This is a genomic window from Comamonas koreensis (genome assembly GCF_021026195.1).
GTDB lineage: Bacteria > Pseudomonadota > Gammaproteobacteria > Burkholderiales > Burkholderiaceae_C > Comamonas > Comamonas koreensis.
In genome coordinates, this window is the sequence record NZ_JAJNCT010000009.1 from 1 (window position 1) to 111,905 (window position 111,905).

109 protein-coding genes (1 of these 109 running past the window's edge) are annotated in these 111,905 nt (G+C 65.0%); 44 read left to right on the forward strand and 65 right to left on the reverse strand.

All coding sequences use genetic code 11. The features are described 5' to 3' along the window. The 9 genes from LPW39_RS07935 to LPW39_RS07975 all read right to left on the reverse strand — a co-directional run. Positions 1-656, reverse strand: a 656-nt coding sequence (locus tag LPW39_RS07935; protein ID WP_230773263.1) for a GTP-binding protein, incomplete at its 3' end; no start/stop codon positions are given. A 146-nt stretch (positions 657-802) separates the two neighbouring features. After that, positions 803-2,914 carry an elongation factor G gene (gene fusA, locus LPW39_RS07940; RefSeq protein WP_230773267.1) on the reverse strand — a complete coding sequence of 704 codons (2,112 nt, stop codon included), beginning with the start codon at positions 2,912-2,914 and terminating at the stop codon, positions 803-805. Positions 2,915-3,072: 158 nt separating this feature from the next. Further along, a complete protein-coding gene (rpsG, locus tag LPW39_RS07945) occupies positions 3,073-3,546 on the reverse strand; it encodes a 30S ribosomal protein S7 (protein WP_021026534.1) in 474 nt (157 codons plus the stop codon). Between the two features lie 169 nt (positions 3,547-3,715). After that, positions 3,716-4,093: a 30S ribosomal protein S12 gene (gene rpsL / locus LPW39_RS07950; protein ID WP_012202325.1), complete on the reverse strand. Its 378-nt coding sequence runs from the start codon at positions 4,091-4,093 to the stop codon at positions 3,716-3,718. 329 nt (positions 4,094-4,422) lie between these two features. Then, entirely contained in the window at positions 4,423-5,595 is a 1,173-nt protein-coding gene (locus tag LPW39_RS07955) for a D-alanyl-D-alanine carboxypeptidase family protein (RefSeq protein ID WP_230773269.1), read from the reverse strand. 85 nt (positions 5,596-5,680) lie between these two features. After that, on the reverse strand, positions 5,681-6,322 hold the full coding sequence (locus LPW39_RS07960) for an alpha/beta hydrolase (protein ID WP_133857637.1): 642 nt from the start codon (positions 6,320-6,322) through the stop codon (positions 5,681-5,683). Positions 6,323-6,419: 97 nt separating this feature from the next. After that, positions 6,420-6,773 (reverse strand): (2Fe-2S) ferredoxin domain-containing protein, encoded by a 354-nt coding sequence (locus LPW39_RS07965; protein ID WP_021026531.1) that lies wholly within the window; start codon positions 6,771-6,773, stop codon positions 6,420-6,422. Between the two features lie 91 nt (positions 6,774-6,864). Beyond that, a complete protein-coding gene (locus LPW39_RS07970; RefSeq protein ID WP_230773271.1) occupies positions 6,865-8,079 on the reverse strand; it encodes a VanZ family protein in 1,215 nt (404 codons plus the stop codon). A 59-nt stretch (positions 8,080-8,138) separates the two neighbouring features. Next, complete coding sequence (locus LPW39_RS07975; protein WP_027010811.1) at positions 8,139-8,558, reverse strand: CopD family protein; 420 nt, start codon at positions 8,556-8,558, stop codon at positions 8,139-8,141. Positions 8,559-8,756: 198 nt separating this feature from the next. Here LPW39_RS07975 and hemB point away from each other — a divergent pair, with 198 nt between their 5' ends. Then, positions 8,757-9,770 carry a porphobilinogen synthase gene (hemB, locus tag LPW39_RS07980; protein ID WP_133857634.1) on the forward strand — a complete coding sequence of 338 codons (1,014 nt, stop codon included), beginning with the start codon at positions 8,757-8,759 and terminating at the stop codon, positions 9,768-9,770. A gap of 71 nt (positions 9,771-9,841) precedes the next feature. Then, positions 9,842-11,086 carry a magnesium transporter CorA family protein gene (locus LPW39_RS07985; RefSeq protein ID WP_407928824.1) on the forward strand — a complete coding sequence of 415 codons (1,245 nt, stop codon included), beginning with the start codon at positions 9,842-9,844 and terminating at the stop codon, positions 11,084-11,086. A gap of 23 nt (positions 11,087-11,109) precedes the next feature. On the opposite strand, the gene LPW39_RS07990 is transcribed toward LPW39_RS07985, so the two are convergent. The 3 genes from LPW39_RS07990 to LPW39_RS08000 form a co-directional block, all read right to left on the reverse strand. Beyond that, a complete protein-coding gene (locus tag LPW39_RS07990) occupies positions 11,110-13,152 on the reverse strand; it encodes a bifunctional 2',3'-cyclic-nucleotide 2'-phosphodiesterase/3'-nucleotidase (protein WP_230773275.1) in 2,043 nt (680 codons plus the stop codon). Positions 13,153-13,297: 145 nt separating this feature from the next. Beyond that, entirely contained in the window at positions 13,298-13,990 is a 693-nt protein-coding gene (locus tag LPW39_RS07995) for a dienelactone hydrolase family protein (protein WP_230773276.1), read from the reverse strand. Between the two features lie 48 nt (positions 13,991-14,038). Further along, positions 14,039-15,256, reverse strand: coding sequence for an MFS transporter (locus LPW39_RS08000; RefSeq protein WP_230773277.1), 1,218 nt, complete (start codon positions 15,254-15,256; stop codon positions 14,039-14,041). Between the two features lie 135 nt (positions 15,257-15,391). Between LPW39_RS08000 and LPW39_RS08005 the strand changes: the two genes are divergently transcribed. The 6 genes from LPW39_RS08005 to LPW39_RS08030 all read left to right on the forward strand — a co-directional run bounded on the left by LPW39_RS08005 (position 15,392) and on the right by LPW39_RS08030 (position 21,015). Continuing rightward, entirely contained in the window at positions 15,392-16,267 is an 876-nt protein-coding gene (locus LPW39_RS08005) for a helix-turn-helix transcriptional regulator (RefSeq protein ID WP_230773278.1), read from the forward strand. 64 nt (positions 16,268-16,331) lie between these two features. Beyond that, a complete protein-coding gene (locus LPW39_RS08010) occupies positions 16,332-17,078 on the forward strand; it encodes an SDR family oxidoreductase (RefSeq protein ID WP_230773280.1) in 747 nt (248 codons plus the stop codon). 24 nt (positions 17,079-17,102) lie between these two features. Then, positions 17,103-17,819, forward strand: coding sequence for a two-component system response regulator CreB (creB, locus tag LPW39_RS08015; protein ID WP_230773281.1), 717 nt, complete (start codon positions 17,103-17,105; stop codon positions 17,817-17,819). Between the two features lie 9 nt (positions 17,820-17,828). After that, a complete protein-coding gene (gene creC / locus LPW39_RS08020) occupies positions 17,829-19,295 on the forward strand; it encodes a two-component system sensor histidine kinase CreC (RefSeq protein WP_230773282.1) in 1,467 nt (488 codons plus the stop codon). A 110-nt stretch (positions 19,296-19,405) separates the two neighbouring features. Further along, a complete protein-coding gene (gene creD / locus LPW39_RS08025) occupies positions 19,406-20,821 on the forward strand; it encodes a cell envelope integrity protein CreD (protein WP_230773284.1) in 1,416 nt (471 codons plus the stop codon). After that, positions 20,818-21,015, forward strand: a complete 198-nt coding sequence (locus LPW39_RS08030) for a hypothetical protein (protein ID WP_230773286.1) — start codon at positions 20,818-20,820, stop codon at positions 21,013-21,015. The genes creD and LPW39_RS08030 overlap by 4 nt, the downstream gene beginning before the upstream one ends. Before the next feature lie 71 nt (positions 21,016-21,086). On the opposite strand, the gene LPW39_RS08035 is transcribed toward LPW39_RS08030, so the two are convergent. Genes LPW39_RS08035 through LPW39_RS08055 form a run of 5 tightly spaced genes read right to left on the reverse strand, consistent with a single transcriptional unit; the run spans position 21,087 to position 25,329 of the window. Beyond that, positions 21,087-21,725, reverse strand: a complete 639-nt coding sequence (locus LPW39_RS08035) for a hypothetical protein (RefSeq protein ID WP_230773288.1) — start codon at positions 21,723-21,725, stop codon at positions 21,087-21,089. After that, on the reverse strand, positions 21,725-22,396 hold the full coding sequence (locus tag LPW39_RS08040) for an ABC-type transport auxiliary lipoprotein family protein (RefSeq protein ID WP_230773291.1): 672 nt from the start codon (positions 22,394-22,396) through the stop codon (positions 21,725-21,727). Before LPW39_RS08040 ends, LPW39_RS08035 begins: the two co-directional genes overlap by 1 nt. Positions 22,397-22,406: 10 nt before the next feature. Beyond that, positions 22,407-23,372, reverse strand: coding sequence for an MlaD family protein (locus tag LPW39_RS08045; protein ID WP_230773293.1), 966 nt, complete (start codon positions 23,370-23,372; stop codon positions 22,407-22,409). Between the two features lie 2 nt (positions 23,373-23,374). Continuing rightward, the gene (locus tag LPW39_RS08050) at positions 23,375-24,202 is read right to left on the reverse strand and encodes an ABC transporter ATP-binding protein (RefSeq protein WP_230773299.1); all 828 of its coding nucleotides are present in this window, start codon (positions 24,200-24,202) and stop codon (positions 23,375-23,377) included. A gap of 2 nt (positions 24,203-24,204) precedes the next feature. Then, positions 24,205-25,329, reverse strand: a complete 1,125-nt coding sequence (locus LPW39_RS08055; protein ID WP_230773301.1) for an MlaE family ABC transporter permease — start codon at positions 25,327-25,329, stop codon at positions 24,205-24,207. A gap of 292 nt (positions 25,330-25,621) precedes the next feature. Here LPW39_RS08055 and LPW39_RS08060 point away from each other — a divergent pair, with 292 nt between their 5' ends. Then, positions 25,622-27,304: a GMC family oxidoreductase gene (locus LPW39_RS08060; protein ID WP_230773303.1), complete on the forward strand. Its 1,683-nt coding sequence runs from the start codon at positions 25,622-25,624 to the stop codon at positions 27,302-27,304. Between the two features lie 530 nt (positions 27,305-27,834). Continuing rightward, positions 27,835-28,593 carry a sulfite exporter TauE/SafE family protein gene (locus tag LPW39_RS08065; RefSeq protein WP_230773307.1) on the forward strand — a complete coding sequence of 253 codons (759 nt, stop codon included), beginning with the start codon at positions 27,835-27,837 and terminating at the stop codon, positions 28,591-28,593. 122 nt (positions 28,594-28,715) lie between these two features. On the opposite strand, the gene mrdA is transcribed toward LPW39_RS08065, so the two are convergent. From mrdA to LPW39_RS08085, 4 genes are all read right to left on the reverse strand, one after another. Beyond that, positions 28,716-30,668 carry a penicillin-binding protein 2 gene (mrdA, locus tag LPW39_RS08070; protein ID WP_230773314.1) on the reverse strand — a complete coding sequence of 651 codons (1,953 nt, stop codon included), beginning with the start codon at positions 30,666-30,668 and terminating at the stop codon, positions 28,716-28,718. 21 nt (positions 30,669-30,689) lie between these two features. Continuing rightward, positions 30,690-31,208 carry a rod shape-determining protein MreD gene (mreD, locus tag LPW39_RS08075; protein WP_230773315.1) on the reverse strand — a complete coding sequence of 173 codons (519 nt, stop codon included), beginning with the start codon at positions 31,206-31,208 and terminating at the stop codon, positions 30,690-30,692. A gap of 37 nt (positions 31,209-31,245) precedes the next feature. Beyond that, complete coding sequence (gene mreC, locus LPW39_RS08080; RefSeq protein ID WP_230773316.1) at positions 31,246-32,187, reverse strand: rod shape-determining protein MreC; 942 nt, start codon at positions 32,185-32,187, stop codon at positions 31,246-31,248. Positions 32,188-32,462: 275 nt separating this feature from the next. Then, positions 32,463-33,509 (reverse strand): rod shape-determining protein, encoded by a 1,047-nt coding sequence (locus LPW39_RS08085; protein ID WP_021026802.1) that lies wholly within the window; start codon positions 33,507-33,509, stop codon positions 32,463-32,465. A gap of 212 nt (positions 33,510-33,721) precedes the next feature. Between LPW39_RS08085 and gatC the strand changes: the two genes are divergently transcribed. The 4 genes from gatC to LPW39_RS08105 all read left to right on the forward strand — a co-directional run bounded on the left by gatC (position 33,722) and on the right by LPW39_RS08105 (position 38,961). Continuing rightward, positions 33,722-34,021: an Asp-tRNA(Asn)/Glu-tRNA(Gln) amidotransferase subunit GatC gene (gene gatC, locus LPW39_RS08090; RefSeq protein ID WP_230773317.1), complete on the forward strand. Its 300-nt coding sequence runs from the start codon at positions 33,722-33,724 to the stop codon at positions 34,019-34,021. A gap of 142 nt (positions 34,022-34,163) precedes the next feature. Further along, positions 34,164-35,639: an Asp-tRNA(Asn)/Glu-tRNA(Gln) amidotransferase subunit GatA gene (gene gatA, locus LPW39_RS08095; protein ID WP_230773323.1), complete on the forward strand. Its 1,476-nt coding sequence runs from the start codon at positions 34,164-34,166 to the stop codon at positions 35,637-35,639. A gap of 20 nt (positions 35,640-35,659) precedes the next feature. Then, entirely contained in the window at positions 35,660-37,114 is a 1,455-nt protein-coding gene (gene gatB / locus LPW39_RS08100; protein ID WP_230773326.1) for an Asp-tRNA(Asn)/Glu-tRNA(Gln) amidotransferase subunit GatB, read from the forward strand. A 68-nt stretch (positions 37,115-37,182) separates the two neighbouring features. Next, positions 37,183-38,961: a DUF11 domain-containing protein gene (locus tag LPW39_RS08105; protein WP_230773328.1), complete on the forward strand. Its 1,779-nt coding sequence runs from the start codon at positions 37,183-37,185 to the stop codon at positions 38,959-38,961. A gap of 203 nt (positions 38,962-39,164) precedes the next feature. Here the strand turns inward: LPW39_RS08105 and LPW39_RS08110 are convergent, their stop codons facing one another. The 5 genes from LPW39_RS08110 to LPW39_RS08130 all read right to left on the reverse strand — a co-directional run bounded on the left by LPW39_RS08110 (position 39,165) and on the right by LPW39_RS08130 (position 42,761). After that, positions 39,165-39,317 carry a transcription initiation factor TFIID subunit D10 gene (locus LPW39_RS08110; protein WP_230773330.1) on the reverse strand — a complete coding sequence of 51 codons (153 nt, stop codon included), beginning with the start codon at positions 39,315-39,317 and terminating at the stop codon, positions 39,165-39,167. Between the two features lie 447 nt (positions 39,318-39,764). Then, entirely contained in the window at positions 39,765-39,923 is a 159-nt protein-coding gene (locus LPW39_RS08115; RefSeq protein WP_165841215.1) for a hypothetical protein, read from the reverse strand. 41 nt (positions 39,924-39,964) lie between these two features. Beyond that, a complete protein-coding gene (locus LPW39_RS08120) occupies positions 39,965-40,093 on the reverse strand; it encodes a hypothetical protein (protein WP_021026809.1) in 129 nt (42 codons plus the stop codon). A gap of 260 nt (positions 40,094-40,353) precedes the next feature. Continuing rightward, positions 40,354-41,538: a hypothetical protein gene (locus tag LPW39_RS08125; protein WP_230773333.1), complete on the reverse strand. Its 1,185-nt coding sequence runs from the start codon at positions 41,536-41,538 to the stop codon at positions 40,354-40,356. After that, positions 41,535-42,761 carry a hypothetical protein gene (locus tag LPW39_RS08130; RefSeq protein ID WP_230773335.1) on the reverse strand — a complete coding sequence of 409 codons (1,227 nt, stop codon included), beginning with the start codon at positions 42,759-42,761 and terminating at the stop codon, positions 41,535-41,537. The genes LPW39_RS08125 and LPW39_RS08130 overlap by 4 nt, the downstream gene beginning before the upstream one ends. A gap of 287 nt (positions 42,762-43,048) precedes the next feature. Between LPW39_RS08130 and LPW39_RS08135 the strand changes: the two genes are divergently transcribed. Together LPW39_RS08135 and LPW39_RS08140 are read left to right on the forward strand one after the other, a co-directional pair. Further along, complete coding sequence (locus LPW39_RS08135; protein ID WP_230773336.1) at positions 43,049-43,543, forward strand: PaaI family thioesterase; 495 nt, start codon at positions 43,049-43,051, stop codon at positions 43,541-43,543. A 58-nt stretch (positions 43,544-43,601) separates the two neighbouring features. Further along, a complete protein-coding gene (locus tag LPW39_RS08140; protein ID WP_230773338.1) occupies positions 43,602-44,153 on the forward strand; it encodes a nitroreductase family protein in 552 nt (183 codons plus the stop codon). A 63-nt stretch (positions 44,154-44,216) separates the two neighbouring features. Here LPW39_RS08140 and LPW39_RS08145 read toward each other — a convergent pair whose 3' ends face one another. The 6 genes from LPW39_RS08145 to serA form a co-directional block, all read right to left on the reverse strand. Beyond that, a complete protein-coding gene (locus LPW39_RS08145; RefSeq protein WP_230773340.1) occupies positions 44,217-45,308 on the reverse strand; it encodes an ABC transporter ATP-binding protein in 1,092 nt (363 codons plus the stop codon). Position 45,309: 1 nt separating this feature from the next. After that, positions 45,310-46,176, reverse strand: coding sequence for a carbohydrate ABC transporter permease (locus LPW39_RS08150; RefSeq protein ID WP_230773342.1), 867 nt, complete (start codon positions 46,174-46,176; stop codon positions 45,310-45,312). Further along, entirely contained in the window at positions 46,166-47,167 is a 1,002-nt protein-coding gene (locus LPW39_RS08155; RefSeq protein WP_230773344.1) for a carbohydrate ABC transporter permease, read from the reverse strand. The genes LPW39_RS08150 and LPW39_RS08155 overlap by 11 nt, the downstream gene beginning before the upstream one ends. 18 nt (positions 47,168-47,185) lie before the next feature. Beyond that, entirely contained in the window at positions 47,186-48,550 is a 1,365-nt protein-coding gene (locus LPW39_RS08160; protein WP_230773353.1) for an ABC transporter substrate-binding protein, read from the reverse strand. Positions 48,551-48,647: 97 nt separating this feature from the next. Then, positions 48,648-49,604, reverse strand: a complete 957-nt coding sequence (locus tag LPW39_RS08165) for a TauD/TfdA dioxygenase family protein (RefSeq protein ID WP_230773355.1) — start codon at positions 49,602-49,604, stop codon at positions 48,648-48,650. A gap of 206 nt (positions 49,605-49,810) precedes the next feature. After that, positions 49,811-51,040 (reverse strand): phosphoglycerate dehydrogenase, encoded by a 1,230-nt coding sequence (gene serA, locus LPW39_RS08170; RefSeq protein ID WP_230773357.1) that lies wholly within the window; start codon positions 51,038-51,040, stop codon positions 49,811-49,813. A gap of 313 nt (positions 51,041-51,353) precedes the next feature. Between serA and LPW39_RS08175 the strand changes: the two genes are divergently transcribed. The 5 genes from LPW39_RS08175 (at position 51,354) to LPW39_RS08195 (ending at position 54,429) form a co-directional block, all read left to right on the forward strand. Beyond that, on the forward strand, positions 51,354-52,484 hold the full coding sequence (locus LPW39_RS08175; protein ID WP_230773359.1) for an alkene reductase: 1,131 nt from the start codon (positions 51,354-51,356) through the stop codon (positions 52,482-52,484). A gap of 80 nt (positions 52,485-52,564) precedes the next feature. Beyond that, positions 52,565-53,140, forward strand: a complete 576-nt coding sequence (locus LPW39_RS08180) for a hypothetical protein (protein ID WP_230773361.1) — start codon at positions 52,565-52,567, stop codon at positions 53,138-53,140. A 12-nt stretch (positions 53,141-53,152) separates the two neighbouring features. Further along, complete coding sequence (locus LPW39_RS08185; protein ID WP_230773363.1) at positions 53,153-53,515, forward strand: hypothetical protein; 363 nt, start codon at positions 53,153-53,155, stop codon at positions 53,513-53,515. Positions 53,516-53,597: 82 nt separating this feature from the next. Beyond that, positions 53,598-53,828 (forward strand): hypothetical protein, encoded by a 231-nt coding sequence (locus LPW39_RS08190; RefSeq protein ID WP_021026822.1) that lies wholly within the window; start codon positions 53,598-53,600, stop codon positions 53,826-53,828. 67 nt (positions 53,829-53,895) lie between these two features. Further along, entirely contained in the window at positions 53,896-54,429 is a 534-nt protein-coding gene (locus LPW39_RS08195; RefSeq protein ID WP_230773365.1) for a GNAT family N-acetyltransferase, read from the forward strand. Positions 54,430-54,440: 11 nt separating this feature from the next. Here the strand turns inward: LPW39_RS08195 and LPW39_RS08200 are convergent, their stop codons facing one another. The 3 genes from LPW39_RS08200 to pyrE are packed head-to-tail and all read right to left on the reverse strand — an operon-like array spanning position 54,441 to position 56,457. Beyond that, positions 54,441-55,058 carry a DNA-3-methyladenine glycosylase I gene (locus LPW39_RS08200; protein WP_230773367.1) on the reverse strand — a complete coding sequence of 206 codons (618 nt, stop codon included), beginning with the start codon at positions 55,056-55,058 and terminating at the stop codon, positions 54,441-54,443. 15 nt (positions 55,059-55,073) lie between these two features. Continuing rightward, positions 55,074-55,718, reverse strand: a complete 645-nt coding sequence (locus LPW39_RS08205; RefSeq protein WP_230773369.1) for a DUF4124 domain-containing protein — start codon at positions 55,716-55,718, stop codon at positions 55,074-55,076. A 40-nt stretch (positions 55,719-55,758) separates the two neighbouring features. After that, complete coding sequence (pyrE, locus tag LPW39_RS08210; RefSeq protein WP_230773370.1) at positions 55,759-56,457, reverse strand: orotate phosphoribosyltransferase; 699 nt, start codon at positions 56,455-56,457, stop codon at positions 55,759-55,761. A 10-nt stretch (positions 56,458-56,467) separates the two neighbouring features. Between pyrE and LPW39_RS08215 the strand changes: the two genes are divergently transcribed. Together LPW39_RS08215 and LPW39_RS08220 are read left to right on the forward strand one after the other, a co-directional pair. Continuing rightward, positions 56,468-57,271: an exodeoxyribonuclease III gene (locus LPW39_RS08215; RefSeq protein ID WP_182345519.1), complete on the forward strand. Its 804-nt coding sequence runs from the start codon at positions 56,468-56,470 to the stop codon at positions 57,269-57,271. Between the two features lie 55 nt (positions 57,272-57,326). After that, positions 57,327-57,914 (forward strand): hypothetical protein, encoded by a 588-nt coding sequence (locus LPW39_RS08220; RefSeq protein ID WP_230773371.1) that lies wholly within the window; start codon positions 57,327-57,329, stop codon positions 57,912-57,914. A gap of 13 nt (positions 57,915-57,927) precedes the next feature. Here the strand turns inward: LPW39_RS08220 and pntB are convergent, their stop codons facing one another. The 6 genes from pntB to LPW39_RS08250 all read right to left on the reverse strand — a co-directional run bounded on the left by pntB (position 57,928) and on the right by LPW39_RS08250 (position 64,786). Continuing rightward, positions 57,928-59,343, reverse strand: a complete 1,416-nt coding sequence (pntB, locus tag LPW39_RS08225; RefSeq protein ID WP_230773377.1) for a Re/Si-specific NAD(P)(+) transhydrogenase subunit beta — start codon at positions 59,341-59,343, stop codon at positions 57,928-57,930. 18 nt (positions 59,344-59,361) lie between these two features. After that, on the reverse strand, positions 59,362-61,032 hold the full coding sequence (locus LPW39_RS08230; RefSeq protein WP_230773380.1) for a Re/Si-specific NAD(P)(+) transhydrogenase subunit alpha: 1,671 nt from the start codon (positions 61,030-61,032) through the stop codon (positions 59,362-59,364). A 148-nt stretch (positions 61,033-61,180) separates the two neighbouring features. Next, positions 61,181-62,860, reverse strand: a complete 1,680-nt coding sequence (locus LPW39_RS08235; RefSeq protein WP_230773383.1) for a hypothetical protein — start codon at positions 62,858-62,860, stop codon at positions 61,181-61,183. A 205-nt stretch (positions 62,861-63,065) separates the two neighbouring features. Further along, a complete protein-coding gene (locus LPW39_RS08240; protein WP_230773385.1) occupies positions 63,066-63,308 on the reverse strand; it encodes a hypothetical protein in 243 nt (80 codons plus the stop codon). A 135-nt stretch (positions 63,309-63,443) separates the two neighbouring features. Further along, positions 63,444-63,869 carry a cupin domain-containing protein gene (locus LPW39_RS08245; RefSeq protein ID WP_230773387.1) on the reverse strand — a complete coding sequence of 142 codons (426 nt, stop codon included), beginning with the start codon at positions 63,867-63,869 and terminating at the stop codon, positions 63,444-63,446. Between the two features lie 80 nt (positions 63,870-63,949). Next, positions 63,950-64,786 (reverse strand): AraC family transcriptional regulator, encoded by an 837-nt coding sequence (locus LPW39_RS08250; protein ID WP_230773389.1) that lies wholly within the window; start codon positions 64,784-64,786, stop codon positions 63,950-63,952. 184 nt (positions 64,787-64,970) lie between these two features. On the opposite strand from LPW39_RS08250, the gene LPW39_RS08255 reads away from it, so the two are divergent. After that, a complete protein-coding gene (locus LPW39_RS08255; protein ID WP_230773391.1) occupies positions 64,971-65,609 on the forward strand; it encodes an MBL fold metallo-hydrolase in 639 nt (212 codons plus the stop codon). A 67-nt stretch (positions 65,610-65,676) separates the two neighbouring features. On the opposite strand, the gene LPW39_RS08260 is transcribed toward LPW39_RS08255, so the two are convergent. Further along, entirely contained in the window at positions 65,677-67,986 is a 2,310-nt protein-coding gene (locus LPW39_RS08260) for a TonB-dependent siderophore receptor (protein WP_230773393.1), read from the reverse strand. 163 nt (positions 67,987-68,149) lie between these two features. Beyond that, complete coding sequence (locus LPW39_RS08265; protein WP_230773395.1) at positions 68,150-69,082, reverse strand: helix-turn-helix transcriptional regulator; 933 nt, start codon at positions 69,080-69,082, stop codon at positions 68,150-68,152. A 162-nt stretch (positions 69,083-69,244) separates the two neighbouring features. Here LPW39_RS08265 and LPW39_RS08270 point away from each other — a divergent pair, with 162 nt between their 5' ends. Together LPW39_RS08270 and LPW39_RS08275 are read left to right on the forward strand one after the other, a co-directional pair. Then, positions 69,245-70,252 (forward strand): alpha/beta hydrolase, encoded by a 1,008-nt coding sequence (locus tag LPW39_RS08270; RefSeq protein WP_230773397.1) that lies wholly within the window; start codon positions 69,245-69,247, stop codon positions 70,250-70,252. 5 nt (positions 70,253-70,257) lie between these two features. Beyond that, positions 70,258-70,557, forward strand: a complete 300-nt coding sequence (locus LPW39_RS08275; RefSeq protein ID WP_230773398.1) for a DUF2218 domain-containing protein — start codon at positions 70,258-70,260, stop codon at positions 70,555-70,557. Positions 70,558-70,590: 33 nt separating this feature from the next. Here the strand turns inward: LPW39_RS08275 and LPW39_RS08280 are convergent, their stop codons facing one another. Further along, positions 70,591-71,448, reverse strand: coding sequence for a M48 family metallopeptidase (locus LPW39_RS08280; protein WP_230773400.1), 858 nt, complete (start codon positions 71,446-71,448; stop codon positions 70,591-70,593). Positions 71,449-71,617: 169 nt separating this feature from the next. Here LPW39_RS08280 and LPW39_RS08285 point away from each other — a divergent pair, with 169 nt between their 5' ends. The 6 genes from LPW39_RS08285 to LPW39_RS08310 are packed head-to-tail and all read left to right on the forward strand — an operon-like array spanning position 71,618 to position 76,769. Continuing rightward, the gene (locus LPW39_RS08285; RefSeq protein ID WP_230773402.1) at positions 71,618-72,325 is read left to right on the forward strand and encodes a hypothetical protein; all 708 of its coding nucleotides are present in this window, start codon (positions 71,618-71,620) and stop codon (positions 72,323-72,325) included. Beyond that, entirely contained in the window at positions 72,322-73,197 is an 876-nt protein-coding gene (locus LPW39_RS23515) for a collagen-like domain-containing protein (protein WP_330166594.1), read from the forward strand. The genes LPW39_RS08285 and LPW39_RS23515 overlap by 4 nt, the downstream gene beginning before the upstream one ends. Beyond that, positions 73,194-74,048 (forward strand): aspartyl/asparaginyl beta-hydroxylase domain-containing protein, encoded by an 855-nt coding sequence (locus tag LPW39_RS08295; protein WP_230773404.1) that lies wholly within the window; start codon positions 73,194-73,196, stop codon positions 74,046-74,048. The genes LPW39_RS23515 and LPW39_RS08295 overlap by 4 nt, the downstream gene beginning before the upstream one ends. Beyond that, the gene (locus tag LPW39_RS08300; RefSeq protein ID WP_230773406.1) at positions 74,036-75,061 is read left to right on the forward strand and encodes a sulfotransferase family protein; all 1,026 of its coding nucleotides are present in this window, start codon (positions 74,036-74,038) and stop codon (positions 75,059-75,061) included. The genes LPW39_RS08295 and LPW39_RS08300 overlap by 13 nt, the downstream gene beginning before the upstream one ends. Continuing rightward, a complete protein-coding gene (locus tag LPW39_RS08305; RefSeq protein WP_230773408.1) occupies positions 75,058-76,203 on the forward strand; it encodes a type 1 periplasmic-binding domain-containing protein in 1,146 nt (381 codons plus the stop codon). The genes LPW39_RS08300 and LPW39_RS08305 overlap by 4 nt, the downstream gene beginning before the upstream one ends. A gap of 20 nt (positions 76,204-76,223) precedes the next feature. Then, entirely contained in the window at positions 76,224-76,769 is a 546-nt protein-coding gene (locus LPW39_RS08310; protein ID WP_230773417.1) for a phage tail protein, read from the forward strand. Positions 76,770-76,796: 27 nt separating this feature from the next. On the opposite strand, the gene cysC is transcribed toward LPW39_RS08310, so the two are convergent. The 5 genes from cysC to LPW39_RS08335 form a co-directional block, all read right to left on the reverse strand. Beyond that, positions 76,797-77,423 carry an adenylyl-sulfate kinase gene (gene cysC / locus LPW39_RS08315; RefSeq protein ID WP_407928813.1) on the reverse strand — a complete coding sequence of 209 codons (627 nt, stop codon included), beginning with the start codon at positions 77,421-77,423 and terminating at the stop codon, positions 76,797-76,799. Then, positions 77,420-77,938 (reverse strand): GNAT family N-acetyltransferase, encoded by a 519-nt coding sequence (locus LPW39_RS08320; RefSeq protein WP_230773419.1) that lies wholly within the window; start codon positions 77,936-77,938, stop codon positions 77,420-77,422. Before LPW39_RS08320 ends, cysC begins: the two co-directional genes overlap by 4 nt. After that, on the reverse strand, positions 77,928-78,281 hold the full coding sequence (locus tag LPW39_RS08325; RefSeq protein WP_230773423.1) for a DUF6916 family protein: 354 nt from the start codon (positions 78,279-78,281) through the stop codon (positions 77,928-77,930). The genes LPW39_RS08320 and LPW39_RS08325 overlap by 11 nt, the downstream gene beginning before the upstream one ends. Positions 78,282-78,369: 88 nt before the next feature. Then, positions 78,370-79,314, reverse strand: a complete 945-nt coding sequence (locus tag LPW39_RS08330) for a DMT family transporter (RefSeq protein ID WP_230773424.1) — start codon at positions 79,312-79,314, stop codon at positions 78,370-78,372. 78 nt (positions 79,315-79,392) lie between these two features. Continuing rightward, positions 79,393-80,094 (reverse strand): helix-turn-helix domain-containing protein, encoded by a 702-nt coding sequence (locus LPW39_RS08335; protein WP_230773425.1) that lies wholly within the window; start codon positions 80,092-80,094, stop codon positions 79,393-79,395. 182 nt (positions 80,095-80,276) lie between these two features. On the opposite strand from LPW39_RS08335, the gene LPW39_RS08340 reads away from it, so the two are divergent. The 3 genes from LPW39_RS08340 (at position 80,277) to LPW39_RS08350 (ending at position 83,777) form a co-directional block, all read left to right on the forward strand. Then, a complete protein-coding gene (locus LPW39_RS08340) occupies positions 80,277-81,620 on the forward strand; it encodes an AmpG family muropeptide MFS transporter (protein ID WP_230773427.1) in 1,344 nt (447 codons plus the stop codon). A 128-nt stretch (positions 81,621-81,748) separates the two neighbouring features. Further along, positions 81,749-82,477, forward strand: a complete 729-nt coding sequence (locus LPW39_RS08345) for a response regulator transcription factor (protein WP_230773429.1) — start codon at positions 81,749-81,751, stop codon at positions 82,475-82,477. Positions 82,478-82,505: 28 nt separating this feature from the next. Then, entirely contained in the window at positions 82,506-83,777 is a 1,272-nt protein-coding gene (locus LPW39_RS08350) for a sensor histidine kinase (RefSeq protein ID WP_230773431.1), read from the forward strand. A gap of 203 nt (positions 83,778-83,980) precedes the next feature. Here LPW39_RS08350 and rbsD read toward each other — a convergent pair whose 3' ends face one another. The 7 genes from rbsD to LPW39_RS08385 form a co-directional block, all read right to left on the reverse strand. After that, the gene (gene rbsD, locus LPW39_RS08355; protein ID WP_230773436.1) at positions 83,981-84,382 is read right to left on the reverse strand and encodes a D-ribose pyranase; all 402 of its coding nucleotides are present in this window, start codon (positions 84,380-84,382) and stop codon (positions 83,981-83,983) included. Further along, the gene (gene rbsK / locus LPW39_RS08360; RefSeq protein WP_330166595.1) at positions 84,379-85,350 is read right to left on the reverse strand and encodes a ribokinase; all 972 of its coding nucleotides are present in this window, start codon (positions 85,348-85,350) and stop codon (positions 84,379-84,381) included. The genes rbsD and rbsK overlap by 4 nt, the downstream gene beginning before the upstream one ends. Then, positions 85,347-86,396: a LacI family DNA-binding transcriptional regulator gene (locus LPW39_RS08365; protein WP_230773439.1), complete on the reverse strand. Its 1,050-nt coding sequence runs from the start codon at positions 86,394-86,396 to the stop codon at positions 85,347-85,349. The genes rbsK and LPW39_RS08365 overlap by 4 nt, the downstream gene beginning before the upstream one ends. Before the next feature lie 8 nt (positions 86,397-86,404). Continuing rightward, entirely contained in the window at positions 86,405-87,433 is a 1,029-nt protein-coding gene (locus LPW39_RS08370) for an ABC transporter permease (protein WP_230773441.1), read from the reverse strand. A 24-nt stretch (positions 87,434-87,457) separates the two neighbouring features. Then, positions 87,458-89,047: a sugar ABC transporter ATP-binding protein gene (locus tag LPW39_RS08375; protein ID WP_230773443.1), complete on the reverse strand. Its 1,590-nt coding sequence runs from the start codon at positions 89,045-89,047 to the stop codon at positions 87,458-87,460. A 14-nt stretch (positions 89,048-89,061) separates the two neighbouring features. Then, complete coding sequence (locus LPW39_RS08380; protein WP_230774285.1) at positions 89,062-90,012, reverse strand: sugar ABC transporter substrate-binding protein; 951 nt, start codon at positions 90,010-90,012, stop codon at positions 89,062-89,064. Positions 90,013-90,227: 215 nt separating this feature from the next. Continuing rightward, entirely contained in the window at positions 90,228-91,493 is a 1,266-nt protein-coding gene (locus tag LPW39_RS08385) for a YbfB/YjiJ family MFS transporter (protein ID WP_230773444.1), read from the reverse strand. A gap of 79 nt (positions 91,494-91,572) precedes the next feature. Between LPW39_RS08385 and LPW39_RS08390 the strand changes: the two genes are divergently transcribed. Genes LPW39_RS08390 through LPW39_RS08405 form a run of 4 tightly spaced genes read left to right on the forward strand, consistent with a single transcriptional unit; the run spans position 91,573 to position 95,027 of the window. Beyond that, a complete protein-coding gene (locus tag LPW39_RS08390; protein WP_330166596.1) occupies positions 91,573-92,457 on the forward strand; it encodes a LysR family transcriptional regulator in 885 nt (294 codons plus the stop codon). Continuing rightward, a complete protein-coding gene (locus LPW39_RS08395) occupies positions 92,454-93,506 on the forward strand; it encodes an NAD(P)H-dependent flavin oxidoreductase (RefSeq protein ID WP_230773445.1) in 1,053 nt (350 codons plus the stop codon). The genes LPW39_RS08390 and LPW39_RS08395 overlap by 4 nt, the downstream gene beginning before the upstream one ends. A gap of 47 nt (positions 93,507-93,553) precedes the next feature. Continuing rightward, complete coding sequence (gene pdxY, locus LPW39_RS08400; RefSeq protein WP_330166597.1) at positions 93,554-94,450, forward strand: pyridoxal kinase PdxY; 897 nt, start codon at positions 93,554-93,556, stop codon at positions 94,448-94,450. 19 nt (positions 94,451-94,469) lie between these two features. Further along, on the forward strand, positions 94,470-95,027 hold the full coding sequence (locus LPW39_RS08405; protein WP_230773446.1) for a GNAT family N-acetyltransferase: 558 nt from the start codon (positions 94,470-94,472) through the stop codon (positions 95,025-95,027). Positions 95,028-95,056: 29 nt separating this feature from the next. On the opposite strand, the gene LPW39_RS08410 is transcribed toward LPW39_RS08405, so the two are convergent. From LPW39_RS08410 to LPW39_RS08425, 4 genes are all read right to left on the reverse strand, one after another. After that, the gene (locus LPW39_RS08410; protein ID WP_230773447.1) at positions 95,057-96,349 is read right to left on the reverse strand and encodes an O-antigen ligase family protein; all 1,293 of its coding nucleotides are present in this window, start codon (positions 96,347-96,349) and stop codon (positions 95,057-95,059) included. Next, a complete protein-coding gene (locus tag LPW39_RS08415) occupies positions 96,346-97,158 on the reverse strand; it encodes a glycosyltransferase family 2 protein (protein ID WP_230773448.1) in 813 nt (270 codons plus the stop codon). The genes LPW39_RS08410 and LPW39_RS08415 overlap by 4 nt, the downstream gene beginning before the upstream one ends. Continuing rightward, positions 97,159-97,365, reverse strand: coding sequence for a zinc-finger domain-containing protein (locus tag LPW39_RS08420; protein ID WP_021028650.1), 207 nt, complete (start codon positions 97,363-97,365; stop codon positions 97,159-97,161). Between the two features lie 244 nt (positions 97,366-97,609). Continuing rightward, positions 97,610-98,041, reverse strand: coding sequence for a glycerate kinase (locus LPW39_RS08425; protein ID WP_230773449.1), 432 nt, complete (start codon positions 98,039-98,041; stop codon positions 97,610-97,612). A gap of 174 nt (positions 98,042-98,215) precedes the next feature. Between LPW39_RS08425 and LPW39_RS08430 the strand changes: the two genes are divergently transcribed. The 4 genes from LPW39_RS08430 to LPW39_RS08445 all read left to right on the forward strand — a co-directional run bounded on the left by LPW39_RS08430 (position 98,216) and on the right by LPW39_RS08445 (position 102,752). Continuing rightward, entirely contained in the window at positions 98,216-98,908 is a 693-nt protein-coding gene (locus tag LPW39_RS08430; RefSeq protein ID WP_230773451.1) for a MarC family protein, read from the forward strand. 169 nt (positions 98,909-99,077) lie between these two features. Then, positions 99,078-100,559 (forward strand): S1C family serine protease, encoded by a 1,482-nt coding sequence (locus LPW39_RS08435; RefSeq protein WP_230773452.1) that lies wholly within the window; start codon positions 99,078-99,080, stop codon positions 100,557-100,559. Then, positions 100,556-101,650, forward strand: a complete 1,095-nt coding sequence (locus LPW39_RS08440) for an FHA domain-containing protein (RefSeq protein WP_230773455.1) — start codon at positions 100,556-100,558, stop codon at positions 101,648-101,650. Before LPW39_RS08435 ends, LPW39_RS08440 begins: the two co-directional genes overlap by 4 nt. 97 nt (positions 101,651-101,747) lie before the next feature. Further along, positions 101,748-102,752, forward strand: coding sequence for an aldo/keto reductase (locus tag LPW39_RS08445; RefSeq protein WP_230773458.1), 1,005 nt, complete (start codon positions 101,748-101,750; stop codon positions 102,750-102,752). A 6-nt stretch (positions 102,753-102,758) separates the two neighbouring features. Here LPW39_RS08445 and radA read toward each other — a convergent pair whose 3' ends face one another. After that, on the reverse strand, positions 102,759-104,144 hold the full coding sequence (gene radA / locus LPW39_RS08450) for a DNA repair protein RadA (RefSeq protein WP_230773463.1): 1,386 nt from the start codon (positions 104,142-104,144) through the stop codon (positions 102,759-102,761). 132 nt (positions 104,145-104,276) lie between these two features. Here radA and LPW39_RS08455 point away from each other — a divergent pair, with 132 nt between their 5' ends. Further along, entirely contained in the window at positions 104,277-104,906 is a 630-nt protein-coding gene (locus LPW39_RS08455) for a glutathione S-transferase family protein (protein WP_230773465.1), read from the forward strand. Here LPW39_RS08455 and LPW39_RS08460 read toward each other — a convergent pair. From LPW39_RS08460 to LPW39_RS08475, 4 genes are all read right to left on the reverse strand, one after another. Beyond that, positions 104,903-105,769: a substrate-binding domain-containing protein gene (locus tag LPW39_RS08460; protein ID WP_230773467.1), complete on the reverse strand. Its 867-nt coding sequence runs from the start codon at positions 105,767-105,769 to the stop codon at positions 104,903-104,905. The genes LPW39_RS08455 and LPW39_RS08460 overlap by 4 nt on opposite strands. Positions 105,770-105,822: 53 nt before the next feature. Continuing rightward, entirely contained in the window at positions 105,823-107,445 is a 1,623-nt protein-coding gene (locus LPW39_RS08465) for an ABC transporter substrate-binding protein (RefSeq protein WP_407928815.1), read from the reverse strand. A 169-nt stretch (positions 107,446-107,614) separates the two neighbouring features. Next, positions 107,615-108,253, reverse strand: a complete 639-nt coding sequence (locus tag LPW39_RS08470) for a 4'-phosphopantetheinyl transferase family protein (RefSeq protein WP_230773470.1) — start codon at positions 108,251-108,253, stop codon at positions 107,615-107,617. After that, positions 108,241-111,905, reverse strand: partial view of a Pls/PosA family non-ribosomal peptide synthetase gene (locus tag LPW39_RS08475; protein ID WP_230773472.1) — the 3' portion only. It continues 403 nt past the right edge of the window; 3,665 of the gene's 4,068 nt are visible here — the last part of the coding sequence; its start codon lies off the right edge, out of view; the stop codon is at positions 108,241-108,243. The genes LPW39_RS08470 and LPW39_RS08475 overlap by 13 nt, the downstream gene beginning before the upstream one ends.

The window sequence follows — 111,905 nt, forward strand, 5'->3', positions numbered from 1 at the left end:
TCTTCCACGGGCATCAGGAAAGCACCGTCCACAGCGCGCTCTGGCGTTGGGATGTAGGTGTCCAGCGCTTCAGCCAGACGCAGGATGGCGGGCTCACCCTTGTCGGATTGGTCGCCTTCCAGAGCCAGCTTAGCCGAGCCGCGGATGATGGGGGTGTCGTCACCTGGGAAATCGTACTTGTCCAGCAGTTCGCGGACTTCCATTTCCACCAGCTCCAGCAGCTCTTCGTCATCCACCATGTCGCACTTGTTCAGGAACACGATGATGTAAGGCACGCCCACCTGGCGAGCCAGCAGGATGTGTTCACGGGTCTGGGGCATGGGGCCGTCAGCAGCCGAGCAAACCAGGATAGCGCCGTCCATCTGAGCAGCGCCGGTGATCATGTTCTTCACATAGTCGGCGTGACCAGGGCAGTCCACGTGAGCGTAGTGGCGGTTAGCCGTTTCGTACTCAACGTGTGCGGTATTGATGGTAATGCCGCGCGCCTTTTCTTCAGGAGCAGCGTCGATTTCGTCGTACTTCTTGGCTTCGCCGCCGAACTTGGCAGACAGCACGGTTGCGATAGCAGCCGTCAGCGTGGTCTTGCCGTGGTCCACGTGACCAATGGTGCCCACGTTAACGTGCGGCTTGGTCCGTTCGAATTTACCTTTTGCCATGAGAATTCTCCAAATAAAGAGCAAAACCTGTGTTGGGTTTAACGTCTACACCGAATTGCTGGGTCGCTTCGCACAGGAAACAAAGCGGCACCCGGTCGTAGACAAAAAGCAGCCCGCACCTGGCAAGCCAGGCGCGGGCGCATATTTTAGGCCTTTGCGCGGGAAGCGACAATAGCCTCGGCCACGTTGCGTGGGGCTTCAGCGTAGTGCTTGAACTCCATCGTGTACGTAGCGCGGCCTTGCGTTTGCGAACGCAGCGACGTGGCGTAGCCGAACATTTCGGACAGTGGCACTTCTGCCTTGATGGCCTTGCCGCCACCCACCATGTCGTCCATGCCCTGCACCATACCGCGGCGGGAAGACAAGTCACCCATCACGGTACCGGCGTAGTCTTCAGGCGTTTCCACTTCCACAGCCATCATTGGCTCGAGGATCACGGGGCTGGCCTTGCGAGCAGCTTCCTTGAAACCGAAGATAGCGGCCATCTTGAACGCCATTTCGTTCGAGTCCACATCGTGGTACGAACCGAAGGTCAGCGTCACTTTGACGTCCACCACAGGGTAGCCAGCCAGCACGCCGGAGGTCAGCGCTTCGATCACGCCCTTTTCCACCGCAGGGATGTATTCGCGAGGAACCACACCGCCCTTGATAGCGTCGACGAACTCAAAGCCCTTGCCAGCTTCTTGCGGCTCAACCGTGAACACGACGTGACCGTACTGGCCCTTACCGCCGGACTGACGAACGAACTTGCCGTCCACGTCCACAACCTTTTGGCGAATCGTTTCGCGGTAGGCCACTTGGGGCTTGCCCACGTTGGCTTCCACGTTGAATTCACGCTTCATGCGGTCAACGATAATTTCCAGGTGCAGCTCGCCCATACCGGCGATGATGGTCTGACCCGATTCTTCGTCGGAGCGCACGCGGAACGATGGATCTTCTGCAGCCAGACGCGACAGAGCGATACCCATCTTTTCCTGGTCGGCCTTCGACTTGGGTTCCACAGCCTGTGCAATCACGGGCTCTGGGAACACCATGCGTTCCAGCACGATAGGCGAAGCCACGTCGCACAGGGTTTCACCGGTGGTCACATCCTTCAGGCCCACGCAAGCGGCGATGTCACCGGCGCGGATTTCGTCCACTTCGATACGGTCGTTCGCCATCATCTGCACGATACGGCCGATACGCTCTTTCTTGCCCTTGACCGAGTTGTACACGGTGTCGCCCTTGGACAGAACGCCGGAGTACACACGCACGAAGGTCAACTGGCCCACGAACGGGTCGGTCATCAGCTTGAATGCCAGAGCGGAGAACTTTTCGCCGTCGTCCGCCTTGCGGGTCAGCTTCTTTTCTTCGTCTTCTGGGTCGGTACCAGCAACGTCAGGGATGTCCACTGGCGAAGGCAGATAGTCGATCACGGCGTCCAGCATGCGCTGCACACCCTTGTTCTTGAACGCGGTGCCGCACAGCATGGGCTGGATTTCGGTCGACAGCGTGCGGGCACGGATACCGGCCTTCACGTCTTCTTCGGACAAGGTACCTTCTTCCAGGTACTTGTTCATCAGGTCTTCCGAAGCTTCGGCTGCCGATTCCACCAGGTTTTCGCGCCACTTGTTGGCGGTTTCCACCAGGTCTGCAGGAATGTCTTCGTATTCGAACTTCATGCCCTGGGACGCTTCGTCCCAGATGATGGCCTTCATCTTGACCAGATCGACCACGCCCTTGAAGTTGTCTTCAGCGCCGATTGGGATCACCACGGGCACAGGGTTGGCCTTCAGGCGCAGCTTCATCTGGTCGTAGACCTTGTAGAAGTTGGCACCGGTACGGTCCATCTTGTTCACAAAGGCCAGACGTGGCACCTTGTACTTGTTGGCTTGACGCCACACGGTTTCGGACTGGGGCTGCACGCCACCCACAGCGCAGTACACCATGCAAGCACCGTCGAGCACGCGCATGGAACGTTCCACTTCAATCGTGAAGTCCACGTGGCCGGGGGTGTCGATGATGTTGAAGCGGTGCTCTGGGTAGGACATGTCCATACCCTTCCAGAAGCAGGTCACTGCAGCGGAAGTGATGGTAATGCCACGCTCTTGCTCTTGCTCCATCCAGTCGGTGGTAGCAGCGCCGTCGTGCACTTCACCCAGCTTGTGGGTCACGCCGGTGTAAAACAGGATACGTTCGGTCGTGGTGGTTTTACCTGCGTCGATGTGCGCAGAAATACCGATATTGCGGTAGCGCTCGATGGGGGTCTTGCGAGCCATGGTTGATCCTTTGTTGATCAGTAAGTGTGGAGGCGATGCGGACTGGCGGATTGCGCAGGCATCAGCCTACGATGTGAGGGCAGTCTCAATCCGAGCAAGGCCGCAGGCAAAAATTGTTGCATGCGGCCTTTGCAATATCGAGACAGATCTCGCGCAGCTTAGAAGCGGAAGTGGCTGAATGCCTTGTTGGCTTCGGCCATACGGTGCACTTCGTCACGACGCTTCATCGCGCCGCCACGGCCTTCCGTAGCTTCCAGCAGTTCGTTGGCCAGGCGTTGAGCCATGGACTTTTCACCGCGCTTGCGAGCAGCTTCCTTGATCCAGCGCATGGACAGAGCCAGACGACGGACAGGACGCACTTCAACTGGCACCTGGTAGTTGGCACCGCCAACACGGCGGGACTTCACTTCGACCATAGGCTTGACGTTGTTGATGGCAACAACGAAAGCTTCCAGCGGGTCTTTATCAGGGTGCTTCTTCTCGATCAGTTCCAGAGCGCCGTAAATGATGCGCTCAGCAACTGCCTTCTTGCCGCCTTCCATGATCACGTTCATGAATTTGGACAGCTCTACATTGCCGAACTTTGGATCCGGCAGAATTTCACGTTTGGGGACTTCGCGACGACGTGGCATTTCTTTACCTCTATCTTTGCTTCAGTTGGCATCTTTTCAGACACCGCGAGAGCCAATCAAGGACTCCCACTTACTCGACCCACACAAAACACTTGCGCTTGGGGTCACTACGCTGAATCTCGCGCCACGCGGGACACAGCACCTTTGTATTCGTTCAAAAAACCAGGGCTTACTTAGCCTTAGGCTTCTTGGCACCGTACTTCGAACGGGACTGCTTACGGTCCTTGACGCCTTGCAGGTCAAGCGAACCGCGCACGATGTGGTAACGCACACCTGGCAAGTCCTTCACACGGCCACCGCGCACCAGCACAACGCTGTGCTCTTGCAGGTTGTGGCCTTCACCGCCGATGTACGAAATGACTTCGAAACCGTTGGTCAGACGAACCTTGGCCACCTTACGCAAAGCCGAGTTAGGCTTCTTAGGCGTCGTGGTGTACACACGGGTGCACACGCCGCGGCGCTGGGGGCAGTTTTCCATAGCAGGGCTCTTGGATTTAACAACTTCTACCGTGCGGCCCTGACGCACGAGTTGGTTAATGGTTGGCATTAATAAACGTCCCTAAACGTGAAATTACCGTGAACTTACCGTGATTTGCTGCCGGCCCCTTGCCCGAAAGACAAAGACGGCAGCCCCTTCGGAAATTCCGAAAAGCCCTCTAATGTACCACCTGACTCCAAATTGAGCAAATGGTTTGCACGCATGCCTGCCGCGTCGTGGTCTGCATCCGGGCGCTTTCCCATGGAGACGCCCTAGCCATCTAGTCGGGTCGCTCTCATTTTTGCAAGCCTAGAAACCACAAAGCGTGCCAGGGGCACGCTTTGCAGGGGGAGGATTAGGCGTCCGCCAGGCTTTAAAAGTCCGGCATCAGCACCGCTTTACTTGATCCAAAGACGGATGGCATCCCAGGCGCGGCCGAAGATGCCAGCTTCTGCCACATCATCCAACGCCACCAGTGGCACCTCGGCCACGGCCTGGCCGCCTGCCATCACCTTCAGGGTGCCCAGCTTTTGGCCCTTGGTGAAAGGCGCAATCAGCGGCTCCTGGCTCACCACCTGGGTTTCGAGCTTGCCGCCGGTGCCCGCTGGCACATTCACGACGATGGGGGTGACGCTACCGATCTTGACGGTGTCCTGCGCGCCCTTCCAGGCCTTGGGGGTGGCCACGGCCTGGCCGCCGTCAAACAGCTTGACGGTATCAAAAGCGGTATAGCCCCAGTTCAAGAGCTTCTGGCTTTCGTTGGCGCGGTCCTTGTCGCTGGCAGCACCCAGCAGGATGGAGATCAGGCGGCGCTCGCCGGCATTGGGCACCTGGCGCTTGGCGGTGGACACCAGGCAGTAGCCGGCAGCATTGGTGTGGCCGGTCTTCAGGCCATCGACCGTCGGGTCGCGGAACAACAAAGTATTACGATTGGTGCCGTTCGACTTGGGCGTGCCGGGGTAGAACCACTGCTTGGTCGCGTAGTAGTGCATGTACTCGGGGAAGTCCTTGATCAGGCGGTTGGCCAGAATGCTCAGGTCCTTGGCCGTCGTCGTGTGGCCGGGTTCGGTCAGGCCTTCGGGGTTCTTGTAGGCCGTGTTGGTCATGCCCAGCGCCTTGGCCTGCTCGTTCATCAGGCGCACAAAGTTCTCGGCGGTGCCGCCCACGGCTTCGGCCAGCGCCATCGTCGCGTCGTTACCGGACTGCACGATCATGCCGTGCAGCAGGTCGTCCACCTTCACCTGCATCTTGGGGTCGATGAACATGCGCGAGCCGGGCATCTTCCAGGCGCGCTCGCTCACCGGCATGGTTTGCTCCAGGCTGATCTTCTTGTTGCGCAGCGCATCGAACACCACGTACCCCGTCATCAGCTTGGTCAGCGATGCCTGCTCGACCGGCGCATCCACATCCTTGGCCGCCAGGATCTGGCCCGTGGTCACGTCAAACAGCAGGTAGTTGCGCGCCGCGATCTCGGGCGGCTGGGGCGCGGCCAATTGTGCAAAGGCCAGGGTGGGCACCAGCAGCGCTGCTGCAGCCCAGTTACGCAGGGTGGGCATCAAGCTCGATTTCATGTCGTCCAACTCTTAGAAACAAGTGCCTGCAGCGCATGATTGCTGGCCGCAGGATATCAAAAACAATAGCAATACTACACCACCGTCACAAGGCGGGGGCAAGCAGGTGGCGCGTGACCAAGCCTTTGAGAAGCGGTAATTGTCCGTGGAAAAAATGCCCGCCCCCTGGCACAACCGTAACCGGTAGTATCTGAGGCCGCGCCCAGTCCATCACCGCCGACAGCGGCACCGTGTCATCGGCTTCGCCATGCACCACCAGGGTGCGCTCATGGGCTTCGGGTGGCAGGGTTGCTACGGTAAAGCGCGATGCCGCCGTGCCCACGAACACCGCTTTGTCGATCTGGCGCTTGGGCCAAAGTTCCGCCAAGGCATGGCTCATCACAAAGGAGCCGAAAGAGAAGCCCGCCAAGGCCAGATTCCCTTCGGGCGCGAGTTGCTCGACCACCGCCAGAAAGTCATCGCGCTCGCCCCGGCCCTCGTCGTAGCTGCCTGCCGATTGGCCGACACCGCGAAAGTTGAAGCGCAGCGCCGTCCAGCCACTGGCCACAAAGGCGCGCGCCAGGGTCTGCACGACCTTGTTGTCCATGGTGCCGGCAAACAGCGGATGGGGGTGGGCAATGATGGCGATGCCGCGCTGTGCGCCATCGGGGCTGGCCGCCAGATCGCGGGCCACTTCCAGAATGCCGGTGGGCCCGTTGATGGTGAAACGTTCGGTTTGCGCGTTCATGCTGCGGTCTGCTCCATGGCGGGCCAGCCACCGCCTGCAGCGGCAGTTGCGCCCGGTGTCTATGCGTAAAAATCAGTGGTGGGAGAAGGAATCGCGCTCAGCGGCCCACGTCGGGTGGGGTCAGCAGGCGCTCGACCACCTTGCCATTCTTCAGGTGCGACTCGACGATCTCGTCAATATCGTCATTGTCGATATAGGTGTACCAGACGCCTTCGGGGTAGACCGCCATGATGGGGCCGCCTGCGCAGCGGTCCAGGCAGCCGGCCTTGTTGACCCGCACCTTGCCCGGTCCGCTCAAGCCCTCGGCTTTGACGCGGGCCTTGCAGTGGTCAAACATGTCCTTGGCACCATGGTGGGCACAGCTGTCTTCGCCGTTGACGCGGTCATTCAGGCAGAAGAACACGTGGTGCTGGTAGTACTGGCCGTCGTTGCCAGGTTTTTGCTCGCTCATGCCAAGCTCTCTTCGAATGCGATCCCCCATTGTGGCAGCTTGGCGCCCGCCTGGGGCCTTGGCGCCGCAATACCGCCACGGCCTACTGCGTTTAGGCCTGCTCCGGCGGCGGGTTGGCGGCCGCGCGCTGGCTCAGCCGTTGGCGCCGGCGCGCCACCACCACGGCAGGCAGCCGGCCCAGGCGCAGCAGCACATAGGCGATCACGGCAAACGGCCACAGCCAGCTGAGCCACTGGCCCAGACCAAAGAAGCGGATGAAGCGGCCCTGCTCCCAGGACTGCAAGGCATCGGCGTAATAAGGGCTGGGCGGCGACTGGTTGAGCAGGTTGACGTCGATCATCAGCCCCATCAGCAGCAGCAGCACGCAATAGCGGCGTGGCAAGCCCACTTGCAGCAGCGCCAGCGACACCGCCAGCGCAATGCCCAGGCGGGTGGTCTGGTCCAGCCAATCCCAGGCATAGGCCGGCCCATAGCTCAGCGAGGACGACAGCGCCGAGACCGCAATACCGCTCAGCACCACCAGCGCCACCATGGCCATGCGCCGCGTCACGCTGCCCATCACGCTGAAAGCCAGCCAGCAGGGAATCAGCAGGCCCAGCAGCACGGCCATCAGCTGCCCGATGGGCGAGAGCGGCTCGGTGGCCTGCATGAAGTTGGGCATCCAGTGCTCGAAGGCCGAGTTCTCCAGGATGTCCACCAGCCACATCTCCAGCCGGTCAAACACCTGGCCCAGGCCAAAGGGCTGGGCAGCCGGAAAGAGCAGCGCAAGCGGCCACAGCATCAGCAGCACGATGGCACCACGCGCATCGGCATCGAACCAGCGCCCCCGCACATCGCGCCAGCGCCGCAAAATGCCCAGCCAGGCCAGCAAAGGCACGGCCAGCGCGCCCAGCAAGGTGCCGATGCTGTTGAGCAGCCAGTCCATATTGCTGGAGACCCGCAGCGGCAGAAAGATCTGCAGGAACTCCATCGACAGCGACAGCAGACTGCCCACGCACAAGGCCCAGAACCAGCCGGTCCTGACCCAGCCATGGCGCCACCAGCCCAGGCTCAGCAGCAAGCCCAGCGGCGCATAGCCCGCCACATTGATCCAGACATCGAACCAGGTCCAGTACGGCGGTGGGATGCGGGCCAGCAAAAACTCTGCCGGCGAGATGCCCTGGGTGCGCCAGCCGCTGAAGGGAAAGAGGCTGGCAAAGACGATCAGGGCCACATACACCGGCACCAGCGGCCAGGCAATGGTGCGGTGCTCGCCGGCCGGGGCCGGCTCTTGCAGGGTGTGGAGTGCGGGGCTGCTGTCAGGCATGGTGCGTGGGCCCTGGTGCGCAGATCGTTGTGCGTTGAGAGTACCGAAGTGTGCGCGGTTTAAAAGGGTTTGACCACCACCAGCACCACGATGATGACCATGGCCACTACTGGCACCTCATTGAACCAGCGGTACCAGACATGCGAATGCCGGTCCGTGCCATTGGCAATCTTGCGCAGCAGCACCGCGCAGGCATGGTGGTAGCCAATGACCAGCAGCACAAAGAACAGCTTGGCATGCAGCCAGCCCCCTGCCCCGCGCCACCATCCCAGCCAGAGCCACAGGCCCAGGCCCAGCGCCAGCACAGCAATCATCGTCATGAAGCGCAAGAGCTTGCGCGCCATCAGCAGCAGGCGCTCGCGCTCGGCCTGCGAGTCGGCCGGCACCATGGCCAGGTTCACGAAGATCCGGGGCAGGTAAAACAGGCCCGCAAACCAGCTGGCCACAAACACGATATGAAAGGCTTTGATCCACAGCATAAGCATGCGCCACAGTGTAGTGGCTGGCACGATGGCCCAGCGCTGGACCCCGGCTTAAAACCGGCCTGAGCCCGCTCTCGCGCCCCGCCTTGATCTGGCGCAAGCAAGCGCCCGCCCGGCTAGCAAACCTCCATACCCAACGCAGTCTCTCGGGGCCGCCCTCTGCAGCCTGCCCTTGATCTGGCGCACAATCGCTGCATGCATCTGTCCAGCCCCACCCCCTTTCCCCACAACCGTCCGCGCCGTCTGCGCCGCGATGCCTTCACCCGCAACCTGGTCCGCGAGAACGTGCTCACCCCGCACGACTTCATCTACCCGGTCTTTGTGCATGAAGGGCAAGGCAAGCGCGAGCCGGTGCTGTCGATGCCCGGCGTGGACCGTCTGAGTCTGGACCTGTTGCTGCCGGTGGCCGAGCAGTGCGTGGCGCTGGGCATTCCGGTGATGGCCCTCTTCCCCCAGATCGACACGGCGCTGAAGACGCCCGACGGCAAGGAGGCGCTCAACCCCGATGGTCTGATCCCCCGTGTGGTGCGCGCGCTGAAAAAGGAATTCCCCCAGCTGGGCGTGATGACCGATGTGGCGCTTGACCCCTACACCAGCCACGGCCAGGACGGCCTGCTCGACGAGACTGGCTACATCCTCAATGATGAGACCGTCGAGATATTGGTAGGCCAGGCGCTCAACCATGCCGAAGCCGGTGTCGACATCGTCGCCCCCAGCGACATGATGGATGGCCGCATTGGCGCCATCCGCGAGGCCTTTGAATCCCAGGGCCACATCTACACCCGCATCATGGCCTACAGCGCCAAGTACGCCAGCGCCTTCTACGGCCCCTTCCGCGATGCGGTGGGCACGCGCGGCGCGCTCGGCAAGGCCGACAAGAATGTCTACCAGATGGACCCGGCCAACACCGACGAGGCGCTGCGCGAAGTGGCGCAGGACCTGGCCGAAGGCGCCGACATGGTGATGGTCAAGCCCGGCATGCCGTACCTGGATGTGGTGCGCCGCGTCAAGGACGAGTTCAAGGTGCCCACCTTTGCCTACCAGGTCAGCGGCGAATACGCGATGCTCAAGGCCGCCGCGCAAAACGGCTGGCTGGACCATGACCAGGTGATGATGGAATCGCTGCTGGCCTTCAAGCGTGCCGGGGCCGATGGCATCCTGACCTATTTCTCGCTGGACGCCGCACGCTGGCTCAAAGAGAAAAACTGATAGCAAAAATTCCAGAGCGGGCTTGCACAGGCCCGTTTTTTTTGCCATGCTGCGCCTGAACCGACCGAGGAATTCCGGTGAGTACACCCAGCAGCATCCGCATCTTTCACATCATTGGCAACGAGACCAGCGAGCTGGCCTCGGTGCCTTTCGAGCTCCCTGCCAAAGGCTTCCTGTGGCTGGCCTGCACCCGCAGCTATTTCAGCGAGCAGCTGGGCAGCCTGCAGCTGGCACTGCAAAAGCTCAGTGGCGCGCCGCTGGTCGACCTGCATGTCTCCGACCTGCTCAACGCCCAGCTCCCTTCCCACTATGACTACACCTCGCAGTACGACCTGCTGGTGATACGCCGTCTGGCCAGCACGCCATCCCAGGTGGGCACCGCTGCGCTGGCAGCGGCGCGGCGCACCGCCGCGGCCAAACCCCTCAATGAGGCACCGCGCATCAGCACCACGCCGGTGGGCTTTGCCGCGTGGGAGCGGGTGCTGCTGTCGGTACACCCCGAGGACTGCACGGTGCGTGATGGCTATGCACGCCGCCTGCTGCAATTTGCCAAGACCGGCACACCGCCGCTGGCTGCCGAGGCGCCCGACCTGGGCCAGATATCGGATGCCACGCAAGAACGCCTGGCACGCGAGGACAAGGCCTTTCGCAACCCTGGCAGCAGCCCCACGCCAGGCGGCCTGCAGCCCATCCGCCTGCCGTTGTCCCCGGCTGACCTGATGATGCGCGTGGTCAACATCATTGTGGACAACTACCTGGACCTGCGCCGCGAGCTCTCGCGCCATCTGGACCAGTGGCAAAGCGCGCTGCTGTCGCCACGCAAGCGCATTGCCAACTGGCAGGCGCTGCTGGAAGCCCGGCTGTCCCTGCACCAGCTCGACGAGATATGCGAAGACCAGCGCGCCGCCGTACAGGACTGGGTCGATGCGCTGGAGACCTGGCCCCAGCCCGAGGCGCCGAGTGCCCAGCGCGAGCTCGAAGCGCTCAAGGTGCGCAGCCGCGATGTGCTCGAACACATCGAGCGCGTGGTGCACCATGTGCGCCGGCTGGAGCAAAGCACCGAGACCGCCGTGCAGATGCATTTCTCGGTGCAGAGCAACCGTGCCAACGACATCATGCGCACGCTCACCACCATTACCGCCATCTTCCTGCCGCTCAACCTGATTGCCGCGATCTTTGGCATGAACTTCGAGTTCATCCCGCTCATCCACAAGGAAGACGGCTTCTGGTGGGCCATGGGGGTGATGGCGGTCATCACGGTGGCGCTGATTGGCTTTTTCTCGTACAAGCGCTACCTGACCCGCACGGGCCGATAGCGCTTGCGCCGCTGCTGCACGGCTTACAGGCCCAGATCAATGCGGTAGACCGCGCGCTGCGTGCCCGTCCCATCATCGGCCTTGTCCAGCGAGACATGGGCCAGGCCCGCTGCCTGCGCCACTGAGAGCGCATTGGCCGCCGACGTGAACAACACCTTGCCGGCCGTTGGCGTCTTGGCAAAGCGCCAGCTGTGGGCAGCGCCGTTGGCTGCGCGGGTCACCTGCGGGTGGTCCTTGATGTACGAGATCACCACATCGCGGTTCGCATCGGGCGAGGCATAGATGGTGGCGCGGCCATCGAGTTCAGGCAGGAAGCTCTTGCCGCTGGTGGCGCGGTAGTTGTTGGTGGCGATCACAAAGTCCTGCGCCGGATCGATCGGCGTGCCCTTGTACTGCAGGTCCACGATGCGGCTGCCCACGGGCTGGGTCACATCGATCTGGTACTGCATGTCGGCGCTGGTGAACATGTCGAAGTTGTAGCCGGGGAAGCTGCTGATCAGCCACTGGTCTGCGGTGGCAGCCGGGTCGATGCGGTTGAAGCGCTGGGCAGCGGCCTCCAGCCAGCGCTTGATCTGCGCGCCGTTCACCTTCACCGCGTAGACGGTGTTGGGGTAGAGGTAGAGGTCGGCCGCGTTGTAGATGGCCAGCGGGCCGGCGGCCACATCGGTGTAGTCCGCACCGCCCTGGAAGCCCGACTTGAAAGGCGCGCTCACCGACAGCACCGGCAGCTGCGCGTACTGCGGCAGGTTGGCCTGCACATAGCGCTGCACATAGTCCTGCTGCGCCTGGTTGACCAACTGGATCGCACCCGGGTCGCCCACATCGGCAAACTGCGTGCCCATGCGGAAGTCGGTCTGGCCCACAGGCGTCTTCACATAGCTGATGGCCGCCTGGTGCTGGCGCTCCACCACCGGTGCAATGCTGCTGTCAACGGCCACATAGGTGGTCTTGCCTGCGGCATCCTTGCCGGTGGCCGTGCTGCGCAGCGCCGACTTGCTCTGGGCCTTGTCCACGCTCCAGGCCTTGCCGTCCCACTTCAGCGACAGCGCCACCACACCCAGCGCCTTGCCCCAGCTGCTGGCCATCACCGCCGGCACGCCGTTGATGGTGCCCGCCTTGTTGTCGACCCCCGCCATGCTGAAGGCCGGTTGCGCGGCCGTGTCGGGGAAGACGCCGTGCTGGTGGCCCATCACCATCGCGTCGATGCCCGCCACCTTGCTCAGGTACAGGCCCGGGTTCTCCATGTCGGCGCGGTATTCCGAGGCATCCAGGCCACCGTGCAGCAGCGCCACGACCACGTCAGCGCCCTTGCTGCGCAGCTCAGGCACATACTTTTGCGCGGCCTCGACCGCACCCATCACCTGCACCTTGCCTTCCAGATGGCGCTTGTCCCAGCCCATGATGCCGGGCGTGGTAAAGCCGATCACACCGATCTTGATCGGCAACTTGACGGTCTTGCCGTCGCTGTCGGTGCCGCTGATCTCGCGCTCCAGCACCACATAGGGCGACACCAGCGGCGCATTGGTCTGGCTGCTGAGCACATTGGCCAGTGCCATCGGGTAGCCCGGGCCTGCGCACTTCTTGCTGGCATCGACGCCATCGACCTGGAGGCCGCCACCCAGCACCTGGTTGAGAAAGGGCAGGCCATAGTTGAACTCATGGTTGCCCAGAGTGCCGGCATCGAACTTGAACACGCCCATGGCCTTGTACATGGACAGCTGCTGGTCGCAGGCAATCGGCGCCACCTGCGCCTCGTAGTCGGCCAGCGCCGTGCCCTGGATGGTGTCGCCGTTGTCCACCAGCAAGGTGTTGGCAAAGTCGCTGCGCGCCTGGCGGATCAGGGTAGCCGTGCGCTCAAAGCCATACGAGGGGTCATCGGCCAGCTTGAAGTAGTCGTAGCTGCGGATGTTGAAGTGCAGGTCGGTGGTCTCGAGCACCGCCAGGGTGGCGGTCGCCGATGTGGGGCTGCTGGAGCCGCCACCGCCGCAGGCCGTCAGCATGGCGGCAGCGGCCAGCGTGAGCGCTGCGGTCCGGAAGCCGCAGGCTGGGGAAAAAGGGGTGCGCATCGTGGTTATCGTTGAAAGTGAGCGATGCGCGCATCATCTGCAGGCGGTATGACGACGGTGTTACGAACGCCCCCTGAAAATGCAACAAAGCCTTGCAGGCTGCGGGCCTGCAAGGCTTTGTGCGGTGCTAGGCGGGAGTGACCGCTCAGCCTACATGCTTGGCAAAAAAGGCCATGCTGCGGGCCCGGGCTGCGGCAGAAGCCGCTGCATCGTAGGAGCCACGTTGGTCACAATTAAAGCCGTGGTCGGCCGCGTAGACATAGACCTCAGCCTCGGGGTGCGCGGTGCGGAAGGCATCCACCGACGCCAGCGAGATCCAGTGGTCCTTGTCGCCAAAATGGGCCATCACCGGGCAATGCGGCTGGCGCGCGATCTCGTCGCCAGTGGTCATGCCACCGCCGTAGTACGGCACCGATGCCGACAGGCCCTGGAGCTCGCAGGCTGCGCGCCAGGCCAGCAGGCCACCCCAGCAAAAGCCGGTGATGCCGACCTTGCCGCCGCTGCGGCGGGCGCCTTCGTCAATCGCGGCCTGCAGGTCCAGCATCACGCCAGGGGCCACGGCGGGCGCTTCGGCAGCGGCCTTCAACGCTACGCCAGCTTGCATGTCGGCATCGCTGTAGCCCAGGTCCACGCCGGGCTTGACGCGGGCGAACGTGGCCGGCGCAATCGCCACATAGCCGCTTTGGGCAATGCGGTCCGCCACCGAGCGGATGTGCGAGTTGACGCCAAAGATCTCCTGCACCACGACGATGGCGCCGCGCGCCTGGCCTTCAGGCTCGGCGATGTAGGCCGGAAACACCTGGCCGTCGGCCGACTTCAGATCTACAAAATGTCCCATCGCGATCACTCCTTGTGCTAAACAGATTCAAGATTCGGGCCTCGCCGATTATGGCGTGGCGCAGGCCGCTGCTGGTGCCGGACGCGCCAGCATCGTCAGCCAGGCTGCCACCAGCAGCAAGGCCAGCCCGCCATACACCGCCGCCAGGCCCAACGCCGTCTGCGGGTTCACCAGGTGGATGCCCAAGGATGCGAGCAGCGAGGTCAGCAAAAAGGCCAGGCCGCCGGCAATGCCGCCCGACAAGGCAGCGTGTTTGGGGAACATCGACAGCACATGGGCGAAGTGGATATTGAACACCAGTCCCGCCGCCACATGGATGCAAAAGGCGACGGCCGCCATCACTTCCAGCGATGGCCAGGACGCGGGCAGCCAGGTCGTCAGCGCCAGCAGCCCAATAAAGCCGGCCATGGCCAGCAAGGCACCTTGGTGCTTGGCCGCCAGCGAGCGCGCCATCGCTGCGCGGGCGATCAGGCCGCCCCCCATCCAGGCCAGGCCCATCAGCAGCGCCAGCGAGCCCGTCGTGGTCGGTGGGCGGTGGTAGACGGTCTCCACGATGAAGGGCGAGGCCATGCTCCAGCCCATCACCATCGCATAGGCAGCGCTGACGCAGAGCACGCCCCGCGCAAAGGCGCGGTTGCGCATGATCTCCCAGGCCCGGCTGGCCACTTCACGCGGCCGGATGGGCTGGGGCTGAGCCAGGGTTTCGCCGCCGCCCAGCAGCTCCAGCACCAGCGCAACCACCGAGAACGCGGCCAGCACCACAAAGTTGGCACGCCAGCCCCAGTGGGTCTGCACAAAGCCGCCGATAAAAGGCGCGCAGATGGGTCCCAGCGACCAGACCACGGTCATCCAGGTCAGGTAGCGCTGCAGCGCCGGGCCCCGGAACACATCGACAAAAAAGGTGCGCTTGCCCACCACGGCCACCGCGCCCAGCAGGCCCTGCAGCAGGCGCAGCGCGCAGATGACCACGATGTCGTCGCTGACGGCAATGGCCGCGCTCGACAGCGCAAACAAGGCCAGCGCCACCATCGTGGGGCGCCAGCGGCCAAAGCGGTCCAGCAGCACGCCCACCACCAGCTGGCCCAGGCCATAGCCGGCGATGAACAAGGTCAAGGTCAGCTGGATCTGGGAGGCGGTGCCGCCCAGGCTCTGGGCCATGGCGGGCATCGAAGGAAGGTAGATATCGGTGCCGATGCCCGACAGGGGGATCAGCAGGAAGGCCAGAAAAACGCCAAAGGTGGCGTTGTCAGCAGTGATTCTTCGCATGGGAGTCTGCGCCTGAAAATAAAACAGGGCGCCAGTGTGTTATGTTTTTTAGACTGGTACAAGATCTTACGTAGCCTAGGCTTGGAAGGCCTATACTGCACTGCACCATTGCCGCTACCCTAACCGTCCAAGACCATGCTTGCAGCCACCCCCACCCATGCCCCGCCTGCCGTTGCGGCCTCTGCCCCCTCACAGGAGCTGGGCCACTTTCTGCGCGCCCGGCGCGAGAGCCTGTCGGCTGCCGCCATGGGCCTGGCGCGCCACGGCCGCGTGCGCACCCCCGGCCTGCGGCGCGAGGAGGTCGCCCAGCTCGCCGGTATTGGCGTGACCTGGTACACCAAGCTTGAGCAAGGCCGTGAGGTACAGCCGTCGCGCCAGGCAGTGGAGGCCATCGCCCGGGCGCTGCAATGCAATGACGACGAGCTGCGCCACCTGCTCGTGCTGGCAGGCATCAAGCTGGACCAGCCTGCCCCCAGCTTGCTGGAAGCACCGGGCTGCCTGCACCGGCAGTTGCTGGACAAGATGCTGCCCTACCCCGCCCAGATGCAAAGCGCCGCCTTTGACCTGCTCGACGCCAATGCCGCCTATGAGCGGCTGATGGGCGTATCGCTGCAGCAGTTGCCTGCGCTGGAGCGCAACTGCCTGCACATGAACCTGTTCAATCCGCAGTGGCAGCGCGTGATGCGCCATGAGCCCCAAGCCATCGAGCGTATGGTGGCCATGTTCCGCGCCGCCTACACCCAGCAAAGCAACGACCCGGCCATTGCCCGGCGGCTGGACTATTTTCTGGCGCAGTCGCCCGTCTTCCGCAATGCCTGGGAGCGCTACCAGGTGCGCAGCCCGGAGAACAACGAAAAGACCTTTGACCACCCTGTTGTGGGCATCCTCCATCTGCGCCAGACCTACTGGTGGTCAGCGCCGCGCAACGGCATGCGCATGGTGGTCTACCTGCCCGTCAGCGACCAGGACGCCGAGGCGCTCGACCGGCTGGCCGCGCTGCCTGCCCCTTGAATGCGGCATGTGCAGACGGCGCAAGCTCGCCTAAGATAGGGCATCTTTTGTGAGCCGACCTGCCATGACCTCTATCGTCCTCATCACCGGTGCCAGCCGTGGCATCGGTGCCGCCACCGCCCTGCTCGCCGCCCGCCATGGCTGGGATGTGGCCGTGAACTACAGCAGCAATGAAGCAGCAGCCCACACCGTGGTGCAGGCCGTGCAGGCCCTGGGCCGCCGCGCCATCGCCGTGCAGGCCGATGTGGCCGACGAGGCCCAGGTGCTGGCGATGTTTGCCCGCATCGACCAGGAGCTGGGCCGCCTGGGCGCCCTGGTCAACAACGCCGGTGTGGTGGACCGCGCCCAGCGCCTGCAGGACATGGACATGGCGCGCTGGCGCCGCATGTTCGACACCAATGTGCTGGGCAGCTTTCTGTGCGCCCGCGAAGCGGTGCGCCGCATGAGCACCGCCGAAGGGGGCGCCGGCGGCAGCATCGTCAATGTCTCCAGCCGGGCCGCCTGCCTGGGTTCGGCCAACCAGTATGTGGACTATGCGGCCTCCAAGGCCGCCATCGACACCATGACCCTGGGCCTGGCGCATGAGGTGGCCGCGCAAGGCATCCGCGTCAACGGCGTGCGCCCGGGGCTGATCGAGACTGATATCCACGCCAGCGGCGGCCAGCCCGACCGCGTGCAGCGCCTGTCGGCCGGCGTGCCGCTGGGGCGCGGCGGCACTGCCGACGAAATCGCCCAGGCGATCTACTGGCTCATGTCCGACCTCAGCAGCTACTGCACCGGCTCCTTCATCGATGCCGGCGGCGGGCGCTAGGCCGCCGTTCAGACCCAAGCCAACATGCTCTCTACCCCCCATGTTCTGCTGCTGGAAGACGACCCAGCCATTGCCCGCACCGTCTGCTATGCGCTGGAGCGCGATGGCATCCGCTGCACCCATAGCCTCTTGATGGCCGATGCCCGTGCGCAGTGGGCCAGTGGTCGCTTTGATGCGCTGCTGCTCGATGTGGGCCTGCCCGATGGCAATGGCCTGGACTGGTGCCGCCAGCTGCGTGCCAATGGCTCGCCCGCGCCCATCCTGGTGCTCAGCGCCCGGGGCGAAGAGGTGGACCGCGTGCTGGGCCTGGAGCTGGGCGCCGATGACTACCTGAGCAAGCCCTTCAGCCCACGCGAACTGGTGGCCCGCACCCGCGCGCTGCTGCGCCGTGCCCAGCAGTTTTCACCGCCGCCAGCCTCTGCCAGCATTGCCCCGCCCCACGCCGCCCGCACCCACTTCGAGGTCGACGAAACCGGCCAGTGCGTGCGCCTGCAAGGCGTGCTGCTGGATCTGACGCGGCGCGAATTCCAGCTGCTCAGCAGCCTGTTGGCCGCACAGGGCCGCATCCTCAGCCGCAACCATTTGCTCGATGCCGTTTGGGGCCTGCACAGCGACAGCACCGACCGCACGGTGGACACCCACATCAAGACCCTGCGCGCCAAGCTGCGCGCCGTGGTGGCCGACCGCGACTTCATCACCACGCACCGGGGCATGGGCTACAGCCTGCGCGACAGCGACTGAGGACTGGCCATGCGTCTGGGGATCCGCCTGCTGTTTGCCTTCTTCCTGATCAACGGACTGGCCGCCTTCTTTGTGCTGCGCGTGTTCATGGCCGAGATCAAGCCCAGCGTGCGCAAGGTGACCGAAGACACCCTGGTCGAGACCGCCTACCTGCTGGCCGCCCAGGCCAGCGATGACCTGGCCGATGGAAAGCTGGGCAGCGGTAGCGGCAGCAGCAACAGCCGCTTTGCCCAGCATGTGCAGGCCGCCTTCCAGCAACCGCTGCGGGTGTGGATCTGGGACACGCGCAAGGCCGCACTGGACCTGCGCGTGACGGTCACCAACGCCCAGGGCCGCGTGCTGTTCGATTCCGCCGGCCAGGATGTGGGGGCCGACTATTCGCGCTGGCGCAATGTGGCGCTCACCCTGCGCGGCGAATACGGCGCCCGCACCTCGCGCGAAGTGGCTACCGATGAGGCCACCAGCGTCATGTATGTCTCCGCGCCCATCGCGCGGGATGGCGCCATCCTCGGCGTACTGACCGTCTCCAAGCCGGCCAATGCGGTGCAGAGCATCATCGACAGCAGCGAGCGCAAGATGCTGCGCGGCGGTGTGCTGTTCCTGCTGCTGTCGGCCGCCGTCGGCTTTGCCATCACCTGGTGGCTGGTGGTGCAGGTGCGCAAGCTGCGCAGCTATGCCCAGCATGTGCAGGGCCCCACCTTGCAGGAGGCGCAAGGCCATTTGTTGCCGCCCAAAACGCCCGAGGTGCCCGATGTTCCCGGCGAGCTGGGCGACCTGGCCCAGGCCATGGATTCGATGCGCCGCCGGCTGGAAGGGCGCGACTACATCGAAGGCTATGTGCGCGCCCTCACGCATGAGCTCAAGAGCCCGGTCGCCGCCATCCGGGGCGCAGGCGAGCTGCTGCAGGACGACCTGCCCGCCGCCGACCGCGCGATGTTTGCCCAGCAGGTGGTGGACCAGAGCCTGCGCCTGCAAAACCTGATTGACCAGCTGATGCAACTGAGCCAGTTGGAGCAGCGCAACGGGCTGGCCCAGGCTGGCACCCCCACCAGCCTGCGCGCCTGTGCCGTGCAGGCCATCGCGCAGCTGCAGGCCACCGCCGCGCAAAAGGGCATCCAACTGCGGCTGCAAGGCGATGACAGCCAGGGCGCCTGGGATGCAGCGCTGGTCACCTTGGCCATCAGCAACCTGCTGGCCAATGCGCTGGATTTCTCGCCCGCGCACAGCCAGATCGTGCTGACCTTGGAGCCCCAGCGCCTGAGCGTGCAGGACAGCGGCCCGGGCGTACCCGACAGCCTGCTGCACCGCCTGGGCGAGCGCTTCTTCACCACGCCGCGCCCCAATGGCGAGCGCAGCGGCACCGGGCTGGGCCTGTCCATCGTGCAGCGCATCATGCTGCTGCATGGTGGCCGGCTGCAGTTTGCCAACACCCAGCCCGGCCTGCGCGCCAGCCTTGATTTTTCGGCGCCGGACTGAGCACCTCCCCCCAGCGCACCAGCACTTCACGCTGCCTTCACAGACTTCATGCTCGGCTCACCGGGGCCGCTGACACTCGCCGCACCGATACACAGAGCAACGAGGAATGCATGAAAAACAGACTGGTGCAAAAGGCCCTGAGCCTGGCCATCACCATGGCGCTTTTGCTGGTGGCGCTGATGATGATCAGCGACGTGGTGCGCGACCGCATCTACAACCGCGACCGCGCAGTACAAAGCGTGGTCAACAGCACCGCCGGATCACAGACCTTGTTTGGCCCGGTGCTGGCCCAGCGCTGCACCCGTGAAGTCAGCGGCAAGGACAGTGAAGGGCGTGTGGAAACGCGGCTGGTCAGCTTTCAGCGCTATGCGTTGCCCGACGAGCTCAGCCATCAGACCCGGGCCGAGATGCAGCCCCGCGCCCGTGGCCTCTACCAGGTCAACACCTTCCTGATGCATGACAAGCTGGTGGCGCGCTTTGCGCCGGGCAACCAGTTGCAAGGCAAGCCTGAGGGCAGCGCCGTGCGCCACTGCGATGCACCGCGCCTGGTCCTGCCGCTCAGCGATCCGCGCGGCATCCGCAGCGCGACCTTGCAGGTCGATGGCAAGACGCTGCCGCTGGAGCCGGGCACCGGCCACGGCGTCTACACCCGGGGCCTGCAGACCAAGCCCATGGCCGCCGCCAGTGGCAACGACAGCCACGCGATGGAAGTGGTCCTGCTGCTGCAGCTGATGGGCACCGAGCGCCTGGCCTTCGTACCACTGGGCGGCACCAACCAGGTCAGCATGCAGGCCGACTGGCCCCATCCCTCGTTTGGTGGCAACTTCCTGCCGCTGAGCCGTGAGATCAACGACCAGGGCTTCGACGCCAGCTGGAGCATTCCGGCGCTGGCCTCATCCGCACGCCAGGCCTTTGTGCAAGAGAGATCGCTGTGCAGCCTGGGCACGGCCGACACCACCTACCCCTATGCCACCGAAGAAAGCCAGTGCCTGGAGCAGTTCGGCACCAGCTTTATCGACCCGGTCAACCCCTATAGCCTGAGCGACCGCGCCACCAAGTACGGCCTGCTTTTTGTGGTGCTCACCTTTGTCGCCGTGGCGATGTTCGAGGTGCTCAAAAAGCTGCGCGTGCACCCGGTGCAGTACCTGCTGGTGGGCTCGGCGCTGTGCATTTTCTTCCTGCTCCTGATCAGCCTGTCCGAGCATCTGGGCTTTACAAAGGCCTATGCGATTGGTGCCGGCGCCTGCGTGCTGCTGCTGGGCTACTACGCCAGCCACATCCTGGGCAGCCTGCGGCGCGGCCTGCCGTTTGCGGCGCTGATCGCGGTGATGTATGGCCTCTTGTTCGTGCTGCTGCAGCTGGAGCAGACCGCACTGGCCGTCGGCTCGCTCGCCCTGTTTGCCGTGCTGGCGATCGTGATGGTGGCCACCCGCAAGGTCGACTGGTATGCGTTTGGCAAAGGCGATACCCCCGAGCCCACCCACGCGCCCAAGACCTTTGCCCCACGCCCCCAGGAGAACGCATGAACACCGACACCCAGATGGAACAGCAGCGCCAGCAATGGCGCCAGGCCCAGCACCAGATGACGCGCTGCCAGTTGCGCGCGCTGCGTGACCAATGGCTGGAGCGTGGCAGCCAGCTGCCGCTGCAGGCCAATGCCCGGCGCCTGATGTGGCTGCGGCTGCGCTGCTCGCTGCTGCTGGCACAGCAGCGGTTCTGAGCGCCTGCGACCTCCCCAAAAAGCAACCAGGCAGCCCTCGGGCTGCCTGGTTGCGTTTCAAAGGTGGGCGCCTATTTGGCCGGCGGCGCGCCACTGCCCCGGCTGATCGCACGCAGGCGCGCCTCAGGCGACAGGCCGCGCACGCACTGCACATTGGCGTCGCCCAGCAGGCTGTCGCACTTGCGGATGGCGGTGTCCAGATCGGCTTCGCGCTGGCGTTCGGCCTGGCTCTTGGGTGGCGTGAAGATGGAGACCTCACTGGCCGCCTGCTGGTGCGCATCCTGTATGCCCGCCGCGCGCTTTTGCTTGGCCTCGCGCAGGCAGTCCTGCTGCGCGCTCTTGCTGTCCTTGTCGTTGCCGGCATGGCGGCTCTTGCAGTCCTCGACCGCCAGCGCATGCTGGCGCTCCACCTGGGCGGCCAGGGCCTTGAAGCGGTTGTTGCCGCTGGGGTGGCGCCGCGCCTGCAGCGCAGCAGCGTCTACCGCATGCTGGGTCTCGGCCTCTACGGTGCAGCGGCGTTGCCCGCCGGACCCAGCAGCCAGGCTTTTGCAATGGTCCAAGGCTTTTTCAGCGCGTGCATCCAGCTGGGCAACGGCATCTCGGTAGGCATCGTCGCCCATCTCGGCGGCCAACAGCGGCACCACGGCCAAGGCGCCCAGCACCCAGGCGGCCGATGCGCGCCACAGCGGGCGCCTCCATCCTGCACGCATCAGCGGTTCTGTTGGCGCAACCAGGTATCGAGCTGCTGGGCCACCTGGTCGGTGGCAGCGGCCAGCGATGCCGCAGCCCCCGCCGCATCCGCACTGGTGGCAGGTTGCCGGGCGTCGAACACCTGCTGGGCCAGCCAGCGCTCACCCTTGGGGGTGATCTCGCTCAAGGTGGCGCGCATGCGCAGCACGCCATGGCTGGACTGGGCCGAGTCAAATACCTGGCTGAAATCAACCACCTCCAGCCGCAGCATGGCCGGATAGGCGGCATTGCGCAGCAGTGGCGTCGCGCCATCGTCATCGAGCAAGACGGCCCGCTGGCCGCTGAGCACATCGCGCATGCGCTGCTGGATCAGCTGCATCGCTGGCAGCACCCAGCTGGCCTGGGTATAGGGCCGCAGTTCGCGTGCATCCGCATAGGCCAGGCGGTAGTAGATGGACGCGCTGGCATCGGGCACCCCGGCCGCGCGCACAGTGGCCAGAACGAGGGGCTCGGTCGTCGCGGCGGGCGTGGCCGGTGCCGCCAGGGCCTGCGCCGGTCCGAAGTCATAACGTGCCACCGGTTGGGGCTTTTGCGGCAGTGCCGAGCAAGCGGCCAGCACCGCCACGGCCGTCACCACCAGGGCGGCACGGCCAGCGCCGTGCAGGCGGCGACGCAGGGAAGTAGAAATCATGGCATCCATCCTATTGGCCGCTGCCCACGGCGGGCGGGGCTACAAAACCTGGCTCGCCAGGGCCTGGCAGCGCATTGGAGCTGCCATAAATGAGGGACTGCGGGTTGTTCTTGAACGCATCGGCCGTATCGCCCATGCGGCGCGCGGCGGCGCCCACATCGTGCATCGTGCGGCCCATGGCTGGCAAGGTGCTGCGGTTGAAGTTGTCGGCCGCGTCGCTGACCTTCTCGACCGCCTGGCCCATCTGGTCCACCACCCCGCCCTTGGCCGCCAGGCTGCCCACCGCCGTGCTCACATCACTGGAGGTTTTCTGGATACCGGCCAGCGTCTTGCGCGTATCCTGCGCGATGGCAGGAAGGCTGGCGAGTGCCGGGTCAAGCTTGGTATCGACGGTGACGATCAGGCGCTTGCTCAGCTGGTCCAGGCTCTGGGCCGCCTGGCCCAGGCTTTTCATGCTGTCCACCAGTACCTGCTGGTTGCCCGGGCTGAGCAGGTCGTTGACCTTGCGGGTCGCGTCTTCCACCTGCTGCAGGATGATCGGTCCCTGCTCGGCAATCTGGCCAAAGGGCGAGGGCTTGACGCGCAAGCGCGGAATGCCATCGGGGCCGGGCGGCAGTGGCGTGGTTTCGGTGTTGTCGTCATCGAGCTGGATATGGGCCAGGCCGGTGACACCCTGGTAGCCCAGCATCGCGTAGGTGGTTTTGGTGATGGGCGCTTCCGAGTTGACCGCGATGATGATCAGCACCGTGCCGTCCTTGGCCGGGTCGAACTCGATCTTGGTCACGCGGCCCACGGCCACGCCCTTGTAGCGCACCGCGGCCTGCGGCTGCAGGCCGCTGACGGTCTCACGGGTGGACAGTTCATAGCGCGTGTAGTTCGTGTTGTCCCTGCCCATCCATAGGCTCAGGAAGATGACCAGCGCCGTGAGCAAGACCACAAACAATCCAGCCGCCAGTGCGTGTGATTTGTTTTCCATAGCTATCCCTTCACCCCACCAAGCGCCACCGGAGCCATTGCACGGCGTCCACGCTCACCCAGGAAGAAATGTTCAATAAACGGATGCTTGAACTGCACCACTTCGGCCGGTGTGCCCGAGACGATCACTTTCTTTTCGGCCAGCACTGCCACGCGGGTGGACAGCGCAAACAAGGTATCCAGGTCATGGGTGACCATGACCACGGTCAGCCCCAGCTCGCCATGCAGGTCCTTGAGCAGATCGCAGAACTCGTCCGAGCTGTTCGGGTCCAGCCCGGCAGTGGGCTCGTCGAGCAGCAGCAGTGGCGGGTCCATGATCAGCGAGCGGGCCAATGCCACACGTTTGATCATGCCGCCCGACAGGTCGGACGGCATGCGTGTCGCATGCTCGGGCTTGAGGCCCACCATCTGCAACTTGACCATGGCGGCATCACGCACCACGTCCTTGGGCAAGGTGCCCTGCTCGCTGAGCGGAAACGCGATGTTCTCCAGCACATTGAAAGCCGAGAACAGCGCCCCTTGCTGGAACAGCATGCCGATGCGCGAGGCCGCGCCCCGCAGGCTCAGCTCCCGGACCGGCTGGCCCATGATCAGCACCTCGCCCTTGGCAGGCTGCAGCAGCCCCAGCATCTGGCGCAACAGCACCGATTTGCCGGTGCCCGAGCCGCCGACCAGGGTCAGAATCTCGCCCCGGTAGACCGCCATGTCCAGGTCCTGGTGGATCGCAAAAGCCCGCTCGCCCTGGCCGAACACGGTCCACAGCTTGCGGATATCGACGACCTTCTCATCGCTGGACGCTGCGTTGGAAAGGGGGGATGCAGTCTTGTCCATCACTAGAACCCCACCTTGCGGAACGCAATCGCAAAGATCGCATCGAGCACGATCACCGCAGTGATCGAGATCACCACCGACGAAGTCGTGCCCCGGCCCAGGCTCTGGGTGTTGGGCTCTACTTCCAGCCCCCAATGGCAGGCAATCAGCGCAATGGCCACCCCAAAGGTGACCGACTTGGCCAGAGCCAGGTAAAGGTTGGCAATATCGACCGCGCCCGGCATCGCCTGCAGGAAATAGGCAGGCGATACGCCCATCGCGGCATCAGCGGCCATCATGCCGCCCACCAGCGCGCAGACCGTGGTCCACATCGACACCAGCGGCATCGCCAGTGCCAGCGCCAGTGCGCGCGGCATCACCAGGCGGTAGCCTTGTGCAATGCCCATCACCTGCATGGCATCGAGCTCTTCGTTGACCCGCATCACACCGATCTGCGCGGTGATGGCCGAGCCGGTACGGCCGGCGACCAGGATGGCACCCAGCAAGGGCCCCAGCTCCCGCACCAGCGAGATACCCAGAATATTGACGATGAAGGCATCGGCACCGAACTGGCGCAGCTGCAGCGACATCAGATAGGCCAGCACCACACCGATCAGGAAGCCCACCAGGGCGGTGATCGGCAACGCCGTGGCACCCATCGCATACAAATGGCCCGACACATCGCGCCAGGGGCCGCGCAGCGGGTTTTTGATCAAGCGCAGCACATCGAGCAGCAGTTGCCCGACCATCTCGACCATGCTGCGCACATGGGCCATGAAGCCCAGCAGCACCAGGCCCAGCTGGATCAGCCAGCCCCACCAGTTGACCTTGGTCTCCGGTGGGCAGCCCATCGTCAGCGAGGCAACGCGTTCGAGCATCTGGCGCTGCAGATCGGTGGTGCGCAGTTGCGCAGGCCACTGCTGGCCCCAGTGGTCCCACAAGAGCTGCGCGCCCACGTGGTCGAGCCACTGCACCTCGGACAGGTCCCAGCCTTGTTCTGCGCTGGGTGCCGCGCCATCGAGCTGGCGGCGCAGATCGCGCCACAGCGAGCGCTGGCCCAGCTCAGCCGCACCCCAGCGCCCACGCAGTTGCGCCCAGCGCTGCGTGCCGTCCTGGTGTTGCTGTAGATGAGGGGCTGTATCGTCCATGGGTCCAAAAACAAAGCGTGTCGCCCTGCGCGCACGCCATTCGCACTATAGCCGGTCTGTCACCCAGGCGCACCCTGCGCGCCGGCGATCACAGCGCGTGCCTCTGTAGGAAGGTATCGCCGAGCCGCAGCACTGCGGCATCTACACCACGCTTGGCGGCGGACGGCAGTAGGCGCGGTGGGTGACAGGGCATTGGTTTTCCCGCTTGGCAAGCCCGGCATACTGACCACAAACTTGCCGATTCATTCGATGGACCGTGGACGCCTGGCGCCCCCTGATAAGAAGACCGCATATGCAATCTGGAGACAACACAAGTTTCGACTACATCATCATCGGTGGAGGCACGGCGGGCGCACTGCTGTGCAACCGCCTCAGCGCCAAAACCCATAACCGGGTGCTGCTGATCGAGGCGGGCCGGCGCGACGACTACCACTGGATCCACATCCCCGTGGGCTATCTGTACTGCATCGGCAACCCCCGCACTGACTGGCTGTACAAGACCGAGCCCGATGCTGGCCTCAACGGCCGCAGCCTGCTGTATCCGCGCGGCAAGACCTTGGGCGGCTGCTCCAGCATCAACGGCATGATCTATATGCGCGGCCAGTCCCGCGACTACGACCAGTGGGCCGAGTTGACCGGCGACGCCCGCTGGCGCTGGAACGACACGGTCAACTACTTCAAGCGCCACGAAGACCACTGGCGCCTGGACCAGGAAGGCGAGACCAGCCCCAGCGTTGCGCAGTGGCATGGCAACCGCCGCACCGGCAGCACCGGCGAATGGCGGGTCGAGAAACAACGCCTGCGCTGGGACATTCTGGATGCCTTTGCGCAGGCCGCCCAGCAGGCCGGCATCCCCGCCACCGATGACTTCAACCGGGGCAGCAATGAAGGGGTGGGCTACTTCGAGGTGAACCAGAAGAACGGCTGGCGCTGGAACACCGCCAAGGCCTTTTTGCGGCCCACCTGCTATGGGCGCTCCAACTTCGAGATGTGGACCAATGCCCAGGTCAGCCGCCTGGTGCTGGAGCGCCAGGCCGACGGCCAGCTCGCCTGCACCGGGGTGGAGGTCTGGACCGGCACCGAGATGACCATCGTCAAGGCCGACAAGGAGGTGGTGCTGAGCGCGGGCGCCATCAACTCGCCACAGATCCTGCAGCTCTCGGGCATTGGCCCCGGCGCATTGCTGCAGCAGCATGGCATTGCCGTGCAGCATGAGCTGCCGGGCGTCGGCGCCAATCTGCAGGACCATCTGCAGATCCGCTCGGTCTTCAAGATCGATGGCGCGCCCACGCTGAACGTGCTCGCCAGCAACCTCTGGGGCAAGGCACAGATCGGGCTGGAATACCTGCTCAAGCGCAGCGGCCCGATGAGCATGGCGCCCTCGCAACTGGGGGCCTTCACCCGCAGCAGCGCAAGCCAGCCCCATCCCAACATCCAGTACCACGTGCAGCCGCTGTCGCTCGATGCCTTTGGCCAGCCGCTGCACAGCTTCCCGGCCTTCACCGCCAGCGTCTGCAACCTCAACCCCACCAGCCGTGGCACCGTGCAGATCAAGAACGCGGATTTCCGCAGCGCGCCGGCGATTGCGCCCAACTACCTCTCGACCGCCGAGGACCGCCAGGTGGCGGCCGACAGCCTGCGCGTGACCCGCAACATTGCCGCACAGCCCGCATTGGCCAAGTACCAGCCGGTGGAATGGAAGCCCGGCGCGCAGTACCAGAGCGATGAGGACCTGGCGCGCCTGGCCGGCGATATTGCCACCACCATCTTCCACCCGGTGGGCACCACCAAGATGGGCGCCGACAACGATCCGATGGCCGTGCTCGACAGCGAGCTGCGTGTGCGCGGCGTGCGGGGTTTGCGCGTGGTCGATGCCGGCGCCATGCCCACCATCACCAGTGGCAACACCAACTCGCCCACGTTGATGCTGGCCGAGCGGGCTTCGGAGTGGATCCGCGCCAGCCATGGGCCATGATGGTGCGCTACAGAGTTTCAGCGCGGTTACGGCCGCTGCTGCGCTGACCACGTCCCCTTGAGGGGTTATCGACCGGTTCACGGGCGCTGAAACGGCAGTTTTGTCTCATTTTTTGCTGTTCCGGGGCGGTTGGGCGCGCGAATGGGGCAAAAAGTGGTCCCATCCTGCAATCTGCACCAAATCAGTTACCTTTGGGGTAAATCCCAATGCACCATGCAGGTGCGATGGCCTATAGTAGAGGCACTCGAGGCACTGAAACAGTGCTCTGCGAGAGGACCGAGGAGACATCTCTAGAATTCGAACATTTATATAAGGCATCAATAAAAACGAGATGCTCCTTCAAAGCGCCCTTTGGGCGCTTTTGTTTTTGGGCGCCTGATGCGTTTCGCCCTCTGGCCAAGTCCTTGGGCACAGGCACGCAATTCCCCACCCCAAGCCTTCCGTTACGCGCTCTGTTCCGTTGGCGGCCTTGCATTTAGCCGCCCTGGTACGGTGCCTGGCTCCTTGCGGCGGTGCGACAATCTCGCCCCATGGAATGGATCTTTGTTACGCTCGCGTCCATGTTCGCGGGCTTTGTCGACGCGGTCGTCGGTGGGGGCGGCCTCATTTTGGTGCCCGCGCTGTTTGGCGCTTTCCCCTCTGCACCACCGGCTACCTTGCTGGGCACCAACAAGAGCGCTGGCGTCTGGGGCACGCTGATTTCTGCGCGCCAGTACGCCAAGCGCGTGGATATGCGCTGGGCCGCCATTGCACCGGCGGCAGGCGCAGGTTTCGTCGCCTCGCTGCTGGGGGCCTGGGCGGTGACCGTGGTGGACCCGAGCATGCTGCGCAAGGCCTTGCCGATCATCCTGATCGCCGTGCTGGCCTACACCTTGTACAAAAAGCAGCTGGGTCAGACCCATGCGCCGCGCTACAGCGGCCGTGCAGAGGCCTGGGTGGCCTGCGCGATTGGCGCCACCATTGGCTTCTACGATGGTTTCTTTGGACCCGGCACCGGCAGCTTTTTCGTTTTCCTGATGGTGCGCTGGCTGGGCTATGACTTTCTGAACGCTTCGGCCAGCGCCAAGATCCTGAACATCGCCACCAATGTGGCAGCGCTGATCCTGTTCACCGCCAAGGGCCATGTCTGGTGGCACTTTGCGATTCCGCTGGCCGTCGCCAACATCCTGGGCAGCATGCTGGGCACCTGGATGGCCTTGAAAAAGGGCTCGGGCTTTGTGCGTGGCATGTTCATCGTCGTGGTCGCCGCGCTGATCCTCAAGACCGGATACGACGCCTTTTTGCGCTGATCTTTAGCCTGTGTGCTGGTCGACCTGGCCAGCCCGCCTGGGCACCGCCCTCTTCCAGCACCGCCTCGTTCTGAGGCGGTTTTTTGTTGCCCAATGCCCTGCGACAACGGCTCCCCCTTGGCTTACTGTGGCGGCTCCGTCTGCGGCTTCAGCTGGATATCTTCAACCCGCCGTGGCGTGCCCATCGGCGCACGGCCTTCGCCGCGCTGCATGGCGGCCATATCGGCCTCACTGGGGTATTCGCCCAGCAGCCAGTAGTCCATGATGCGGCGGGCAATCGGCGCGGCCGAGCCGGCACCAAAACCGGCGTTCTCAACGATCACGCCAACGGCAATCTTGGGGTCTTCCGCAGGCGCAAAGGCGATGTACAGCGCATGGTCGCGCTGGCGCTCGGCCAGGCGCGCGGCGTTGTACTTTTCCTTCTGGCCGATGCTGATGGCCTGGGCCGTGCCGGTCTTGCCGCCAGCGGTGTAGCGGGCCGTGCCGAAGGAGCCGCGCCCGGTTCCACCGGTCACCACCGCCACCATGCCGCGCTTGACCGCGTCCATATTGCTTTGCTTGTAGCCCAGGTTTACGGGCGGCGGCTGCTCGATGGGGCGGCGCTCGCCGGTTACCGGGTCGATCAGCGACCTGCCCACATGCGGCACCCGGCTGTTGCCGTTGTCCAGAATCGTCGCCAGCGCATGCGTCAGCTGCAGAATCGTGAAGTTGTTGTATCCCTGGCCAATGCCCAGCGAGATGGTCTCACCGGCATACCAGCGTTTTTGCTCAGGGCGCTTGTAGGTATCGCGTTTCCAGGCCGTGCTGGGCAGCACGCCGCGCACTTCACCGGGCAGGTCGATGCCGGTGATCTGGCCAAAGCCCAGCGGCTTCATGAAGTCATGGATCGCATCCACGCCCATTTCATTGGCCAGGGTGTAGAAGTAGACATTGCTCGAATGCTGGATCGCGCGGTTCAGATCGACCGGGCCCAGCGCATGGCCGGAGCGGAAGGTGTGGCCGCCAAAGGTCCAGCTGCCGCCGTCCTGGATGATGGTCGACGGGGTGCGCTTTCCCGTCTCCAGCCCGGCCAGGCCCATGAAGGGCTTGTAGGTGGAGCCAGTCGGGTAGGTGCCGCGCATGGCCCGGTTGAGCAGGGGGCGGTCAATGGATTCGTTCAGCGCCTTCCAGCTTTCCTGGTCAATGCCCTCGACAAAGATATTCGGATCGTAGGTGGGCTTGCTGACCATGGCCAGCAGCTCGCCGCTGCGCGGGTCGATCGCCACGGCCACGCCCCGGCGCTCGCCGTACAGGTCTTCGACCATCTTCTGCAGCTTGATGTCCACCGACAGCACCACACTCTCGCCCGGGGTGGCGGGGGAGCTGTCGAGCTTGCGCACCGCATGGCCGCCGGCCGAGGTCTCCATGCGCTCCACGCCGGTGTGGCCATGCAGCTCTTTTTCGTAGCTGGCTTCCACGCCGGTCTTGCCGATGTACTCGGTGCCCCGGTAGTTGGCTGCTTCTTCGGAGTCGTCGATGCGCTCCTTCTCGCGCTGGTTGATGCGGCCGATGTAGCCGATGAGGTGGGCACCGGTCTCGCCCATCGGGTAGGAGCGAAACAGCCGCGCCTTCACATCCACACCCGGAAAACGGTAGCGCTGGGCGGCGAACTTGGCCACTTCCTGGTCGGTCAGGCGCGAGCGGATCGGCAGCGAGTCGAAGTTGCGCGAATCCTCACGCAGGCGCTTGAAACGGCGGCGGTCGCGCGGCGTGATCTCGATCAGCTCGGACAACGCATCGATGGTCTCTTCCACATCGCCCACCTTGTAGGGCGTGATCTCCAGGGTGTAGGCCGAGTAGTTGGTGGCCAGCAGCACGCCATTGCGGTCATAGATCTGGCCCCGGTTGGGGACGATGGGCACCACCGCCGTGCGGTTGCTTTCGGCCTGCGCCAGCAGGTCGTCATGGCGGTCGATCTGCAGCACATACAGGCGCGAGAGCAGAATGCCAAAGCACAGCACCACCACCAGACCGATGACGATCACCCGCAGCCGAAAGCGGCTGAAGGCGCGGTCTGAATTCTGGATCTCGGTCATGGTCTGCGCAAACGCCCCAGCTTACAAGGGGCGGTTTTCGTCATCGTCGGGCGGCTGGCGCTGGGGCAGCTGCAGCAGCCCGCTCACCAGCGGCCACAGCGCTACGCACCACAGGCCGGGCGTCAAAAAGCCCCAGCCCGGAAAACTGCCACGCAGCAACATGCGCAGCAGCATCAGCACCACGTCAGACGCCAGGAACAGCGGCATCACCTGCACCGCCTGGGCCATCACGCTCAGCCAGGTGATGCGCTGGCGCAGCAGCGCCACGCCGTACAGCACGGCCGAATACACCAGCGCATGCAGGCCCAGCAGGGAGGACTGGTGCACATCCATGCACAGGCCCAGCACAAAGGCCCAGCCCATGCCGATCTTGCCGGGCTCGTGCACGCCCCAGTAGACGAGCACCAGCAGCAGCACATCGGGCAGCCACAGCGCGCGGCTCAGCGGCAGCATGTTGATCATCAGCGCCAACACCAGGGTCAGCGCAATAAAGCCAGGGGGGACAGGCAGCAGCAAGGGCTGCCCACGCGGCATGATCATGGCTGCATTCCTGGGATTGGGTTCGTGGAGGCCGGCATCATCCGCGCTTGCCCTTGCGGGGGGTGGAGGCCGGGCCTTCCTGGGTCTTGGTCTCCACCGGCGGGCGCGGCGGCAGGGCGTCTTCAGGCAACGGGTTGATCACCATCACAAACTGGGTGCCAAACATCTGTGCCAGGGGCTCGCAGTAGACACGCGCGAACGGAGAGTCCGCACGGCGCTCGATCTTGACGATGCGCGCCACCGGCAGGCCGGGCGCATAGACGCCATCCACACCGCTGGTGGTCAGCAGATCGCCTTCCTGGATGTCGGCATTGCTGGGCATGAAGCGCAGCTCCATGCCACCGCCATAGGCATTGGTGGGCTCACCATAGGCGACGGCCCGGGCGCCGGTGCGCGGGTTGAGCACGGGGATGGCCTGCTCGCGGTCGGTCAGCAAGGTCACTTCGGCCGACATCGGAAACACCCGGGTCACCTGGCCCAGCACGCCCATCTCGTCCATCACCGGAGAGCCACGCGCAATGCCGGCCACCTCGCCCTTGTCGATCACGACACGGCGGTTGAAGGCATCGGCCGTCTCGTACACCACCTGGGCGGCGCGCCCTTCGGTCTTGAGGCGGGGCACCAGGTTCAGCAACTGGCGCAGCCGCTGGTTCTCATGGTCCAGCGTTTCGACCAGGTTGGCACGGTGGGTCAGCGCAATCGCGTTTTTCTCAGCGGTGACGGCAGCCGCTTGCGCCTTGTTCAAATCTTCAAAATAACTGGCACCGCCCTGGATCAGCAGCACCGGCTGCAGCATCACCCATTGCATGGGGAAGAGGACGGTGGCGACGGCCTTGCGCAGCGGCTCGGTGAGCTTGAAGCGCACGTCCGCCACCATCAGGAACACCGCCAGCGCTACGCACAGCGCCAGACGCACATTGGCGCTGGGCCCCTGTGGTCGGAAGGTCGGTATACCGCCGGAGAAGACGTTGCGTGCCATGCAGTGGCCTCAGCAGAACCTGGCCCGGTTCCCAATGCCTGGTCCGGGCGCGTGCCGCTGCGCCAGTAGGCGGTCAGCACGGTGGACAAGGGACATGGGCAGGGACATCGGAGAAAAGCGAAAAAGCAGAAACGGGCGCATCACAGCGGCTAGGCATTCAACGCATCGCAAGCGGCCAGGCTGTGCAAACAAGCATGGCGGGCCTGCAGCGCGCCATGGTGTGCATAGCCGCTGCCCCTCGCCATTATTGCGTATCGCTGCGCAGGGCGCCTGTGTTATTCGCTGGTGAAAATCGTCACGCCCTTGCGGTCCAGGGTATCGAGGGCGATACCGCAGCCGCGCACCACGCAGGTCAGTGGTTCCTCAGCAACAAGCACAGGCAGGCCGGTTTCTTCGGCCAGCAGGCGGTCCAGGTCGCGCAGCAAGGCGCCACCACCGGTCAGCATCATGCCGCGGTCGGCAATGTCGGCGCCCAGCTCGGGGGGGGTTTGCTCCAGCGCGTTCTTCACGGCGGACACGATCTGGTTCAGCGGCTCGGTCAGGGCTTCCAGCACTTCGTTGGAGCTGATGGTGAAGCTGCGTGGCACGCCTTCGGAGAGGTTGCGGCCCTTGACTTCGATTTCCTTGACTTCAGAGCCCGGGAACGCAGAGCCAATGCTCTTCTTGATCAGCTCGGCGGTGGGCTCGCCAATCATCATGCCGTAGTTGCGGCGGATGTAGTTGATGATGGATTCGTCAAACTTGTCGCCACCTACGCGGACACTGCCCTTGTAGACCATGCCGCCCAGCGAGATCACGCCCACTTCGGTGGTACCGCCGCCGATGTCGACCACCATCGAGCCAGAGGCCTCGGACACCGGCAGGCCCGCGCCGATGCCGGCAGCCATCGGCTCTTCGATCAGTTCCACCTGGGTGGCGCCGGCCTTGAGCGCGGCATCCTTGATCGCGCGGCGCTCGACCTGGGTCGAGCCGCAAGGCACGCAGATGATGATGCGGGGGCTGGGCGAGAGCAAGGTGCGGGGATGCACCATCTTGATGAACTGCTTGATCATCTGCTCGGTGATCAGGAAGTCGGCAATCACGCCGTCCTTCATCGGGCGGATGGCTTCGATATTGCCGGGCACCTTGCCCAGCATGGCCTTGGCTTCGCGGCCTACGGCCTGGATGACCTTGCGGCCATGGGTGCCACCTTCATGGCGAATCGCAACGACGGAAGGCTCATCGAGCACAATCCCTTTGTCGCGTGCAAAAATCAAGGTGTTGGCCGTGCCCAGGTCGATGGCCAGGTCGGTGGAAAAGTAGCGACGGAACGCTCCGAACATGCAAGTTTCCTCTAGGGCATGGGTCGCACTTCGGCGCTCCATCGCCCTTCATTGGTGTGTGGTGAGATGACAGAAGGGTTTTTGATGCGCAATGACCGACGTTGCCGCGTTATTGCGTCAAAGACGGGATAATACTCTATCCCCTGTGAATAACTTACAGGGCAACGCTTTCCGGCCCCGTTTTTTTATGACTGGTTTACATACGACTATCTATGGCCCTGACAAAAGATGACATTGCCCGCATCGCCAACCTGGCGCGGCTCGAATTATCCGACTCCGAGAGTGAGCGCATGCTCTCGCAGATGAATAACTTTTTCGGCATTGTGGAGAAGATGCAGGCTGTGGATACCTCTGGTGTCATGCCCCTGTCACACCCCGTGGCAGCGATCCAGGAAATCACCCTCCGTCTTCGTGATGATGTCATCAGCGAGCCGGATAACCGGGAAGCCAACCAGCGCAGCGCGCCTGCCGTGGAAAAAGGCTATTTCCTGGTACCCAAGGTGATTGAGTAATTCACAGCATCTTCAGGCCTGGTGGGCCCTGGCAATAACCGGCCCCCGGCCGTGGTGGCAGCAGCACGCAGCACCATGCCCCTGAGACCGGCGCGCAGCGCCCTTTCCCATTCACCGAGATCGCCAAGATCGCGAGATTTGCATGAGCATCCCTACCGAATTGCATGACTTGAGCGTGGCCCAGCTGGCCGCCAAGCTCAAACGCCGCGAAGTGTCCTCCGTCGAGGCTGCGCAACATTTCCTCACCCGTGCCAAGGCCCACCAGGATCTGGGCGCCTATGTCCACATCCATGAAGACGTGACCCTGGCCCAGGCCCGTGCCGCCGATGCCGCCATTGCAGCGGGCACGGCCGGCAAGCTGGCCGGTGTGCCGATTGGCCACAAGGACCTGTTCGTCACCCAGGACTTCCCCACCACCGCAGGCAGCAAGATGCTGGCAGGCTACCAGTCGCCATTTGACGCCACCATGGTGAGCAAGCTGGCCGGCGCCGGTGCCGTGACCCTGGGCAAGCTGAACATGGACGAGTTCGCGATGGGCTCGGCCAACGAGAACAGCGCCATCAGCCCGGTGCGCAACCCCTGGGACACCAGCCGGGTGCCCGGCGGTTCGTCCGGCGGCTCGGCAGCGGCCGTGGCCGCGCGCCTGGCGCCCGCCGCCACCGGCAGCGATACGGGCGGCTCCATCCGCCAGCCCGCGTCGTTCTGCGGCATCACCGGCATCAAGCCCACCTATGGCCGCGCCAGCCGCTACGGCATGATCGCCTTCGCCTCCAGCCTGGACCAGGCCGGCCCGATGGCGCGCACCGCCGAAGACTGCGCGCTGCTGCTCAGCGAGATGTGCGGCCCCGACCTGGACCGCGACTCCACCAGCCTCGACCACCCGGCCGAAGACTTCACGGCCCAGTTGAACGACTCGCTGGCCGGCCTGCGCATCGGCGTGCCTGCCGAGTTCTTTGGCGATGGCCTGAGCAGCGATGTGCGCGCCGCTGTCGATGCCGCCCTCAAGGAGTACGAAAAGCTGGGCGCCAAGCTGGTGCCGATCAGCCTGCCGCGCACCGAGCTGTCCATCCCCGTCTACTACATCATCGCCCCGGCCGAGGCCTCGTCCAACCTCTCGCGCTTTGATGGCGTGAAGTTCGGCCACCGCGCCAAGGACTACACCGACCTGGTCGACATGTACAAGAAGACCCGCGCCGAAGGCTTTGGCGACGAGGTCAAGCGCCGCATCATGACCGGCGCCTATGTGCTGTCGCACGGCTACTACGACGCCTACTACCTGCAGGCGCAAAAGATCCGCCGCATGATTGCCGACGACTTCCAGACCGCCTTCAAGGACTGCGACCTGATCGCCGGCCCCGCTGCGCCCACCGTGGCCTGGGCGCTGGGCGGCAAGAGCGACCCGCTTGCCAACTACCTGGCCGACATTTACACCCTGCCCGCATCGCTGGCCGGCCTGCCCGGCCTGAGCGTGCCTGCCGGCTTTGGCGAAGGCGGCATGCCCGTGGGCCTGCAGCTGATCGGCAACTACTTTGGCGAAGCCAAGCTCCTGAACGCCGCCCACCAGCTGCAGCAAGCCACCGACCACCACCTGCGCCAGCCCACCGGCATCGCGAAGTAACGCAGGGAGGAACACAGAACATGACCGAAACAACCGTCAAGCTCATCAACGGCTACGAAGTGGTGATTGGCTTTGAAACCCACACCCAGCTGGCCGCCAACAGCAAGATCTTCAGCCGCGCCAGCACCGCCTTTGGCGCCGAGCCCAACACCCAGGCCTGCGCCGTGGACCTGGCCCTGCCCGGCACCCTGCCGGTGATGAACAAGAAGGCCGTCGAGTGCGCCATCAAGCTCGCCCTGGCACTGGGCAGCACCATTGCGCCCGTCAGCATCTTTGCGCGCAAGAACTACTTCTACCCCGACCTGCCCAAGGGCTACCAGATCTCGCAGTTCGAGATCCCGGTGGTGCAAGGCGGTGAGGTGAGCTTCTTTGTTGGCGACCAGAAAAAGACCGTGCGCCTGGTGCGCGCCCACCTGGAAGAAGACGCCGGCAAATCCGTGCACGACGAGTTCATCGGCCAATCGGGCATTGACCTGAACCGCGCCGGCACGCCGCTGTTGGAGATCGTCACCGAGCCCGACATGAGCAGCACCGCCGAAGCCGTGGCCTATGCCAAGGAACTGCACAAGATCGTCACCTGGATCGGCATCTGCGACGGCAACATGCAGGAAGGCTCGTTCCGCTGCGATGCCAACGTGTCCGTGCGCAAGCCCGGCCAGCCGCTGGGCACCCGCCGCGAGATCAAGAACCTGAACTCGTTCCGCAACATGCAGATCGCCATCGATTACGAAATCCGCTGGCAGATCGAAGAGATCGAAGATGGCCGTGCGATCCAGCAGGCCACCGTGCTGTTCAACCCCGACACCGGCGAGACCCGCGCGATGCGCACCAAGGAAGACGCGGCCGATTACCGCTACTTCCCCGATCCAGACCTGCCACCGCTGGTGGTCGCCGACAGCTGGGTGCAGGCTGTGAAGGCTGAGATGCCCGAGCTGCCGCGCCAGCGTGCCGACCGCTTTGTGACCGACTACGGCCTGCCCGAGTACGACGCCACCACCTTGACCCAAAGCCAGGCCATGGCCGACTACTTTGAAGCCGCCGCCAAGGCCAGCGGCCAGCCCAAGCTGGCCAGCAACTGGGTGATGGGCGAGATCTCGCGCCGTCTGAACCTGGAAGAAATCGGCATGGACCAGGTCAAGGTCAGCGCCGCGCAACTGGGCACCCTGATCGCCCGCATCCACGGCAATGTCATCAGCAACAACAGCGCCAAGCAGGTGTTCGAGGCGCTGTGGAGCGGTGAAGGCGCAGATGTGGACGCCGTCATCGACGCCAAGGACTTGAAGCAATCCAACGACACCGGTGCGCTCGAAGCCATCATCGACGAGGTGATCGCCGCCAACCCTGGCAATGTGGAGCAGTACAAGGCCGGCAAGGACAAGGCCTTCAACGCGCTGGTCGGCCAGGTGATGAAGGCTTCCAAGGGCAAGGCCAACCCGGGCCAGGTCAATGAGCTGCTGAAGGCCAAGCTGGCTTAATCCCGTTTCACTGCCTCTTATTGAAAGCCTCCGTCAGGAGGCTTTTTCACACATGCGGCAAGACGAACTTGGCATCCCAACAATGTCATTCATTGTTGACACTGTCGACCTTGATGTATCGAAATGCTTCAAGATATGATCCATCTATCAATTTAGTAGATCTTTTTATGCTGAGCCATTGCCATGTCTTTCGCGGTTCTGCCGCCATCGTCCTTTTTGCCTGTAACTTGAGCCACACACATGCACAAACGGTCATCTATGAACAGCGCTTTGAAAGCCCGGCGCTAGCCTGCCAGCAGCTTGATGGCACTGCGCGTACAGGTCTCACCAGGCTGCAGGATGATTTTGGCAACAACTTTCGCCAGCTCAATTCCGCCGACGTGTTGTGCATCACCCCGCCCATCGCGGGCAAGCAAAATTACTCGGACCCCAGCGGTACTGCGGGCAATTACACGATTGGCTTCTACGGATCCATCAATACCGCCAACACAGAGGCGGTGGGTATGGCCTTTGACCCCAGCGGCCAGCCTTTTGTCAACGGCTCCGTCGCACTGGCCAATGTCAAACTGGCCAATTACACCGCTACCCCGACTTCCCCCACGATCGGTGATCCCGTGCGCGTGACCATGGCTTACTACCGTTTGCGGGCAACAGCGGGGGGCGGAGAGCCGGCAAACTCCGATTTCTCGCTCTCGCCACCAGCCGTGCTGGGCCAGCCCGCCGTTGTCCGTGGTCAGCCTTCGAGCAATGTCCTGACCCCTATCTTGACCGAGCAGGTCACCACGACCAACACCACCGGCAACGCTTACGCGCTGGATTGGACCACCCATACCTTCTCCGTGGACACCAGCAGTTTCGCGGCGGGGGACAAGCTGGTCGTGCTGTTCACCGGCCTGGATCTGAACCAGTACGTGGCGATTGACAACTTCGTAGTAACTACCAGTGCGATTGCGCCAGCGCCACTGCAGGTCAGCAAGGCATTCGCCAGCACCTCCGTTCAACCTGGTCAGAGCACGCAGGTACGCATCGATGTGCAAGGCAATAACGTGGGCGATACCTTGGGCCTGAACCTGCGAGACAGCTTGCCCGCACCGCTGACACTGGACAGCATCGCCAGCAACAGCTGTGCAGGCACGACGACCACCAACGGCAATGCGCTGAGCCTGACGGGTGGCACGGTGCCATCAACAGGATGCCAGGTGGTGTTGAATACAACGTGGCCCGCCACCGACATCTGCTCGGTAAGCAGCGTCACCAATACCATCACCGACGGCGCTGACTTCAGCTTCAGCTCCGGTGCGCGGACTGCTGGTATTGACGCCACAGCCACGCTGGCATGCCAAGCCAAAGCCCTGCAAGTGAGCAAGTCGTTCAGTGCCTCCAGTGTCAAACCAGGTGATAGCACTCAGATCACAATCTCCATCACTGGCAACGGCTTCAACGACGCCAGCGGACTTTCGCTGATCGACCGCCTGCCGGCTCCGCTGACGCTGGATGGCATTGCCAGCAACAGCTGCGGAGGTAGCGCCTCTAGCAGCGGCAGCACTCTCACGCTGAGCGGCGGAGTGGTGCCAGCGGCAGGCTGCCAGGTGGTGCTGAACGCAACCTGGCCTGCAGCAGATCAGTGCACCGTGGCAAGCGTGACCAATACCATTGTCGATGGCACAGACTTCAGCTTTGGCTCAGGCACCCCGACTGCAGGAATCAATGCGACCGCAGCGCTGGCTTGCGCTAGCGCGGTAACACCGCCGATAACACCGACGGCGGTACCGCTAGGCGGACTGTGGGTATCGATCGGCATGGGCATGGGTCTGTTCGGACTAGCCCGCCGCTATCGCCGCAGCTGATGCCCAGGGAGGGCGATACGCTCACAACACAATGGCCCGCAACTGCGGGCCATTTGCTTGGCATCGATGCCATTGCAGGGTATCAATGGCAGTTGGTGTCCATGTCTTGCGCTGTCAATACAGCCTTGGCACTCAGCCGCCTAGGTAGGGCAGCCAGATAACACTTGGCTGCTGAGGGCACATGACCTGTACCAACGTATTTCCTAGCGCTGCTGCTGAGAGCGGTCTTGCTGACCAGGCTGCTTTTGCTGCGGCGACTGCTGCTGGTGTTGCTGCTCTTTTTGCGAGCCGGGTTTCTGGCCCGATTGCTGCTGGTTCACCTGGTTGGGATGGCGTTGGCTGTTTGGCTGATTCATAGCGTTAGCTCCTTCAAGATGATGACAGGGCGACATTGCCCTGCCATGGCTCTATAGTCGCGCCGCCGCCCAGGGGCCGGTGTAGGAATTGACGCGCCGCCTGCTTCGAGACGTTTCTCGCCGCACATTTTGCAAAGCCCCTGCAGCGCTCTGCCCCGTGCCACGGCATTGCAGCGCACACATCCCTTTTCCATCCTTCACAGAAGTACAAGCGGCCGGCCATGTCGTCTCTATACCCCATGGTCTGGATACGCCGGGTTGGCAGCAGCGCTGGCCATGCTGGCCAGCCCGAAGAGGCCAGTATCTGCGCATCGCCAGAGGGGTACAGCGCCCAAATCCGCCACCAGCGCCTGCGCGGCATAGGGCGGCTTTGGGCCAGCCAGCGCCGTCCAGCGGCGCCCACGAAAAAGCCCGCTGGAAGCGGGCCTTGGCGCGGGGTTCGGAAGATCAGCACATCTGTGCGTTGTCCGGCGTCTTGGGCTCGGTGCCCAGTTGGCGGCGGTTGCACTTGCACTGCTGCTGCGAGTACTTGGCCTCGCGCAACGGCTGGCCCTGTTGCAGGGGCCAAGGCTGTTGCTTGGTCATCGGCAAAGGCAGTTGTTGCATAGGGTGCTCCGTGTGGTCTTCGTGGTCCGCGCAGCCGCAGATTACTTCTGCGATGGCTGCTTGCGGTCCTGCTGGCCCGGTTGCTGCTGCTTCGGGGATTGCTGTTGCTGTTGCTGCTCCTTTTTCTGGGCAGGCTGCTGTCCGGACTGTTGGTGGTTCTGCTGGCTCATGGCGCTTACTCCTTCAGTGTCAGGTTGGCGGCAGGAACAAACGCCTGCCGTTAAGCCATGGTGCCGCTGCGCGATCGTGCTGGCTGTAGGAGTTTTGGAGATTCGCCGGGCTTTACGTAAACGGGTCGCTGGATTTGCAAAATTTCTTTACAAAACAGCGCTGTAGGCCACCCAATAACTATCGCATTAGCCTGCACTTTTATCGTCGGCTATCCACCCTAACAACTGGCTGGCCGGGCCACTGGCGCATGCCCCCAGCCTCAGTCATCGCTACGGTGCTCCTGGCGTTTTTGGGGCTGAAAGTCGTACAGGGTCTGGCCGTTGTTGTCGATCACCAGCGCGGGCAAGTTCATCGCGGTGCTCAGGTAAAAACCACCGGGCCAGGCCTGGGCCGCCACGCTGCCATCTGACAGCAACTGCGGTATCTCGCGTGTGGACTTGCGCCACACCACCTGCAGGCTGTGCGCATCGACGATCTGCAGCACCACCTCGGCGGCGGTGGTCGGGGTTTCGTCATAGCGCATCAGCACCCGGTCGGCATTGCGGGCCAACACCTCGCCGCTGAACTGCACCGGCACACTGGTCACCGGCGCAATCTTGGTGATGCCCGCCTCGCGCACGGCCTGGCGGCTGACCACAAAACCATCGCTCAGCGGCTGGTAAAGCCTGGGGGCTGCGCGCACCTGCTTGTCCGAGCTGGAATGCACACTCAGCCGCGGCCAGCGCTCAAACTCGCCGGGCCGCACTTTTTGCGCAAACTGCAGCAGCATGGTCGGCAAGCCGTACTGTGCCACGTCGGTGTCAAAGTCGGCATAGTCGATGCGCGCAACCGTCTGCTGGTACTGCGCCCAGGGGCGCTGCTGCCAGCGGGGCAGCCGCTCCGCCCAGGGGTAGAGCTCGCCGCTGGCCCAGTACAGCGCATAGCGGTCGCCGGTATTGCTGGTCACCTCCAACAAACCCGGTTCGCGCTGCTCGCCAAATGCGTACTTGGACACACCTATGCCCAGCTCTGCCGCAAAGCGCTGGCGCAGCGCGGCATCCATCGGTGCAAACGCGGACTGCGCCGGCTGGCGCAGCCACCATTGCCGGTCATTGAGCAGCAGCGATAGCTGGCCATCGGCCTCGCTGCGCAGCCGGGCGGCCTGGCGCAGCTGGGCGCGGGGCAGCACGATGCGCTGGGGCTCGCCCAGCAGCTGCTTGGCCTGCAGGTCGTTGCTCAGCAGCACAAACACATCATCCTGAGCGGTGCTGTGCTTCATCACCCGCAGCATGCGCAGGCTGCCATCCTCGCCCTGGTAGATGGCCGATGCCTCGACCTCGCCCAGCTCCTCGGCCTGGTCTGCAGGGCGCAGCAGACGGATGGTGGCGGGCACCAGCAGCGGCAGCACAAAAAACACCACAAAGACGATGCCCAGGGGACCAATGGCACGCCGGGGGATGTTCATCGCGCGGCCCCTTGCGCTGCAGCCGTGAAGTCTTGCAGCAGCTCGCCGTCCTCACCGATCAGCAGGGCAGGCTGGCGCATGTCGTTGAGCAGCAGGAAGCCGGCGCTGACGGCCTGGCCGGTGACATACATGCCGCCTTCGCGCTTGCCCAGCTGAGGCAACTGGTCGATGGTGCGGCTCCACACCAGCTGCTGGCTGGCCTTGTCCAGCAGCTGGATCACGCGCCCCTCCTGCCGCAGTGGCGTGGGGTTGTAGGCCAGCAGCAGGCGGCGCGTGCTTTCGGCCATCACTTCGGCATGGAAGCGCGGCACCGCCGGCTGCACCACCTTGATGCGCAGCAGGCCCCGGTCCTTGATGGCGTAAGGGCGGGTGAAGAAGCCATCGCCAATGGGTACATAGCTGCGTGGCGAGCTCTGCACCTCGCGGCTGTCGCTGGGCTGCAGGTCGTAATAGTCAAAGTAGGCAGGCTGCCCGGGCTCATGCCGCCACCAGGACTGCACCAGCACGGCGCGGTTCTCCTCCCCTGTCGGGTGGGGCAGCGATTCATAGCGGTAGAACGCGATCTCCTGGCGGTAGCCGGATTGCGCCTTTTCATACAGGCTGCTGCTGTCGGCCGCCGGCCAGATCTGGCCCAGCAGCCAGTACACCAGGTATTTGCTGCCACTGCGGCTGGTTACCTCCAGGCTGTCGGGCCGGTCACGGCCCTTGGGCGCCACGCCGACGATGCCCTCGCCCAGCTGCGCGGCAAAGCGCGCGCTCAGCTGGGGCTGCAGATCGACAAAGCGCAGGCTGGCCAGGTCCAGCCGCCAAAAGCCGCGCTCCCGCAAGAACAGGTAGAGCTGGCCATCCGAGAAAAACTGCAGCTCGGCCCGGCCCGACGTGCCGGCCCAGGGCATGGCCATGCGCTGCGGCTCGCCCAGGCTGGCACCCGTGGCTGCATCGCGCAGCACCGCACGGTAGACCACATCGTCCTGCTCGCGGCTTTCATACAGCTGCACCAGCAGGCGCTGGCCGTTGCGCTCGATCAGCGTGGTGGCCTCGCTGCGGCCCAGCGCCAGCGGCGCTGCCTTGTCTTGCCAGGCAGCGGGCAGCTTCAGCTGGAGCCCGGGTTGCAGCCGGGGCAGCCACCAGGGGATGGACACCAGCATGGCCAGCAGCACCGCCACCCAGGGCAGATGCCTGCGCAGCCGCGCCCCGCTGGCTGCTTCTGCGGACGTGGACATGCCAGCAAAAGCCTGGCCCTGCAGATGCTCCAGCCGGAACTGCGCGCCGCACTGCAGGCAGGCAAAGGCATGGGGCGCGCCTGCACTGCGGCAGTGGGCAGCGCCGCAGCGCGGGCAATACGGGGACAACAGAGAAGATGCGGAGGACCAGGCAGGCATAAGCCAGCGATGATAAACCGTGACCCCAGGAGCCCGGGAACCCGCTTTGCAAACGAAGCTGCGCGCCGCCAGGTGGGCGACTCCCAGGCGTCAGCCGCCTTGCCCGCGCGGCTGCCCCAGCCGCTAACATGCTGGCTTTTGAACCTGCTGCGCCCTGCCCCATGACCACCACCGCCCCATCCACCGCTGTTGACAACGCCATTCCCGCCTACACCGTGGATGAGCCGGTCCACCAAATCTTCGGCCTCAGCATGGCCATGGCCGAGGCCTTTCTGCTCAAAGGCGAGGCGATCGGCAATGACCGCGCCCGGGTGCGCATGCCCTACCAGAAGCAATACACCAACAGCCGGGGCGACATGCATGGCGGCGCCATCGCCACCTTGCTCGACGTGGGCTTGTCCTGCGCCGCACGCGCGCATGACCCGTCGCGCTATGGCGTCATCACCGTGGACCTGACCATCCACTACATTGCACCGGGCAGCGGCGATGTGGTCTGCACCGCCGTCTGCGAAAAACGCGGCAAGAGCCTGTCCTTTGTGCGAGGCGAACTGCATGACGATGCCGGCAACCTGCTGGGCCTGGCCACCGGCACCTTCAAGCTGGTCGACAAGCAGAAAATCTGAGCCTGCAAAAAACCGGCAGATATGGCATGCTGGCGGTCTTATTGCTCCATTTCTGACCATGACGCGCCAATCCACCCATGCCATCCATCCCCAGTTTCTGGACCGTTCCTCGCCCCGCGCCTTCTCCGGCAAGGCGCTGACGCCCAAGGACATCGAGACCATTGTTGAAGGCGCACGCTGGGCCCCTTCGGCCAGCAACAAGCAGCCCTGGCACTTTGCGTATTCGATCCATGGCGATGCCAACTGGCAAGCGTTCTCCACCATCCCCAACGAGTTCAACCGCCGCTGGTGCCTGAACGCCGGCGCGTTGCTGGTGGTGCTGTCGAACAAGGCCGAATCGGCCATGCACAGCTTTGACACCGGCTGTGCCTGGGGCTACCTGGCGCTGCAAGCGCATGCCATGGGCCTGGCCACGCATGCGATGGCCGGCATCGAGCTGGCTGCCGCACGCGAGGTGCTGCAACTGGGCGAGCAGTGGCAGGTCGAATGCCTGGTCGCGATCGGCGAGCGCGGCGACAAGTCCAGCCTGCCAGCCGACCTGGCCGAGCGCGAAACACCATCGCCACGCAAGGCGCTGTCGGACATCCTGAGCGCAGGCCCGCTGGCTTAAACGGCTGCCTCCAGCAACGCAAAGGCTCCCAACCGGGAGCCTTTGTGCTTCAGACATCAGGCTTTATGCGACGTTCAGGCGCTCGCCGCTGTGCCGGTCAAACACATGCCAATGCTGCGGCGCCGTGTGCCAATGCAGGGCCTGGCCGGGGGCCAGCGCCAGGCGCTCCTTGACGGTCGATATCAGTGGCTGCTGGCCAAAGCGGCTGACCACCTGGGTTTCGGCGCCGGTGGGCTCGACGACCTCGACGGTCGCAGCGCTGGTGGCCACACCGCTCAGCGGCGCCACCTCCAGCTGCACATGCTCGGGCCGCACACCCAGCCACAGTTCACGCGCGCCCTGGGCCTGCAGGCCAGGCAGCAGCGGCAGGCGCTGGCCGTCGTCGGTCACCAGCTGCCAGCCGTCCTGCGCTGGCTGGCTGCGGGCGGCAATCAGGTTCATCGCGGGTGAACCGATGAACTGCGCGACAAAGGCATTGCGCGGCCGGTCATACAGCTCCAGCGGGGTGCCCACTTGCTCGATCACGCCGTCGCGCATCACCACGATGCGGTCGGCCATGGTCATGGCCTCGATCTGGTCGTGGGTGACATAGACCGTGGTGGTGCGCAGGCGCTGGTGCAGGGACTTGATCTCGGTGCGCATCTGCACGCGCAGCTTGGCATCGAGGTTGGACAGCGGCTCGTCAAACAAAAAGGCCAGCGGCTCGCGCACAATGGCGCGGCCCATCGCCACACGCTGGCGCTGGCCACCCGAGAGCTGGGCAGGCAGGCGGCCCAGCAGCGGCTCCAGGCCCAGAATCTCGGCCACCTGCTGCACGCGCTGCGCGATGGCCGCCGGCGCCTGGCGCTGCAGCTTGAGCGCAAAGCCCAGGTTCTCGGCCACCGTCATATGCGGGTAGAGCGCATAGTTCTGGAACACCATCGCGATATTGCGCTCGCGCGGCGGCACGTCGTTGATGACCTGTCCGCCCAGCACGATCTGGCCGCTGCTGACTTCCTCCAGACCGGCGAGCATGCGCAGCAAGGTGGATTTGCCGCAGCCAGACGGGCCCACCAGCGCGACAAACTCCCCCTCGGCGATATCGAGCGATATGCCCTTGAGCACATCGTGCCCCTCAAAGTGCTTGCGCAGCTGTCTCAATGCAATCGAAGCCATCTCAGTCCTTTACGCCACCGGCGGTGAGGCCGTGCACCAGGTATTTGCGTACCAGCACCGTGAAGAGCAGCACCGGCAGCATCACCATCGTGCCGGCTGCGGCAATCTTGGTCCACTCCCAGCCGTCGTACTGCAGAAAATTGACGATGGCGACCGGCGCCGTCACCGCCTGGGTGCGGGTCAGAATCAGTGCGAAGAAAAAGTCGCTCCACGAGAAGATGAAGCACAGCACGGCCGTGGCCACCAGGCCCGGCCGGGTCAGCGGCAAGGTCACATGCCAGAAGGCCGACCAGATGCCGCAGCCGTCCATCCAGGCCGCCTCTTCCAGCGCTGTGGGAATCGCGTCAAAAAAGCCTTGCATCATCCAGATCACGATCGCCAGGTTGAAGGTCAGGTAGACCAGCACCAGCGCCCAGACCGTGTCGAGCAGACCCAGCCAGCGAAAGGCCAGGAAGAACGGAATCGTGAACGCAATGGGCGGCGCCATGCGCGTGCACAGCACCCACAGCGCCACCTGGCGCCGCTGCTTGAAGCGCCAGCGCGACAGCGCATAGGCCGCAGGCACCCCCAACAGCAGTGACAGCCCGGTGGACAGCACACTCACCAGCAGGCTGTTGCCAAAGGAGCGCGCAAAGTTGTCCTGCCAGAGGCCGGCAAAGGCCTCCAAGGTGGGGCTGAATATCAGATCCAGCGACAGCGCATCGCCCGCCGGGCGAAAGGCCATCTGCAGCATCCACAAAAAGGGCAGCAGCACCAGCATCAGCACCCCCACAGCCACGGTGCTGCGCAGATGGCGCTGTGCGCCCTGCACTACGCGTTGCCACAGCGGCAATGAATGTGCTGCGCTGTGCCAGGTCTCAGCGTGCATGGCGCTCTCCGTTGGCCTTGCCCAGGCGGCTGATCAGCGCGCTCAGCACAAAGATGATGGCCAGCATCACCACCGCAATGGCGCTGCCATACCCCCAGTACGAGAAGTTGAAGGCCTGGATAAAGCCGTAGAAATTGGTCACCTCGGTCACGGTGCCCGGCCCGCCATTGGTCAGCACATACAGCAGCGGAAAGGCCTTGAAGCTGTCGATCAAGCGGAACAGCGCGCAGACCACCAGGGTGCGCTGCAGATAGGGCAGCACGATGTAGACAAACACCTGCCAGCGGTTGGCGCCATCGATGCGGGCGGCATCGACCGGGTCGCGCGGCACCATCTGCAGCTGCGCCAGCACCATCAGCATCGTGAACGGGAACCACTGCCAGACATCGGCAACGACAATGGCCCACAGGGCGGTATCGGGGTTGGCGATCAGCGAGCGCACCGGCCAGCCCCACTGCTCGAGCAGCGCATGCAGGGGGCTGATGTCGGGCGTGTAGATGATCTTCCAGACGAGGGCCACCACAATCGGTGGCAGCACCATGGGGATCAGGAAAAACGTGCGCAAGCCCGCCAGCACCCGGCTGCCGCTGTGCAGCAGCAGGGCCAGGCCGAGGCCGACGAGCAGCTGCAGCAGCACGCCTACCGACGAGAGCTTGGCCTGCACCCACAGCGAATCCAGAAAGCGCTGGTCCTGCAGCAGCTGCACATAGTTGCCAGCGGGCTGCTCAAAGCGGAAGGTGGCTGCCGGGTCCGTCAGGCTCAGCGGTGTCAGACTCACCACCACCAGGGTGATCAGCGGCAGCAGGGTAATGGCGGCCAGCACCACCAGCGCCGGCGCCAGCCCCAGGCCGTAGGCCCGCGCCGATGCGCGCTGCCAGCGCTGTGTGGCAGGCGTTTCGGCGTGCTTGCCGCGTGTTGGCCGGGGCAGCGGCAAGGGCTGCGCAGGCCCCGTGTCGAGCGCCTGCGGCGCGATGGAAGCGGTGGGCGGCATGGGCGCGTTCCTGGCCTGTCAGACCGAGACGCCAGCGCGGCGCAGCTCGGCAATCGACGCGGTCTGCGCCTGCTTCATGGCCTGCTCGGGCGTGCGCTGGCCAGTGACGATCAACTCGATGGCCTTGTTGATCTGCTGGTCCACCTGCGGGTAGGCGGCCACGGTGCGGTATTTCATATGGCCCTGCTTGGCTGACAGGTCCACCGATGCGGTCACCAGCGCCGCAATGTCATAGCCATTGGCGCGTTGGCGCTCACGGTAGATGGGGGAGTCGATGTCCGAGCGGCGTGTCGGCGAGCCATAGCCGGCGGCCACGGCACGCTGCAGGGTTTCCTTGGAGGTCGCCCAGCGGATGAACTGCCAGGCGGCATCCTTGTTTTTGCTGCCCACCGGGATGCCCCAGCCATGGATGGCGGTGCCCGGAAAGCGCCCGGCCACGCCCTTGGGCACCTGGCCCCAGGCGGCCGATGCCGCCACCTTGCTGCTCGATGCGTCGGCCAGCTGCGAGAGGTTGATCTGGCCTTGCACGCTCAAATGGCTGCGCCCGGCCTTGAGCGACTGCACCGCCTGGTCCGAGGTGTAGGAGACCACACCGTCAGGCCCGTATTCGCGCAGCAGGCGGGCAAAATAGTCGGCCGCCGCTATCGCTTCGGGGCTGTCGAGGGTCGGGAACAGGTCATCCGGCGCCTTGCGGAACACATCGCCGCCAAAGGCCTGCAGGAAGGGGATGAAGGTCCAGCCATAGTGGTTGTCGGTGACAAAGCCCGCCGCGCGCTCCTTGCGGTTGAGCAGCTTGGCCGCTTCCAGCCAGGCGTCTGTTGTATCGGGAAAGGCCAGGCCCGACTGCTTGAGCACATCAAAGCGCGAGGCGGCGGCAATCGTCACCTCGGCCTGCCAGGGGATGCCATAGAGCTGGCCATCGCGGCCCCGCTCGGGCGCCAGCGCGCCTTCCAGAAAGTCGCGGATGTCAAAGTTCGCCGGCGTTTTGTTCGGATCGTTGATATAGCCGTCCAGCGGCGTCAGCCAGCCCGAGTTGATCCAGCGGCTCGAATAGATGAAGGTGACATTGACCGCATCAAAAGCTGCACCCTTGGTGGACAGCTCCAGGTCGGCACGCTGGTTGTAGACCGGAAAGCCGGGCGTGTCGAAGTTCACCTTGGCGCCCGTCGCCTCCTCGAACTCGGGAATCCAGGGCCGCAGCAGCTTGGAATATGGCGAGCTGTACAGCGAGGTATTGAGCGTCACGCCCTTGAGCGGCTTGCTGTCCAGCGCCAGTGCGGGAAAGCCCAGCACGCTGCCGGCACCGGCTGCCAGTGCAGAGACCAGCAGCTTGCGGCGCGGCACCAAGAGGCCGCCTTCGTAGTGGTAGGTGGTTCGGGTCATGGAGAGTCTTCTTCAGCGGGCGCAGGCGTTCATGTCCCCCAGCGCTGCGGGTGTTGTCGAGTCGAGGGGTGGACCAGGCCGTCTGCCTGGCCCGGGTTCAGGCAGCGGCGGGCTCGCGCACCGTCAGATCGACGCTGGTGCGCCCATCGACTGCAGTGGCCACATCGCCAGTGACCGTGACGCGGCGCATCACGCGATGGGCGTCGGCGTAGTCATTGACGGCGTAGTGCTGCGTGGCGCGGTTGTCCCAGATGGCCACATCGCCCGGCTGCCAGTGCCAGCGCACTGTGTTTTCCAGGCGCACGATGCGCTCATGGAAAAGCTGCAGCAAGGCCGCAGACTCATTGCTGCGCAGGCCCTTGATGCGCTTGGCAAAGTGGCCCAGCAGCAGCGCCTTCTCGCCCGTTTCGGCATGCACATGCACCAGCGGTTGCTCGGACTCGATGGTCTTGCTGGTGAACACCTTGCGGTAGCTGGCGCGGCCCTGCGTCTCGCTCTGGCTGGCGGTGGTGTTCTGGCGGAAGTTCTCCGCATAGTCGTAATCATTGCCATGCACGGCCCAGAGCTGCTCGGCCAGTTGCTGCAGCGGAGCGGGCAGGCCTTCATAGGCGGCGACAGTATTGGCCCAAACGGTGTCACCACCATGGCCGGGCAAGGTGACGGCGCGCAGTACGCAGACCTTGGGAAAGGCCGCCTTGAAGGTCACATCGGTGTGCCAGGAATCGGCCCGGCCACCGTGCTGGGAATTGAGCTCCAGGAAGGCCGTGCCATCGGGTGCGGGCACGGTGGGGTGCGCTTCGATCTCGCCAAACAAGCGGCCAAAGGCCTGGTGGCTGGCGTCATCCAGGTGCTGCTGGCCCCGGAAGAAAATCACCCGGTGCTGCAGCAGCGCGGCCTTGATCTGGGCAAACAGCGCGGGCTCCAGCGCCCCCGACAGCGACACGCCATGCACCACCGCGCCAATGCGGCCCGCCAGGGGCTCGATGTGCAGGGCATTAGCGGCAGCGGTATCGGCCGCGGGGCTCAGGTGGCGAACATTGGTGATGGCATTCATGGGCGCTCCTCGTGGGCTGGCAATCAGGTGGAAGCCTTCATGCTAGGCAGGGGCCCGCGCCACTACAACGACGCATTTCATGCATCGATATGCCAATAGCAGCTAAGAAAAAAGAGGCATAAGCCTCTTTTTTCGATGTCTAAGAACCTTTTCCAAAGCCATCCACCGCACCGGCGCCGCTGGGACGCTGTGCGGTGGATGCCGCATCAGAACAGCACGCGGCAGCGGATGGTGCCGGCGATCTGGGCCAGCTTCTCCAGCGCCAGTGCCGACGACTCCTGGTCGATGTCGATCACCACATAGCCCACCTTTTCATCGGTGCGCAGGTACTGGCCGGCGATGTTGATGCCGTTGTCGGCCAGCACCTGGTTGATGGCGGACAGGATGCCGGGGCGGTTCTCATGCACGTGCAGGATACGGTTCTTGCCCGGGTGCTCGGGGAGAGCCACCTCGGGGAAGTTGACCGCCGAGGTGGTGGTGCCGTTGTCGCTGTACTTGACCAGCTTTTCTGCCACTTCCAGGCCGATGTTGGCCTGGGCTTCCATCGTCGAGCCGCCGATGTGCGGTGTCAGGATCACGTTGTCCATGCCGCGCAGCGGCGACTGGAACTCATCCTTGTTGCTCTTGGGCTCGACCGGGAACACGTCGATGGCAGCGCCCAGCAGCTTCTTGTCCTTCAGCGACTGGGCCAGCGCGTCTAGGTCCACCACGGTGCCGCGCGAGGCATTGATCAGGATGCTGCCGGGCTTCATCGCGGCAATCTGCGCCGCGCCGATCATGTTGTGGGTCGAGGCCAGCTCGGGCACGTGCAGGGTCACGATGTCGGACTGCTCCAGCAGCGCCGTCAGGTTGGTGGCCTGGTGGGCATTGCCCAGCGGCAGCTTGGTGACCACATCATGGAACACGACCTTCATGCCCAGGCCTTCGGCCAGCACCGACAGCTGCGTGCCAATGGAGCCGTAGCCGACGATGCCCAGGGTCTTGCCCCGGATCTCGAAGGCATTGTCGGCGCTTTTCTTCCAGCCGCCCCGGTGCGATACCGCGTTCTTCTCGGGGATGCCACGCAGCAGCAGGATGGCTTCGGCCAGCACCAGCTCAGCGACGGAACGGGTGTTGGAGAAAGGCGCGTTGAAGACCGCAATACCGCGCTCACGCGCCGCATTCAGATCGACCTGGTTGGTGCCGATGCAAAAGCAACCCACGGCGACCAGCTTGTTGGCTGCGGCGAACACATCGGCCGTCAGCTGCGTGCGGGAGCGGATGCCGACAAAGTGCACGTCAGCGATCTTGCGCTTGAGCTCCTCGCCCTCCAAGGCGCCGGTCAGCGCCTCGACCTGGGTATAGCCCGCCGCCTGCAGCACCTTGAGTGCGGAAGGGTGGATGCCCTCAAGCAGCAAGAACTTGATCTTCGATTTATCCAGCGATGTTTTGGTCATGAATGCGCGCTTTCTCTTTCACAAACGACAGCGGTCTGCCCACACGGCTGCGATCGGCAGCTGGCAGACCCGGATCGATCATGGCGCAGAACCTTTGCCATTACGTGTTGTCGGGTTGACCCTAGTATGCGGGCGGCCAAGGCCATCGACCTGCAAATGCTGCTTTGCAGTATTGAAACCCTTGATTTGCTTGGGTTTCCGGCAGCCGGGTGGTTCGCCGACAGCAGCCGGGCTTCAACCCTGGCCTGCAAAGGGCTGTGCTGCGTGGTACAAAAAGCAGGTGATTCTGTGACACAACCGCAAGGAGTTTTGCATGACAACTGCCCCCACCCACAGCCTGTTCGACCCGATTCAGGTCGGTGATCTGGCCCTGGCCAACCGCATTGCGATGGCCCCGCTGACCCGCAACCGCTCGCCCAACGCCGTGCCCCAGCCGATGACAGCCACCTACTATGCCCAGCGCGCCAGCGCCGGGCTGCTGATCACCGAGGCCACCGCCATCAGCCACCAGGGCCAGGGCTATGCCGACGTGCCCGCCCTGTACGAGCAGGACCAGCTTGACGGCTGGAGCAAGGTGACCAGTGCCGTGCATGCCAAGGGCGGCAAGATCGTCTGCCAGCTGTGGCATGTGGGCCGCGTCTCGCACCGCCTGCTGCAGCCGGACCAGCAGGCCCCGGTGGCCCCTTCGGCCATCACTGCCAAGACCAAGACCTACCTGATTGACCATGCCACGGGAGAAGGCCGCTTCGAGCCGACCTCCGAGCCGCGCGCACTGGATGCCGAGGAGATCCCCGGCATCGTGCACAGCTTTGCTGCAGCTGCCCGCAATGCGGTCAAGACGGCCGGCTTTGACGGCGTCGAGATCCATGGCGCCAATGGCTACCTGCTGGACCAGTTCCTGAAGACCGGCGCCAATGCGCGCCGCGACGACTACGGCGGCTCGATCGAAAACCGCGCCCGCCTGACCCTCGAAGTCACCCGCGCGGTGATCGATGCGGTAGGCCGTGGCCGCGTCGGCATCCGGCTCTCGCCCGTCACCCCCGCCAATGGCATTGATGACGCCGATCCGCAAAGCCTGTTCACCTACCTGGCCCACCAGCTGGCGCCGCTGGGCCTGGCCTATATCCATGTGATCGAAGGCGCCACCGGTGGCCCGCGCGAGGTGGAAGGCCGGCCCTTCGATTACGAAGCCTTCAAGGCGGAATACCGCCGCGCTGGCGGCAAGGCCGCCTGGATGGTGAACAACGGCTATGACCGCGAACTGGCCGAACAGGCCGTGGCCAGCGGCCAGGCCGACATCGTCGCCTTTGGCCGCCCCTACATCGCCAACCCGGATCTGGTCGAGCGCCTGCGCAGGGGCGCGGCACTGAACGAGGGCGACAACAGCACCTACTATGGTGGTGGCGAGAAGGGGTATACCGACTACCCCACCTTGGCAGACTAAACAGTGAGCGGCCGGGGGCTACAAAGAACCGGTTCTCAGGCCTGGGCCGCTGCTTCACGGTATTTTGGTAGAGTGCGCAGATGCCATTGACTCCCCTCTTCCGCACTACCTGCTGCCTGCTGCTGATCCCCGGCCTGGCGGCCTGCTCCAGCCTCTGGCCCTCCAAAAAAGAGGCTGAGCCCGCGCCGCGCGCACCCCAGCAGGCGGCGCCCAGCGACAAACCGGCGCCTCAGGCACCAGCGCCTGCAGCAGCCAGCATCAGCGAGGCCGACCTGGCTGGCGTCTGGGAATGCCAGTTCCAGATCAGCATGGGCAAGGACAGCGCCAGCTTTACCTACACCAACCAGTTCAACCCCGACCACACGTTGCGCTCGCAGGCCTTTCTGGCCTATGACATGCCCAGTACCGAGCAGCAGTACCGCTTTGTGCTGCAAGGCACGGGCCATTGGCGCATGCAAGGCAGCACCATCACGATGATCGTGCCCGAGGTGGTCAAGCAGGACCGCTCCGAGCACAAGAAGCCAGAGCTGATGCAAGACAAGGACCTGGTGCCCGAGGACTTGAGCGACACCTGGGCCGTGCAGGCCCACAAGGGCAAGAACATGCGGGTGACCGTGGGCAGCCTCGCTGACTCCATGCTCTGCAACAAGGAATAAAGGCCGGGCTCCATGGATTCGCTGACCCTGGCTTTTTTGCCGCTGGCGCTGTGGTGGCCGGTGGCGGCAGGCCTGTCCTTGCTGCTGGTGCTGGCTGCCGTGCTGTGGATGTTTCTGCAGAACCGCCCTGCCCGACAACGCGCAGCCGCCGGCCGCCCCGCCTGGCTGCCCTGGGCCTTTGCGCTGTTTGCGCTGGCCTGGTGGGCCTTTGGCCTGGGTCTGGCACTGTGGCCGCTGAGGGAGCTGGACGAGTTGGGCCAGTGGGCGCGCGCCAGCAGCTATGTATTGGTGCCGCTGTGGATAGGCGGTGTCGCCTGGGTGGGCGCGTTCTTGGTGCAGCGCCTGCTGCGCAGCACGGCGGCCATGCGCGGCTAGCGTCGCATGTGGTGGCGATTGCCGATTGACAGCCGCGCCATTTGGGCGACACTGGTGCTTACATCTGAGTTGGAGGCCTGCCATGACCGATATCGACAGCATCAACCTCGACAAACTGCGCAACATTGTGCAAAAGTTCACGCACCGTGACTTTACCGCCGCCCAGATTGCCGACGACTACTGGGATGGCGCCGCGGAGCAGATCGGTGCCAGTGGCGCGCAGTTTGAAGCCGTTTTGCAGCGCAATGCAGCGCTGCTGGGCATCCAGACCGTCGGCAGCCACCAGCCCGCGCGCTGGCATGTAGCCGCCTAGGAAACCGGTTTACGATCTCCTTGCGCCGCGCCACAGCACCGCCCCCGACCGGTGCTAGGCTTGCACCATGCTGCAGCCCGCCCGCCTCCATTTCCGTGATTTCTCCCCCGCCGACCTGTTCGTCGTCGCCCATGCGATGGGGGATGCGCGGCTGACTGCGTTCTACGGCCTGGAAACAGTACACAGCGATGCCCGCGCGATCGCGCAGGAGCAGCTCGATTGGTATGCGTCGGTGGCCAGCGAAGGCAGCGGCTGGTGGCAGGCGGTGCTGCTGGACGGCGCCGTCATCGCGGCCGTCGGCATTTACGACCATGACGACGAGGCCGACAGTGCCGACCTGGGCTACTGGCTGCTGCCCGACCACTGGGGCCAGGGCTGGATGGGCCAGGCGCTGCGCCAGTGGCTGCCCAGCGCCTTTGCGCAGCTGGGCTTGCACAGCGTGGTGGCCTATGTGGAGCCCGAGAATGCGGCATCGACCCGTTTGCTGGGCCGCCTGGGCTTTTGCCATGAAGGCCTGTTGCGCGACTGCAGCAAGCGCGATGGCGCCTACGTATCGCTGCAGCGCTATTCGCTGCTGGTCAGCGAGCTATCGGCGCTGTAGCGCCACGGGGCTCAAACCGGCCGGCCATCCCGCACATGGCAGCCATGCAGGTGGTCATTGACCATGCCCATGGCCTGCATGAAGGCATAGACCGTGGTCGGGCCGACAAACTTCCAGCCGCGCTTTTTCAGGTCCTTGGACAGGGCCACCGCCTCGGGCGCCACGCCCATCTGGCGCACGGCGTCCAGGGTGATGCGGTCAGGCCGGCTGCCGGGCGCCGGCGCAAAGCGCCACAGGTAGGCGTCAAAACTGCCAAATTCTCGCTGCAGCTCGGCCAGGCGCTGTGCATTGTTGATCACCGCCTCGATCTTGCCCCGGTGGCGCACAATGCCGGCGTCGGCCAGCAGGCGCTGCACATCCTCGGCACCGAACTGCGCAACCTGCCGCGCATCAAACTGCGCAAAAGCCGCCCGGAAGGACTCGCGCTTGTTCAGAATCGTCAGCCAGCTCAGGCCGGCCTGAAAGCCTTCCAGACAGATCTTCTCGAACAAGCGGCGGTCATCATGCACGGGGAAGCCCCATTCATGGTCGTGGTAGTGCTGGTAGAGGGGCGAGGCCATGCACCAGCTGCAACGCGCGCGCTGGTCATCGGCCAATGCCAAGCCTGGGGCGAGGGTATCGAGGGGCATGGGGGTTGCGCGCGGCTACCTGGAAGCAGCCGGGGTCCAGTAGGGTTTGAGGCTTTGGGCCTCTTCGTCAAAGCGCAGGTTGGTGGCCTTGATTTCTTCGTTGATCGTGGCGATCTGATCGTCCACTTCCTTGAAGTCACGGCGGTTGCCTTCCAGGCGCGCCTGCAGCGGGGCAGGCGCCTTACTGGGGTCTTTCTTGTAGAACTCCATGTCCTGGTCGATCTTTTTGCGGTCTTCGAGCAAGAAAGTGCGGCGCTCCTGCACGATGCGGATCTGCGCACGCAGCACATCGACGGCCTCGGCGCGCTCGGCATCATGGGCCGCCTTGGTGGGAAAGCGCGTGGCCAGCGCGCGCTCACGGCGCTTGCCGTCATTGGCGCGGTAGCGCTCTTCTGCCTCACGCCGCTGCTGGGCAGCCTGCTCGGCGCGCTCGCGCTCGGAATAGGAAGGCCCAACCGTGCGCACCGCACCGCCGGGCATCGTGACCTGCTGCTCCCGGTCCGCACAGGCAGGAATGGGGCGATCCGCCGTCAAGCGGCGGCCACCCGCATCCACGCAGCTGTAGACCGTGGTGGTGGACGGGGACTTCTGGGCGTGGCTGGCGCCGGCAGATGCCAGCATCACCATGGCCAAAACAGCGACACACCAGTCCTTGCGCATTGTCAGATCCTTATAATTCAAAACTATCGAATTCTAATTATCAATTGTCTACGCCATAGCGTTCTCGGTACGCCAATACCTGACTGTGGTGTTCGCGCATCGATTCTGCCGCCGCGCCCTGGCCCAAAAAGGCCAGCAGGTCCTCCAGCTTGGCAATGGTGCAGACTTGCATTCCCAGCTGGTCACGCACATATTGCACGGCGCTATGCGCAACATCCTGGCCATTCTCAGTGGCTTTTTCCTGTCTGTCCAATGCAATGGCCATCGCATAGGGAATGGCGCCAGCGCCCTTGATGAGCGCAATCGATTCGCGTGCAGCAGTGCCGGCAGACATCACATCGTCAATGATCAGCACCCGGCCTTGGAGCGGCGCGCCCACCAGGCTGCCGCCTTCGCCATGGTCCTTGGCCTCTTTGCGGTTGTAGGCAAAGGGCACGTTCTTGCCCTGGCGCGCCAGCTCCACGGCCACGGTCGCGGCCAGCGGAATGCCCTTGTAGGCCGGGCCAAAGACCATGTCGAACGCCACACCGCTGGCCAGAATCGCTTTTGCATAGAATTCGGACAGCCGCGCCATCTTGGCGCCATCATCGAACAGGCCCGCATTGAAGAAATACGGGCTGACGCGGCCGGCCTTGGTGGTGAACTGCCCAAAGCGCAGCACGCCAGCGTCCACGGCAAACTCTACAAAATCCTGCGCCAGCTGCGCATCCGCGCCTGACTGTGGGAGACTAACGACCATGACCCAATCCTTGTTCAAATTAACCAGCCTCAACCTCAACGGCATCCGCTCCGCTGCCACCAAGGGCGTGATCCCCTGGATTGAGACAACCCGGCCCGATTGTATTTGTGTGCAGGAAATCAAGGCACAGCAAGCGGATATGCTGGACAAGTTCGACGTCATCGACGAGATGAACGGGTATTTCCAGTTCGCCGAGAAGAAGGGCTATTCGGGCGTGGGCATCTACACCCGCCATGCACCCAGCGATGTGGTGATCGGCTTTTCGCCCAACGAGTTCGATGCCGAGGGCCGCTATGTGGAGCTGCGCTTTGACACGCCCACGCGCAAGCTCTCCATCATCAGCTGCTACTTTCCCAGCGGCAGCTCGGGCGAGATCCGCCAAGCCGCCAAGTACCGCTTTCTGGCCGAGCTGCACCCGCACCTGATGCGCCTGCGCGCCGAACGCGACTTCATCCTCTGCGGCGATGTCAACATTGCCCATACCAATGCCGACATCAAGAACTGGCGCAGCAACCAGAAGAACAGCGGCTTCCTGCCCGAAGAACGCAGCTGGATGACCCAGCTGCTGGAGAAGGAGACCGAGACCGGCGGCCTGGTCGACGTGTACCGCGTGCTGCAGCCCGATACCACCGACGCCTGCTACACCTGGTGGAGCAACCGGGGCCAGGCCTATGCCAACAACGTGGGATGGCGCCTGGACTACCACCTGGCCACGCCAGCGATTGCCGCACTGGCCCGCAAGGAACACATCTACAAGGATGTGAAGTTCTCGGACCACGCCCCGATCACCATCGATTACGACTTCCAGCTGTAAGTCATCCAACGGGTCGCCTGGCTTGGGCAGCCCTGCCCTTCATCCGGGAGCTTCCATGCGCCTTTCTACTGCCCCTTTCCTTCTGGCCTGCCTGCTGGCCAGCACAGCCGCCTGCGCCAAGGATGCGTCCGACTACAGTGCGCAGGAACTGGTGGAAGCGCTGACCCAGCGGCTGTCCAAGTCGCTACTGGCCGGGCCTACCCGCGATGCGCCACCCAACACTACAGCCATTGTGGTGCTGGAAGGCAAGGCACTGCCGCTGGCGGCCAAGCTGCAATCCACACCCGGTATGCGCGTGCTGAGCCACGAGCAGCTGGTGGCTGAGCAGCGTGCCAACTTTCTGATCATCTCGCAACTGGGGCAGCAGGGGCCTGACATGTTGGTGGACTACGAGACCCCCAACAATGCCTCTTTCGGCACCCTGCGCATCCAGCAGAAGGACGGCAAGCTGGTCTTCAAGGCCGAAGACACCTACCGCAGCAGCAGCGGCGCACGTGCCACCTATGCCAGGCTCTACGGTGGCCAAGCCTGCCGCAACGGCAGCGAGATGGCCTACCGCTTCAACTATGCCGATCGCTTTGCCCGCAGCGGTGAGTGCCCGGTCGAGCGCTTTCCCACGAGCGACTCCGCCTTCGAATGGTAGGTGCTAGCCAGCGCTAAACCTCGCTCTTGAGCGTTGCCAGCACCTCATCGAGCATCTGCTTGGCATCGCCAAACAGCATGCGGTTGTTGTCCTTGTAGAACAGCGGATTGTCCACGCCGGCATAGCCGGTCGCCATCGAGCGCTTCATCACGATGGACTGGCGCGCCTTCCAGACCTCCAGCACCGGCATGCCGGCAATGGGGCTTGTGGGGTCATCCTGCGCAGCGGGGTTCACGATGTCGTTGGCGCCGATGACCATGGCCACATCGGTATCGGGAAAGTCGTCGTTGATCTCGTCCATCTCCAGCACGATGTCATAGGGCAGCTTGGCCTCGGCCAGCAGCACATTCATGTGGCCGGGCATGCGGCCCGCCACCGGGTGGATCGCAAAGCGCACCTCCACCCCGCGCTCGCGCAGGGTACGGGTGATCTCGTTGACGGTGTGCTGGGCCTGGGCCACGGCCATGCCGTAACCGGGCACGATGACCACGCGCTTGGCCTCGCGCAGCATCTCGGCGGTGTCGGCCGCTGTTACCGCCACTACTTCGCCCTGGGGCGCTGCGCCTGCCTGGCCCGCCGCTGCGGGCGCGCCACTGCCAAAGCCGCCGGCAATCACGCTGATAAAGCTGCGGTTCATCGCCTGGCACATGATGTAACTCAGGATCGCTCCCGACGAGCCCACCAAAGCACCAGTGACGATCAGCAGGTCATTGCCCAGCATGAAGCCGGTAGCGGCTGCGGCCCAGCCCGAGTAGCTGTTGAGCATCGACACCACCACCGGCATGTCGGCGCCGCCAATGGCCATCACCATGTGCACGCCAAACAGCAGTGCGATGGCGGTCATCACCAGCAGCGCCAGCATGCCCAGGCCAATCGATGCGGTCTGCACAAACCAGCAGCCCAGCGCGACCACCACCACCAGCCCCAGCAGGTTGAGCAGATGCCGTCCGGGCAGCAGCAGCGGCTTGCCACCAATGCGGCCATTGAGCTTGCCAAAAGCCACCAGCGAGCCCGAGAAGGTAACCGCGCCAATGAGAATGCCGATATAGACCTCGGCCGCGTGGATGGCTCTCTCAGCGCCTTGCAGCGGATGCGAGGTATCGACATAGCTGGCAAAACCCACCAGGCAGGCGGCCAGGCCGACCAGGCTGTGCATCAGCGCCACCAGCTCGGGCATCTGGGTCATCTTGACCCGCTTGGCGGCATACAGGCCTATGCCGCCACCCAGCACCAGCGCGATGACAATCGCCACCACGCCGGACTGCGACACGCGCGGGCCAAACACGGTCACCAGCACCGCCAGGCCCATGCCCAGCATGCCCAGCAGATTGCCGCGCCGCGCGGTCTCGGGGTGTGACAGCCCGCCCAGGCTGAGGATGAACAAAATGGCAGCGCCCAGGTAGGCAACGGTTGCGAGGCTTTCGGTCATGCGGTTCTACCCCCTGGCCTATTTGCGGAACATGGCCAGCATGCGGCGCGTCACCGCAAAACCACCAAACATATTGATCGCCGTGAGCACCAAGGCCACAAAGGCCAGTGCGCCAATCAGCAGCCCCGGCCGGTCCGTGCCCACCACGCTGGGCGGCGCTATCTGCACCAGCGCGCCAATGGCGATGATGCTGGATATCGCATTGGTCACGCTCATCAGCGGCGTGTGCAGCGCGGGCGTCACGTTCCAGACGACCATGTAGCCGATAAAGCAGGCCAGCACAAACACCGTGAGGTGGCCCAGGAAGGCCGCCGGCGCATGGGCGCCAATGAGCCAGAAGAGCAGCGCCAGCACCGCAAAGAGGATGGCCAAGGTGCGCGCAGGCAGAGGGCTGCCGGCACCATGGCCATGGCCCCGCTTTTTGGCCGCAGCCGGGCTGGCTGCTGCCGTGCCCGCAGCAGCAGTAGCAGCAGCCGCTGCCGGCTTGGCCACGGGCGCCGCCGCCAGCGCAGGCGCGGGCCAGCTGATGCTGCCCTGGTACACCACCGTCAGGCCCCGGATCGCATCGTCCTCCATGTTCACCACCGCATGCCCATCCTTGGCCTTGCACAGCTCCTCGGTCAGGCGCAGCAGGTTGTTGGCATACAAGGTGGAGGACTGCGCCGCCAGGCGCGAGGCCAGGTCGGTGTAGCCCACAATCGTCACGCCATGGCGCACCACGGCCTCGCCGGGCACCGTCAGCTCACAGTTGCCGCCCTGCTCGGCGGCCATGTCCACAATCACGCTGCCGGGCTTCATCGCCTGCACCATCTCGGCCGTGATCAAGCGCGGCGCGGGCTTGCCGGGGATCAGGGCCGTGGTAATGATGATGTCGGCCCATGCGGCCTGCTGCGCATACATCTGGCGTTGCGCCGCCTGAAAGCCCTCGCTCATCACCTTGGCGTAGCCGCCGCCACCACCGCCCTCTTCGGCATAGTCCACCGGTACAAAGGTACCGCCCAGCGACACCACCTGGTCCGCCGCCTCGGCCCGCGTATCGTTGGCGCGCACCACCGCGCCCAGGCTGACGGCCGTGCCGATTGCCGACAAACCCGCAACCCCGGCACCCGCAATAAACACCTGCGCAGGCGGCACCTTGCCCGCCGCCGTGATCTGCCCGCTGAAAAAGCGCCCAAAGGCATGGGCCGCCTCGACCACTGCCCGGTAGCCGCTGACACCTGCCATCGAGGTCAGCGCATCCATCTTCTGCGCGCGGCTCAAGGTGCGCGGCAGCGCATCCATCGCCAGCACCGTCAACCCCTTGGCTGCCAGCTGCGCCATCAGCTCGGGGTTTTGCGCAGGCCAGACAAAGCCGACCAGGATCTGGCCGGCATGCATCCATTGGATTTCTTCGGCAGTAGGTGGCCGTACCTTGAAGAGAATGTCGGCCCCCGCCCAGATCGCCGAGCTGGGCAGCACCTGCGCACCCGCTGCGCGGTAGGCCTCGTCGCCAAAACTGGCCGCCTCGCCAGCGCCTGCCGCGACGCTGACACGAAAGCCCAGTTTCACCAGCTTCTCCACCACCGCAGGCACGGTGGCCACGCGCTTTTCACCGGCGAATATCTCGCGCGGCACCCCTATGCACTGCGGGTTGGCTGGCGGCGGCTGCGGCGCCTCTGCTGCGGACGTCGGTGACAAGGTACTGGACATGGATGCGCGCTCCTGGTTCAGGGATCAACTCGCTTGCAGAGCGCCGGTATGCCCGGCCATGCCTGCAGCGCTGAACCCCTTGTATCACGGGCCAGCGGTTTGGGCTACGCGCATTTTTGCCTAGGGCCGCCTATCGCGCCCTGGCACTTCAGTCCAATCCACCCAGCCCCATCGCATTGCCGTGCCGATCACGCAAACGGGTCATCGTGCCACCACGGTTCATGATCGGCATTTGCAAGAACTGGTGCCAAGCCCAACCTATCTGGGGAGCAAGTTGCCCGCAACTGACGTCCGCATCGTATCGATCGCTCACCAAAGAACAAAACACCGAGCCATCAGCTGTGGTCACCACGTCTCCAACCACCTGGGTCAGCTCCAAGGTCTTCTGGGCCCGATGGAGAAACCACTTGCCGAGCATTGCCTCCGGGAAATTGGCCGGCTTCTCCAACTGCAAACGGCGGATACGGACCGGGCTTTCTCCGGGTAACTGTAATTGGCCTACGGTCCACCACAACGACGCTTCGTTGGGCGGGGTATCAGAGCGGTCATTGGCGATATCGTAGGCAAACTCCAGCTGTGCATGGCCTGCCTGGCTGCGCCATTGCGCGGATTGCTTGGCACCGCCCACACTGCGGCCGCCTGCATACTCATCCATCGGAATGGAGGCCACCGAAGCCATGGATTTCACCCCTTTGCTCAGATAGGCCGCACTGCCCATATGAAAGCTCGGCTGCAGATCGTCGCGGTAATGGTAGACCTGCAAGATGGCCGTATTGCCCTGGATGTCCAGCGCCAGTCCTCTGCCCGGCTTGCCGGTCAGCTCATCCTCTACCACCCAGGTGCCATTGATGGGCATCAAGGTCGAGACGTTTTCCGTGGAAAAGCAGCTGACCTGGCACGCTCCACCGCGCAAAAAAAGCCCGCGCTGGTAGTTCTGCTCGACAGAGGTGGTCCATGTTGTGTTGCCCTCTTGGCGACGGCCGCCAACCTCGTGCGCTCCCAGGTTATAGCCAGTAATGGTTTGCGCCTTTCCCGCCGGTGCACCTTGCAATTGCACGCTGCCCACCAGGTCATAGCCCACCAGCTCAAAAGTCAATGCCGCCACGCGATAGCTCGCCGCATCATTGGCCGGTGTGGCTGTGTTGGGGTGCGAGCAATGCCAACGCGCGCGCTGACCCTGCAGTTCGCAGTTCAACTCTTCAAAAGCAGTGAAGTAAGGGGTGTTGTACCCTGCCTGTGCCTCCATCAAAGTGAGTCGGAAGCGGCCATCCGACATCCGCGTCAGTTCGCTCTTCCATTGGTTGCTCACATCACCTTGGCCATCCAGCACCAGCATCGACAGCACGCGTATCCCCGTTTGCGCACGCGGGTTCGTGACGTTGGCGTCATCGCTGCGCACCACAAAGCGTTCGATAGCCATCTCTGGCTCGCCGGGGAACTGCACCGTGCCAGCAACGCCGTTGCGAAAACTCACACGCACATCCCCAATGGATTTGTCTTCAACGGCATCGCGCGCTTCGCTTCCAAAGCTGCGGCCGCCTTTGTAGCGCATCAGTGGCGCAGTGACGCTGTTGCCGTCCATCTGGCCGGTGGCTGTGTAGAACGTTGCATCCCCATTCTTCTCATAGCCAAACACCTGCATGAAGAAGGTGTTGCCCTGCACATCAATCGCCAGGCCTCGGCCAGGCTTGCCGTCCAGTTCATCGCTCACCACCCAGGTGCCCGCCTGGGGCGTGAAATCACGTGCTGCCCAACCAGGGCTGCTTATCAGCGCGGCGCCCGCCAAAATGATGGATTGAAAAAATGGAATACCCAGCGCTTTTTTCACCTTCTGCCTCCTTTGATTATTGAGGCAGTATATACAGCAATTCAGCAATATTGCATTCGCCAATACATACCATGCAGTGTGCAAATGCATGGCGTACTACTCAAGGCGTGTGCACCGGGTATAAAGAAATTTCCAGCCCGATTCCCAAGGCTCCGGCAAGCTGTACGAGCACAGCAGGAAAGGCCAGATATTGAAACCCTTCCTCTCAGGCCTCTCGCGCAAAGACCAGCGTCGCGGCCGACTCCGGCGTCTGCATCATCCATCGGATATCGGCGGCATGGTCACTTAGAAATGCCAACGCATCCTGCAGCTGGCCGGGAACATCATCGAAGTCGCAGTCGCTCACCAGGAAATGGGCGGTGCCGCTTTCCAGCCGATAGGGTTGGATCGTGGTATTCACCAAACAAGCTTCCACATTCAAAGCTGAAACTCGCAATACTGCGCTCATCGCCAATATCTCCCTCGCTGTTTTTGGTGCTTTATTGCGCTAGAGAATGGCCGATTATTCAGGCGACTCTCCAAGCAAAAATTCTAGCGAAGATGCCGCGAGGCCCGGCATCTTCCGCCTTTGCATGGGCCGCGCTCAGATCCAGAGATCATTCGCCACCGTACGCGCTCCCGCCTCCCCATCCCCCGTATTCGCCACCCCACGCGGCTCGATCAGCAGCAGCTGGACCTCGTCCTGCGCAAAGGGCTTGTGCTCGAGGCCCTGGGGGATGACGGCCATTTGGCCGGCCTGCAGGTGGAGGGCACGGATGCTGCCGCTGGCATCGCGCAGGTCGATGCGCAGCTGGCCGCCCAGGACGATAAAGGTCTCATCGGTGTCGCTGTGCTGGTGCCAAAGAAATTCGCCGGCGATCTTGACGACCTTGAACTGGTAGTCGTTCATCTCTGCGACCACGCGCGGCTGCCAGTGGCCCTGCAGCTGTGCGATCTTGTCCAGCAGATCGATGGACTGGCCTTGGCCTCGGTGGTGGGGTGCGCGAGAGGTTTCGGCAGGTGCGGACATGGTGTTGCTGTAGGTGTTGAAAACAGCAGCCAGCTTAAGCATGCGCAGCCCGGACGTATTGAACGTTTGTGGTGCCAGGTTCAGCGAGGGGGTGCATGGCGCATCACCTGCAGCCAGCGCCCCGGGGTGATGCCAAAGGTCTTCAGAAAATGGCGCGTCATATGGCTTTGGTCGGCAAAGCCGGCGTCCTGGGCAGCCTCGGCCAGTGACAGGCCCGCCAGCAGCAGGCGCCGCAGGGCATCGAGCCGGCGCATGGTCAGGTAGCGATAGGGGCTGGTGCCGTAGAACATGCGGAAATCATGCGACAGGCTCCAGCGGTCGCGGCCGGTAGCCGCTTCCAACTCGTCCAGCGCCACCACCCGGGTGGCATGGGCCTGCAGATAGTCACGCGCGCGGCGGGCGGCCTGGTAGTCGCCCTTGGCCTTGGCACGCCGCGTGCCGGGCCCGCCGGTGGCAGCGGCCAGCGCATGGGCCAGCTGTGCCAGCGCATCGCTTTGCTCCAAGGGCTCGACAATATCATCCACACCTTGCAGCAAGGCCTGGGCAGCGGCCGATACCGCCGGGTCGTCGGTGATGCCGCCTTCCAGAAAGGGCAAAGCGCTGCCGCCCAGAATGTCCTGGATCAGCGCGGGCGCCACATAGACCATGCGGTAGCGGAAGCCCTCGTCCGTGCCGGCCTGTCCGTCATGCGCCTCGTCGGGATGCAGCACCAGGGTGCTGCCGGCCAGGCTGTCGCGCCGGCCGCGCCGGTAGTGAAAGCTTTGCACGCCCGCCAGGGTGCGCCCTATTGCATAGGTGTCGTGCCGGTGCATCGCGTAGGCATTGCCCTGGAACCAGGCCTCGATGCGCTCCAGGCTGTCGGACGTTGGGCTGCGCAGCACCCAATCCGAACGGGGCAAGGCAGGGGGGCGGGGCATCAAGACTCCAGAAAAGACGAACCGATGGGCGAAGCGCTGATTTTACGAGGCATCCCCAAAGCGGCACCCGCCACTGGCGGCTCTGAACCCCAGCCAGCCTCAAGCCCACCGCAGCTTGCCGCACAATAGCCAGATTGCGCCCCGCATCCGCCGGCCTGCGCGCTGCCGCCAGCCCCAACAAACAATGCTCCACTACCACACGATTCCCGTTACCGCGTTTCAGCAAAACTGCTCCCTGGTCTGGTGCGACCAGCAGATGGAGGCCGCCGTCATCGATCCCGGCGGCGATCTGGACCGCATCGAGGCGGAGATTGCACGCCTCGGTCTGCAGCTCAAGGCCATCTGGCTGACCCATGCGCATATCGACCATGCCGGCGGCGCCGGTGAGCTGGCCGAGCAGCGCGGCCTGCCGATCATTGGCCCGCACCCGGGCGACCAATTCTGGATTGATGGCCTGCCCCAGCAAAGCCAGATGTTTGGCTTTCCGCCCGCGCAAAGCTTTGTGCCCACGCGCTGGCTGCAGGATGGCGATACGGTCAGCATCGGGCAGGAGACCCTGCAGGTGCGCCACTGCCCTGGCCACACCCCTGGCCATGTGGTCTTCCATGCGCCGCAAATCACGCGCTGCTTTGTCGGCGATGTGCTGTTTGCCGGCAGCATTGGCCGCACCGATTTCCCCCAGGGCAACCACCAGCAGCTGATCGACTCCATCACCCAGCGGCTGTGGCCCATGGGCGATGCGACGGTGTTCATCCCCGGCCATGGCCCCGAGAGCAGCTTTGGCCGCGAACGCCAGAGCAACCCCTATGTGGGTGGGACCTGATCTCCAGCGAAGGTTCTAACGCCAAAGGCCAGCGGCATGCCACTGGCCTTTTTTACGTAGATGCCGATCAGAACCTGGCGGTCAGCGACGCATAGAACGAGCGGCCCGGCTCGTTGTAGGTCGCGGCACCGGCACCGTAGATGGTGCGCGGGTTGTTCACGCCCACGGCATTGCCCATGCGGTAGAGGCGCTTGTCAAACAGGTTCTTGATCCCGGCGGTCAAGGTGACATCCTTGCTGAAGCTGTAGCGCGCGCCCACGCCCACCAGTGCATAGGGGGCCAGGCGGCGGGTTTCTTCGCCGGTCAACGGCAGGCCCTGGTAGTCGAGCTTGTTGGGCTTTTGGCCGCCATACCAGGTCACCGAGCCGAGCAGTTGCAAGGCATTGGTGGTCTGCCATTCCACCCGCGAGTTGAGCGTGTACTTGGGGATGATGGACAGCTGCTCGCCGGTGGTCTTGTTCTTGCTCTGCACCATGTAGGTCAGGTTGTTGCTCAAGCGCACCGCAGGGCTGAGCTTGATGTTGAAGGTGCCTTCCACGCCCGACACCACCGCCTTGGGGATATTGGTCCAGGTGAACACATCGGCGTTGGCATAGGCGCCCGTACCGCCGGTCGCGGTGCCGATGGGTGTCATGCCCGCATCGATCTTGTTGCGGTAGTCGTTGTGGAACAGGGTCACACCGGCCAGCAGGCCCTCGTCGGCGTATTCGATGCCCAGTTCCTTGTTGATGCTGGTCTCGGGCTTGAGGTCGGCATTGCCCATCAAATAGCAGGCACCGCCCGCGCCCCAGCAGCCAATGCCCCGGCTGTAGAGCAGGTAGTTGGGGTTCATCTGGTAGAGGTTGGGGGCCTTGTAGGCCCGTGCCACGCCGGCTTTCAACGTCACCTTGTCGGTCAGGTAGTGCGACAGGTTCAGCGACGGGCTCCAGTTGGTGCCCACCTCGCTGTGCTGGTCCAGGCGCAGGCCTGGGGTCAGCAAGGTGCGGGCATTGAGCTCGATGTTGTCTTCGACAAAGACCGAGGCAATGCGCGAGGAGATCTTGCCGCTGCGGCCGGTGTTGTCCACCCCCGGCACGCTGCCGGCTTCGGTAGTGGTCTGCGATACCGAGTTGCTGTCTTCGAGTTTTTGCTCCACCCACTCGGCGCCCACCGTCATCACATGGGGCAGGCTGCCCCATGTGCCCCGGGCACTGACCTCGCCATGGGCGGTCAGGATGTCGAGCTTGGAGGTGCCATAGGCATCGCTGGAGAACAGGCCTTCGGTGCCACCGGCCAGGCCCTCGTTCAGGCGGGTGTTGCGCGTGGTTTCGTACTGCAGGTAGGCGGTGGAGCTGCCAAAGTCGTACTCGCCCTTGTGCGTGACGGCATAGGTGGAGCGGTACATGCGGTTGGTCTCGGTGCCCAGCGCATCGAGCACGCGCTGCGAGGTGGCGACCAGGTTGCCATTCGCATCGACCGTGTAGTTGTTGGTGTTTTGCGTATCGCCCGCGTAGATGTTGCCCTGGCGCGCAAAGCTGGCATCCAAGTCGATGCGGTGGCCCGCTGCGGGCTTGAGGCTCAGGCGCCCCGAGAGGTTGCGGTCGCGCACGCCTTCGCGGCCGGCCGGGTAGGTGCCGGCATAGATGCCGGTGCGGGTCGAGGCATGGCCTTTGTTGATGTCCCAGGCGTCCGCATCGGTCTTGTCCACATTGCCGCTCAGGCGAAAGCCCAGCTGCTCCGAGATGGGCCCGGCCAGCGAGAAGCTGGTGCGGCTGCTACTGCCGTCGCGCGAATCTTCTGGCTGGTTGTAGTACACCGTCGCGCTGCCGCTCAGCTTGTCGGGGATGCCCTTGGTGATGATGTTGACCACGCCGCCAGCGGCCCCGTTGCCGTAGCGCGCGGCAGCGGGACCGCGCAGCACCTCGATCTGCTCGACGGCCTCCTGCGGCACCCAGTTCATGTCGCCCCGGGTGTCGCGTTCGCCGCGCCAGCCGTAGCGCACCGATCCCCGGCTGTTGACGGGTTTGCCATCGACGAGGATCAAGGTGTTTTCCGGGCCCATGCCGCGCAGGTCGATCTGGCGGTTGTTGCCGCGCTGGCCGCTGCTGGAGTTGCTGGTCAGGTTCACACCGGGCTGCTGGCGCAGCACATCGGCCAGGTCATTGCTGGGCTGGCTGTCCAGGTCTTCGCGCGTGACAGTCGATACGCCCGGCGCCTGCTTCCAGGCGCTTTCTGCCGTGCCCAGCACCTGCACCGTCTCCAAGGTCGGATCCTGCTCCGACGCTGTGGTTGCCGCTGCCGGGGTTTGTGCCTGCGCTGCTGCCTGCACCCCCACTACCAGCACCGCTGCTGCCACGGCGCGCAAGCGCCACCCCTGTTCCCCTGCCTGGATCGACATACCGCCCCTTTTTTGAAAGACAAATGATTTTCATTACCAAGTACTGAATTCTTCCATCCCGGGGGCGCTCCGTGGTTTGCGCGGGCAACAAAGATGTTTGCGCCAGCGGCAGTGCCGCCCGGTTGGGGGCCGGGCGAACAAACCGGAGGTAAAGGGGGCGCTTTTAGACCCGTACCCGCGCCAGCTTGGGCGCCAGGCCAAAGCGCCTGCGGTAGGCGGTGGCAAAGTTGGCGGCGCTGGTATAGCCGGCCAGCAGCGCCGCCTGGCCCACGGTGATGCCGTCGCGCTCCAGCGCCTGGCGGGCGCGCTGCAGCCGGCATTCGCGCAAGAACTCAAACACGGTGGTGCCGTACACGCTGCGGAACTGGCGCTGCAAGGTGCTGGCATTGACACCGGCCTGGCGCGCAATCGCATCCATCGACAGCGCATCGGCCTGGCCCGAGGCCAGGAAGGCATGCAGCTCACGCAGCCGCTGGTGTTCACGCGGCAGCAGGCCTGCCGCACTGGCGCCAGGGGCGGCGGCCTCGCCATCGCCCAAGGTGGCCAGTGCCTCGCCCAGCAGCTCCAGCGCATGGCTTTCCAGGTACATGTGCTGCAGCAGCGGCGTCAAGCCGGGCGGATGCACGATCTGCTCGGCAATCACCGCGGCGCGGGGCGACAGCTGCCAGTGGCGCGTAGCGAGGTGCTCGTGCATGAAGCGCTGCAGATCGGGCCAGGCGGCCCCGTCGCCACCACCGGCCTGGGCCAGCCAGGCAGGAGTGAGCCCCAGGCTGACGCGGCGCGAATACACACCCGAGCGCGCCCGCCGCTCAAAGCGTTCGCGCTCCGCCACCGACACCAGCGCCGCGCTGGCGCCCGCGCCCGCATGGCTCAGCGCCACCCGGGTCAAACCGTAGGACACATCAATCCGCCCCTCCAACAGCACCACCAGGCGCAGCCCGGCATCGATCTCAGCCCGCGCGGTCTGGTCGCGCAGGTCGCAACCGTCTTCGCTGTGCAGATGCAGTCCCGGGCGCAGCTCGCGCAGCCGCGAGACATGCGCGCGCAGATCCGCCTGATCCGGGTCTGGGCTGGATGCGGGATCAGCGCTGTGCATAGGCCAGGCCGGTAGAGCGTGGAAGGGATGCCCGGCATGCGCAAACATTTTTCTTGCTGCAGCAAACATGGGCCAAGCGGGTTTGTGCCATGCTTGCCATGATAATTTCTTAATGCAAATCATTCTCAAGCCCATGGTTGATTTGCCGCAAGCCCAGCCCCTATGCACATCGCCCTGCCCACCTTCCCCACCCTGCCCTTGGCCCAGCTGGCCGATGTGACCCGGCGCCGCTTGCTGGGCCTGGGCGCCGCGCTTGCGCTGCCCGGCTGCGCCTGGCAAAGCAGCCTGCAGGACGCCCCACCCGTGACCCTGCCCGGCACCCGGCAGCTGGACCTGCGCGCCCCCGGCATGCCCGGCCCGGGCGCGCCCGAGCGCGTGCACCGCATCATGGTGGCCGTGCCGCCCGCCCCGCCACCGCCCCAGGGCTACCCGGTGCTCTATTTGCTGGACGGCAACTTGCTGTTCACACCCACCGCGCAGCTGATGCGCAACCGCTTTGCGCGCGGCCCCTCGGTGCCCACGCAAGGCGCCGTGGTCGTCGGCCTGGGCTATGCGGACAGCGCGGTGCTGGACCTGAGCGCCCGCAGCTATGACTACACACCGCCTGCGCCCGGCCCGGCTACCGATGAGCGCGGGCGTGCCGAGGGCGGGGCCGACCATTTCCTCGATTTCATCGACCAGCAGGTACGCCCGCTGGTGGAAGCGAGCTGGCCGATCGACCGGGCGCGCCAGACCTTTTTTGGCCACTCGTATGGCGGCCTCTGCGTGCTGCATGCGCTGCTGACCCGGCCGGGCGGCTTTCAGCGCTATGTTGCTGCCAGCCCCTCAATCTGGTGGCGCGATGGTTTTGTGCTGCAGGCCTTGCCCGGCTTTGTGGACCATGCCGCCCGCCAGCCGGCGGATGCGCCAGCGCTGCAGCTGTTGCTGACGCAAGGCGAGCGCGAGGCGCGGCCTGCCAAGCAGACGACAGCGCCTGCGCCTTCCAGCGACCCGGCCCGCGATGCGATACGGCGCCAGCGCCAGAACGCGCCAGGCATTCCAGCTTTGATGGAAGGCCTGCGCGGCGCCCCAGGCCTGGCGCTGCGCTATGCCAGCTTTCCGGGGGCCGACCACGGCAGCGCCATGCTGCCAGCGGCCCAGCAGGCACTGGCGATGGCCATCGAGGACTGAGCGCCATGTCCGAGCCCGCCCTGACAAGCGTCACTACCCAAGGCCAGGTGATGACGCCTGAGGCCAGCCGCTATCTGCAGCGCCTGTGCTACCACTTCAGCCGCAAGATCAGCGTGCAGTACGACAGCCAGCAGGGCGAGGCCCAGTTCCCCTGGGGCCACTGCCGTTTGCGGGCCGACGGCGATACGCTGACTTTTGTCTGCAGCGCTGACAATGCCGAGGCACTGGCCAGGGTGCGCCATGCGATCGACGCGCACGTGGCGCTTTTCTCGCGCAAGAACCCGATGGTGGTGGCCTGGGTTTAAGAACCTGTTCAAAGGCCGTCTTGGGCTTGACGTTTAGCGCTTGGCCTGCTCGTAGAGGCCTTGTACCTTGGGCACATTCGCCTGCAGGCTGGCGATGCGGTTGGGGCCCGTCGGGTGGGTGGACAGAAAGCCGATACCGCCCTTGCCGGTGGCAGCGCCCATCTTCTCCCACAGGCTAACGGCGGCCTGCGGCGCATAGCCGGCACGTGCAGCGATCTCCAGCCCGACCAGATCGGCGTCGGATTCATCGGAGCGGCTGAACTTGAGCGTGAGCAACTGGCCCCCCAGATTGGCAGCAGCGGTGCCCATATCGCCCAGCCCAAAAATGGCTGCGCCCAGGCGGATACCCAGCCCGGTGGCTTGGTTCTTGGCCAGCTGCTCGCGGGAGTGCTCGCGCAGCGCATGCGCCATCTCGTGGCCCATGACCATCGCAATCTCGTCGTCGCTGAGCTGGAGCTGGTCGATCAGCCCGGTGTAGAACACGATCTTGCCGCCGGGCATGCAAAACGCGTTGATCTGCTTGCTGCCGATCAGGTTCACTTCCCAGCGCCAGTCCCGGGCGCGCGGATTCCAGGGCTGGGCTTGCGCAATCAGCCGCTGGGCAATGGTTTGCAGGCGTTGCAATTGCGCATTGCCAGGCCCCGCCAACGCGCCCTGCTGCTTGGCCTGCGCCAGCAGCTCGGCGTACTGCTGCTGCGCCGCCTGCTCCAGCGCTTCGGCCGGCACCAGGTTGCGCAGTGCCGAGGACTTGCCGACATCCACCTGCGCCCAGGCGCTACTTGCGCTACTGGCACCCGCCACGGCAGCCCCCGCGACGAGGGTTTGCAGCCAGGCACGGCGCCCATGGCAGGCGCAGCCGAACAACGTTGTCGAGGGGGGCAGTTCAGGCATTCCAGTTCCAATAATGAAAACGTGATGATTGCACAGTGGTTTTATCCCCAAATACCATTTCGCTTACCACATTAATAAATATATATAACAAATAAATTGCAAACTTTGTTTCGCTCTGGTACAAATCGACACCCAATTACATTTTGCTTCAAAGCAAAACAGGCCGCCCATGCCGAAGCTCCGTTTTTTAGCCGCCGCGACGCTCGCGATTGGCCTTGCCTCTGCTGCGCATGCGCAGATGGAAATTCCTGCTGGCTCTGAAAGCACTCTCGGCGGTGGCAGCCAAGACCTCGGCTGCCTGGGCGTCACCATTGGAGGCAGCTACTCTCTGGATGGTGGTTCGTTGCAGAATGCCGGCGCGTTCTTGATCGAATCGGGCGGCGTGCTCGATGCCCAAGGGAGCATCCAACTGGGCGCCGACTTTCGCAACCAAGGCACATTGAACGCAGCGGCCAGCGCCATGGTTTTCGACGGCTCCTGCGCCGCGCCGGGCGCCAGTATCACCGTCTCCGGCGTCACCACGGTGGGCAACCTCACCTTCAGCTCCAGCAGCGGTCAAAGCTTTGTGCTGCCCAACGGCGCCAATATCGTCGTCACGGGCAACCTGGTGCTGCAAGGCCAGCCGGGCCAGCCGCTGCAGATCACCACCGCATCCGGCCAGCCAGCGACCTTCACCCTGGGCCCGGGCGCACAAGTTACCCAGCAGAACGTCAACCTGGTCAATGTCTACGTGGGCCCACCCCCTAGCGCGGCGCCGGTTGCGGTGCCGGTCTCCGGCCTGGGCTGGACCGCCAGCCTCGCCCTGCTGCTTTCGCTTCTGTCTTGGGGCGCCCTGCGCTCTGCCCGCGTCCGCTCTTTCCTGAGAACCCAGCCATGAACCTCGTCAACTCCTTCTTCCACAGCCGTTGGCTGGCCGGCGGCATCATGGCCCTGGCTGCAAGCGTTGCCTGGTCTGCCGATACCAGTTTCAAGCCGGCAGCCGGCTCCGGCTTTGTCATCAAGGACCAGGCCAACCAGGATCTGTTCCGCGTGCAGGGCACCGGCGAAACCTACGTGCCGCCCGTGCGTACCGCACCAGAGACTGGGACGGAACAGCTGTGCATGGACCCCGCAACCGGCCGCTTGCTGCGCTGTGCGGATGGCATTGGCACCGGTGCCACCGGACCAGCCGGCCCCGCAGGGCCGCAAGGTGAAGTTGGCCCAGCCGGCGCCATCGGACCGGCTGGCCCGGCAGGCCCCACTGGCGCCGTTGGCCCTGCTGGCACGGTAGGTCCTGCAGGGGCTACCGGCCCTGCGGGTCCCGCCGGTCCGACAGGAGCCGCGGGGCCAGCCGGCCCTGCTGGCGCTACGGGTAACACGGGCCCTGCGGGCCCGCAAGGGATACAAGGGCCCATCGGCCCCGCCGGTGCGACCGGTCCCCAAGGCCCTATAGGCCCTACCGGCCCAACCGGTTCACAAGGCTCCATTACAGCGATCATTCAGCGCTCGGACACCAAAACAGGTGAACTCTGCGAGGCCACCGCCTGCTGCTCGGTCAATGAACAAGTGGTCGGCGGCGGCTACAGAGCCGCCAACGCCAAGGGTGGGAATGCGAACTTCGATGTCCGTGTCTCTGCCAATGCACCGGCCGAGGCTCTCAGCTGTGCCAGCACGCAAGGATGGTCGGTGCGGGTGCTCAACTCCTTCGTAGGAGATGGCTCCTTGAGCTGCACGGCCTATGCGCTGTGCGCCCCGGTCTCCGCCCCATGACCCTCGCAGCCGCTCCCTGCCCCCCAGGCCAACCCCGCCAGGGTCTGCGCCTACAGGGCATCACCACCATGCGCCTGCCCTGGCGCCTGGAGGTAGCGGCTGCCTTGCAAGAAGCCCAGCAACTGCCCGAATCCCTGTGGCGCATGCATTTCAACCAGGGCCGGCACGATGGTGGCTGGCAGGCGCTGGCCTTGCGGGCATCGGCCCAGGCGCCGTCGGACATCATGCCGATGGATGCCAGTTTGGACGCGTATGCCGACTGCGAGGCACTACAGGCCTGCCCCGCCATTGCCGCCCTGCTGCACAGCCTGGACCTGCAGTGGAAATCGGTGCGCCTGATGCGCCTGCAGCCTGACAGCGAGATCATGGAGCACACCGATGCAGGCCTGTGCGCCGCCGAGGGCGATGCCCGGCTGCACATTCCCTTGCAGACCGAAGAGCGGGTTTTTTTCCATTTAGGTGGCCAGCGCGTGCCGATGCGCGTGGGTGAATGCTGGTACACCGATGTGTCCCTGCCGCACCGCGTACGTAACCGCAGCGGCAAGGCACGCATCCACCTGGTTGCAGATGCGCTGGTGGACGAGCGCCTGGCACAGGCGTTTGCCGCCGGTGACCAGGGCGAGCCAGCGCCTGATGACGGTGATCCCTGGTTGGCTTTTGAACAGTTTCGCGAGCGCGTGTTTGCGCAAGAAGCACTGGCCGATGCGCTGGCCGGCTGCGCCGACCTGGCCAGCCTGAGCGCCCGCAGCATTGCGCTGGGCCAGGCCCAGGGCCTGGTGTTTGATGCCTCCGATGTCGAATCGGCGATGAAGGCCGGGCGCCGCGCCTGGAATGCCCAATGGATGCTCTGACACTGCAGGGCTGGCGGCCCGTTCAGCTGTACCACGATGGCAACCAGACCATGGTGGACTGGGCGCGCCTGGGCGATGCCCCGTTGCGCGCGCCCTTCTACCAGGAGAGCCTCAAGCCGCTGCTCAACTTGCCGTTCAACCAGGCCTTCCGCCGGCAGACCCCGCTGCAAGCGCTGCTGGACTGGCAGGCGCAGTCGCCAGGAATCGCGCCTTGCCTGCTGGTGTTCCATGTCTCGCGCTGCGGCTCCACCTTGTTCCCCCAGGCACTGGCGCAAAGCGCCCACCACCTGGCGATGTCCGAGCCGCCTCCGGTCGATTTCCTGCTGCGCCAGGCGCTGGTCAACGGCTGGCTCAGCCCCGCGCAAGCCATTGCTGCCCTGCGCGCCTGGATGAGCGCCTGGGCCCAACGCAGCGATACGGCCAGCCCGGCGCTGCAATCGGCCAGCCTCAAGATTGACGCCTGGAACACCGACCAGGCACCGCTGTTGATGCAGGCCTGGCCTGAGGCCTTGCCGGTCTTTTTGACCCGTGAGCCACTGTCGGTGCTGGTGTCGCAGATGCAGGAGCGCGCTTTCTACCTCGTACCCGGCGCCTTTGGCCCCACGTTCGGCCTGCCGGGCTTGAACCTGCTGGAGCAGGCCACGATGCCGCCCGAGCAGTACTGCGCACGCATGCTGGGCCGCATTTATGCGGACATGGCCCGGGTGGCCGATCCGGCCCAGGCGCTGGTGCTGGACCACAGCCAACTGCCCGAGGCCATCGAGCAACTGGTACTGCCACGCATGTCCTGGCAACCCGATGCAAAAGCCATGCAGGCGCTGCGCGAGCGCCTGTCGCGCCACGGCAAGCGGCCGCATGAGCCCTTTGCCCAGGACACCAGCGACAAACATGCCAAGGCCAACCTCGCATTGCGCGCGCTGGCCGAGCAATGGATGGCCCCCCATTACCAGCAATTGCGGGCCCGGTGCGACGCCCATGACCGCGCAGAGACTCTCACCGAGGCAGCCTTATGACCATGATTCCAAGACGCCATTTTCTCGCCTCCACCAGCGTGGCCGTCAGCACAACCGGCGGCTGGAGTGCTGCGCAGGCGCTGGCGCCCAGTGCCCCGGCCCCGCAAACGGCCACGGCCTGGCAGCTGCTGGCCGTGGCGCCGCAGTCGCACAAGGTGGCCACTCTGGGCTCGGACTACCGCCGAGGCCTGGAGCTGGGCCTGGCCCAGCGGCCTGAAGTTGCTGTGCAGCTGCACTGGGTGGAAGCCCCTCCCACCCCCAACCGCGCTGCCCGCAGCATCACGGCGGCGATCGATCAACGGCCCCAGCTGCATGGTGTTGTCGGCTGGATGCCGCCCGCCGTCGAAGCCAAGGTCGCCGCCCATGCGCAGCCCCTGGGCCTGCCACTGTGGGCCAGCGATACCGGTGCAGATCTGCCTGCAGCCGCCAAGCCGGGCCAACCCCAGGCTGTCGTGCGCCATAGCCTGGATCTGTGCGGCAGTGCAGCGCAGCTGGCGCAGGCCGTCTACCAACAGCAAGGCCCCAAGGCAGTGCTGGCTGTTGGGCAGATGGAAGCTGGCTACGACTTTGTCTATACGTTTGAGCAGGCCTACCGTGCGCTGGGCGGACGGATAGTTGCCCGCCATGTGGGCCAATTTGGACCGCAGCACGAGGAATTTGACGGCCTGCGTACTGCCGTTTTTAGCCACCGGCCCGATGCCGTTGTAGCCTTTTATTCCGGCCCGCAGTTGGCCCGCTTTGGCCGCTGGTGGCAGGCACATGCACTGTCGCAAGGTACTTGGGGACTGGCAGGTTTCCCTTGGCTGGCGGATGTGCCTACCGGTGGCAATACCACCACCGCCGGTGCCTGGTCCAGCGCTGCACAGGCTGAGCAGGTTTGGAAGCAACGTTTTGAGCAGGCGGCATTGCCCTGGACTGCTGCCGCGCTGATGGGTGCCGAGGCGGGCTTTAGCCTTGCAGCTGCCATCGAGAACACGGCTCCACAACCATCCATTTCTGCATTGCACCAAGCGTGGCAAACGGCAGTGCTGCAGGGGCCACTTGCTACCAGTCCACGCACAGCAACCTCAATCAGCCACGTCAACAACCGCCCTGCCACCCCACTTACCAGCGGATGGCTCAATGGCTATCTGCAAACCTAACAACATCAAAGGAAACAACCATGGACGCGTATATCGGCCAAATCATTATGTTTGGCGGCCTTTTTGCTCCCCAAAACTGGGCTTTCTGCCACGGACAAGTTATGGCTATCAGCCAATACCAAGCCCTGTTCGCCATCTTGGGGACTACCTATGGCGGCAATGGCACAACCACTTTTATGCTGCCCGATTTGCGCGGCCGGGTGCCGGTAGGTGCAGGACCGGGGAGCTTTTATGACCAATTCACCCCTGGACTTGTGACAGGCAGCAACACTGTCACGATGACCACCAACCAGATGCCAGCCCATACCCACCCCGTGGTTAGCAGCACCACTGCCAGCACCTTGGCGGGGACCTTGCAGACGCCGACTACAGGCTCCATATTGGCGCAATCAAATCAGCGCAACGCGCAGTTCATCGAAGCAGGCAATGCCGGTCAGACGGTGCAATTGGGTGGAGGACCCACCATCGGGATCGCTGGTGCATCGCAGCCTCTTTCCGTCATGCAACCTTCTATAGGTATCAATTTCATCATTGCGCTGGTGGGCATTTTCCCCTCGCGCAACTGATTGTTCATCCCGCTTCGATCAGCCCGCTCATCCAGCCCGCGTCTGTTCGAAGCTTTGGGCATCCAAATACGCCAGCACAGCGCCTAGCGCAGCCTCGGGCGCCAGGTCTGCACCCTGCAAATGCAGCTCCGCCTGCAGCGGCCGCTCATAAGGGCTGTCAATACCGGTAAAGTCGCGCAGCTCGCCGCGCCGGGCGCGCGCATACAAGCCCTTGGGATCGCGCGCCTCGCACACAGCCAGCGGCGTATCGACAAACACCTCGACAAAGGCGCCGGGCGCAAACAAGGCCCGCGCCTGTGCCCGGTCTGCTGCAAACGGCGAAATCGCAGAGACGATAACGACCAGGCCAGCATCGGCCATCAGCCGCGCCACATGGGCCATGCGGCGGATATTCTCTGCCCGCGCCTCGGCACTGAAACCCAGATCGGCATTGAGCCCCTGGCGCAGGTTGTCGCCATCGAGCGCATAGGTATGGCAGCCGCGCTGGTGCAAGGCCCGCTCCAGCGCATGGGCCAGGCTGGTTTTGCCCGAGGCGGACAAACCGGTGAGCCAGATGCAGCAAGGCGTATGGCCCATCAGCGCGGCGCGCTGGGCCGGTAGCACCGCCTGGCCTGGCGGAAAGATGGAGGTGGCGGGGTCTGGAAGGTCGTTCATTCGGCAAGCTCCCTCTGGATCGGCGCACGGAGCATGTTCAGGTACAGGCCATCTCCCGGCAGTTGCACAAAACCCAGCCGCCCATATAAATGGCGCGCCCGGTTCTGGGGCTCCACACTCAGCGCAAGCGGCTGCCGCCGGGCATCGGCGCGGTCGCACAACCATTGCAGCAGCAAGCTCCCCAGGCCTTGGCTGCGCTGTGCCGCCAGCAGTGAGATATCAACGACCCGCAGTGCATCAACACTGTCATCGACGATCAGCCGCCCAATAGGCTGACCATCCCGTTCGACCAGGTAATGCAGCGCCTCGGGGTAGCAGCTGCCGTAGTGCTGGCTCTGAAAATCAAACTGCGACTGGCAGAAGGCATCGATGGCCTCAGGCGGCCAGCCGGTAACTGCCAGCTCGTCGCTGCGCACATCGCGGTAGAGCACACGCAAAAAATCCGCATCCGACGCCAAGGACTGGCGCAGCTGCAAACTGCCTAGCTGCAGGGCTGCAGGCAGCTCAGAGGGCATGGCTGAAGTGGGCCTCGTAGTACACGCCTTGCGCATCGGCGCCGGTGGCAGACACCATGATCGCAAAGTCGCCCCAGTGCGCATGGCGTGCGCGGTAGGTCTGGCTGGGAAGAACCGGGGCGGTCGGGCCCTGAAAATTAAGCCGGAAGGCAGCCATGCCTGGGGCCGATCGGCTTTGCGTTTCAAAAGCTGTTACCAGCAGCGGGATCTGGTGCGTCTGCCCTGCGGTGTCCGCCGCCAGAAACACCAGCGACTGGCCCTGGAGCTGGCTGGCCATATCCTGCGTCAACACCCGCGACCATACGGCGTCATCCAGTTGGTGAGTGGCTTCAGGCAAGGTCATACAGCGGCAGCAAACGCAGTCCGTGGTGGCAAGAGCGCCATTCTATCGCCGGGCCTGCAGAACACGCCGTCCATACGCGACCCGGCAGTCAACTGCGCATTTCCGCCTTCACCACCACCCACAGCCCCAGCAACACCGCCGCCAAGCCCACCCAGGCCACCCACGGCTGGTGCTCGCCAACAATCCACACGGCCAGCACAAAGGCCGCCACCGGCTCGATGAGGCTGAGCGCCACGCCGGTGGGCCCGGAGATATGGCGCAGGCCCATCGAGAACAGCAAGTGCGCAATGCCCGAGACGACAGCGCCCAGGTAGACGACGACCAGCACGGCAGACAGGCTCCACTGCGGCACGCCCGCATACAGCGCGGCAACGGGCAGGGCCAGCAGCGCAGCACCGCTGAACACATAGAAGTTCACCACCTTGGGCGACATATGGCTGACCAGGCGCTTGTTGACCAGCGCATAGCCGGCATAGGACAGCCCCGCGAGCAGGCACAGCGCCAGTCCAGGCCAGGAGACCTGGCTGCTGCCGCCCTCGCCCATCACCATGGCCACACCACCGGCCACGCTGACCAAGGTGCCCAGCCACCACAGCGGCGACAGCGGCGCGCGCAGCACCAGCGCCTGCAGCAGGCCCGCCCAGATGGGGCTGCTGCCAATGGCCACGGCCGTGCCCACACCCACACCGGCCATCTGCAGGCCGGCATAAAAGAACACGCTGTAGCCGCCAATGCCCAGCGATGCCCAGAAGAACGACGACAGCCGCAGCCCCGCCTGGCGGGGCCGCAGCACCAGGCTGCCAGTGCTGCCGCGCCGCGCCCAGAGCAGGCTCAGGCCCAGGAAGGCCGCCGCCACGGCAAGCTGCGCCGCACCCACCCAGAACGGCGACAGCCCCGCCGCCCCCAGGTATTGGGCGGTGCCACTGGTGCCCCAGAGCACGCCGGCAATGGCGACCAGTGCAATGCCCTGGGCGGAGGCGCTGAAGAAAGAAGAAGGTGCAGGGGAAACCATGCCGCTGGATGTCTGTGTCATACCGCTATGGTGCTGCGGCGGGACCCGGGCAAATGTCGAGAAACGCTTGTGCCTGCGCTGCTCCACAGGCCCCGTGCATCACCCCAGCGCGCCCTTGCGCAGGCTACGGCTGCCCACGCCACGGTCGCGCCGCAGTGCATAGGCCAGCGCGCTGGCGGTGCTGTAGCCGCAGCGCAGCGCCGTGGTCTCCAGCGGCTGGCCGGCCGCCAGCGCTTTGCTGGCCTCGGTCAGGCGCAGGTCGCGCAGCCACTGCTGGGGGGTGCTGCCGGTCAGCTCCAGCCAGCGCACATGGAAGCGCTGCGGGCTCAGGTGCGCGAGGGCCGCCAGTTGGGGGGTGCGCCAGTCGCCGGCCAGATCGGCCCGCACCGCAGCAGTGATGGCCTGCACATCTAGCGCACGGCGCAGCAGCAGCTGAGGCGATTGCTGCACCCAGGCCACATGGGCCTGGGCCACCGTCAAGGCCGAGGCATGGGTGGCCAACCAGTCACGCGGCGGCGCGGCAAAGCGGCGCATCTGCGCCCAGTCTGCGCCGTCGGGCACATCCACCACGGCCAGCGCACTGCCCTTCTGGGCCAGGTAGGCGTGCGTGGAGCCGGCCGGTATCACCACGCCGCTGGCGGTATCGACATAGGCGGCCTTGCCATCGACCTCCAGCTCCATGCGGCCGGCCAGCGCATACAGCAGCTGCACATGGTCATGGCTGTGCGCCTGCTGCTCGCCTTCGTAGTGGCGAACAGAGTAGTCAGGAGCCAGCAAGCGGTGGTGGGAGTGGTCGGCCATGGCAGCAGCGGTGCATCATTGCATAGCGCACAGTGTAGCCATGCGCTGGCGGTTGCTCCCTATTGCTCCCTATTGCTCGCTATTGCGCCGCTTGCCCCGCCCGGCCGTGCGGATCAGCGTATATTGGCGCATTGTCCGGGCCTGGCCTGGGCCTCCCTCGTTTTACTGCACCGCCCGTCTGCATGGCCGACACCTCTTCATCCGTGACTGCTTCTCCCGCCCGCCGCTCCTGGGCGGACACGTTCCGCGTCTACACCGAGCCGGCCAGCCTGCGCATGCTGGCACTGGGCTTTTCTGCCGGCTTGCCACTGCTGCTGGTGCTGGGCACCTTGTCGTTCTGGCTGCGCAAGGCGGGCATCGACCGCAGCACCATCGGCTACCTCAGCTGGGTGGGCCTGGCCTATGCGTTCAAATGGGTCTGGTCGCCCTTGGTCGACCGGCTGCCGCTGCCAGGCCTCACGCGCCTGCTGGGGCGCCGGCGCAGCTGGCTGCTGCTGGCCCAGGGCCTGGTGATCGCCGGCCTGCTGGGCATGGCCTGGGCCGATCCGCAACTGCACCTCAACCATGTCGTCTGGTGCGCGCTGGCCGTGGCCTTTGGCTCGGCCACGCAGGATATTGCGCTCGATGCCTACCGCATCGAATCGGCCGACGCCGAGCGCCAGGCGGCACTGGCCGCCACCTACCAGACGGGTTACCGCATCGCGATGATCTGGGCCGGCGCTGGCGTGCTGTGGCTGGTGGCGCTGGGTCTGCAAGAAGGCGCGGGCGACTACCAGCGCCAGGCCTGGAGCTTTGCCTATCTGGTGATGGCCGCGTCGATGCTGGTGGGCGTGGTCACCGTGCTGCTGTCGCCCGAGCCCGTGGCCAAGGCGCTGACCCCTGCCCGCAATGCCGCCCAATGGCTGCGCGAGGCGCTGGTCGCCCCGTTTGCCGACTTTCTGGGCCGCTACGGTTGGCATGCGGCACTGATCCTGGCCTTGATCGCGATCTACCGCATCTCCGATGTGGTGATGGGCATCATGGCCAACCCCTTTTATGTCGACATGGGCTACACCGAAGCTGAGGTCGCCTCGGTCAGCAAGATCTTCGGCGTCATCATGACCCTGGTCGGCGCCTTCATCGGCGGCGTGATCTCGATGCGCATCGGCGTGATGCGGGTGCTGATGCTGGGCGCCGTGCTGTCGGCTGGCAGCAACCTGCTGTTTGCCTGGCTGGCCACCCGTGGCCATGACCTGGTGGGCCTGATTGCGGTGGTCTCCGCCGACAACCTGGCTGGCGGCATTGCGTCAGCGGCCTTCATCGCCTACCTGTCGAGCCTCACCAATGTGAACTACTCGGCCACCCAGTATGCGCTGTTCAGCTCGATGATGATGCTGCTGCCCAAGTGGATTGCCGGCTTCTCGGGCGTCTATGTAGACCATTTCGGCTATGCGCAGTTCTTTGTGTCGACGGCGCTGCTGGGGTTGCCGGTGCTGGTGTTGGTCTGGCTGGCGTCGCGCATCAGGCCGGTGCCGAGCCAATCCTGAGAGGTTGACGGAACCCCGGGGGCGGTTTACCAAACTTTACGGCAGGGACAATCCGGCGCGACCCCAGCGTGCCACGATCGCCCCTATAGCAAAATCTGCGGGTCCTCCCGCCCATAACCATGACTGCCATGCATACCCACCAACTGTTGATGATCGAAGATGACGAGCGTCTGGCCAATATGGTGAGCGAGTATCTGGCCCAGTCGGGGCTGCAGGTCAGCCACATGGCTGATGGCGCCAGCGGCCTCGCGGCACTGCAGGAGCCGGCCAGCGGCCAGGCGCCCGACCTGGTCATCCTCGATCTGATGCTGCCCGATCTGGACGGCCTGGAGGTCTGCCGCCGCATCCGCACCCTGAACGGCCCCGCCGCCCAGGTGCCTATCCTGATGCTCACCGCCAAGGGCGACCCGATGGACCGCGTCATCGGCCTCGAAGTGGGCGCCGATGACTACCTGCCCAAGCCCTTTGAGCCGCGCGAGCTGCTTGCCCGCATCCGCGCCATACTGCGCCGCCGGGTGGATGGCGGCAGCGCGGCAGCCCCGGCCAGCCAGGTGCTGCGCTTTGGCAGCCTGGAGATCGACCGCGACGCCCGTTCCGTCACGATCAGCGGCAAGCCCGCCGATCTGACCAGCTACCAGTTTGACCTGCTGGTCACCCTGGCCGAGCGCGCTGGCCGCGTGCTCAGCCGCGACCAGATCATGGAAGCCGTGCGCGGCCGCGAACTTGAAGCCTTTGACCGCTCCATCGACGTGCACATGGGCCGCATCCGCGCCGCCATCGAGGCCGATGCCAAGAACCCGCGCCGGATTCTGACCGTGCGCGGCGTGGGCTATGTGTTCGCCAAACAGCAGGACTGAGGACTGGCTCCAGCGCCCCGCCGCCCGCATGCATCTGTACAAATACTTCGCCGAACGGCTTTATCTGCGTATCTGGCTCACCGTGGTGGGCGGCGTGGCCGTGCTGATCCTGGTGATTGGCTGGGCCTGGCAGGCGGCGGCGGAGAAGAATGCCACGCCACTGCAGCCCCCGGCGCGAGAGCTGCTGATCCGCAGTGCCGATGGCTCGTTGCTGCTGCATGGCGAGGCGGTGCGCCAGCCTGGCGACCCCAGCGAGCTGGTGCTGTACCTGATTGAGGACGACCAGGGCCGCACCTACGAGATGGAGCTGCAGCGCCGATCCGGCCGTGGCGAAGGCCACCGCCCCCCGCCGCCCAACCTGGGGCCCTGGTGGTTCTGGGTCAAGCCGCCGTTTGGCTTTTTCTGGATGCTGGGCCTCATCGGTGTCGTCGTCGTCGTGGGCGTGTTCCCCATCATCCGGCGCCTGATGGGCCGGCTCGAAGCACTGCGCAAAGGCGTCAAGCAGTTTGGCGATGGCGACCTGTCGGTGCGCGTCGATGTGCGCGGCAATGACGAGGTCAGCGACCTGGCCGAGCAGTTCAATGCCGCAGCCGCCCGCATCGAGGCGCTGGTGCAATCGCACAAATCGCTGCTGGCCAACTCCTCGCATGAGCTGCGCAGCCCGCTGACCCGCATCCGCATGGGCGTGGAGCTGATGGGCGAAAAGCCCTCGCCCACCTTCAAACAGGAGATCCAGCGCAATATCGCCGAGCTCGACCAGCTGGTCGACGAGATCCTGCTGGCCAGCCGCCTGGGCGCGCGCGAAGCCGATGTGGGTACCTCGGAGATGATCGACATCATCGGCCTCTGCGCCGAAGAGTGCGCCCGGGTCGAGGCCGACCTGGAAGTGGCCGACATGCATGGCGATGCGATCGAGGTGCGTGGCATTGCCAAGCTGCTGCGCCGCGCGGTGCGCAACCTGCTGGAAAACGCCCGCCGCTACTCCCAGGGCCCGATCACCTTGTTCCTGGACAAGCAAGGCGCCTATGCCGAAATCCGCGTGGCCGACCGGGGCCCCGGCGTGCCGCCCGACCAGCGCGAGCGCATTTTTGAATCCTTCTACCGCATGCCCGGCGCCAGCGAGCGCCATGGCGGTGTGGGCCTGGGCCTGGCCCTCGTGCGCTCGATTGCCGAGCGCCATGAAGGCAGCGTGCATTGCGAGGGGCGTGAGGGCGGTGGCGCCGTCTTTGTGCTGCGCCTGCCGTTGGCACCGCTGGCACGCAGCGCGCCTGCGCAAACCCTGCCGCCGGCCAGCGTCTAAACCAGCCGCAAACGCTTTTACAAAGGGCCTCTTGCTTTGCAGCAGAGGCCCTTGTTGATGGCACGGTGGATGTCAGCGCGTAGAGCCGTTAACACAGCCCAGCAAACCGAAGGTTTGCGGTTGAGACTAGGCGTCAAGCCGCAGGCAGTACAGACGTACGACAAGGCTTGGCAACGACGTATCAAGGGCCGTGTTAGCGGCTCTTAAAAAGCGACGCCGGAGCGAAGTGCGATATTGGCATAGGGCGTGCATTCACCGGTGCGCACCACGGCCACGGCCTGGCGGCTCATGGCCTTGAACGCTTCATGCGACACGCATTGCGGCGCGCTCGGCAGGCCATCGGCCTGGCGCCGCTGGTACCAGGCCGGCAGTTGCTGTCCGTCCAGGCACTCGTTGGCGACGATGGCCGCTTCCACCTGCAGTTCGCTCAGGATGGCTTGCAGCACCTGGTCCAGGCTGGGCACGCCGCGCGCCACGGCCAGGTCCACCCGGCGCACGCCAGGGGGCACCGGCAGGCCGGCATCGCCAATCACCAACATATCGCCATGGCCCATCGCGGCAATGATTTGCGACAACTCGATATTCAACAGCGCGGCACGCTTCATACGGGGCTCCAGAGACTGGCTTCGGTGCGGGTGGCGACCTCGGCATGGAATGGGATGGAAGGTTGCGCGCCAGCGCGGGTCACGCAGATGGCTGCCGCACGGATGGCCCACTGTGTGGCCTCGTCCAGCTTGGCGCCGGCGGCCAGCTGCACGGTCAGCGCACCCAGGAAGGTATCGCCAGCAGCCGTGGTGTCCACCGCCTGCACCTGGGGGGCGCGGTGCCAGTGGGCGGCGGCTTCAGCGCCATCGGCGGCTTGGTCGCAGCAGACGGCACCCTGGCTGCCCAAGGTCACCACCACCTGGCCCACGCCCTTGGCCTGCAGCCAGCGGGCGGCACGGGCCGCGCTCTTAGGGCTGTCCACGGGGCTGCCGCTCAGCTGCGCGGCTTCGGCTTCGTTCACCACCAGCACATCAATGCGGGGCCACCAGGCATCGGGCAGCGGCTGCACCGGCGAGGGGTTGAGGACGGTCTTGCAGCCTTCGGCGCGCGCGCTGCGCAAGGCCTGGTCTACTTCTTCCAATGGGGTTTCGAACTGCAGCACCACATAGGCGGCATCCTGCAGCAGCGGGCGCAGCACCTGCTCGGTCACCTGCAAGCGCAAGTTGGCGCCGGGCACCACGACGATCTGGTTCTGGGCGCTGTCATCGACGCTGATGACGGCGACGCCGGTGGCATCGCGCGCGCTGCGCTGCACATGCTGCACATCGATATGGTCGGCCACCAGGCCAGCGAGCAATTGGTCGGCATAGGCGTCCTCGCCCACGCAGGACAGCAGGCTGACGGCCGCCCCCTGGCGCGCGCAGCTGACGGCCTGGTTGCCGCCCTTGCCGCCGGGCACCTGGCTGAGCGACTGGCCCAGCATGGTCTCGCCCGCGCGCGGCATATGCGGCACGCGCAGCACCAGGTCCATGTTCAAACTGCCCAGCACCACGATACGCGGGGCCTGGCTCAAGATAGGCACATTCACACTGTTTCTCCACTCACAATCGGCACGGCAGCGCGGGCCAGGGCCCGGCTGCTCTCCCGGGTGACCAGGGCTGGCACCAGCATCTGCGTGCTGGCAGCAGCCGGCTCGGCGCTGCGGCCGGCCTGGATGCGCTCCAGCAACCAGGCCAGCGCCTGCTGGGCCATGGCCCGGGTCGGCTGGGCCACCGTGGTCAGCGCTGGCTGCGTATAGCTGGCCAGCTCGATATCGTCATAGCCCACCACGGCCACGTCGCGCGGCACCTGCAGGCCCGCCTCGTGCACGGCGCGCAGCGCGCCCATGGCCATCAGGTCGTTGCAGGCAAACACGGCCGTGGGCCGGTGGGCGCCGCCGTCGTGCAGCAGGCGCTGCATGGCTACATAGCCACCGTTGACGGTGAAATCGCCATGCACCAGCAGATCAGAGGGCAGGCCCACCAGCTGCAGCGCCTGGCGCCAGCCTTGTACGCGCTGCCCGCTGGATTGCAGATCCTGCGGGCCAGCGACGCAGGCAATGCGCTTGCGGCCCAGGGCCATCAGGTGCTGGGTGGCCAGCATGCCGCCCTGCACATGGTCGGTCTGCACGCAGGGGCGCTCCAGGCCGGCAATGGCCCGGTCGATGAGCACCATCGGCAGCGCGGTTTGCGCCAGGTGCTGGGACATCAGCGCGTCATCGCTGGTGGAGGCCACGATCAGGCCATCGACCCGCTTTTGCGACAGCACATCCAGGTAGACCTGCTGGCGCCCGGCATCGTTGTCGGTATTGCACAGCAGCAGCGCATAGCCGGCGGCAAAGCAGGCGTCTTCGACCGCGCGCACCAGCTCGGCAAAGTAGGGGTTGGAGTTGTCCGGCACCAGCATGCCGAGGGTGTGCGTGGCCTGGGTCTTGAGGCTGCGCGCCACCGCGCTGGGCACATAGCCCAGGGTCTGCACGGCCTCCTGCACACGCTCCTGCGTGGCCGGCAGCACCGAACGTGTCTTGTTCAGCACGTGCGATACCGTGGTGACGGACACGCCCGCCAGGCGCGCCACGTCCTTAATGCTGCTCATCACCACCGTCAGGCCCGGCGTGCGGCACGGCGCTGGCGCACCGTGTCGATGATCACGGCCACCACGATCACGGCGCCAGTGATGATGCGCTTGGCCGGCTCGCTGGCGCCGATCTGGGCCAGGCCCGCTTCCAGCACGGCGATGATCAGCACGCCAAAGAAAGTGGCAATCACCGAGCCGCGTCCGCCCATCAGGCTGGTGCCGCCAATCACGACGGCGGCAATCACCTGCAGTTCCATGCCGCTGCCGGCATTGGGGTCGGCCGCTTCCAGACGCGCCGATTGCATCAGGCCTGCCAGGCCGGCCAGCAGGCCGGTCAGCGCAAACACCAAAATGCGGATAGGTCGGGGATCGATACCGGCCAGGCGCATGGCCTCTTCATTGGTACCAATGCCCACCACATAGCGGCCGAACACGGTGCGGGTCAGCACAATCTGGCCCAGCGCCACCACCACGATGGCGATGACAAACGCAGCCGAGACGCCATAGGCGATGGGCGCAGCCAGGCCGGAGATCGCATCACCCACATACTGGGTGCGCGAGTCGGTCACCAGGTAGGCCGCGCCGCGCAGCGCTTCGAGCATGCCCAGCGACACGATGAAGGTGGGCAGACGCCAGACCACCGAGATCGAACCCAGCACCGCGCCACAGAGCAGACCGCAGAGCAGGCCCAGCGCGCCCGCCGCCCAGGGGTTGAGGCCCCAGACCAGAATCGCCTGGGCCGCCACGGCCGCCGACAGCGCCAGCACCGAGCCCACCGACAGGTCAATGCCGGCCAGGATCAGCACAAAGGTCATGCCCACGGCCATCACCGCCAGTGCGGGAATCTCGTTGGCGATGGTGACAAAAGTCTCGGTGCTCCAGAAATACTCGCTGAGAAAACTGAACAGCGCGACCATCGCGGCCAGCACCAGAAACAGGCCCACATAGGTGCCCCAGGCCTGCATGCGGCCCGAAGACGCCTGCGAGGCGGCGCTGGCAGCCGGTGCAGCCGGCGGCGTAGGCGCGCTGGCGCGCGCGGAAAGGGGGGTTGTCATGGCTTGGTCCTCTTGCCTGCTCTTTTATTCGGGGGTTGCAGCCTGTGCTGCGGCGTGGGCCGATGGGGCTTCGTCCACATTGCCAAAGGCGGCGGCCAGCAGTTGCTGGTCGCTCCACTGGCCGCGCTCGAACACGGCCACCAGCTCGCCATCGTGCATCACGCCAATGCGGTCACACATGGCCATCAGTTCGCGCAGGTCGCTGGAGACCATCAGGACGGCCTTGCCGTCATCGCACATGCGGTCGATCTCGTGGTAGATGTCGGCGCGCGCGCCCACATCCACGCCGCGTGTGGGCTCGTCGAGCAGCAGCACATCGCAGGGCTGGTGCAGCCAGCGGGCGAACACCACTTTTTGCTGATTGCCGCCACTCAGGGTCGATACCGCCTGCTCGGCATTGCGCGAGCGGATGCGCAGGCGCTCGACAAAATGGCGCGCCACTTCGCTCTCTTGCGCACGCTGCAGCCAGCCGCCGCGTGCAATCTTGTGCATGCCCGCCAAGGTGGTGTTGGCACGGATGGATTGCGACAGCAGCAGGCCTTGCGACTTGCGGTCTTCGGTCACCAGGCCGATGCCAGCGCGGATGGCCTGCACGGGGCTGGTCCAATTGGGCGCCACGGTGTGTGTGGCGGCGCTGCTGCCAGCGGCATGCAGGCTGATTTCACCCTGCTCGGCGCGGTCTGCGCCAAACAGCAGGCGCACCAGCTCGGTACGGCCCGAGCCGACCAGGCCCGCCAGGCCCATGATTTCGCCCGCATAGAGCGAGAGGCTGACGCCGCGCACCTGGGCGCCGCGTTGCAAATTTTTCGCAGACAGGCGCAGCGCACCGCGTGTGCGGCGCGGCCGGCCTTCGTTGTCCTGCACGGCATGGCCGACCATGCGCTCGACCAGCTCATGCTCCTGCACGCCCTGCATGGGCCGCACATCGACCAGGCGGCCATCGCGCAGCACGGCCACCCGGTCGGCAATGCGCTGCAGCTCTTCGAGCCGGTGCGACACATAGACCAGCGCCACACCGCGCGCCTTGAGCAGCGCGATCTGCGTGAACAGGTGCTCGGTTTCCTTGAGCGTGAGCATGGCGGTGGGCTCATCGAGCACCAGCACCCGCGTGCCATCCTGCAGATTGCGGGCGATCTCCACCATCTGCTGCTGGCCAATGCCCAGCTGCGAGACGGGGGTGTCCGGGTCGATATGCTGCATGCCGATCTTGGCCAGCTGGGTGCGGGCCAGCGCCCGCATCGCCGCATGATCGAGCCAGCCGAGCTTGTGGGGGAGCTGGCCCAGCAGCAGGTTCTCGGCCACCGTCAAGGTGGCCACCAGGCCCAGCTCCTGCATCACCATGCGCACGCCCTGGCGCTCGGCATCGCGGCGCGATGTGGGGGCAAAGGGCTTGCCATCGAGCTGCATCTGGCCCTGCGATGGATCCACCAACCCGCACAGAATCTTGGACAAGGTGCTCTTGCCCGCGCCGTTTTCTCCGGTCAGCGCCATCACTTCGCCCGCATGCAGATCCAGGCTCACGCCCTCCAGCACCAAGGTGCCGGAGTAGGCCTTGCCCATCTGCTGCAAACGCACGCGTGGCGTGCCGGCGCCTTGCGCCTCAGTCGTTGCCATGGTGTGCGCCGTCGTTACTTGCTGTCCTTGGTCACCAAGGCCACATCGGTCTTGACCTCAGCAGGCAGCTCGCTCTGCTTTTTCTTCTCGGCCAGCGCCTTGAGGGCGATCTCGATGCCGAACACGGCCTGCTTGGCGGCGTACTGGTCAGCGGTGGCCAGCACGCGGCCGTCCTTCAGCATGGGCTTGATGGCGGCGATATTGTCGTAGCCCACCACTTGCACCTTGCCGGTGCGGCCGGCGGCCTTCACCGCTGCGACCACGCCCAGCGCCATGCTGTCGTTGCCCGCCATGATCGCCTTCAGATCGGGGTGCTCGCGCAGCATGCCGGCGGCCACCGTGTTGCCCTTGTCGATTTCCCACTGGCCCGATTGCAGGCTGACCACATTGGCGCCAGCGGCCTTCATCGCATCCTGGAAGCCCAGCGTGCGCTGCTGGGCGTTGAAGGTGGTCGAGACGCCTTCGACGATGCCCACCTTGTCACCGGCCTGCAGCTGCTTGCCCAGGAAATCGCCCACCAGCTTGGCGCCAGCACGGTTGTCCGGGCCCACGAAAGGCACGTTCAGGTCCTTGCTCTTGAGTGCATCGGCATCGAGCTTGTTGTCGATGTTGACGATCAGCACGCCCTTGTCGGCTGCATTTTTCAGCACCGACACCAGGGCCTTGGAATCTGCCGGAGCAATCACGATAGCCTGCACGCGCTGGGCCACCATCTGCTCGACCATCTTGATCTGCGCGGCCGTGTCGGTTTCGTCCTTGATGCCGTTTGCCACCAGGGTGTACTGGGCGGCATTGGCCTTCTGGTGCGCCTTGGCACCGTCTTCCATGGTGCGGAAGAACTCGTTGGCCAGCGATTTCATCACCAGGGCCACCTTGGGCTTGTCAGCCGCTGCGGCTTGGTGGGAAAAACCAGCCACGGTGGCCAAGGCCAGCGCAGCAGTCAGGGTACGGCGGGTAAAGCGCATGAGATAAGTCTCCGAAGGATTGTTGTGCATCACGCGGCGCCATCCACAGCAGTAGCCGCGAGATGCCGCATGTTTGCATGGGCGCAAACGTTTGCGCCCCGGAGTTTACCCGAAGGTCAAACAAGGTTTCACGAGTTGGTCATGCGGGGTAAATGCTTCGGCGGCCCCCGCTTGGGCAGCCCGCTACGGCTGCCTGCGGGTTGCATTTCAGCCGCTCAGCCCTGATGCGGATGGCGCCAGACCATGGCAGCCAGAATCACGATCCCCAACACGAGTGCAGCGCCTGCGGCCGCCAGGCCATAGGCAAAGCCTTGCTGGGTGCTCGCGCTGTGGGCCAGCATCCAGGCGACCATGGGAGGGCCCACAATCTGGCCCAGCCCGTAGGCAGCCGTCAGCAGGCCCGGAAAGCTGCTGAGCGCAGACGGCCAGATGCGGCGCGCCTCTTGCAGCGCAAAAAAGGTCAGCGCGGTAAAGGGCAGGCCCAGCAGCAGGCTGCCCAGCGAAAAGCCCAGCGGCGTGGGCCACAGCGCGCTGATGGCGATGGAGACGGCCTGGATGCCGTAGCCGGCCATCAGCAGGCGGCGCCGGTCCCAGCGCGTGGGCAAATGGGTCGAGAGATAGGCGCCCAGTGCCACGCCGCCGCCAAACATGGGCCAGAACAGATCGGGCCAGACCGAATCGGCCGGCAGCGCGCCGCGCGCAATCACCGGCAGGTAGGTGGCGGTGACGATATAGCCCAGGCCGGCCAAGCTGTAGGCCAGGGTCAGCAGCAGCCGGTCGACCGGGCCCTCGGGCGCGACTGCCACGGCAGCGCCGGTCTGCGTATGGGCAGGCGGTGGCGCCAGCGGGCCGCGCACCACCGTCATCACCATCAGCCAGAAGACCAGCGCCAGCAGCGCAAACGCCAGCCAGGCGCTGACGGCATGCCAGCCGGCCGCCACCATGGCGCTGGTGGCCAGGCCGGTCAGCGCAATGCCGATGCCCGGGCCGCAAAACAGCAGACCCCCCATTTGCGGCCGCCCCAGATGCGCGAGCTGCGACATGCACCACAGGGTGATATTGAGAAACACCACCGCGCTGGCCACGCCCGAGACAAAGCGCAGGCTGGCCCAGGCGCCGGGCCAGTTCAGCGCCATCGCCGCCGTCAGCACCGCAGTGATGAACAGCCACCAGTGCACCATGCGCGAGGGGTGCAGCCGCTGCATCAGGCCCTTGGCCACCCAGGGCAGCACCATACAGACCAGGGAGCCGACAAAGTAGCCCAGGTAGTTGCTCATCGCCAGCCAGCTGCCTTGCGCCAGGTCGATGCTGCCGTCGTGCAGCATCATCGGCATCAAGGGCGTAAAGGCAAAGCGCCCCACGCCCATGGCCGAAGCCAGCGCCACCATGCCGGCCACGGCCACCAGCCATGGGCGCTGGCTCCAGGGCAGCGAATCGCTGGAGGAGGAAGGGGAAACCGAAGAGCTGACCGAGGGTGGCATGGTGCGGACCTGTCGTTTATGTATCTTTTTTAGAGATGCCATGTTAAATTAACATCTTCAAAAAAGATAGATACAAACCGTGTTGGATCTCGCCACCCTTGCCATCTTTCAGCAGGTGATTGCCAGCGGCAGCATCACCCGTGCTGCGCAGCAGCTGGGCCGCGCCCAGTCCAATATCACCACCCGCATCCAGCAGCTGGAGGAGTCGCTGGGCGTAGCACTTTTTGTACGCGAAGCCCGGCGCATGGTGCTGACACCCGAGGGACAGCAGCTGCAGCGCTATGCCGACCAGTTGCTGACCCTGGCCGAAGAGGCCACGCAGAGCCTGCGCGGCCAGCACCCCAGCGGCCGGCTGCGCCTGGGCTCGATGGAGAGCACGGCCGCCGCGCGCCTGCCGCTGCCGCTGGCCACGTTCCACCGCACGCACCCGCAGGTGCAGCTGGAGCTGTCCACGGCCGCATCGCTGCAGCTCATGGAGCAGGTGCTGGACCACCAGCTCGATGCCGCGCTGGTCGCCTGGCCGCCGCCGGATGTGGATGCGCCGCTGCCGCTGGACCTGGTGCCGCTGTACGAAGAATCGCTGCAGCTGCTGCGCCCCGCCCAAACCCTGGAGGGAGAGCTGCCCCGCACCCTGGCCGGTTTCAGCGATGGCTGCACCTACCGCCGCATTGGCGAGCAATGGATGGCGCAGGCCCATGGCCCGGTTCCCACGCGCGTGCTGCAGCTCTCGTCCTACCACGCGATCATCGCGGCGGTGGCTGCAGGCAGTGCCGTGGCTGTCGTGCCCCAGACCGTGGTCGACCTGCAGCGCAACCCGGTGCCCGTACACAGCCAGCCCTTGGGCACCTGCACCACGATGTTTGTCACCCGCCAGGGCTATGCCACACCGGCCGTGCAGCAATTGCTGGCGGTCCTGCAGGCGGCCGCCCCCACCCCTTTAAACGCAGCGATGGAGACCGTATGACCCGCAACCTGACACATGAACTGGGCCTGCAGCTGCCCGTGGTGCAAGGCCCGATGACAGGCGCGGACAGCCCGGCGCTGGCCGCTGCCGTCAGCGCTGGCGGCGGCCTGGGCTCGCTGGGCTGCGGCATGCGCTCGCCCCAGGCGATGGCCGAGGCCGCTGCCGCAGTGCGCGCGCAGACCGACCGGCCCTTCGCCATGAACCTGTTTGTGCAGGCCACCCCTGCACCCGATGCCACCACCGTGCAGCAGGCCTTGCAACGCCTGGCCCCGCTGTATGCCCGCTTTGGCGCTGAGCCAGCCGTACCCAGCCAGTGGTGCGAAGATTTTGCGCAACAGCTCGATGCCCTGGCCGCCTGCCGCCCGGCGGTGGCCAGCTTTACCTTCGGCATCCTCAGCGCCGCCCAGGTGCAGCGCCTGCAGGCAGCAGGCAGCCAGGTCTGGGGCACGGCCACTACGGTGGCCGAGGCGCTGGCCTGGCAGGCGGTGGGGGCCGATGCGGTCATCGCCAGCGGGAGCGAGGCCGGTGGCCACCGGGGCACCTTCTTGGCGGACTACGCCTCGTCGATGGTCTCCACCTTGCCGCTGGTGCGCGACTGCGTGCGGCAGCTGCAGGTACCGGTGATTGCGGCCGGCGGCATCATGGATGGCGCAGGCATCGCCGCCGCACAGGCGCTGGGGGCGCAGGCGGTGCAGATGGGCACGGCCTTTCTGGTCTGCCCGGAATCGGCCATCAACGCGGCCTACCGCGCTGCGCTGGCGGCTGCCCAAGCTACCGACACGGTTACTACCCGCACCATCTCGGGCCGGCCCGCGCGCGGCATCCGCAATGCGATGATCGATGCGCTCGAAGCCGATGAGGCCGCCATCCCGCCCTACCCGGTGCAAAACGCGCTGACCGGCGCACTGCGCAAGCTCGCCGGCGCGGCGGGCGATGCGCAGTACCTGTCGCTGTGGGCCGGCCAGGGCGTGGCCCAGGCCAGAGCCCTGCCCGCTGCGCAACTATTGCAAAAGCTCAAGCAAGAGTGGCAGGCAGCGGGCGCACAATAGCAGCCAATGCCCGGCAGCCTGGTCCGGGTCTGCAAAGACTGCCTACCGTGAACACTGTTGCACCCTCTGCCCCTGCGCAAGCCTCCCGCCCCGTCATTCTGTCCATCCAATCCCATGTAGCCTGGGGCTATGTCGGCAACTCGGCGGCGGTGTTTGCGCTGCAGCGCCTGGGCTTCGATGTGCTGCAGGTGCATACGGTGCTGTTCAGCAACCACACGGGCTACGGGCAGTTCCGGGGCCAGATCCTGAGTGCCGAACACATCCGCGACATCCTCGCGGGCCTGCGCGAGCGCGGCGCGCTGCAGAAAGTGGGCGCCGTGCTTTCGGGCTACCTGGGCAATGCCGATACCGGCGCAGCCATTCTCGATGCGGTCAATGACATCCGCCAGGCCAACCCGCAGCTGCGCTACCTCTGCGATCCGGTGATGGGCGATGTGGGCCGGGGGCTCTTCGTCAACCCCGCGATCCCCGATTTTCTGCGCGACCAGGCCATCCCTTTCGCCAACATCATCACGCCCAACCAGTTCGAGTTCGAGCTGCTGAGCGGCACCAAGCTGGCCAGCACCGAAGAAGCGGTGGCCGTTGCGCGTCAGATGCGTGGCCGGGGGCCGGACACCATCGTCATCACCAGCCTGGCCACACCCGACATCGCTGCCGACCAGCTGGGCACCCTGGCCGTCAACGGGCAAGGCGCCTGGCTGGTGACCACGCCGCGTATCGACCTGCACCCCTTGCCCAATGGCATGGGCGACGTGTTTGCCGCTACCTTGCTGGGCCGGCTGGTGGATGGCCGCGCGTTGCCACAGGCGCTGGAGCTGGCGACGGATACCTTGTATTCGCTGGTCCAGGGCACGCAGGCGGGCTCCCGTGATCTGCCGCTGGTGGCAGCGCAGGCGCAGCTGATCGAGCCGGCAGCGCGCTTTGCGGCCCGCCAGGTGGCCTGAGCAGAAGGTCACACACCGCATGTTGAATCCAAGCCCCGCCCCCCGCCTTCAGCTACGCGCCTTTGAACCCAGCGATTTCGAGGCCTACGCCCACTACCACCGCCAGCCTGCTGTCTACCGCTACCTGTATGCCGAGGCACCGCAGGACACTGCGCTACTCCAAGCCCAGTTTGAGCGCGACGCACTGCCCCAGCGCCTGGCGCAGGATGGCGACACCCGGCGCTTTGCCGTCGTGCGCAGCAGCGATGGCTGTCTTTTGGGAGAGACCTTGCTCAAACTGGCCAGCGCCGCTGCGCGCCAGGCGGAGGTAGGCTATATCTTCGATCCAGCCCATGCCGGACACGGTTACGCCACCGAAGCGGTGGCGCTGACCTTGGGGCAGGGATTTGGCGCGCTGGGCTTTCACCGCATCTTTGCGCGGCTCGATGCCGCCAACCAGAGATCGGTGGGCGTTGTCGAGCGCCTGGGCATGCGGCGTGAGGCGCACCTGATCGAGAACGACCAGTTCAACGGCCAGTGGGGCGATGAGTACATCTATGCGCTGCTGGCCCGCGAGTGGCACAGCCGCCAAGGCTGACGGGCGGCCAGCCTGGCGAATTACCGGACTCAGCGTGTCGCGTGCAAGGCCAGCAGTGCGCGCTCACGTCCAATCAGTGCACCCAGCAGCAGCACCAGCAGGTAGACGTAGAACAGGTGCCCGCTGTTGTGGGCAAAAAACACCTGGGTCAGGCCAAAACCCATGTAGCACAGCGGCACCATGATGCCCAGCATGCGCAGGTACAGGATTTGGCGGTCCATAGGGGCGCCGGGGCACTGCGCCATGCGCTTGCGGGTGGGCCAGAAGATCAGCAGCGGCACGGCATAAAAGGCCAGCAGCAGGGCCACCCCCACCAGGCCGCGCTTGGCAAACATGTCGAGCAGCTCGTTGTGCGCATGGTCATAGGGCAGCACCGAGGCGCTGGCCTCGCCCGCCTCCACGCGGCGGGCTTTTTCTGCGATATAGCCTTGGAGGCCCCAGCCGGTCAGCGGCTTGTCCAGCCCCATATGCCAGGCCAGGTGCCAATGGGCCAGGCGCTGGCCTACCGAGGTTTCAGCTGCATGGCGGTCTTGCACCTCGTAGCTTTGCACCTCATGCACGGCCGTGTGGTAGCGCTGGGCCATCTCACCGCCTTTGAACGACACCAGACCGCCGATGCCAATCACGGCGGCCAGCAAGCCCATGCCCACCGGCTTGCGCAGACCACAGCGCCACAGCAGCACAGCGCCAATCAGCAAGACAAAGGGCAGCACGATCCAGCTGCCACGCGTGTCCGAGAGGATGACGGCCAGCAGGCCGAACAGACTGCAGACGAGGCCCAAGGCGCGCTGCCAGGCCGCCAGCGAGCGCCACAGCAGCAGCACGCCAAAGCAGCAGGCCAGCGCCAGCACCAGCGCAATGCCGCTGAACTGGATCGCATTGGTAAAGCCGTTGGCACGGTGGGCATCGGTCCAGCCCATCTGGTAGACGGCGACCAGGCCAGCGCCCAAGGCGCCCGCCAGCATGCCCCAGCCCAGCGGGCGCACCCGGGGCGCACAAGTCTGCAAAAAGCCCAGTCCGGTGATGGCGAATGCGTATTTGATGAACTGGTCGCTGCGCGAGCGCATATGCCAGTCGTCGAAGCTCATGGTCCACATGACGGCCATGACGGCGAGCATCAGCGCCCAGCCCAGCGCCCGGCGGTCCCAGCTGCGGCCCCACCACTGGCGCACAAAAATCAGGCTGGCCAGCGCCAGCACGGCGGCACCAAAAGAGTAACCAGAGGGCAAGGTCAGTGCCACACCGGGCACCAGAAACGCCGCCAGCTGGCTGGCCCGCATTGCGGGCGATGGCGCAACGGGCGCCGCCGCAGCCAGGCTCATCGCCGCACGTCTCCGCTCAGATAGGGGCGGTCATAGGCCAGCGCGACGTAACGGAAGAAGCTCTCCAGCGCGACGAACACGCAGTACAGAAAACCCGCACCCCCGCAGAGAATGCCGAAATGGAAAAAGTAAAGACGCACAAACATGGCAATCGACGAGGCCAGGCCGCGCAGAATGCCGCCGCGCACCCCCTCTTCGGCGCGCTTGGCTGCGCCCAGCATCGCGTATTGGGTCAGCTTTTCCAGGCTGGTATGCACGGTGCTGCGTGAGTGGTGCAGCAGCGGTGTGCGCATCAAATGGCGCGTCACATTGGCACGGCTCAGTTGCGCCTCTTCATGCACCACGCCGGTGTATTCCCGCAGCAAACCCCGCCAGAACAGCCTCTCCACCTTGGCGGTGGAACGCAGGTATTTCAGCTCCTTGCCGAAAGCGACCATGCGCCAGCGCACCATCCAGATGGCCTCCTCGCCCGACTGGACGATGGCTTCCAGCTCCTCGCGGAACGCGGGAGAGATGGTCTCATCGGCATCGAGGAAGAACACATAGTCACCCTTGGCGTGGGCGAGCAAGCGGTTGCGCTGCAACGCGAAGCCCTGCCAGTCTTCGTAGCGAAACACCTGGGCACCAAGGCTACAGGCAATGGCGGTGGTACGGTCCACACTGCCACTGTCCACCACCACAACCTGGTCGGCAAACGAGGCACTGCGCAAGCAGGCCTCGATATTGTCTTCTTCGTTGAGCGTGAGGATGCCAATGGTCAGCGTCAGCCTGCGCGAAGCTGCAGCGCCGCCCAATGGGGAATCAGTCACTCAATGGCCACCGTGGAAGGTTTCGCCCGCTTTGAGCCGGTACACCGTGCCGCAATAGGGGCACTTGGCTTCACCGCTGTGGCCCACGTCCAAAAAGACGCGCGGGTGGCCGCTCCACAATTTCATGTCCGCCTTGGGATTGGGGCAAAACACGCCACCCTGGGCGTTCAGGTCTTTGGCCAGCAACTCAACAACTGCCTGGGTCATGGTTTTCAACTTTCCTGGACCGGCCTCGCACCCCTGTCGCGAACCGGCTATCGATGATTCTTTAAGCATGGGCAATGGTGGGGACCAGCCCCAATGGGCTCCCATGCTGGGCAGTGATTTTACGTGGACGGCGCCCGACTTGGCAGAAGATGCGCAGCGCGCGCGTAAGAATTGACCGCCAAACCCACCTAAAAGCCTTGCGCGAGGTGGCGGGCGGTCGCCGTTGTTACAAGTAGCCTGCCCTTCAGGACTGCGGGTGGGCGGGCCCATCCACGGCATCCGCCGCTTCGGTGGGGCGCTGCAGCGTCCACTTCTGAAGACGGCCATGCACAAACTCGCAGGTCACGCTGGAGTCGGTGTTGTCGCGCCACACAAACACCTCGGGCTGTTCCAGAGCCTGGGATTGGCGCAGGCCCAGAGAGCGCGTCATCGCCACCACATGCACCAGCGGCACATTGGCTTTGAGCTTGGCATTGAGCATCACCGCACTGGCGACATAGCCCAAAGGCCGCTCGGAGGCCCGCTTCATGATGGTCATCAGACGGGTGAAGTGCAGCATGAGCCACAGCACAATGCCACCGCTGACGGCGAGCACACCCATCCACTTGTAATTTTGGTAAGCAGCCCCCAGCAGCACCAGCAAGCCAATGGGGATCAGTATGTTTCTCCAGTTCATCGCGCTATTGTCCACTGCCTGCGGACTTGCCCTTGTCGCCAGGGGCCAATTGGCCGGAGCCTGGACAGTAACCTACACATACGCTGTAACGATATTGGCCGGTTGCCCACTGGTGCGACTTCGCTTAGAGTGGCACCATCGGGCCATAGATTAACTATCAAAAGGCATTTTCCAATGAATTTTGACACTTATCTGAGCGCGTCCCACCAAAGCTTTTGGCTGCTGGTGGCTACCGTGGTGCCGGCGCTGAGCCCCATCGGGATCTCGGTCTTCTTTCTGGCACTGACCGAAGGTGCCAGCAAAGAGCTGCGGCGCAGCATGGCCACCCGTATCGCCCTTCAAACCAGCGCGCTGATGGTCTTTTTCATGCTTTTTGGCGCCATCATCCTGAACCTGTTTTCGCTGTCCATCGATACTGTGCGACTGGGCGGCGGCCTGTTGCTGGCGGTGATCGGATGGAACATGATCAATGCGAAACCCAATGAGGAGCTCCAAGAAAAGGCCACCCCGGCCCTATCGCCAGAATCCGCCCGTCTGCTCACCTTCTACCCGCTGACCTTTCCGCTGTCCTTTGGACCGGGCACGCTGGCTGCGACCATCACGGTCAGCGTGGCACTCCTGGACAGTGAGTCGGCCGCCGTCGTTGCCGCCAACCTGCTCGGCGCCGTCGTTGGCTGTCTGGTCGCGGGCAGCACGGTGCTCATCTGCTACCGCTATGCCGACCGGATACTCAAACCGCTGGGTAAGAGCGGCGTCATGATCTTCCTGAACTTCTCGGCCTTCATCCTCATGTGCCTGGGCATCCAGGTGGCCTGGGGCGGGCTGCGCAACCTGCTCACCGAGGTGCTGCGCCGTGGCGTTGCCTGATGCCTACGAACACTTGCACAGATACCGGATCCCTTCACACAACAGCGCTTTAATTTTGATAGCATTTGAGCTTGCCCGGTATCCAGCCCTGGCCGTCAGCCCCTGAGCCCAACGCCCTGCCGTGCCTGCGAGCGAGCCCGCTGGCATGCAGCGCGCGAACCCCAACACCATGACCCATTGCACATCTTCCCCTTTGTGGCGCAACGGCCTGGCGCTTGCGCTGGCCGCCCTGCTGGCAGCGCCCGCCATGGCCCAGGCGCCGTTGGTACAGACGGCCAACCCGCTGGCAGCGGAGGCCGCCGTGCCCGCGTCCACAGCGCCATCCCTGTCACCCTCAGCGCCAACAGCACCCGGTACGCCTGCCGCCGCCAGCCAACCCGCAGCGGCGGCCGAAGCCCCACCTCCCTCCCCCGACGCGCAGCAAGCTTATATGGCCGCCCGCGACAAGCTGGTGCAGATCCGCACCTTGCGCCGCCAGACCAATACCCAAAGCAGCACCGGCTCGGGCTTTTTTGTCTCTGAAGACGGCCTGCTGATCACCAACTACCATGTGATCAGCCAGCTGGCGCTGGAGCCCGAACGCCACCGTGCGGTGCTGGTATCGGTCAGCGGCCAGGAGGCGCCCGTGCAGTTGCTCGCCATCGATGTGCTGCATGACCTGGCACTGCTGCGTGTGGCCCCCGCCAAGGAAGGCGCAGAGGTCAGCCCTGAGCAGCACTACAGCGCACTGCCACTGCGCCCCAGCAGCCGGCCACTGAGCGGCGGCGAACGCATCTTCTCGCTGGGCAACCCGCTGGATGTGGGCTTTGCGATCACCGAGGGCACCTACAACGGCCTGGTACAGCGCAGCTTCTACCCGCGCATCTTCTTTGGCGGCACCTTGAACCCGGGCATGAGCGGTGGCCCGGCCATCGACACCCAGGGCCGCGTGGTCGGCGTCAATGTGGCCAAGCAGCTGGGCGCCGAGCAGCTGAGCTTTCTGGTGCCGGTGGAGTTTGTCGAGCAGCTGCTCGCCCATGGCCGCGAGGCCGCCCCGTTCAAGGGCGCCATGCATGCCGAGGTCACGCGCCAGCTGATGGCCCACCAGAAGGACCTGGTCGACCGGGTGCTGAGCGGCAGCAGCCGCAGCGAGCGCTACGGCCCCTACCGCGTGCCGGTGCCATCCGAAACCCTGGCGCGCTGCTGGGGCGATGGCCGTGAGCGGCGCAGCGAATCGCTGTTTGATTTTGAGCGCAGCCAGTGCCGCATCGACAGCGAAGTCTTCACCGGCGACGGCGATGTCGGCGGCCTGGGCATGCGCTACGAAGCCTATGACGCGCCCCGCCTGAGCCCCTGGCAGTTTGCCCATACCTATGGCAGCAGTTTTGCTAATGAGCCCATGCGCAAGCGCGGTAACCGCGTTCGCACCGGCTATGAATGCCGCGAAGATTTTGTCGCCGGCGACGCCAAGCTGCCGCTACGCGCCGTCGTCTGCATGGCCGCCTACCGCAAGTTCAGTGGCCTGTATGACCTGACCGTGCTGGCCGTCTCGGTGGACCAGCCGCGCCAAGGCGTGCTTGGCCGCCTCAACGTCAGTGCCGTGAGTTTTGACAATGCCCAGCGCCTGGCCCGCCAGTACCTGCAAGGCTTCTCCAGCGAGGCCGCCCAATGAGCCAGCACGAATACCCTGAATTGACCGACATCGCCCCCGAACACGAAGACGCCAGCGTCCAGCCATCCACCTCTGCGCAAGAGCCCGAGGGCGCGGTGCTGGAGCTGGTCGAGCGCGGCCACCGCCTGGCCATGGCCCTGCCGGTGTATGCCTGGCCCTGCACCATCGGCCGCGCCGCCACCAATGACCTGGTGCTGACCGACCCCAGCATTGGCCCCAGCCATGTGCGCCTGCACCAACCCAATGCGGGCCACCCTAATGTGGGCCAATACGAGGTCGAGGTGCTGGACAGCACCAATGGCGTCTGGCACGGTCGGCGCCACTACAGCGCCGGCGAGCGCTTTGTCTGGCAGCCCGGCCAGCGCCTGACCCTGGGCCGAGGCGTGCAGCTGAACCTGCGCAGCACCGCCCAGCCCTTGCCCGCCACCCAGCGCTGGCGCCCGTTCTCGCGCGCCCAAGGCCTGCTGACGGCCATGGCCCTGGTGCTGCTGGTGCTGCTGTCGGCCTGGACCACCTGGCTGGGCGCCACCGAAACCGGTGCCCTCGCCCGCCAGCTGCCTGCCATCCTGCTGTGGATGCTGGGCGGCCTGCTGGTCTGGACCCTGGGCTGGTCGATGATGGGCAAGCTGTTCACCGGGGTGACCGGCTTCTGGCGCCATGTCTGCATTGCCTCGGTCGGCATGGTCGCCATGGCCGTGCTCGATGTGCTGCTGTCGGTGACGGGCTTTGCCATGTCCTGGCCCATGCTCAGCCGCTTTGCCAGCCTGGCGTCCTTCACCTTGCTGGCCGTGGTCATCTGGTTCCACCTGCGCGCCGCCACCTTGGTGTCGGCCCGTACCCTGGCCCTGGCCGTTGGCGGCCTGCTGGTGCTGGGCATCGGCGCCAAGCTGGGCCTGCAGTGGCAGACGCAAAAGCGCCTGGGCGACAACCTCTACATGTCCACCATGCTGCCGCCGGAATGGCGCTTGGCCCCTACCACCTCGGTGGACCAGTTCATGCAAGGCACTGACAGCATGCGCGAGCAGCTGCAAAACCGCAGCCAGCTGGAAAAGGACGACGACGAGGAAGGCGACGACAGCGGTCTCGATTGAGCAGCGATGCGGCGGGGCAAGCCGCAGCCTCGTGACTGACAAACCGGCGGCGGCCCGCTAGCATCGAGGGACTCGACCTGATTCCCGAAGGACCAAGATGCAGTACCGCCAGCTGGGCGCCAGCCCTCTCCAAGTCTCCGCCCTCTGCCTGGGCACGATGATGTTCGCCGACCAGACCGATGCCCAGGAGGCGGCGGCCATCGTCGCCGATGCGCGCGCCCAGGGCGTCAACTTCATCGACACCGCCGACATCTACAGCAAGGGCGAGTCCGAGCGCATGGTCGGCCAGCTGCTGCAGGGCCAGCGCGATGACTGGGTGCTGGCCACCAAGCTCGGCAACCCGATGGGCAGCCAGCCTAACCAAGGCTACTACTCACGCGCCTGGATGCTGCGCGAGGTCGAGGCCAGCCTGCGCCGCCTGCAGACCGACCGCATCGACATTCTCTACCTGCACCGCGATCGCGCCGGCCTGCAGCTGCACGAGCCGCTATATGCGCTCAAGCACCTGATCGACAGCGGCAAGATTCTGTACTGGGGCCTGTCCAACTTTCGCGGCTGGCGCATCGTCGAAGCGGTCTACACCGCCCGCGAGATCGGCCTGCCGCCGCCCGTCGTCTGCCAGCCCTATTACAACCTGCTCAACCGCATGCCCGAGACCGACATCCTGCCCGCCTGCGCGCAGTTCGGCATCGGCGTCGTGCCCTTCAGCCCGATTGCGCGGGGCGTGCTCAGCGGCAAGTACCAGCCCGGCATGGAGCCGCCCAAGGACAGCCGCGCCGGCCGCCAGGATGCCCGCATCCTGCAGACCGAGTTCCGCCCCGAATCCCTCGTGATCGCCCAGCAGGTGCAGCAGCACGCCGAGCGCCAAGGCATCAGCGCTGCCCAATTTGCCACCGCCTGGGTGCTGGCCCATAACGCCATCAGCTCGGTCATCGCCGGTCCGCGTACCTTGAAGCAATGGCAGGACTACCAGCCGGCGCTGAACTACCAGATCACCGTGGAAGACGAGCGCCTGGTCAACGGCCTGGTCAGCCCCGGCCACCCGTCGACGCCGGGGTACAACGACCCGGCGCATCTGTGGCCGCAGGGACGGCTGGTTTAAGCCAGCTCAGTCCAATCCACGCACCAGCGATATCGCCTCATCCACCCGGTCCACCGCGTGGATGGTGATGCCCTCGATCGGCTTCTTGGGCGCATTGGCCTTGGGCACGACGGCAACGGTAAAGCCCAGCTTGGCGGCTTCCTTGAGGCGCTCCTGCCCGCGCGGGGCAGGGCGCACTTCACCGGCCAGGCCCACTTCGCCAAAGGTGATAAAGCCCTTGGGCAGGGCCTTGCCGCGCAGGCTGCTGGTGATGGACAGCATGACGGCCAGGTCAGCCGCAGGCTCGCCAATGCGCACGCCGCCGACGGCGTTGACGAAGACGTCCTGGTCCGCGCAGGCCACGCCGGCATGGCGGTTGAGCACGGCCAGCAGCATGGCCAGGCGGTCGCGGTCCAGTCCCACCGACAGGCGGCGCGGGCTGGGGCCGCCGCTGTCGACCAGCGCCTGGATCTCGACCAGCAGCGGGCGGGAGCCTTCCAAGGTCACCAGCACGCAGCTGCCGGGCACCGGCTCGCTGTGCTGGCTCAAAAAGATGGCGCTGGGGTTGCTCACCCCCTTGAGGCCTTTTTCGGTCATCGCGAACACGCCGATTTCGTTGACGGCGCCAAAGCGGTTCTTGATGGCCCGCACCAGGCGGAAGCTGCTGTGCGTGTCGCCTTCAAAGTAGAGAACGGTATCGACCATGTGCTCCAACACGCGCGGACCGGCCAGCGCGCCTTCCTTGGTCACATGGCCCACCAGCACCACTGCAATGCCGGTGCTCTTGGCCATGCGGGTCAGGTGCGCCGCGCATTCGCGCACCTGGGCCACCGAGCCGGGGGCAGAGCTGAGCTGGTCCGAGTACATGGTCTGGATCGAGTCGATGATGACGATGGCCGGCTGCGTGCTCTCACAGGTGGCCAGGATCTTCTCCAGCTGGATCTCGCTCAGCACATCGACCTGGCTGTTGTCCAGCCCCAGCCGGCGCGAGCGCAGCGCCACCTGGGCACCACTCTCTTCACCGGTCACATAGAGCGCTGGCAGCCCCTGGCGCTGCAGTGCATCCACCGCCTGCAGCAGCAAGGTGGATTTGCCGATGCCCGGATCGCCACCAATCAGCACCACACCGCCTTCGACAATGCCGCCGCCCAGCACCCGGTCCAGCTCGGCAATGCCACTGGGGGTGCGCGCCACTTCAGTGGCCTCAATGGCGGCGAGGGGCGTGACGGCCTGGGCCTGGCCGGCATAGCCGGTGCGGCCGGTCTGGCTCAGGCGGTTCTTGCCGCCCCCCGCCGATTCGGTGGCGCTCTCCACCAAGGTGTTCCAGGCATTGCAGGAGGGGCACTTGCCCAACCAGCGCGGGCTGGTGCCACCGCATTCGCTGCAGATGTAAACGGATTTCTCTTTGGCCATGGCGTGGATGTTTCGGTACAGACACCCATGGTAACGGCGAGCGCAGCGCGGCGCCGGCAAATCGTTTAGCATCCCCAGGCGATACGGCAGACAGCCCGCAACCAACACCTAGCACCGCCCCCAAGGAGACCCATGAGCCAAGACCTGACCCTGTACTACGCCCCCGGCACCTGCGCCCAGGCCGTGCTGATTGCCTTGCACGAGGCGGGCGCCGCCTTCCAGGCCCAGCGTCTGAACATGGCCGAAGGCGCGCAGCGCACACCCGCCTACCTGGCCATCAATCCCAAGGGCCGCGTTCCCGCGCTGGTCACCCCGCAAGGCGTGCTGACCGAGACGGCCGCGCTGCTGCTGTATGTGGCACAAACCCACCCTGACAAGCAACTGGCGCCGCTGGGCGACCCGTTCCAACTCGCCCGTCTTCAGGAGTTCAACAGCTACCTAGCCTCGACCGTGCACATCAGCCATGCCCACCGCCCCCGCGCAGCACGCTGGGCCGATGACGAGGCGGCACAAAAGGCCATGCAGGCCAAGGTGCCGCACAACATGCGCGATGCCTTTGCGCTGATCGAGCAGCACTACCTGGGCGACAAGACCTGGGTGATGGGCGAGCAGTACACGGTGGCCGATGGCTACCTGTTCACGATGGCCGGCTGGCTCAAGAGCGACAGCGTCGATATCAACGAGTTCCCGCGCGTGGCCGCGCACTATGCCCGCGTGGCAGCACGGCCTGCGGTGCAGGCGGCGCTGGCACAGAGCGCTTAAGGCTGGTATTCGGCCGGATCGAGGTGCTCGACCGGCGGCGCAGGTGGCTGCGACACGCCCGCCACCGGCTCCCAGCCTGAGCCGCTCCAGTCATGCATGGCCGCTTCGCGCTGGTAAAAGCGGGCCAGCAACTGGGCACCGGCGGTGCTGCAGGCCTGGCCGGCAATGCCGGCGCTGTACACCGCCTCATAGGCGAGCGGGTGCGGTATCTTGCCAACCACTTGCACTTCGGCAGAACGGGGCAGCTCGCTGCGCAGCAGCAGGCCCAGCTCCGCATCGCCCCTGGCCACCAGCTGCGCCACCTGGGGGCCAAACACCTTGATGCTCTTGGGCAGCACCTTGGCGTTCAGATCCAGTTCAGGAAACAGCTTTTGCTCGATAAAGTCGCTGCCATCGGCCGAGGGGTAGGCGATACTGCGGGCGGCCTCCAGCATCTGCTTGGCATCTTCGGTGTCTTTGAGCACCGGCAGCGGGCGGCCGGCTTGCACGATGGCGATCAGCGGTGAGCGCACCACGTCATAAAGGCGACCCTGGCGTACCAGGCCATGCGCCTGCAACAGCTGCAATACGGGGCGCGGCGCCAGCACCAGATCGACACAGCGTGCCTGCTGCAGGTACTGCATCAGCTCCTGCACCACCACATGCGGCGCGCCATAGCCGGGTTCGGCGCGGATCTGCGTGGGGATCATCAGCTGGCCGGCCAACGCCCGGTGCACGGGCACAAAGCCCTCGGTCATCAGCAGCTGCACCGGCAGGCTGGCATGGGCCAGGCTGGGTTCTGCATCGGGCTGCGGCGGCTCGGAGGCACAGCCCGCCAGCACCGCAGCGGCACAGCTGAGCAAGAAGGAGCGGCGAAGAGGCATCAGGCGCATGCCGGCATTATCAGACAGCCGCGCCAACCCTCACCACCAGCCCCTTAATTCACCACATTCAACAGGCGCCAGTCGATGTAGTTGTCCGCGCGGGTCGGGATGCTGACCTTCTTGCTGGCCGCCCAGGGGGTGATCAGGTTGAACAGTGGAATATGCGAGATGGCCTTGTGCTCGTTGAGCAGCACCTTCTCGATCAGCTGGTTGCGCAGCTTCAGATCGGTCTCGGTCTTGACGCGCTCGATCATCGCATCCTGCTGCGGGTCGGAGAAGCGGCCCAGGTTGAAGTTGCCGTCGCCACTGCCGCCCGGCGAGCGCAGCAGCGCCTGCAGGCTGTAGTACGCATCAAAGGTGGGCACCGACCAGCCCAGCAGGTAGACGCTGGCTTCGTAGCGCTGGATCATCGGGAAGTAGGTGGCAAACGGGTAGGTGCGCAGCTTGGCCTTGATGCCCACCTTGGCCCACTGGGCGCTGATGGCCTGGCAGAGCTGCTCATCGCTGGGGTAGCGGCCGGCAGGGCAGGAGAACTCGAACTCGAAGCCATCCGGGTAGCCCGCCTGGGCCAGCAGCTTCTTGGCGCCTTCCGCATCAAAAGCCAGGCGCTGGTCGGCCTGCTTGGTCCAGCCATTCACATGGTGGGCGATCAAGGTGCCGGTGGGCTGGGCCAGGCCGCGCATCACCACGCGCTGGATGGTGCCCATGTCGATGGACTGGTACAACGCCTGGCGCACGCGCACATCCTTGAAAGGGTTCTTGCCCTTGACGCTGGACTGCGGAATTTCGTCGCGGTACTGGTCCATGCCCAGGAACAAGGTGCGGTCAGCCGCAGACTCCAGCACCTGCAGGTTGGGCGCCTGCTTGATGCGCTGCAGGTCATTCATGCTCGGGTCGATGATGAAGTCCACCTCGCCGGACAGCAGCGCTGCGGTGCGCGTGGCGTCCGACTTGATCGGCGTGTACACCGCCTGCGTGATGTTGCTGGGGTACTGGGTCTTGCCCCACCACTGCGGGTTGCGCTTGAGCACCAGGCGCGAATCCTGCGACCAGCTATCGAGCACATAGGGGCCGGTGCCCAGCGCATGGCGGTGGGCATAGTTTTCGTCCTTGGCCTTGATGTCCTTGGGCACCTCGGACTGGTGCTGCACTGCCCAGGGCTTGCTCATGATGCGCAGCTCGGTCAGCTGGTTGACCAGCACCGGGTTGGGCACGTCGGAGAAGATATCCAAGGTGCGGGCATTGACCACCTCGATGCGGTCGATGCCCTGGGTGTAGACCACAAAGCCGGAGCTCTTGGACTTGGCCCGTTCCAGCGAGAACTTGACGTCATCAGGCGTCAGCGGCGAGCCATCGCTGAAGGTCACGCCTTCGCGCAAGGTGATGCGCAGCTGCTTGGGGTTGATGCGCTCCCACTTGGTGGCCAGCGAAGGCTCGGGCTTCTGGGTCTGGCTGTTGTACTCGACCAGCGCTTCGTAGACCGCGCGGTGCACCGAGTTGTTGACCCCTACATTCTGCGCATGGATATCCCAGGACGACAGGTCGGCCGAGCGGGTCCAGCGGAAGTTCGATGCCTGGGCAGAAAATGCCATGCTGGCCACTGCGCCGGCCATTGCCAGGGTGCAGACGCTGCGCGCCCAGCCGTTGCGGCCTTGCAGATAAGTGGTGGGTTGCATCACAGAGTCCTTCATTCCATGCAAAAAATCAAAACGCCGCACTATGGCAGTGCAGCCCGGCCCCGCCAACGATTTATTCGTTGTATCGATATGGGCCTGGCGCTGACTACTTTCTGGTAGCGGCTGCGGAGCAGGCCAGTGTAACGGGGGCGCTAAAGCCAGATGCCGCCTAGGCCGACGCCCGCCAGGCCAGCGCCAGGGCGCCTGAATCGCTTGGTAGATCTGCCAGCACCATGCCGGCATTCCAGCCAGGTGGGCGATGATGAACTTCGGTCAATGCCAGCCCGGCGCATTTGAGCTGGGCTTCCAGCCTTGCCCATTGCCGGGCAAAACCGCGCTGCCACGCCATGCCCTGCAAGCCCACCAGCGCAGCGGCGGCATCGGGCTCCAGGTACAGGGCTGCCACCGCCGGCCAGCCGGCGGCGTCGATATCCGTGTTTTCATCACCAGGCGGGCCCTGCACATCAATGCCGACGGCGCCCTCTTGCGTACCAGCCCAGACCGCCATCGCATCGGCATAGCTGATGGACAGCTGCCAGCCCGGCAGCACCTGCCCGTTGCGCAGCAGCTGCGGGGCCTGGCCGGCGCGGCGTTGCACCGCCAGTTGTGCAAGCCCACAGCCCAGCTGCGGCGCCAGCGCCTGGCAAATGGCCTGGTACACCGCATCACGCATGCTCTCGCGCGGCAGCACGCCTGATGGCGGCGCAGCCATCGTCACCGCCTGGGCCTGCACCCGGCCCTGCAGCGCTGGCGGCAAGGCCAGCGACTGCGTGGCACAGTTCAAGCGTGTGGTGGCTAGGCCCGCCATGGCGCGGCCGGTGCGCCCTGCCAGCGGGTGCCGGCTGGCAGGCGCTCACCCTTCATCACCAGGGTCATGGGGCCCAGCTGCACGCCATCGCCCACCTCGGCGCTGTAGAGCACGGTGCAGCGTGCGCCCACCGTCACCCGCTCGCCAATGACCACGTCGTCCACCTTCATCACCCGGTCTTCAAACAAATGGGTTTGCGGGCAGGACAGCGCATTGAGCTCGCTGTGCGCGCCAATGGTCACGCAGTCGTGCTCGGTGATGTCGGTGGTGTCCAGGTAGGCGCTGCTGGCAATCTTGCTGCCCAGCAGGTTCATCGCCAGATTGAGCCAGGGCGTGCCACGCAGGTAGCGCAAGAAGTTGGGCACCGCAATGCCTTCATACATGCTGGTGGTCGCCTCGGACAGCCAGACAAAAGGCGTCCACATCGGCGCAGCCTTCTTGCGGTAGCGGCCCACCAGCAGCCACTTGAACAACGCCACCGCCCAGAAGGCCCCCAGACCAAACACCATGCCGGCGATGGCCAGATCCAGCACCACCGCGCCCCAGCGGCCGGCAGCGGCCAGCGGCATGGCATCCAGCACGATCGCATAACCGGCGGCAATCACCAGCGCATGGGGGGCGCCAATGCGGAAGGCCTCGACCAGGCCCCGGCCCAGCACGCGGCGGCGCGACGGCGCAAAGGTCAAATGGTCGGGGTAGCCCTGCACCACTTCACGCGCGGGCAGGTTGATGGCCGGCGAGCCAATCCAGGTCTGGCCCGCCTGCATGTCGGCATTGCGCGGCACGGCCGACATCACACCGATCAGCACCCCCTCGGGGATGGTCGAGCCATCGGGCACATAGGCACCATTGCCGATAAAGCTGCGGCGCGACACCACGGTGGGCTGCACCGTCATATAGCCGCCGTCGATGCGTTCATCGCCCAGCATCACCGCATCGGCCACAAAGCATTCATCGCCCAGGGTCAGCATGTCAGGCACCACGCCCAGCGCGGTTGACAGCTCGGTGCGCTTGCCCACCTTGGCGCCCAGCATGCGGTACCAGCTGGCTGAAAACACCGTGGCATAGATGCCGTGCAAGGTGGCCAGGCTGCCTTCCTGGATCTGGTTGGTGAGCCACTTGCCCAGGTAGCGGCCGCTGTGCACCGACCAGGTGCCCGGTTGCAGCCGGGGCAGGAACAGGTAGCGCACCAGGGCCGCCACCAGCATGGTGCAGACCACCAGCACCAGGCTGGCCGGCAGTGCCAGCACAAAGAACTTGAAGAAGCGCAGGATAAAGGCACCCAGCGCATCGACGGTGCCGTCTTCGATCAAAGGCCGCACCGAGATCGCGTCCACATCCAGCCAGTCGATCAGCAAGAACGCCGGGAACACGGGCATGAAGAACAGGGTGGCGATGCTCAGGCCGCCCACCGCATAGACCAGCATTTCCCAGACGCGCCAGGCGGCGCTGGGGCGCACGCGCTCGGGCATGCAGCTGGTGTCAAAGTCCGAGACCGGCTGGGCGGGCGAGCCCGTCCAGACGCTGCGCTCGGGCTGCGCCTGGCCATCGCTGAGGCTGGACTGCCCCTCCAGATGGGCCCAGTCGCCCAGGCGGGTATTGCCCTCCAGCACCACATAGGAGCCAATGCAGGCCTCGGCGCCGATATCGATCTTGCCCAGCAGCAGCCAGCCGCCTTCGACCCGGGCGTTCTCCAGGCTCACCACATTGCCCACACTGGCACCCGAGCCAATGCGCAGCAGATCGGGAGCGCGCACCGTCATCGAGCCCAGCACCACATCCTTGCCGACCTTGGCGCCCAGCGCACGCAGCCACAGCGGGAACAGCGAGGAGCCGGTGATCATGCCCACGGGCACGGCCTCGATCAGCCGGTCCGCCAGCCACCAGCGGTAATAGGTCATCCCCCAGAGCGGATAGCGCCCCGGCTTGAGCCGGCCGGCAATGAGCCACTTGCCAGCCCAGGCCACGACAAACTCCAGCACCGTGGCCAGCGCAAAGGCCAGCACCGACACCGCAATGGCCACGGCCACCGAGTCGTTTTCGTCACCGGTGAAGAAGTGGTAGGTGAAGAACGGCGCCAGCCATTGCGCCATCTTGACCAGCACCAGAAACGGGATGGCCAGCGCCTGCGCGGCGCCACAGCGCCAGCGGCGCAGTGCCGAATGCTCGCGGAAAGCGCGCGGTGCAGCAGCTGGCTCATCGCCCGCCAGCATGTTGGCTTGCAAGGCCTCGGCAATTGCGCCCACGCGGCGCTGCTGGTAGATCGTGCTGACGGTGGCCTGCGCAAAGCGCGCATCGGCGCGCAGCATCGAGGTCAGGCGCGCGGCAAACAGCGAGTGGCCGCCCAGGTCGCTGAAGAAATCCAGCGAGCGCCGGATAGGTTGGCCCGGGAAGATCTTGGCCAGCGCAGCAAACAGCAGTTCCTCGGCCGGGGTCTCGGCGGTATCAGAGTCGCCGCTGTCCACGGCGGCGCTCAGCTCGGCGGCACGCAGCGCCTTGCGGTCGATCTTGCCCGAGGTCAGGCGTGGCATCAGCACCAGCGTTTCAAACCGGGCCGGCACCATATAGGGCGGCAGGCGCTCGGCCAGCGCGCTGCGCAGTGCCGCATGGCTGGGGGGCGCATCCAGCGGCACATAAAAGGCCACCAGCTGGTCGATGCCATCGTCCTTGCGCAGCAGCACCGCCGTGGTGCCCACACCAGGCTGCTGGGCCAGCACGGCCTCGATCTCGCCCAACTCCACGCGGAAGCCACGGATCTTCACCTGGTCATCGGCCCGGCCCAGGCACTGCATCTGGCCTTTTTCATCGATGCGCGCCAGGTCGCCGGTGCGGTAGAGGCGCGTGTCATGCGGCCCTGCCGGCCAGGGGTTGTCCAAGAACTTCTCGGCCGTCAGCTCCGGCCGGCCCAGGTAGCCGGCGGCCACACCGGGGCCGGTAATGCACAACTCGCCCACCTCACCGGCCGGCAGCCCCACCAACTGGGGCGCCGTGCCTGCGGGAAAGCTGTCCGCCTCGATCACCTGCACCACCACCATGCTGTAGTTGGGCAGCGGCGTGCCGATGGTGACGGGCTCGCCCGCCTGCAGCTCGGCCAGGCTGGCCGATACGGTGGCCTCGGTCGGCCCATAGGTGTTGAACAGCTGGCGGGGCGCACCGGTGCTGGAGCGGGCCCAGCGGTCAACCAGCGCCTCGGGGCACATCTCGCCACCCAGGTTGATGATGCGCAGGCTGGGCACATCCTGGGCAAACAGCGCCAGCAAGGTGGGCACGGCATGCAGCACGGTGACCTGCTGGTCCAGCAAGGCCTGCGGCAGGGCCTCGGGGTCGCCGGCAATCTCGCGCGGCGCAATCCACAAGGTGGCGCCTACCAGGTAGCTGATCCAGATCTCCTCGAAAGACATGTCAAAGGCCACCGAGAAGCCCTGGTAGACCTTGTCGCCCAGGCGCACACCCAGGCGCGCATTCTCGCTGCGCAGAAAGTGGCAGATGCTGCCCTGGTTGATGGCGATGCCCTTGGGCTTGCCGGTCGAGCCGCTGGTGTAGATCACATAGGCCGGATCGCTGGGCTGGGCATTGCTGCGCCGGCGCGCTGCGGTGCCGGCGGGCAGCTCGGCCAGCAGATCGATGTCGGTCAGCAGCGGGCACAGCACCT

Excerpts from the sequence above, each read along its gene's own strand:
- rpsG (WP_021026534.1), bottom strand. The coding sequence starts at position 3,546 with ATGCCACGTCGTCGCGAAGTCCCCAAACGTGAAATTCTGCCGGATCCA.
- LPW39_RS08205 (WP_230773369.1), bottom strand. The coding sequence starts at position 55,718 with ATGCGCAAGGACTGGTGTGTCGCTGTTTTGGCCATGGTGATGCTGGCA.
- LPW39_RS08405 (WP_230773446.1), top strand. The coding sequence starts at position 94,470 with ATGTTGAATCCAAGCCCCGCCCCCCGCCTTCAGCTACGCGCCTTTGAA.
- LPW39_RS07960 (WP_133857637.1), bottom strand. The coding sequence starts at position 6,322 with ATGAACGCGCAAACCGAACGTTTCACCATCAACGGGCCCACCGGCATT.
- LPW39_RS08275 (WP_230773398.1), top strand. The coding sequence starts at position 70,258 with ATGTCCGAGCCCGCCCTGACAAGCGTCACTACCCAAGGCCAGGTGATG.
- LPW39_RS08425 (WP_230773449.1), bottom strand. The coding sequence starts at position 98,041 with ATGAACTGGAGAAACATACTGATCCCCATTGGCTTGCTGGTGCTGCTG.
- rpsL (WP_012202325.1), bottom strand. The coding sequence starts at position 4,093 with ATGCCAACCATTAACCAACTCGTGCGTCAGGGCCGCACGGTAGAAGTT.
- LPW39_RS07970 (WP_230773271.1), bottom strand. The coding sequence starts at position 8,079 with ATGCCTGACAGCAGCCCCGCACTCCACACCCTGCAAGAGCCGGCCCCG.
- LPW39_RS08255 (WP_230773391.1), top strand. The coding sequence starts at position 64,971 with ATGCTCCACTACCACACGATTCCCGTTACCGCGTTTCAGCAAAACTGC.
- LPW39_RS08370 (WP_230773441.1), bottom strand. The coding sequence starts at position 87,433 with ATGACAACCCCCCTTTCCGCGCGCGCCAGCGCGCCTACGCCGCCGGCT.
- LPW39_RS08110 (WP_230773330.1), bottom strand. The coding sequence starts at position 39,317 with ATGAATCAGCCAAACAGCCAACGCCATCCCAACCAGGTGAACCAGCAG.
- LPW39_RS08375 (WP_230773443.1), bottom strand. The coding sequence starts at position 89,047 with ATGGCAACGACTGAGGCGCAAGGCGCCGGCACGCCACGCGTGCGTTTG.
- LPW39_RS08180 (WP_230773361.1), top strand. The coding sequence starts at position 52,565 with ATGCCATTGACTCCCCTCTTCCGCACTACCTGCTGCCTGCTGCTGATC.
- LPW39_RS08165 (WP_230773355.1), bottom strand. The coding sequence starts at position 49,604 with ATGAATGCCATCACCAATGTTCGCCACCTGAGCCCCGCGGCCGATACC.
- cysC (WP_407928813.1), bottom strand. The coding sequence starts at position 77,423 with ATGAACGACCTTCCAGACCCCGCCACCTCCATCTTTCCGCCAGGCCAG.
- LPW39_RS08270 (WP_230773397.1), top strand. The coding sequence starts at position 69,245 with ATGCACATCGCCCTGCCCACCTTCCCCACCCTGCCCTTGGCCCAGCTG.
- LPW39_RS08410 (WP_230773447.1), bottom strand. The coding sequence starts at position 96,349 with ATGAGCCTGGCTGCGGCGGCGCCCGTTGCGCCATCGCCCGCAATGCGG.
- LPW39_RS08050 (WP_230773299.1), bottom strand. The coding sequence starts at position 24,202 with ATGGACAAGACTGCATCCCCCCTTTCCAACGCAGCGTCCAGCGATGAG.
- mreD (WP_230773315.1), bottom strand. The coding sequence starts at position 31,208 with ATGATCATGCCGCGTGGGCAGCCCTTGCTGCTGCCTGTCCCCCCTGGC.
- LPW39_RS08130 (WP_230773335.1), bottom strand. The coding sequence starts at position 42,761 with ATGTCCACGTCCGCAGAAGCAGCCAGCGGGGCGCGGCTGCGCAGGCAT.
- LPW39_RS08055 (WP_230773301.1), bottom strand. The coding sequence starts at position 25,329 with ATGGACGATACAGCCCCTCATCTACAGCAACACCAGGACGGCACGCAG.
- fusA (WP_230773267.1), bottom strand. The coding sequence starts at position 2,914 with ATGGCTCGCAAGACCCCCATCGAGCGCTACCGCAATATCGGTATTTCT.
- LPW39_RS23515 (WP_330166594.1), top strand. The coding sequence starts at position 72,322 with ATGAACCTCGTCAACTCCTTCTTCCACAGCCGTTGGCTGGCCGGCGGC.
- LPW39_RS08140 (WP_230773338.1), top strand. The coding sequence starts at position 43,602 with ATGACGCGCCAATCCACCCATGCCATCCATCCCCAGTTTCTGGACCGT.
- gatA (WP_230773323.1), top strand. The coding sequence starts at position 34,164 with ATGAGCATCCCTACCGAATTGCATGACTTGAGCGTGGCCCAGCTGGCC.
- creD (WP_230773284.1), top strand. The coding sequence starts at position 19,406 with ATGAAAAACAGACTGGTGCAAAAGGCCCTGAGCCTGGCCATCACCATG.
- LPW39_RS08430 (WP_230773451.1), top strand. The coding sequence starts at position 98,216 with ATGAATTTTGACACTTATCTGAGCGCGTCCCACCAAAGCTTTTGGCTG.
- pyrE (WP_230773370.1), bottom strand. The coding sequence starts at position 56,457 with ATGGTCGTTAGTCTCCCACAGTCAGGCGCGGATGCGCAGCTGGCGCAG.
- hemB (WP_133857634.1), top strand. The coding sequence starts at position 8,757 with ATGCATCTGTCCAGCCCCACCCCCTTTCCCCACAACCGTCCGCGCCGT.
- LPW39_RS08135 (WP_230773336.1), top strand. The coding sequence starts at position 43,049 with ATGCTGGCTTTTGAACCTGCTGCGCCCTGCCCCATGACCACCACCGCC.
- radA (WP_230773463.1), bottom strand. The coding sequence starts at position 104,144 with ATGGCCAAAGAGAAATCCGTTTACATCTGCAGCGAATGCGGTGGCACC.
- LPW39_RS08285 (WP_230773402.1), top strand. The coding sequence starts at position 71,618 with ATGCCGAAGCTCCGTTTTTTAGCCGCCGCGACGCTCGCGATTGGCCTT.
- LPW39_RS08145 (WP_230773340.1), bottom strand. The coding sequence starts at position 45,308 with ATGGCTTCGATTGCATTGAGACAGCTGCGCAAGCACTTTGAGGGGCAC.
- LPW39_RS08030 (WP_230773286.1), top strand. The coding sequence starts at position 20,818 with ATGAACACCGACACCCAGATGGAACAGCAGCGCCAGCAATGGCGCCAG.
- LPW39_RS07995 (WP_230773276.1), bottom strand. The coding sequence starts at position 13,990 with ATGGGACATTTTGTAGATCTGAAGTCGGCCGACGGCCAGGTGTTTCCG.
- LPW39_RS08330 (WP_230773424.1), bottom strand. The coding sequence starts at position 79,314 with ATGACACAGACATCCAGCGGCATGGTTTCCCCTGCACCTTCTTCTTTC.
- LPW39_RS08245 (WP_230773387.1), bottom strand. The coding sequence starts at position 63,869 with ATGTCCGCACCTGCCGAAACCTCTCGCGCACCCCACCACCGAGGCCAA.
- LPW39_RS07990 (WP_230773275.1), bottom strand. The coding sequence starts at position 13,152 with ATGCGCACCCCTTTTTCCCCAGCCTGCGGCTTCCGGACCGCAGCGCTC.
- LPW39_RS08420 (WP_021028650.1), bottom strand. The coding sequence starts at position 97,365 with ATGACCCAGGCAGTTGTTGAGTTGCTGGCCAAAGACCTGAACGCCCAG.
- LPW39_RS08240 (WP_230773385.1), bottom strand. The coding sequence starts at position 63,308 with ATGAGCGCAGTATTGCGAGTTTCAGCTTTGAATGTGGAAGCTTGTTTG.
- LPW39_RS08380 (WP_230774285.1), bottom strand. The coding sequence starts at position 90,012 with ATGCGCTTTACCCGCCGTACCCTGACTGCTGCGCTGGCCTTGGCCACC.
- LPW39_RS08040 (WP_230773291.1), bottom strand. The coding sequence starts at position 22,396 with ATGATTTCTACTTCCCTGCGTCGCCGCCTGCACGGCGCTGGCCGTGCC.
- LPW39_RS08310 (WP_230773417.1), top strand. The coding sequence starts at position 76,224 with ATGGACGCGTATATCGGCCAAATCATTATGTTTGGCGGCCTTTTTGCT.
- creB (WP_230773281.1), top strand. The coding sequence starts at position 17,103 with ATGCTCTCTACCCCCCATGTTCTGCTGCTGGAAGACGACCCAGCCATT.
- LPW39_RS08200 (WP_230773367.1), bottom strand. The coding sequence starts at position 55,058 with ATGCCCCTCGATACCCTCGCCCCAGGCTTGGCATTGGCCGATGACCAG.
- LPW39_RS08385 (WP_230773444.1), bottom strand. The coding sequence starts at position 91,493 with ATGCCACCCTCGGTCAGCTCTTCGGTTTCCCCTTCCTCCTCCAGCGAT.
- LPW39_RS08455 (WP_230773465.1), top strand. The coding sequence starts at position 104,277 with ATGAGCCAAGACCTGACCCTGTACTACGCCCCCGGCACCTGCGCCCAG.
- LPW39_RS08320 (WP_230773419.1), bottom strand. The coding sequence starts at position 77,938 with ATGCCCTCTGAGCTGCCTGCAGCCCTGCAGCTAGGCAGTTTGCAGCTG.
- LPW39_RS08265 (WP_230773395.1), bottom strand. The coding sequence starts at position 69,082 with ATGCACAGCGCTGATCCCGCATCCAGCCCAGACCCGGATCAGGCGGAT.
- LPW39_RS08085 (WP_021026802.1), bottom strand. The coding sequence starts at position 33,509 with ATGTTCGGAGCGTTCCGTCGCTACTTTTCCACCGACCTGGCCATCGAC.
- LPW39_RS08440 (WP_230773455.1), top strand. The coding sequence starts at position 100,556 with ATGAGCCAGCACGAATACCCTGAATTGACCGACATCGCCCCCGAACAC.
- LPW39_RS08150 (WP_230773342.1), bottom strand. The coding sequence starts at position 46,176 with ATGCACGCTGAGACCTGGCACAGCGCAGCACATTCATTGCCGCTGTGG.
- gatC (WP_230773317.1), top strand. The coding sequence starts at position 33,722 with ATGGCCCTGACAAAAGATGACATTGCCCGCATCGCCAACCTGGCGCGG.
- LPW39_RS08185 (WP_230773363.1), top strand. The coding sequence starts at position 53,153 with ATGGATTCGCTGACCCTGGCTTTTTTGCCGCTGGCGCTGTGGTGGCCG.
- LPW39_RS08335 (WP_230773425.1), bottom strand. The coding sequence starts at position 80,094 with ATGGCCGACCACTCCCACCACCGCTTGCTGGCTCCTGACTACTCTGTT.
- gatB (WP_230773326.1), top strand. The coding sequence starts at position 35,660 with ATGACCGAAACAACCGTCAAGCTCATCAACGGCTACGAAGTGGTGATT.
- LPW39_RS08010 (WP_230773280.1), top strand. The coding sequence starts at position 16,332 with ATGACCTCTATCGTCCTCATCACCGGTGCCAGCCGTGGCATCGGTGCC.
- LPW39_RS08065 (WP_230773307.1), top strand. The coding sequence starts at position 27,835 with ATGGAATGGATCTTTGTTACGCTCGCGTCCATGTTCGCGGGCTTTGTC.
- LPW39_RS08000 (WP_230773277.1), bottom strand. The coding sequence starts at position 15,256 with ATGCGAAGAATCACTGCTGACAACGCCACCTTTGGCGTTTTTCTGGCC.
- LPW39_RS08220 (WP_230773371.1), top strand. The coding sequence starts at position 57,327 with ATGCGCCTTTCTACTGCCCCTTTCCTTCTGGCCTGCCTGCTGGCCAGC.
- LPW39_RS08125 (WP_230773333.1), bottom strand. The coding sequence starts at position 41,538 with ATGAACATCCCCCGGCGTGCCATTGGTCCCCTGGGCATCGTCTTTGTG.
- LPW39_RS08305 (WP_230773408.1), top strand. The coding sequence starts at position 75,058 with ATGACCATGATTCCAAGACGCCATTTTCTCGCCTCCACCAGCGTGGCC.
- mreC (WP_230773316.1), bottom strand. The coding sequence starts at position 32,187 with ATGGCACGCAACGTCTTCTCCGGCGGTATACCGACCTTCCGACCACAG.
- LPW39_RS08300 (WP_230773406.1), top strand. The coding sequence starts at position 74,036 with ATGGATGCTCTGACACTGCAGGGCTGGCGGCCCGTTCAGCTGTACCAC.
- LPW39_RS08035 (WP_230773288.1), bottom strand. The coding sequence starts at position 21,725 with ATGCGTGCAGGATGGAGGCGCCCGCTGTGGCGCGCATCGGCCGCCTGG.
- LPW39_RS08260 (WP_230773393.1), bottom strand. The coding sequence starts at position 67,986 with ATGTCGATCCAGGCAGGGGAACAGGGGTGGCGCTTGCGCGCCGTGGCA.
- LPW39_RS08115 (WP_165841215.1), bottom strand. The coding sequence starts at position 39,923 with ATGCAACAACTGCCTTTGCCGATGACCAAGCAACAGCCTTGGCCCCTG.
- LPW39_RS08295 (WP_230773404.1), top strand. The coding sequence starts at position 73,194 with ATGACCCTCGCAGCCGCTCCCTGCCCCCCAGGCCAACCCCGCCAGGGT.
- LPW39_RS08005 (WP_230773278.1), top strand. The coding sequence starts at position 15,392 with ATGCTTGCAGCCACCCCCACCCATGCCCCGCCTGCCGTTGCGGCCTCT.
- mrdA (WP_230773314.1), bottom strand. The coding sequence starts at position 30,668 with ATGACCGAGATCCAGAATTCAGACCGCGCCTTCAGCCGCTTTCGGCTG.
- LPW39_RS08060 (WP_230773303.1), top strand. The coding sequence starts at position 25,622 with ATGCAATCTGGAGACAACACAAGTTTCGACTACATCATCATCGGTGGA.
- LPW39_RS08470 (WP_230773470.1), bottom strand. The coding sequence starts at position 108,253 with ATGGCGGGCCTAGCCACCACACGCTTGAACTGTGCCACGCAGTCGCTG.
- LPW39_RS08365 (WP_230773439.1), bottom strand. The coding sequence starts at position 86,396 with ATGAGCAGCATTAAGGACGTGGCGCGCCTGGCGGGCGTGTCCGTCACC.
- rbsD (WP_230773436.1), bottom strand. The coding sequence starts at position 84,382 with ATGAAGCGTGCCGCGCTGTTGAATATCGAGTTGTCGCAAATCATTGCC.
- LPW39_RS08445 (WP_230773458.1), top strand. The coding sequence starts at position 101,748 with ATGCAGTACCGCCAGCTGGGCGCCAGCCCTCTCCAAGTCTCCGCCCTC.
- LPW39_RS08250 (WP_230773389.1), bottom strand. The coding sequence starts at position 64,786 with ATGCCCCGCCCCCCTGCCTTGCCCCGTTCGGATTGGGTGCTGCGCAGC.
- LPW39_RS08435 (WP_230773452.1), top strand. The coding sequence starts at position 99,078 with ATGACCCATTGCACATCTTCCCCTTTGTGGCGCAACGGCCTGGCGCTT.
- LPW39_RS08325 (WP_230773423.1), bottom strand. The coding sequence starts at position 78,281 with ATGACCTTGCCTGAAGCCACTCACCAACTGGATGACGCCGTATGGTCG.
- LPW39_RS07965 (WP_021026531.1), bottom strand. The coding sequence starts at position 6,773 with ATGAGCGAGCAAAAACCTGGCAACGACGGCCAGTACTACCAGCACCAC.
- LPW39_RS08340 (WP_230773427.1), top strand. The coding sequence starts at position 80,277 with ATGGCCGACACCTCTTCATCCGTGACTGCTTCTCCCGCCCGCCGCTCC.
- LPW39_RS08230 (WP_230773380.1), bottom strand. The coding sequence starts at position 61,032 with ATGTCCAGTACCTTGTCACCGACGTCCGCAGCAGAGGCGCCGCAGCCG.
- LPW39_RS08175 (WP_230773359.1), top strand. The coding sequence starts at position 51,354 with ATGACAACTGCCCCCACCCACAGCCTGTTCGACCCGATTCAGGTCGGT.
- LPW39_RS08460 (WP_230773467.1), bottom strand. The coding sequence starts at position 105,769 with ATGCCTCTTCGCCGCTCCTTCTTGCTCAGCTGTGCCGCTGCGGTGCTG.
- LPW39_RS08280 (WP_230773400.1), bottom strand. The coding sequence starts at position 71,448 with ATGCCTGAACTGCCCCCCTCGACAACGTTGTTCGGCTGCGCCTGCCAT.
- LPW39_RS08465 (WP_407928815.1), bottom strand. The coding sequence starts at position 107,445 with ATGCAACCCACCACTTATCTGCAAGGCCGCAACGGCTGGGCGCGCAGC.
- LPW39_RS08045 (WP_230773293.1), bottom strand. The coding sequence starts at position 23,372 with ATGGAAAACAAATCACACGCACTGGCGGCTGGATTGTTTGTGGTCTTG.
- pntB (WP_230773377.1), bottom strand. The coding sequence starts at position 59,343 with ATGACCGAAAGCCTCGCAACCGTTGCCTACCTGGGCGCTGCCATTTTG.
- LPW39_RS08395 (WP_230773445.1), top strand. The coding sequence starts at position 92,454 with ATGACCCGCAACCTGACACATGAACTGGGCCTGCAGCTGCCCGTGGTG.
- LPW39_RS08190 (WP_021026822.1), top strand. The coding sequence starts at position 53,598 with ATGACCGATATCGACAGCATCAACCTCGACAAACTGCGCAACATTGTG.
- creC (WP_230773282.1), top strand. The coding sequence starts at position 17,829 with ATGCGTCTGGGGATCCGCCTGCTGTTTGCCTTCTTCCTGATCAACGGA.
- LPW39_RS08350 (WP_230773431.1), top strand. The coding sequence starts at position 82,506 with ATGCATCTGTACAAATACTTCGCCGAACGGCTTTATCTGCGTATCTGG.
- LPW39_RS07955 (WP_230773269.1), bottom strand. The coding sequence starts at position 5,595 with ATGAAATCGAGCTTGATGCCCACCCTGCGTAACTGGGCTGCAGCAGCG.
- LPW39_RS07975 (WP_027010811.1), bottom strand. The coding sequence starts at position 8,558 with ATGCTGTGGATCAAAGCCTTTCATATCGTGTTTGTGGCCAGCTGGTTT.
- LPW39_RS08120 (WP_021026809.1), bottom strand. The coding sequence starts at position 40,093 with ATGAGCCAGCAGAACCACCAACAGTCCGGACAGCAGCCTGCCCAGAAA.
- LPW39_RS08195 (WP_230773365.1), top strand. The coding sequence starts at position 53,896 with ATGCTGCAGCCCGCCCGCCTCCATTTCCGTGATTTCTCCCCCGCCGAC.
- LPW39_RS08160 (WP_230773353.1), bottom strand. The coding sequence starts at position 48,550 with ATGACCCGAACCACCTACCACTACGAAGGCGGCCTCTTGGTGCCGCGC.
- LPW39_RS08345 (WP_230773429.1), top strand. The coding sequence starts at position 81,749 with ATGCATACCCACCAACTGTTGATGATCGAAGATGACGAGCGTCTGGCC.
- LPW39_RS08155 (WP_230773344.1), bottom strand. The coding sequence starts at position 47,167 with ATGCCGCCCACCGCTTCCATCGCGCCGCAGGCGCTCGACACGGGGCCT.
- serA (WP_230773357.1), bottom strand. The coding sequence starts at position 51,040 with ATGACCAAAACATCGCTGGATAAATCGAAGATCAAGTTCTTGCTGCTT.